This window comes from Natrinema gelatinilyticum (assembly GCF_024266705.1).
GTDB classification, from domain to species: Archaea; Halobacteriota; Halobacteria; order Halobacteriales; family Natrialbaceae; genus Natrinema; species Natrinema gelatinilyticum.
In genome coordinates, this window is the sequence record NZ_CP100756.1 from 1306143 (window position 1) to 1420063 (window position 113921).

107 protein-coding genes, 1 rRNA gene and 4 pseudogenes (2 of these 112 cut by a window edge) are annotated in these 113921 nt (G+C 63.5%); 61 read left to right on the plus strand and 51 right to left on the minus strand.

Annotated features, from left to right (window positions below):
* Positions 1-774: ribosomal RNA gene (locus NJU76_RS06420) — 16S ribosomal RNA — on the minus strand (it extends 701 nt beyond the left edge of the window).
* A gap of 911 nt (positions 775-1685) precedes the next feature.
* Here NJU76_RS06420 and NJU76_RS06425 point away from each other — a divergent pair.
* Positions 1686-2063 carry a transcriptional regulator gene (locus NJU76_RS06425; protein ID WP_254531956.1) on the plus strand — a complete coding sequence of 126 codons (378 nt, stop codon included), beginning with the start codon at positions 1686-1688 and terminating at the stop codon, positions 2061-2063.
* The gene (locus NJU76_RS06430; protein ID WP_254531957.1) at positions 2060-2356 is read left to right on the plus strand and encodes a DUF7521 family protein; all 297 of its coding nucleotides are present in this window, start codon (positions 2060-2062) and stop codon (positions 2354-2356) included. Before NJU76_RS06425 ends, NJU76_RS06430 begins: the two co-directional genes overlap by 4 nt.
* 253 nt (positions 2357-2609) lie before the next feature.
* On the opposite strand, the gene lpdA is transcribed toward NJU76_RS06430, so the two are convergent.
* The 5 genes from lpdA to lipA all read right to left on the minus strand — a co-directional run bounded on the left by lpdA (position 2610) and on the right by lipA (position 9191).
* Complete coding sequence (gene lpdA, locus NJU76_RS06435) at positions 2610-4079, minus strand: dihydrolipoyl dehydrogenase (RefSeq protein WP_254531958.1); 1470 nt, start codon at positions 4077-4079, stop codon at positions 2610-2612.
* Between the two features lie 114 nt (positions 4080-4193).
* The gene (locus tag NJU76_RS06440) at positions 4194-5834 is read right to left on the minus strand and encodes a 2-oxo acid dehydrogenase subunit E2 (RefSeq protein ID WP_254531959.1); all 1641 of its coding nucleotides are present in this window, start codon (positions 5832-5834) and stop codon (positions 4194-4196) included.
* Between the two features lies 1 nt (position 5835).
* On the minus strand, positions 5836-6828 hold the full coding sequence (locus NJU76_RS06445) for an alpha-ketoacid dehydrogenase subunit beta (protein WP_254531960.1): 993 nt from the start codon (positions 6826-6828) through the stop codon (positions 5836-5838).
* 1 nt (position 6829) lies between these two features.
* Complete coding sequence (gene pdhA, locus NJU76_RS06450) at positions 6830-7939, minus strand: pyruvate dehydrogenase (acetyl-transferring) E1 component subunit alpha (RefSeq protein ID WP_254531961.1); 1110 nt, start codon at positions 7937-7939, stop codon at positions 6830-6832.
* Between the two features lie 277 nt (positions 7940-8216).
* Complete coding sequence (lipA, locus tag NJU76_RS06455; RefSeq protein WP_254531962.1) at positions 8217-9191, minus strand: lipoyl synthase; 975 nt, start codon at positions 9189-9191, stop codon at positions 8217-8219.
* A 248-nt stretch (positions 9192-9439) separates the two neighbouring features.
* Here lipA and NJU76_RS06460 point away from each other — a divergent pair, with 248 nt between their 5' ends.
* From NJU76_RS06460 to NJU76_RS06470, 3 genes are all read left to right on the plus strand, one after another.
* The gene (locus NJU76_RS06460; RefSeq protein WP_254531963.1) at positions 9440-9955 is read left to right on the plus strand and encodes a PH domain-containing protein; all 516 of its coding nucleotides are present in this window, start codon (positions 9440-9442) and stop codon (positions 9953-9955) included.
* A gap of 58 nt (positions 9956-10013) precedes the next feature.
* Positions 10014-10613 (plus strand): DUF7978 family protein, encoded by a 600-nt coding sequence (locus tag NJU76_RS06465; RefSeq protein ID WP_254531964.1) that lies wholly within the window; start codon positions 10014-10016, stop codon positions 10611-10613.
* Positions 10614-10738: 125 nt separating this feature from the next.
* Complete coding sequence (locus tag NJU76_RS06470; protein WP_254532416.1) at positions 10739-13090, plus strand: DEAD/DEAH box helicase; 2352 nt, start codon at positions 10739-10741, stop codon at positions 13088-13090.
* Between the two features lie 119 nt (positions 13091-13209).
* Here NJU76_RS06470 and NJU76_RS06475 read toward each other — a convergent pair whose 3' ends face one another.
* The gene (locus NJU76_RS06475) at positions 13210-13860 is read right to left on the minus strand and encodes an HAD family hydrolase (protein WP_254531965.1); all 651 of its coding nucleotides are present in this window, start codon (positions 13858-13860) and stop codon (positions 13210-13212) included.
* 84 nt (positions 13861-13944) lie between these two features.
* Entirely contained in the window at positions 13945-14580 is a 636-nt protein-coding gene (locus tag NJU76_RS06480; protein ID WP_254531966.1) for a DJ-1/PfpI family protein, read from the minus strand.
* A gap of 321 nt (positions 14581-14901) precedes the next feature.
* On the opposite strand from NJU76_RS06480, the gene NJU76_RS06485 reads away from it, so the two are divergent.
* The 7 genes and pseudogenes from NJU76_RS06485 (at position 14902) to NJU76_RS06515 (ending at position 19661) form a co-directional block, all read left to right on the plus strand.
* Positions 14902-15069, plus strand: coding sequence for a hypothetical protein (locus NJU76_RS06485; RefSeq protein ID WP_254531967.1), 168 nt, complete (start codon positions 14902-14904; stop codon positions 15067-15069).
* A gap of 111 nt (positions 15070-15180) precedes the next feature.
* The gene (locus tag NJU76_RS06490; protein ID WP_254531968.1) at positions 15181-15729 is read left to right on the plus strand and encodes a hypothetical protein; all 549 of its coding nucleotides are present in this window, start codon (positions 15181-15183) and stop codon (positions 15727-15729) included.
* A gap of 68 nt (positions 15730-15797) precedes the next feature.
* Positions 15798-16100 (plus strand): annotated as a pseudogene (locus NJU76_RS06495) (hypothetical protein); the annotation flags it as partial.
* Positions 16101-16424: 324 nt separating this feature from the next.
* Positions 16425-17540, plus strand: a complete 1116-nt coding sequence (locus tag NJU76_RS06500) for a DUF7343 domain-containing protein (RefSeq protein WP_254531969.1) — start codon at positions 16425-16427, stop codon at positions 17538-17540.
* Between the two features lie 163 nt (positions 17541-17703).
* Positions 17704-18456 carry a hypothetical protein gene (locus NJU76_RS06505; protein ID WP_254531970.1) on the plus strand — a complete coding sequence of 251 codons (753 nt, stop codon included), beginning with the start codon at positions 17704-17706 and terminating at the stop codon, positions 18454-18456.
* Between the two features lie 156 nt (positions 18457-18612).
* Positions 18613-18843: an Lrp/AsnC family transcriptional regulator gene (locus tag NJU76_RS06510; protein ID WP_254531971.1), complete on the plus strand. Its 231-nt coding sequence runs from the start codon at positions 18613-18615 to the stop codon at positions 18841-18843.
* Positions 18844-19034: 191 nt separating this feature from the next.
* Positions 19035-19661: an OsmC family protein gene (locus tag NJU76_RS06515; RefSeq protein ID WP_254531972.1), complete on the plus strand. Its 627-nt coding sequence runs from the start codon at positions 19035-19037 to the stop codon at positions 19659-19661.
* Positions 19662-19787: 126 nt separating this feature from the next.
* On the opposite strand, the gene NJU76_RS06520 is transcribed toward NJU76_RS06515, so the two are convergent.
* Entirely contained in the window at positions 19788-20672 is an 885-nt protein-coding gene (locus tag NJU76_RS06520; protein WP_254531974.1) for an IS1595 family transposase, read from the minus strand.
* 88 nt (positions 20673-20760) lie between these two features.
* On the opposite strand from NJU76_RS06520, the gene NJU76_RS06525 reads away from it, so the two are divergent.
* From NJU76_RS06525 to endA, 3 genes are all read left to right on the plus strand, one after another.
* The gene (locus NJU76_RS06525; protein ID WP_254532418.1) at positions 20761-21072 is read left to right on the plus strand and encodes a MazG-like family protein; all 312 of its coding nucleotides are present in this window, start codon (positions 20761-20763) and stop codon (positions 21070-21072) included.
* Positions 21073-21097: 25 nt separating this feature from the next.
* Complete coding sequence (locus tag NJU76_RS06530; protein WP_254531975.1) at positions 21098-21874, plus strand: DUF91 domain-containing protein; 777 nt, start codon at positions 21098-21100, stop codon at positions 21872-21874.
* A gap of 252 nt (positions 21875-22126) precedes the next feature.
* A complete protein-coding gene (endA, locus tag NJU76_RS06535; protein ID WP_254531976.1) occupies positions 22127-23221 on the plus strand; it encodes a tRNA-intron lyase in 1095 nt (364 codons plus the stop codon).
* Positions 23222-23359: 138 nt separating this feature from the next.
* Here the strand turns inward: endA and NJU76_RS06540 are convergent, their stop codons facing one another.
* Complete coding sequence (locus tag NJU76_RS06540; RefSeq protein ID WP_254531977.1) at positions 23360-23755, minus strand: methylated-DNA--[protein]-cysteine S-methyltransferase; 396 nt, start codon at positions 23753-23755, stop codon at positions 23360-23362.
* On the opposite strand from NJU76_RS06540, the gene NJU76_RS26525 reads away from it, so the two are divergent.
* From NJU76_RS26525 to NJU76_RS06550, 3 genes are all read left to right on the plus strand, one after another.
* Positions 23748-23882 (plus strand): hypothetical protein, encoded by a 135-nt coding sequence (locus NJU76_RS26525; protein ID WP_256566407.1) that lies wholly within the window; start codon positions 23748-23750, stop codon positions 23880-23882. The genes NJU76_RS06540 and NJU76_RS26525 overlap by 8 nt on opposite strands.
* On the plus strand, positions 23882-25516 hold the full coding sequence (locus tag NJU76_RS06545; RefSeq protein ID WP_254531978.1) for a tryptophan--tRNA ligase: 1635 nt from the start codon (positions 23882-23884) through the stop codon (positions 25514-25516). The genes NJU76_RS26525 and NJU76_RS06545 overlap by 1 nt, the downstream gene beginning before the upstream one ends.
* A gap of 191 nt (positions 25517-25707) precedes the next feature.
* Entirely contained in the window at positions 25708-26910 is a 1203-nt protein-coding gene (locus NJU76_RS06550) for a hypothetical protein (protein WP_254531979.1), read from the plus strand.
* A 67-nt stretch (positions 26911-26977) separates the two neighbouring features.
* On the opposite strand, the gene NJU76_RS06555 is transcribed toward NJU76_RS06550, so the two are convergent.
* The gene (locus NJU76_RS06555) at positions 26978-27145 is read right to left on the minus strand and encodes a hypothetical protein (protein ID WP_254531980.1); all 168 of its coding nucleotides are present in this window, start codon (positions 27143-27145) and stop codon (positions 26978-26980) included.
* Between the two features lie 161 nt (positions 27146-27306).
* Between NJU76_RS06555 and NJU76_RS06560 the strand changes: the two genes are divergently transcribed.
* From NJU76_RS06560 to pheT, 3 genes are all read left to right on the plus strand, one after another.
* Positions 27307-27447 (plus strand): hypothetical protein, encoded by a 141-nt coding sequence (locus NJU76_RS06560; RefSeq protein WP_254531981.1) that lies wholly within the window; start codon positions 27307-27309, stop codon positions 27445-27447.
* Between the two features lie 137 nt (positions 27448-27584).
* Positions 27585-29111 (plus strand): phenylalanine--tRNA ligase subunit alpha, encoded by a 1527-nt coding sequence (pheS, locus tag NJU76_RS06565; RefSeq protein ID WP_254531982.1) that lies wholly within the window; start codon positions 27585-27587, stop codon positions 29109-29111.
* On the plus strand, positions 29111-30874 hold the full coding sequence (pheT, locus tag NJU76_RS06570; RefSeq protein ID WP_254531983.1) for a phenylalanine--tRNA ligase subunit beta: 1764 nt from the start codon (positions 29111-29113) through the stop codon (positions 30872-30874). Before pheS ends, pheT begins: the two co-directional genes overlap by 1 nt.
* Before the next feature lie 466 nt (positions 30875-31340).
* Here pheT and NJU76_RS06575 read toward each other — a convergent pair whose 3' ends face one another.
* Positions 31341-31538 carry a hypothetical protein gene (locus NJU76_RS06575; protein WP_254521527.1) on the minus strand — a complete coding sequence of 66 codons (198 nt, stop codon included), beginning with the start codon at positions 31536-31538 and terminating at the stop codon, positions 31341-31343.
* 243 nt (positions 31539-31781) lie between these two features.
* Here NJU76_RS06575 and NJU76_RS06580 point away from each other — a divergent pair, with 243 nt between their 5' ends.
* From NJU76_RS06580 to NJU76_RS06600, 5 genes are all read left to right on the plus strand, one after another.
* Positions 31782-32090 (plus strand): non-histone chromosomal MC1 family protein, encoded by a 309-nt coding sequence (locus tag NJU76_RS06580; protein ID WP_254531984.1) that lies wholly within the window; start codon positions 31782-31784, stop codon positions 32088-32090.
* A gap of 259 nt (positions 32091-32349) precedes the next feature.
* On the plus strand, positions 32350-33162 hold the full coding sequence (gene pheA / locus NJU76_RS06585; RefSeq protein WP_254531985.1) for a prephenate dehydratase: 813 nt from the start codon (positions 32350-32352) through the stop codon (positions 33160-33162).
* A gap of 478 nt (positions 33163-33640) precedes the next feature.
* Complete coding sequence (locus NJU76_RS06590; RefSeq protein ID WP_254531986.1) at positions 33641-34096, plus strand: peroxiredoxin; 456 nt, start codon at positions 33641-33643, stop codon at positions 34094-34096.
* A 64-nt stretch (positions 34097-34160) separates the two neighbouring features.
* The gene (locus NJU76_RS06595; RefSeq protein WP_254531987.1) at positions 34161-34580 is read left to right on the plus strand and encodes an Hsp20/alpha crystallin family protein; all 420 of its coding nucleotides are present in this window, start codon (positions 34161-34163) and stop codon (positions 34578-34580) included.
* Positions 34581-34819: 239 nt separating this feature from the next.
* The gene (locus NJU76_RS06600) at positions 34820-35635 is read left to right on the plus strand and encodes a hypothetical protein (RefSeq protein WP_254531988.1); all 816 of its coding nucleotides are present in this window, start codon (positions 34820-34822) and stop codon (positions 35633-35635) included.
* A gap of 186 nt (positions 35636-35821) precedes the next feature.
* Here the strand turns inward: NJU76_RS06600 and NJU76_RS06605 are convergent, their stop codons facing one another.
* Positions 35822-36592, minus strand: a complete 771-nt coding sequence (locus NJU76_RS06605) for an SDR family NAD(P)-dependent oxidoreductase (RefSeq protein ID WP_254531989.1) — start codon at positions 36590-36592, stop codon at positions 35822-35824.
* 171 nt (positions 36593-36763) lie between these two features.
* Between NJU76_RS06605 and leuS the strand changes: the two genes are divergently transcribed.
* The 4 genes from leuS to NJU76_RS06625 all read left to right on the plus strand — a co-directional run bounded on the left by leuS (position 36764) and on the right by NJU76_RS06625 (position 43704).
* The gene (gene leuS, locus NJU76_RS06610) at positions 36764-39412 is read left to right on the plus strand and encodes a leucine--tRNA ligase (protein ID WP_254531990.1); all 2649 of its coding nucleotides are present in this window, start codon (positions 36764-36766) and stop codon (positions 39410-39412) included.
* 536 nt (positions 39413-39948) lie between these two features.
* Complete coding sequence (locus NJU76_RS06615) at positions 39949-42060, plus strand: methyl-accepting chemotaxis protein (protein ID WP_254531991.1); 2112 nt, start codon at positions 39949-39951, stop codon at positions 42058-42060.
* Complete coding sequence (locus tag NJU76_RS06620; protein ID WP_254531992.1) at positions 42057-42821, plus strand: bacteriorhodopsin; 765 nt, start codon at positions 42057-42059, stop codon at positions 42819-42821. Before NJU76_RS06615 ends, NJU76_RS06620 begins: the two co-directional genes overlap by 4 nt.
* A gap of 124 nt (positions 42822-42945) precedes the next feature.
* The gene (locus NJU76_RS06625) at positions 42946-43704 is read left to right on the plus strand and encodes a YqjF family protein (protein WP_254531993.1); all 759 of its coding nucleotides are present in this window, start codon (positions 42946-42948) and stop codon (positions 43702-43704) included.
* A 75-nt stretch (positions 43705-43779) separates the two neighbouring features.
* Here NJU76_RS06625 and NJU76_RS06630 read toward each other — a convergent pair whose 3' ends face one another.
* From NJU76_RS06630 to NJU76_RS06645, 5 genes are all read right to left on the minus strand, one after another.
* Entirely contained in the window at positions 43780-44772 is a 993-nt protein-coding gene (locus NJU76_RS06630) for an ornithine cyclodeaminase family protein (RefSeq protein ID WP_254531994.1), read from the minus strand.
* Between the two features lie 347 nt (positions 44773-45119).
* Positions 45120-45248 carry a hypothetical protein gene (locus tag NJU76_RS26530; protein ID WP_256566418.1) on the minus strand — a complete coding sequence of 43 codons (129 nt, stop codon included), beginning with the start codon at positions 45246-45248 and terminating at the stop codon, positions 45120-45122.
* 444 nt (positions 45249-45692) lie between these two features.
* On the minus strand, positions 45693-47357 hold the full coding sequence (gene thsA, locus NJU76_RS06635) for a thermosome subunit alpha (RefSeq protein WP_254532419.1): 1665 nt from the start codon (positions 47355-47357) through the stop codon (positions 45693-45695).
* A 792-nt stretch (positions 47358-48149) separates the two neighbouring features.
* The gene (locus tag NJU76_RS06640) at positions 48150-49262 is read right to left on the minus strand and encodes a transposase (protein WP_254528107.1); all 1113 of its coding nucleotides are present in this window, start codon (positions 49260-49262) and stop codon (positions 48150-48152) included.
* A gap of 150 nt (positions 49263-49412) precedes the next feature.
* On the minus strand, positions 49413-49970 hold the full coding sequence (locus tag NJU76_RS06645; RefSeq protein ID WP_254531995.1) for a KH domain-containing protein: 558 nt from the start codon (positions 49968-49970) through the stop codon (positions 49413-49415).
* A gap of 190 nt (positions 49971-50160) precedes the next feature.
* On the opposite strand from NJU76_RS06645, the gene NJU76_RS06650 reads away from it, so the two are divergent.
* Positions 50161-50919, plus strand: a complete 759-nt coding sequence (locus tag NJU76_RS06650; protein ID WP_254531996.1) for a proteasome assembly chaperone family protein — start codon at positions 50161-50163, stop codon at positions 50917-50919.
* Between the two features lie 268 nt (positions 50920-51187).
* Here NJU76_RS06650 and NJU76_RS06655 read toward each other — a convergent pair whose 3' ends face one another.
* From NJU76_RS06655 to rio1, 3 genes are all read right to left on the minus strand, one after another.
* Positions 51188-51691 (minus strand): metallophosphoesterase, encoded by a 504-nt coding sequence (locus tag NJU76_RS06655; RefSeq protein ID WP_254531997.1) that lies wholly within the window; start codon positions 51689-51691, stop codon positions 51188-51190.
* 71 nt (positions 51692-51762) lie between these two features.
* On the minus strand, positions 51763-53019 hold the full coding sequence (locus tag NJU76_RS06660) for a tryptophan--tRNA ligase (RefSeq protein WP_254531998.1): 1257 nt from the start codon (positions 53017-53019) through the stop codon (positions 51763-51765).
* 221 nt (positions 53020-53240) lie between these two features.
* Positions 53241-54110 carry a serine/threonine-protein kinase Rio1 gene (gene rio1 / locus NJU76_RS06665; RefSeq protein WP_254531999.1) on the minus strand — a complete coding sequence of 290 codons (870 nt, stop codon included), beginning with the start codon at positions 54108-54110 and terminating at the stop codon, positions 53241-53243.
* A 194-nt stretch (positions 54111-54304) separates the two neighbouring features.
* Between rio1 and NJU76_RS06670 the strand changes: the two genes are divergently transcribed.
* The 4 genes and pseudogenes from NJU76_RS06670 to ligA all read left to right on the plus strand — a co-directional run bounded on the left by NJU76_RS06670 (position 54305) and on the right by ligA (position 57756).
* Positions 54305-54727 carry a 2Fe-2S iron-sulfur cluster-binding protein gene (locus NJU76_RS06670; protein WP_254532000.1) on the plus strand — a complete coding sequence of 141 codons (423 nt, stop codon included), beginning with the start codon at positions 54305-54307 and terminating at the stop codon, positions 54725-54727.
* 104 nt (positions 54728-54831) lie between these two features.
* Positions 54832-55197, plus strand: a pseudogene (locus NJU76_RS06675) (selenium-binding protein SBP56-related protein); the annotation flags it as partial.
* A gap of 11 nt (positions 55198-55208) precedes the next feature.
* Positions 55209-55586, plus strand: coding sequence for a 2Fe-2S iron-sulfur cluster-binding protein (locus tag NJU76_RS06680; RefSeq protein ID WP_254532001.1), 378 nt, complete (start codon positions 55209-55211; stop codon positions 55584-55586).
* An 88-nt stretch (positions 55587-55674) separates the two neighbouring features.
* A complete protein-coding gene (gene ligA / locus NJU76_RS06685) occupies positions 55675-57756 on the plus strand; it encodes an NAD-dependent DNA ligase LigA (protein ID WP_254532002.1) in 2082 nt (693 codons plus the stop codon).
* Between the two features lie 137 nt (positions 57757-57893).
* Here ligA and NJU76_RS06690 read toward each other — a convergent pair whose 3' ends face one another.
* The 5 genes and pseudogenes from NJU76_RS06690 to NJU76_RS06710 form a co-directional block, all read right to left on the minus strand.
* Positions 57894-58082, minus strand: a complete 189-nt coding sequence (locus NJU76_RS06690) for a multidrug transporter (RefSeq protein WP_254532003.1) — start codon at positions 58080-58082, stop codon at positions 57894-57896.
* 58 nt (positions 58083-58140) lie between these two features.
* Positions 58141-59115 carry an ArsA family ATPase gene (locus NJU76_RS06695; protein ID WP_254532004.1) on the minus strand — a complete coding sequence of 325 codons (975 nt, stop codon included), beginning with the start codon at positions 59113-59115 and terminating at the stop codon, positions 58141-58143.
* A 97-nt stretch (positions 59116-59212) separates the two neighbouring features.
* Positions 59213-60184: an ABC transporter permease gene (locus NJU76_RS06700; RefSeq protein ID WP_254532005.1), complete on the minus strand. Its 972-nt coding sequence runs from the start codon at positions 60182-60184 to the stop codon at positions 59213-59215.
* On the minus strand, positions 60181-61113 hold the full coding sequence (locus NJU76_RS06705; protein ID WP_254532006.1) for an ABC transporter ATP-binding protein: 933 nt from the start codon (positions 61111-61113) through the stop codon (positions 60181-60183). Before NJU76_RS06705 ends, NJU76_RS06700 begins: the two co-directional genes overlap by 4 nt.
* Before the next feature lie 76 nt (positions 61114-61189).
* A pseudogene (locus tag NJU76_RS06710) lies at positions 61190-61507 on the minus strand (DUF7967 family protein).
* A 176-nt stretch (positions 61508-61683) separates the two neighbouring features.
* Between NJU76_RS06710 and NJU76_RS06715 the strand changes: the two are divergent.
* From NJU76_RS06715 to NJU76_RS06750, 8 genes are all read left to right on the plus strand, one after another.
* Complete coding sequence (locus NJU76_RS06715; protein WP_254532007.1) at positions 61684-62439, plus strand: hypothetical protein; 756 nt, start codon at positions 61684-61686, stop codon at positions 62437-62439.
* Positions 62440-62465: 26 nt separating this feature from the next.
* Positions 62466-64283 carry an excinuclease ABC subunit C gene (locus tag NJU76_RS06720; protein ID WP_254532008.1) on the plus strand — a complete coding sequence of 606 codons (1818 nt, stop codon included), beginning with the start codon at positions 62466-62468 and terminating at the stop codon, positions 64281-64283.
* A 309-nt stretch (positions 64284-64592) separates the two neighbouring features.
* The gene (locus tag NJU76_RS06725; protein ID WP_254532009.1) at positions 64593-65093 is read left to right on the plus strand and encodes a hypothetical protein; all 501 of its coding nucleotides are present in this window, start codon (positions 64593-64595) and stop codon (positions 65091-65093) included.
* A 218-nt stretch (positions 65094-65311) separates the two neighbouring features.
* Positions 65312-65608: an SUI1 family translation initiation factor gene (locus NJU76_RS06730; protein WP_254532010.1), complete on the plus strand. Its 297-nt coding sequence runs from the start codon at positions 65312-65314 to the stop codon at positions 65606-65608.
* A 130-nt stretch (positions 65609-65738) separates the two neighbouring features.
* Complete coding sequence (locus NJU76_RS06735; RefSeq protein ID WP_254532011.1) at positions 65739-66215, plus strand: GNAT family N-acetyltransferase; 477 nt, start codon at positions 65739-65741, stop codon at positions 66213-66215.
* A 189-nt stretch (positions 66216-66404) separates the two neighbouring features.
* Entirely contained in the window at positions 66405-66887 is a 483-nt protein-coding gene (locus NJU76_RS06740) for a GNAT family N-acetyltransferase (RefSeq protein WP_254532012.1), read from the plus strand.
* A gap of 210 nt (positions 66888-67097) precedes the next feature.
* Positions 67098-68420, plus strand: a complete 1323-nt coding sequence (gene nrfD / locus NJU76_RS06745) for an NrfD/PsrC family molybdoenzyme membrane anchor subunit (protein WP_254532420.1) — start codon at positions 67098-67100, stop codon at positions 68418-68420.
* Positions 68421-68728: 308 nt separating this feature from the next.
* Positions 68729-69952, plus strand: coding sequence for a putative manganese transporter (locus NJU76_RS06750; protein WP_254532013.1), 1224 nt, complete (start codon positions 68729-68731; stop codon positions 69950-69952).
* 108 nt (positions 69953-70060) lie between these two features.
* Here the strand turns inward: NJU76_RS06750 and uvrB are convergent, their stop codons facing one another.
* Positions 70061-72118, minus strand: coding sequence for an excinuclease ABC subunit UvrB (gene uvrB / locus NJU76_RS06755; RefSeq protein WP_254532014.1), 2058 nt, complete (start codon positions 72116-72118; stop codon positions 70061-70063).
* A 203-nt stretch (positions 72119-72321) separates the two neighbouring features.
* Positions 72322-73083, minus strand: a complete 762-nt coding sequence (locus NJU76_RS06760; protein ID WP_254532015.1) for a DUF4397 domain-containing protein — start codon at positions 73081-73083, stop codon at positions 72322-72324.
* Between the two features lie 266 nt (positions 73084-73349).
* Between NJU76_RS06760 and NJU76_RS06765 the strand changes: the two genes are divergently transcribed.
* Positions 73350-73616, plus strand: coding sequence for a DUF7553 family protein (locus NJU76_RS06765; protein ID WP_254532016.1), 267 nt, complete (start codon positions 73350-73352; stop codon positions 73614-73616).
* 360 nt (positions 73617-73976) lie between these two features.
* Complete coding sequence (locus tag NJU76_RS06770) at positions 73977-75998, plus strand: SLC13 family permease (protein WP_254532017.1); 2022 nt, start codon at positions 73977-73979, stop codon at positions 75996-75998.
* Between the two features lie 58 nt (positions 75999-76056).
* Here the strand turns inward: NJU76_RS06770 and NJU76_RS06775 are convergent, their stop codons facing one another.
* From NJU76_RS06775 to NJU76_RS06785, 3 genes are all read right to left on the minus strand, one after another.
* Positions 76057-77187, minus strand: coding sequence for an ORC1-type DNA replication protein (locus tag NJU76_RS06775; RefSeq protein ID WP_254532018.1), 1131 nt, complete (start codon positions 77185-77187; stop codon positions 76057-76059).
* Positions 77188-77246: 59 nt separating this feature from the next.
* Entirely contained in the window at positions 77247-77414 is a 168-nt protein-coding gene (locus NJU76_RS06780; protein ID WP_254532019.1) for a DUF1059 domain-containing protein, read from the minus strand.
* 201 nt (positions 77415-77615) lie between these two features.
* The gene (locus tag NJU76_RS06785; protein WP_254532020.1) at positions 77616-78308 is read right to left on the minus strand and encodes a hypothetical protein; all 693 of its coding nucleotides are present in this window, start codon (positions 78306-78308) and stop codon (positions 77616-77618) included.
* Positions 78309-78454: 146 nt separating this feature from the next.
* Between NJU76_RS06785 and NJU76_RS06790 the strand changes: the two genes are divergently transcribed.
* From NJU76_RS06790 to NJU76_RS06815, 6 genes are all read left to right on the plus strand, one after another.
* Entirely contained in the window at positions 78455-78622 is a 168-nt protein-coding gene (locus NJU76_RS06790; RefSeq protein WP_254532021.1) for a GTP cyclohydrolase IIa, read from the plus strand.
* A gap of 4 nt (positions 78623-78626) precedes the next feature.
* A complete protein-coding gene (locus NJU76_RS06795) occupies positions 78627-79688 on the plus strand; it encodes a zinc-dependent alcohol dehydrogenase (protein WP_254532022.1) in 1062 nt (353 codons plus the stop codon).
* A gap of 111 nt (positions 79689-79799) precedes the next feature.
* Positions 79800-80177, plus strand: a complete 378-nt coding sequence (locus NJU76_RS06800) for a 6-pyruvoyl trahydropterin synthase family protein (RefSeq protein ID WP_254532023.1) — start codon at positions 79800-79802, stop codon at positions 80175-80177.
* Positions 80178-80181: 4 nt separating this feature from the next.
* Positions 80182-81291: a glycosyltransferase family 4 protein gene (locus tag NJU76_RS06805; RefSeq protein WP_254532024.1), complete on the plus strand. Its 1110-nt coding sequence runs from the start codon at positions 80182-80184 to the stop codon at positions 81289-81291.
* Positions 81292-81321: 30 nt separating this feature from the next.
* On the plus strand, positions 81322-82248 hold the full coding sequence (locus tag NJU76_RS06810; protein ID WP_254532025.1) for a class I SAM-dependent methyltransferase: 927 nt from the start codon (positions 81322-81324) through the stop codon (positions 82246-82248).
* Positions 82249-82346: 98 nt separating this feature from the next.
* On the plus strand, positions 82347-82607 hold the full coding sequence (locus NJU76_RS06815) for a hypothetical protein (RefSeq protein ID WP_254532026.1): 261 nt from the start codon (positions 82347-82349) through the stop codon (positions 82605-82607).
* Between the two features lie 126 nt (positions 82608-82733).
* Here the strand turns inward: NJU76_RS06815 and NJU76_RS06820 are convergent, their stop codons facing one another.
* Positions 82734-84866: a MutS-related protein gene (locus NJU76_RS06820; protein ID WP_254532027.1), complete on the minus strand. Its 2133-nt coding sequence runs from the start codon at positions 84864-84866 to the stop codon at positions 82734-82736.
* A 78-nt stretch (positions 84867-84944) separates the two neighbouring features.
* Between NJU76_RS06820 and NJU76_RS06825 the strand changes: the two genes are divergently transcribed.
* Both NJU76_RS06825 and NJU76_RS06830 read left to right on the plus strand, forming a co-directional pair.
* Entirely contained in the window at positions 84945-86534 is a 1590-nt protein-coding gene (locus NJU76_RS06825; RefSeq protein ID WP_254532028.1) for a SagB/ThcOx family dehydrogenase, read from the plus strand.
* A 153-nt stretch (positions 86535-86687) separates the two neighbouring features.
* Positions 86688-87647 (plus strand): DUF368 domain-containing protein, encoded by a 960-nt coding sequence (locus tag NJU76_RS06830; protein ID WP_254532029.1) that lies wholly within the window; start codon positions 86688-86690, stop codon positions 87645-87647.
* On the opposite strand, the gene NJU76_RS06835 is transcribed toward NJU76_RS06830, so the two are convergent.
* The 3 genes from NJU76_RS06835 to NJU76_RS06845 form a co-directional block, all read right to left on the minus strand.
* Positions 87634-87822 carry a hypothetical protein gene (locus NJU76_RS06835; protein ID WP_254532030.1) on the minus strand — a complete coding sequence of 63 codons (189 nt, stop codon included), beginning with the start codon at positions 87820-87822 and terminating at the stop codon, positions 87634-87636. The genes NJU76_RS06830 and NJU76_RS06835 overlap by 14 nt on opposite strands.
* 24 nt (positions 87823-87846) lie before the next feature.
* The gene (locus NJU76_RS06840; RefSeq protein WP_254532031.1) at positions 87847-88188 is read right to left on the minus strand and encodes a hypothetical protein; all 342 of its coding nucleotides are present in this window, start codon (positions 88186-88188) and stop codon (positions 87847-87849) included.
* A 337-nt stretch (positions 88189-88525) separates the two neighbouring features.
* A complete protein-coding gene (locus NJU76_RS06845; RefSeq protein ID WP_254532032.1) occupies positions 88526-89875 on the minus strand; it encodes an MmgE/PrpD family protein in 1350 nt (449 codons plus the stop codon).
* A 90-nt stretch (positions 89876-89965) separates the two neighbouring features.
* Between NJU76_RS06845 and NJU76_RS06850 the strand changes: the two genes are divergently transcribed.
* On the plus strand, positions 89966-90154 hold the full coding sequence (locus tag NJU76_RS06850; RefSeq protein WP_254532033.1) for a hypothetical protein: 189 nt from the start codon (positions 89966-89968) through the stop codon (positions 90152-90154).
* Between the two features lie 81 nt (positions 90155-90235).
* Here NJU76_RS06850 and NJU76_RS06855 read toward each other — a convergent pair whose 3' ends face one another.
* Positions 90236-90805 (minus strand): hypothetical protein, encoded by a 570-nt coding sequence (locus NJU76_RS06855; RefSeq protein WP_254532034.1) that lies wholly within the window; start codon positions 90803-90805, stop codon positions 90236-90238.
* 189 nt (positions 90806-90994) lie between these two features.
* On the opposite strand from NJU76_RS06855, the gene NJU76_RS06860 reads away from it, so the two are divergent.
* The 3 genes from NJU76_RS06860 (at position 90995) to NJU76_RS06870 (ending at position 92887) form a co-directional block, all read left to right on the plus strand.
* Positions 90995-91171 carry a hypothetical protein gene (locus NJU76_RS06860; protein WP_254532035.1) on the plus strand — a complete coding sequence of 59 codons (177 nt, stop codon included), beginning with the start codon at positions 90995-90997 and terminating at the stop codon, positions 91169-91171.
* A 240-nt stretch (positions 91172-91411) separates the two neighbouring features.
* Positions 91412-92227 carry an ATP-dependent sacrificial sulfur transferase LarE gene (gene larE / locus NJU76_RS06865; RefSeq protein WP_254532036.1) on the plus strand — a complete coding sequence of 272 codons (816 nt, stop codon included), beginning with the start codon at positions 91412-91414 and terminating at the stop codon, positions 92225-92227.
* A 303-nt stretch (positions 92228-92530) separates the two neighbouring features.
* Positions 92531-92887, plus strand: coding sequence for a hypothetical protein (locus NJU76_RS06870; protein WP_254532037.1), 357 nt, complete (start codon positions 92531-92533; stop codon positions 92885-92887).
* A 73-nt stretch (positions 92888-92960) separates the two neighbouring features.
* Here NJU76_RS06870 and NJU76_RS06875 read toward each other — a convergent pair whose 3' ends face one another.
* Both NJU76_RS06875 and tatC read right to left on the minus strand, forming a co-directional pair.
* Complete coding sequence (locus NJU76_RS06875) at positions 92961-93248, minus strand: amphi-Trp domain-containing protein (protein ID WP_254532038.1); 288 nt, start codon at positions 93246-93248, stop codon at positions 92961-92963.
* Positions 93249-93820: 572 nt separating this feature from the next.
* The gene (tatC, locus tag NJU76_RS06885; protein WP_425604301.1) at positions 93821-94897 is read right to left on the minus strand and encodes a twin-arginine translocase subunit TatC; all 1077 of its coding nucleotides are present in this window, start codon (positions 94895-94897) and stop codon (positions 93821-93823) included.
* Positions 94898-95237: 340 nt separating this feature from the next.
* On the opposite strand from tatC, the gene NJU76_RS06890 reads away from it, so the two are divergent.
* The gene (locus tag NJU76_RS06890; RefSeq protein ID WP_254532040.1) at positions 95238-97565 is read left to right on the plus strand and encodes a twin-arginine translocase subunit TatC; all 2328 of its coding nucleotides are present in this window, start codon (positions 95238-95240) and stop codon (positions 97563-97565) included.
* 228 nt (positions 97566-97793) lie between these two features.
* Here NJU76_RS06890 and NJU76_RS06895 read toward each other — a convergent pair whose 3' ends face one another.
* The 5 genes and pseudogenes from NJU76_RS06895 to NJU76_RS06920 all read right to left on the minus strand — a co-directional run bounded on the left by NJU76_RS06895 (position 97794) and on the right by NJU76_RS06920 (position 103427).
* The gene (locus tag NJU76_RS06895; protein ID WP_254532041.1) at positions 97794-98294 is read right to left on the minus strand and encodes a hypothetical protein; all 501 of its coding nucleotides are present in this window, start codon (positions 98292-98294) and stop codon (positions 97794-97796) included.
* Positions 98295-98457: 163 nt separating this feature from the next.
* A pseudogene (locus NJU76_RS06900) lies at positions 98458-98697 on the minus strand (IS1595 family transposase); the annotation flags it as partial.
* Positions 98698-100457: 1760 nt separating this feature from the next.
* Complete coding sequence (locus tag NJU76_RS06905; protein WP_340681229.1) at positions 100458-101723, minus strand: methyltransferase; 1266 nt, start codon at positions 101721-101723, stop codon at positions 100458-100460.
* A 331-nt stretch (positions 101724-102054) separates the two neighbouring features.
* On the minus strand, positions 102055-102591 hold the full coding sequence (locus NJU76_RS06915; protein WP_254532422.1) for a VTT domain-containing protein: 537 nt from the start codon (positions 102589-102591) through the stop codon (positions 102055-102057).
* 191 nt (positions 102592-102782) lie between these two features.
* Complete coding sequence (locus NJU76_RS06920; RefSeq protein ID WP_254532042.1) at positions 102783-103427, minus strand: hypothetical protein; 645 nt, start codon at positions 103425-103427, stop codon at positions 102783-102785.
* 364 nt (positions 103428-103791) lie between these two features.
* Here NJU76_RS06920 and NJU76_RS06925 point away from each other — a divergent pair, with 364 nt between their 5' ends.
* Positions 103792-105198 (plus strand): ATP-binding protein, encoded by a 1407-nt coding sequence (locus tag NJU76_RS06925; protein ID WP_254532043.1) that lies wholly within the window; start codon positions 103792-103794, stop codon positions 105196-105198.
* Between the two features lie 205 nt (positions 105199-105403).
* On the opposite strand, the gene fer is transcribed toward NJU76_RS06925, so the two are convergent.
* The 3 genes from fer to NJU76_RS06940 all read right to left on the minus strand — a co-directional run bounded on the left by fer (position 105404) and on the right by NJU76_RS06940 (position 107641).
* The gene (fer, locus tag NJU76_RS06930) at positions 105404-105793 is read right to left on the minus strand and encodes a ferredoxin Fer (RefSeq protein ID WP_254532044.1); all 390 of its coding nucleotides are present in this window, start codon (positions 105791-105793) and stop codon (positions 105404-105406) included.
* Positions 105794-106198: 405 nt separating this feature from the next.
* Positions 106199-106387 (minus strand): phosphate transporter, encoded by a 189-nt coding sequence (locus tag NJU76_RS06935; protein WP_254532045.1) that lies wholly within the window; start codon positions 106385-106387, stop codon positions 106199-106201.
* Positions 106388-106459: 72 nt separating this feature from the next.
* Entirely contained in the window at positions 106460-107641 is a 1182-nt protein-coding gene (locus NJU76_RS06940) for an inorganic phosphate transporter (RefSeq protein ID WP_254532423.1), read from the minus strand.
* A gap of 356 nt (positions 107642-107997) precedes the next feature.
* Here NJU76_RS06940 and NJU76_RS06945 point away from each other — a divergent pair, with 356 nt between their 5' ends.
* Complete coding sequence (locus tag NJU76_RS06945; RefSeq protein ID WP_254532046.1) at positions 107998-108420, plus strand: hypothetical protein; 423 nt, start codon at positions 107998-108000, stop codon at positions 108418-108420.
* Positions 108421-108431: 11 nt separating this feature from the next.
* Here NJU76_RS06945 and NJU76_RS06950 read toward each other — a convergent pair whose 3' ends face one another.
* From NJU76_RS06950 to NJU76_RS06965, 4 genes are all read right to left on the minus strand, one after another.
* Positions 108432-108860 carry a universal stress protein gene (locus tag NJU76_RS06950; RefSeq protein ID WP_254532047.1) on the minus strand — a complete coding sequence of 143 codons (429 nt, stop codon included), beginning with the start codon at positions 108858-108860 and terminating at the stop codon, positions 108432-108434.
* A 37-nt stretch (positions 108861-108897) separates the two neighbouring features.
* On the minus strand, positions 108898-110076 hold the full coding sequence (locus tag NJU76_RS06955; RefSeq protein ID WP_254532048.1) for an inorganic phosphate transporter: 1179 nt from the start codon (positions 110074-110076) through the stop codon (positions 108898-108900).
* A 261-nt stretch (positions 110077-110337) separates the two neighbouring features.
* Positions 110338-110607 carry a hypothetical protein gene (locus tag NJU76_RS06960; protein ID WP_254532049.1) on the minus strand — a complete coding sequence of 90 codons (270 nt, stop codon included), beginning with the start codon at positions 110605-110607 and terminating at the stop codon, positions 110338-110340.
* Between the two features lie 25 nt (positions 110608-110632).
* On the minus strand, positions 110633-112495 hold the full coding sequence (locus NJU76_RS06965) for an SLC13 family permease (RefSeq protein ID WP_254532050.1): 1863 nt from the start codon (positions 112493-112495) through the stop codon (positions 110633-110635).
* A gap of 118 nt (positions 112496-112613) precedes the next feature.
* On the opposite strand from NJU76_RS06965, the gene hisA reads away from it, so the two are divergent.
* Positions 112614-113375, plus strand: a complete 762-nt coding sequence (gene hisA, locus NJU76_RS06970; RefSeq protein WP_254532051.1) for a 1-(5-phosphoribosyl)-5-[(5-phosphoribosylamino)methylideneamino]imidazole-4-carboxamide isomerase — start codon at positions 112614-112616, stop codon at positions 113373-113375.
* 111 nt (positions 113376-113486) lie between these two features.
* Here hisA and NJU76_RS06975 read toward each other — a convergent pair whose 3' ends face one another.
* Positions 113487-113921, minus strand: the 3' end of a protein-coding gene (locus NJU76_RS06975) for a TrkH family potassium uptake protein (RefSeq protein ID WP_254532052.1). 1062 nt of this gene lie beyond the right edge of the window; 435 of the gene's 1497 nt are visible here — the last part of the coding sequence; the start codon falls outside the window, past its right edge — the gene reads right to left on this strand; its stop codon occupies positions 113487-113489.

The window sequence follows — 113921 nt, forward strand, 5'->3', positions numbered from 1 at the left end:
CACACCTAGCAGACATCGTTTACAGCTTGGACTACCCGGGTATCTAATCCGGTTCGTGACCCAAGCTTTCGTCCCTCACCGTCGGATCCGTCCTTCCAGAGCGCTTTCGCCACCGGTGGTCCGTCCAGGATTACGGGATTTCACTCCTACCCCAGACGTACCCTCTGGATCTTCCGGTCCCAAGCCACGCAGTTTCTACCGGACGCCCGCACGTTAAGCGCGCGGATTTCCCGATGGACTTGCGTGGCCAGCTACGGACGCTTTAGGCCCAATAATAGCGGTCATCACTCGTGCTGCCGGTATTACCGCGGCGGCTGGCACCGGTCTTGCCCAGCACTTATTCTACCACCTCCTTACGGTGGTGAAAAGCGAGGACTATATGCCCTCGCACTTGGAGTCCCCTTATCGCACTCTCGTGCAGTGTAAAGGTTTCGCGCCTGCTGCGCCCCGTAGGGCCCGGAATCTTGTCTCAGATTCCGTCTCCGGGCTCTTGCTCTCACAACCCGTACCGATTATCGGCACGGTGGGCCGTTACCCCACCGTCTACCTAATCGGCCGCAGCCACATCCTATGGCGCCGGGACGTTTCGGGTTCGCGCCACTTCCAGGCTGCGAACCGTATCCCGGATTAGCCTCAGTTTCCCGAGGTTATCCGGGTCCATAGGGTAGTTTGGCCACGTGTTACTGAGCTATCTGCTACGAGTCTGAACTCGTGCAACTAGCATGGCTAAATCGGACTCCAATAGCAATGACCTCCGGCAGGATCAACCGGAATGAATGCTATCTCCCCGAGCTGTGCTCGGGGTCTGGCGGTGAATGTTGGTACACACTCACACATGATATAATGGTCCACGTTCGATGACGACAGCCGATCACGACGACCGATTGGGCGTCACCGAACTACCAGGGCTAACATCAGATCCCATCTGTACGGCGGACCGCAGGGGTAGGATCCTCATTTCCTTCGGACGTATTCGTAAGCCGTCAGGGGTACATAACCCCTTCGAACTCACGTCGCCCGAGATGACGGCCCGAGTTGAACGGACCGTCGATCACGCGTTCGTTGCGTTCTATCCAACTGCCCTCGTACATATAAGGGCGTCGGATCGCGTCCACGCCGAAAACCGCATCCGGAGTGGTCGTGTGCGATCTTGACTGAGTGCCCAGGGACGTATAAAGGCGTCGGATCGTTGTGATCGTGAATATCGGCCACGATGACATTCGATTCTGGAACGCCCAGATACGGATTGGGTCGCCAGTTCGATCCGGCGACATGTCCGAGGTGGATAGAACGCCTGCCTCCGCGCCGGAACACGGCCGGAGGGAACGTGGCGTCGTGCGCCACGTTGTTCGCATTACTTTCGAGGACCGGGTTACTATAAAAGACCGTCGGACTGCGGCCGTATCGAAATCCAGTACCATGACACGGTTTTCCACGAGATCGGGTTGCTGTGATGAGACGAGTAGCCGAGTCGCGTCACTCGAGCGAACCCTATTTGCTCTCGAGAAAATGTCACGCGGGCGGAGGTCGGCCGGTCATCCCACCCTCGAAGGTACGGTCGGGCCGGATGATACCCGCGTGCCCTATTTCGAGGGTACACGCGCAAGAAGGTGTCGAGTGGGTTCGGTGAGCGACGGGAAACGCATCGATGCCGATAAACCACGTGCGTTGTAAGGGAAATACGAATGGTCCGGGACCCGTTCGCTTCGGAGTCGACCCCGTCCGCAGAGGAGATCTGCTCTGCGCTGGACGATCCCGACTGCCGTGAAATTATTCGGAAGCTCGAGGAACCCATGACGGCATCAGAGCTAACGAAACAGTGTGACATCCCCCAATCGACGTTGTACCGGAAACTCGAGTTGTTGACCGACGCGACGTTGCTCGAGGAGTCGACGGAGATTCGACAGGACGGTCACCACGCGAGCAAGTACTCGGTCGCGTTCGACGAGATTACGCTCGGACTGGACGAGGATCGGTCACTATCGGTTCAGATCGAGCGGCCGGCCCGGACGGCGGACGAGCGACTCGCGGAACTGTGGTCGGAGGTGCGAAAAGAGACATGAATCCGTTTCCCGCAGGGGCACCCGAGACGATGCTCGCACTGGCCATCGTCAAAACCCTCGTTCTCATCGTCGGCGGTGTCATCACGTACTTCGCGTTCAAAGCGTACCGCCGGACCCGGCAGCGAGCGCTGGGGTATCTCGCAGCCGGATTCGGGCTCGTCACGCTCGGCCTGGTGCTCGCGGGGATGCTGTACGAGGTGCTCGGCGTCGAACTTGTGACGGGAATTCTGCTCGAGAGCTGTCTGGTACTCGTCGGTTTTCTGGTGATCGCTTATTCGCTGTACGTGCAGTGAGTGGCGGAGATCATAAGAGATTGGAACGGACGTCGTCGCTGCAGATGGGCGTCAGCGCTGCCGATTGGGGGTCGCTGCGGTGTGAAGGGTGGAACGCGGCTATCCGGTGGTCGACGTGAAAAGCGAACGTGTGCGAGCTGGCGGGCGGATCGGCGCGTCTCAGTTCGGGAATCGATTGCCGAATCGGGAACGGCCGCGTCGACGAACGCGAAACAGCCGCGTCAACGGATACCGAACGCCAGCGAGCACGGCGTTACCGGTTCAGGGTATGAATCGCGTGACCGAGTGCGTTCTCGGCGGCTTCCATCACCGACTCAGAGAGGGTCGGATGTGCATGGACCGTCGCGGCGACGTCCTCGAGCGTGGCGCCCAACTCGATCGCGAATCCAAGTTCAGCGATCAGCTCTGAGGCCTCCGGGCCGACGATCGACGCACCGAGGAGGTAGCCGGCGGCGTCGTCGGCGACGATCTTGACGAAGCCGTCGCTGTGGCCGGTCGTTAGCGCTCGGCCACTGGCCCGGAACGGGAACTGGCCGACAGTGGTTTCGAAGCCGGCTTCGATCGCTTCGGACTCGGTCATGCCGACGGTGGCGATTTCAGGGTCGGTAAAGACGACGGCCGGAATCGCCTGCTGGTCGAGCATCGCGGGTTCGCCGGCGATCACTTCGGCAGCGATCTTTCCCTCTGTACTCCCCTTGTGAGCTAGCATGGGTTCGCCGGCGACGTCACCGACGGCGAAGATGTGGTCGATATTCGTTCGTGCGCGCGAATCCGTGACGATAAAGCCCCGATCGTCGGTCTCGACTCCCGCGGCGGACAGTTCGAGCGTGTCTGAAACCGGCTCGCGGCCGACGGCGACCAGCACGGAATCGGCGTCAAACTCGAGGCGGTCGTCGACGAGTTGCTCGGCCTCCTCTCCGCCATCAGCGGCGGCCTGTTCTGCCGGCTCGGCGACGACGCGGATCCCGCCCTCGTCGCGGTCGTGCCAGTTGGACACGGTGTAGCCGAACTCGAAGTCGATCCCGAGGTCGGTCGCCCGTTGCTTCACGGGGCGTTTGAGGTCGTCGTCGTAACCAGGAAGGATCGAGTCGAGCATCTCGATGACGGTCACGTCGGTCTTGAGTTTGGCGAAGACGTTCGCGAGTTCCATCCCGATGTAGCCGGCGCCGACGATGACCAGCGAGTCGGGGACGGACGTGAGCCCCAGCGCCTGTCTCGAGTCCAGAATAGGCTCGTCGTCGAACTGGAAGTTCGGAATCTCGACAGGGCGAGAGCCGGTCGCGACGATCGCATGCTCGAATTCGACGCTCTCCGACCCCTGCCCCTCGCCGCTATGAGAGACGCGGACGGTGTTCTCGTCCGCGAAGCGAGCGGTGCCTTCGAGCAGGGTCACGCCGTTCGCCTTGCAGAGTTTCTCGACGCCGCCGGTGAGTTGGTCGACAACACCGTCTTTCCAGTCGATCATCCCGGCGAGATCGATCGCGGGGTCGGCGTGGATCCCCATCTCTTCGGCGGTCGCGGCCTCGTGGGCGACGTCTGTGGCGGTTATCAGCGCCTTCGAGGGGATACAGCCGTAGTTCAGACAGGTCCCGCCGTAGGCGTCTCTCTCGACGAGCGTTACGTCCAGATCGAGCTGGCCAGCGCGGATCGCGGCGACGTAGCCGGCTGGTCCCGCACCGACGACTAGGACCTCCGTCCCGGTGGTGACATCTCCGACGACCATCAGCTATCAGTCTCCATCGTGCGTGTGATTGTTGTCCTCATGTTCGGTATCGTTGATCTCAATCGCCCTGCAGTACTTTCGTCTCCCATTCGTATTCAAAACTCCCGTCTCCGGTCACTCGAGCAAGAGGAGGTTCGGGTTCTCGAGGTACTCCATGACCGTATTCGTGAATCGCGCACCGACGGCCCCGTCTAACAGCCGGTGATCGAACGACAGCGAGAGCGTCATCACCGAACGAGGTTCGATCGATTCTGCGCCGTCGTCGTCGGTGACGACCCGCGGTTTGCGCTTGATCTCGCCGATCGCGAGGATCCCGGCTTCGGGATAGTTGATGATCGGGGTGGCGTACTCGCCGCCGATGCCGCCGACGTTGGTGACCGTGAACGTCGAACCGCGCAGTTCGCCGGGGCTGATCGTACGATCGCGGGCCTTCTGGACGAGTTCGTTCATCTCCGAAGAGAGTTGCAGGAGGCTCTTCCGGTCGGCGTCTTCGACCACCGGGACCATCAGTCCGACGTCAGTCGCGGTCGCGACCCCGATGTTGTAGTAGTCGCGGTAGACGATTTCCTCGTTCGCTTCGTCGATGACCGCGTTCATCTCGGGATGTTCTTTCAGCGCCGCCACGACGGCCTTCATGATGAACGGCATGTATGTCAGCCGGATTCCACGGTCCTCGGCGCGCCGTTTGAGTTCGTCGCGCGCGGCCACGAGTGCGGTGACGTCGACCTCGTCGTGGTGGGTGACGTGTGGCGCGGTGTACTTCGACTCGACCATCGCCTCGGCGATGCGTTTACGGACACCTGTGTACGGTTCGCGGCGTTCGCGCTCGCCCTCGGCGAAGACCTGACCCGCCGTTTCGACTCGCTCACCCGCTTCGACCGCCTCGCGGTCAGCTTCCTGTGCTCGTTTCTGCGCCTCGGCGTACTCCTGGACAGCCTCGGGTGTGACGAACGTCTCGCCGTCGCGTTCTTCGACGGCGGGCACGGCGTCGATGTCGATACCTTCCTCCTCGGCGAGTCGCCGAGTCGCCGGCGCGGCCAGCGTCCTGTCACGATCGGCGTCACCCTGCGTCGGGGGCTCGGACCAGCGAGAACGCGAAGACCCCGTTGCGGTCTCGGGAGACGGTTCCGCGGCGGGTTCTCCGCCGCCACCGGTCTCGCTCGACTCACTCGGCCCCGGTTCTTCCTCGCCGGCAGTCGGCCCAGGCGTCTGTGACTGGGGCTGGCCCTGTTTCGCGGCGGATTCAGCGCCGTTCGCCGCCTGCACGTCGGCCGCAGTGATCCGACCGCCGGGACCGCTTCCGTCTATTCTCGAGAGATCGATCCCGCGCTCGCGCGCCGTGCGACGGACGCGCGGCGGTGCGAAGACGCGGTCGTCGGGTGTGGAACCTGCCTCGGTTTCGGTCTGCACCTCACTAGGGCGTTCCGGGGCTTCGCCAGCGGCGGCCGTCGATTCCGTGTCATCGGCCGCAGCGGATTCCTCCCTCGTCGCCGCAGAGGGTTCGGTCGCGGGTTCACCGGCTTCGTCGAACGAGATGATCACCGTCCCGACCGGGACGACTTCGCCCTCCTCGACGTGCAACTCGCGGACGGTGCCGTCGACCGGTGCGGGAACCTCCACGAGCGCCTTGTCCGTCTCGACCTCGGCGACCGACTGGTCCTCCGAGACCTTGTCGCCTTCCTCGACGAGCCACGTGACGAGTTCACCTTCTGCGACGCCCTCGCCGACGTCCGGCAGTTCGAACTCCCTGACCATCTTAGAACCCCACCGCGTTCCGAATCCCGTCCTCGATACGAGCTGGCTCGGGCAGGTAGTAATCCTCGAGCGCGTACAGCGGGAACGGCGTGTCGAAGCCCGTGATTCGCTCGACCGGCGCTTCCTGGTACAGGAGGGCCTCCTCCTGTAGGGTTGCGGTTATCTCGGCGCCGAGACCACCCGTCTTCGGGGCCTCGTGGACGACCGCAGCACGGCCGGTCTTCTTGAAGGAGTCGACGATAGTCTCCTCGTCCAGCGGCGAGACCGTCCGCAGGTCGACCACCTCGACGTCTATCTCGCCAGCGAGATTCTCCGCGGCCTCGAGGGTCGGCCGAGTCATCGCGCCCCAGGTGTAGACCGAGATGTCCGAGCCCTCGCGGCGGACGGCTGCCTCGCCAATTGGCACGGTGTACGAGTCCGCCGGCACTTCCTCGCGGAACGCTCGGTAGATGAGCTTCGGCTCGAGGAAGATCACCGGGTCGGGACTCCGAACGGCGCTCGCCAACAGCCCCTTAGCGTCGTGGGGGGTCGAGGGGATGACGACCTGAAGTCCCGGCTGGTGGACGAACATCGCCTCCGTCGACTCGGAGTGATGTTCCGGCGCGCGGATGCCGCCGCCGTAGGGGGCGCGGACGACCAGTGGACAAGTGAATCGTCCGCGCGAGCGCGTTCGTAGACGCGCCGCGTGCGAGACGATCTGATCGAACGCGGGGTAGATGAAGCCCAGGAATTGGATCTCGGGTATCGGCCGCATTCCGTAGGCGGCCATCCCGATTGCCGTCCCGACGATCCCCGACTCAGCGAGCGGAGTATCGATCACGCGGTTCTCGCCGAATTCGTCGTATAGGCCCTCAGTCGCGCGGAAGACGCCGCCGTTCTGGCCGACGTCTTCGCCCATGACCACGACGTCGTCGTCGCGTTCCATTTCGGTGTGCAATCCGTCCTGTACCGCCTGTACCAGCGTGAGATCTTCCGCTCGTGATTCTGCTGCCATGTTACCCCTCCAAGAACGCGTCGTCGCCGTAGTCCTCGCGGATCGATTCGAAATACTCGAGTTGGTCCCGCAGTCGTCGCGGCATCCCTTCGTAGACGTGTGCGAAAATTTCCTCGGGATCGGGCCGTTCGGCCGACTCGGCCGTGTCGATGGCGTCGGCGACGTCGTCTTCGATCCGGGATTCGATCGCATCGACTCGCTCGTCGTCGAGCACGCCGTTCGACCGCAGGTACGTTTCGAGTCGCGGGATGGGATCCTTTTGCTTCCAGCGTTCGACCTCCTCGTCGGGTCGATAGACGGAGGGATCGTCGGCGGTCGTGTGGGCCCCGAAGCGGTACTGGACCGCTTCGATCAGCGTCGGCCGTAGTTCGTCTGCATCGGGATTTTTGGCCTTCTCGACGGCGTCGCGGGTGACCTTGTAGACGGCGAGTGGATCCATCCCGTCGACCTGTACGCCTTCGAATCCGTAGGCGGTCGCCTTCTGGGCGAGGGTATCGCTCGCCGTCTGGCGCTCGCGCGGGACGGAGATGGCCCACTGGTTATTGTTACAGAAGAAGACGGTGGGCGTATCGAAAACGCCGGCGAAGTTGAGCCCCTCGTGGAAGTCACCTTCCGAGGTCGCGCCGTCGCCGAAGTAACAGACGAACGCCCGGTCCTCGTCGCGGAGTTTCGAGGCCCAGGCTGCACCAGTTGCGTGGGGGATTTGGGTCGCGATCGGAACGGCGACGGAGAAGATGTTGACGTCCGTGGGCACGTAGTTACCCTGCTCGTGGCCCATCCAGTAGAGCAACGTCCGTTCGAGGGAGAGCCCACGAACCAGCCCGACGCCGTGTTCGCGGTAGCTGGGGAAGACCCAATCGTCGGCGTCGAGCGCGTGTGCGCTGCCGACCTGTGCGCCCTCCTGACCGGACAGGGGCGGATAGGTTCCCATCCGTCCCTGACGTTGGAGGCTGACGGCTCGCTCGTCGAACCGGCGGACGAGCCGCATCTGCTCGTACATCTCGATGAGCTGGTCCTCAGAGAGGTCCGGGACGTCGGCACCCTCTCTGACTCTGCCTGCTTCGTCGAGTACCTGTACTCGTTCATGGGGATCGCGCTGTATCGTGCTCACGGGAAGAGGCACCTGCACATATCGCAGTAATATATCGCTCACGGTAAAGGAGTTTCCCAAATAGTTTACTATCGATGAGATTCCTGCCATCCGTTCGTGGAACCACCGTGCGTCCCCCGACAGTAGTGGACGAGAATGAGCAGAAATAGTCATTTTTTTCCATTTGTCGAATTTCGATGGGAGAGGCGAGAGAAGACTGGACGAAAGCGGAGTTCGATCGAGCCGCCACCTCAGCGGTCGAGAACGGGCGGGAACGGCGGCTCGGTGGGTCGATCGTTCAGGATTCGGTCTGTTGTGATCGCGTCCGGCGCGCGTCGGCTCTCGCCGCTGCGACGCTCTTGCCTTCCCGCAAGACGGCGTCGACGAACAGTTCGCCGGCTTTGTACGACGACCGCACCATCGGTCCGCTGGCGCAGTACAGGAAGCCCAACTCCTCCTCGGCGACGCGACGCCACGTCTCGTACTTGTCCGGATGATCGTAGCGACGAACCTCGAGGTGGTCACGCGACGGCCTGAGGTACTGCCCGAGCGTGACGATGTCGACGCCGCGCTCGCGCAGATCCGCGAGCGTCTGGTAGACCTCGTGATCGTACTCGCCGTGACCGAGCATGATCGAAGTTTTCGTGTAGATGTCCGATTTACGCTCGACGTACTCGAGGACCGAGAGGCTCTGTGCGTAGCCCGCGCGGCGGTCGCGGACGGGGAACTGTAGTCGTTCGACGGTTTCGACGTTGTGGGCGATCACGTCGGGTTCGGCGTCGATTATTTTCTGAACGAGGCGCCGTTCGCCCCGAAAGTCTGGAATGAGTACTTCGACGAGGATGCCGGGATGGCGAGCCTTGATCGCGCGGATCGTCTCGGCGAAGTGACCGGCACCCTGATCGGGAAGGTCGTCGCGGTCGACGCTCGTGAGGACGACGTAGTCGAGGCCGATTTCGGCGATGGCGCTTGCGACGTTTTCGGGCTCGTCGGGATCGAGCGGCTCCATTCCACCAGTTTTCACGTCACAGAAATTGCAGGCTCGAGAGCAGCGATCGCCCAGCAGCATGAAGGTGGCCGTCCCGCCGGCATCCGTTTGCCCACTCCCATCAGATCCGTCGCGGCCCGACCAGCACTCGCCTAGATTGGGGCAGTTCGCTTCCTCGCAGACGGTGTGCAGGTCGTGTTCGCGCAGCGTCTCCCGGATGCCGGCGAACTCCCGTCCCGACGGTGGTCGACTCTTCAGCCAGTCGGGCTTGCGCGCACGACTCATACACTGGCCATCGGACCGCGCAGTGAAAACCGTGATGATTATGCGACCGGACCCCTGCGATCGCGGCCTCATCGCGGTGAAACCTCGATCACCGAGCAGGACCCCACGACCGGCCCACAGCGACCCCACGATCGGTCCGAAGACGAGGGCAGTATGGGCCGACAAACCGCCTGAGACTCCGAAACACTGGCGTTAACCGGCCCGTTACCCCGATAGCTTTACGGACGGGTACGGAATAGCCGGAGTCGATGGCCTTCGGCACAACGCCCGACTGGTTCCACGTGAGCGACGACGAGGACGTCGTTTGGAAGAGCCGTCCACATCCGATCACGATGGGACTTTGGTTGCCGGTCGGCGTCGCGCTCGCACTGATCGGGTTTCTCATCGCCGGCTGGAGCGGGACCGGCGGCATCGGATTACTGACGTTCCTCGGCGTGTTCGTCACGGTCGTCGGCGCGGCCATCGCACTCACCCGCTACCTCGTTTGGACGAGTACCCACTACGTCATCACCTCCTCGGAACTCTACAAGAAACAGGGGATCGTCTCGAGGGACGTCACCCAGTTTCGCCTGGATCGCGTACAGAACATCAGTCTGCGGCAGACGGGGATCGGTCGCCTGCTAGGATACGGCGACCTGACGGTCTACACCGCGGGTTCCGGCGACCCAGAGCTGACCCTCCAACGCGTTCCGGAGCCGGAGCGGGTTAGCAACCAGATAGGCGACCTGCTAGAGGAGCTCGCGACGGACCGGTCGGCGATCTGACTGGCGTCGGAATAAATCGAAACGACCATTATATCAACGTTCGACTGCATTCGATGAAATGGCGTCTCAGCCGGCAGCAGTCGATAGGGCCGCCGAATCGCGCGGTTCGAACGTCGCGGCGAGTGCGGGGTTTGGCGTACTTGCCGCCGGGATCGGCTATCTACTGACGTACGCGATTGCCCGAGGCGAGGTACGCGACGTCGTCGGATCGGACATCGCCGAGTGGAAGGGGGTCGCCTGGTACTTCTACAACGCGCACATGGTCGACGTCGAGACCAGCAGGTCGGTCGGTTCGTTCGGCGGCACGGACACCCTGAACTTCATCGCCGAGTCGAGCAGTTCGAGCGCCGACGCGCTGTACGTCCTCCCACCGCTGGTTTTGTTCGCAGCCGGTGCAGCGCTGGCGGTGTACTGGAGCGTTCCCAATCTCGGCAACGCCGTCGCCGTCGGCGCCCCGGTAATGATCGGTTACGCCGTCGTCATGGGCCTCGGTGCGGTCGTCACCGAAGCCAGCGCCGAATGGTCGTTCTTCGGCATTCAAGCGACCGGTTCCATCGCAGTGCCGCTCCTGCCAGCGCTCGTCCTCGGCGGCATCCTCTATCCCCTGGTGTTCGCGACCGCCGGCGCAGTGGTCGCTACCGTCGTCGACTCGCAGTAGCGATCGACCGTCGGTATCGCGCTCACCGAACACCGAAGAAAGAGTATGACGTGATTCGTTTCGGCTCGGACGGGACTGCGCCTCGAAGGAAACGCCTTTGACGCGGCACTCCCCGTTTCCGTATGATGGAGGTCGCCGAGGTTCTGCCCGAATTTGCCGACGCCTTCGCCTTCGACGAATTCAACCGGATGCAACGGGAGGCATTGCCCGCACTGCTCGAGCGAGACGAGAACGTCGTCGCGAGCGCGCCGACGGCCTCGGGGAAGACAGCGCTCGCGGAACTGGCCATCTGCAAGGCGCTTTCCGACGGTGGAACGGCACTGTTTATCGCGCCGCTGCGAGCCCTCACGAACGAGAAAGAAGACGACTGGAACCGCTTCGAGTCGCTCGACTACTCGGTCTACGTCGTCACCGGCGAGCGGGACCTGAACCCGCGGCGCGCGCGACGGGCGGACATCCTCGTGATGACCCCCGAGAAACTCGACTCGGCAACCCGCAAACACGACTCGCGGCGGTACGACTTCGTCACCGACATCGACGTCTGCGTCATCGACGAAGTCCACCTGCTCGACGCCGACCGCCGAGGATCGGTGCTCGAGGTGACGATTTCCCGGCTGCGGCGGCTTTGTGAGCCTCGTATCGTCGCGCTGTCGGCCACGATGCCCAACGTCGACGATGTGGCAGCGTGGCTCGATGCCCCGGCGGCGAACACCTTCGAGTTCGGTGAGGAGTACCGACCCGTCGAACTCAACGCGGGCGTCAAGACGTATACGCACGGGGAGAACTCCTTCGCGGACAAGTACCGCCGCTTGTACCGGGCGCTCGACCTCGCGGAACCCCACCTCCGCGATGACGGCCAGTCGCTGGTGTTCGTCTCCTCACGGCAGGACACCGTCCAGGCCGCGAAGAAAGCCCGCGACGAGATCGCCGAACGCGACATCCCGATGGGAGCCCGCGGCGACTACGACTTTCACACCGAATCGAAGGAACTCGAGAACGACACGCTCCGGAAATCGGTTCTCGACGGCGTTGCCTTCCACCACGCCGGCCTCTCGAAGAACGACCGTGACCTCATCGAGGAGTGGTTCAAGCAGGGCTACGTCGAACTGCTCTTTTCGACGTCGACGCTGGCCTGGGGCGTCAACCTGCCCGCTCGCTGTGTCGTCATCCGCGACACGAAACTGCACGATCCGCTCGAGGGCGAAGTCGACATGAGTCCGTTGGACGTCCTCCAGATGCTGGGCCGCGCCGGCCGACCGGGATACGACGACGTCGGGTACGGCTGGGTCGTCTGCGACACCGCCGAAGCGGACAAGTACCGCCGACTGCTCCGCAACGGCAAAGAGATCGAATCCCGCCTCGCGGAGAGCCTGGAAACCCATCTCAACGCCGAAATCGCGATGGGGACGATCACCGACCTCGAGGACGTGATGGACTGGCTCGAGACGACGTTCTACTACGTCCGTGGGCAATCGCGGCCCGACGACTACGACTTTCCGAACCTGCGTAGACGCGTCCGCGACTGCCTCGAGGGACTGGTTGCACGGGGCTTCGTCGAGACTGGCGAAGACCTCTCGATCGAGGCCACGCCGCTGGGCGTGCTCACCTCGAAGTACTACCTCCGACTCGACACGGCCGCGCACTTCGCCGCGCTCTGCGACAGGGCGGCATCGGACGGGCTCGAGGGTGAGGACGTCCTCGAGACGATCGCGACCGCCGAAGAGTTCGATTCGGTCTCGGCTCGCCAGGACGAACGCGACGCGGTCGACGCGGTTCTCGTGGGGGCGGACACCCACGACCTCGACGCAGGCGAACGGAAGGTGCTCGCGATCCTCCGTGGTGCGGCCAGTGGGAGCACGCCAGCGGAACTTCGCAGCGACGCCTGGGTCATCCGGCGCAACGCCACGCGACTCGTGTCCGCGCTCGGGGCCTTCCTCGATCGGTTCGTCGGTCCCCACGCCGCGAACCTCGCACGTCGCGTCGAGGCGCGCATCGAGAACGGCGTCGCCGAGGACGCGGTCGGGTTGACAGCCATCGACGGCGTCGGGCCAGGTCGAGCCAGCAAACTCGCGAAGGAGGGGCTGTCGACCCCCGGCGACGTCGTCGACGCGGACGTCGACGGGCTCGTCGACGCCGGACTCTCCGACGGCGTCGCAGAGCGCGTCTACGAGGGGGCGCAGTCGCTCCCCTCGATCGAACTCGAGTGGGGACGGTTCCCCGACGCGATCGAGACGGGCGAAAACGAGGTCTGCGAGGTCACGGTTCGAAACGTCGGCGAACCAGCGCGTGCGGGGATCCGGGTGACCGTCAACGGGGTGGAGATGACGAGTACGAACACCTATCTTCGCAACGAGGAAACCGTCCCCGTCGGCGTCTTCGGTGCCGACACCGACGCACTCGAGTTTACCGTCAGCGTCGCCTTCGCCGAGACGCCGCTACTGCCGATTGAGTCGAGTCGGACTGTCGACGTTCGGTAGCTTCCTCGATCACCGGTTCGGATGCGGATCAGGGACTATCGGTTGTGTCCATAGTATTGACCGCTATTTGTTCTTGAACAGATCTATCATCACAAACAATCCGAGATTTCCGCTATCCATTACCTCGCCAACTCGAGGACACAGTCCCGAAGCGCCGCGGGCGAGTCCACGATCTCGTCCGCGGGCGAGCGGTCGATGTCGCCGTGGGCGTCGATCCGATAGGCGACGACGACCGTCCCGGCTCGAGCGGCCGCTTCGATACCGTTCGCGGAGTCTTCGACGACGATGCATTCGTCGGCCGGAACGCCGATCTCGTCGGCCGCGTAGGCAAAGACGTCGGGGGCCGGCTTACTCGCGCCGTCGATGTCGTCGGCACTTACGACGCGATCGAACGACCCCTCGAGGTCGAAACGCTCCGTGACCATATCGATCCAGTCGTGGGGTGACGAGGAGACGAGCGCCGTGGGGACGCCGCGGTCGTCCAGTTCGGCGAGGAGGTCGTGGAGACCGTCTAACAACTCGGCGCGTTCGGTGTAGATCTCCTCGGCCGCCTCGTCGAACCGCTGGACGAACTCCTCGCGGGAGATAGCCGCGCCATACTCCGCATCGAGATAGTCGTAAATCTCGCGGAAGTTCATCCCGCTCGTCTCCGCGAGATCGACGTCTGCATCGGGGACGGTCGCGGGGAATATCTCCGCACGCTCGACGTCGACCCAGTAGTCTTCGCTGTTGACCAACACGCCATCCATATCGAACAAGACAGCAGCCATGTACGACAGGGTAGTCGATCGTCTCGTATAGCCGTTTGGCCCGCAGCCGTGTGCCGGCAATGCGGTTTGCAGCCGGAATCGCTGTTAGCAGAGGACCTCGCCACGCCGTTCGTGGACCATCTGCTCGGCGACCTCGGTTGCCACGTCCGCGCCGAACTCGCGCTCGAGCAGCCAGAGCGCCAGATCGATCCCGGAGGTGACGCCGCCGGCTGTGAGGACGTCGCCGTCGTCAACGATGCGTTCCTCGCTCACGTCCGCATCGGCGGCGTCGAGGTCCGTGATGGCGACGGGGTGCGTGGTCGCAGGTCGGCCCTCGAGCAGTCCCGCTTTGGCCAGCACCATCGCGCCGGTACAGATCGACGCGATCGTCGCGCCCCGCGAGTGCAAATCAGCGACGGCGGCCGGCAGGGCCCCGTCCTCGACGGCGGCCCGGACGCCGCTCTCTTCGTTGGTCCACCCGCCACCGGGAACGAGCAAGAGATCCGGTTCTCCGAGCACCCCCTCGGGTTCGACCCGGAGACCGTGACTCGCCCTCACGAGACCCTGTCCATCGGATGTTCCCTCGGTCACGTTCACGTCGGTGTCCCCCTCGAGCGTAACGAGTCGGGTCTCGAGCGACGCGCCGGCCCGGAAACCGTTTTCGAGAACCTCGTAGGGACCGATCGCGTCGAGTTCGTCGAACCCGTCGAATAGCACGATTTCCGCGGTTGTGTCGACCATACGTCGGTGATCGTCACCGGATCGGATACTCGTTGCGGGTGATCACTCCGGCCAGGTATCGGGAACCAACACGGCCGAAACCGCACGAGGGAACGCCGAATTGTGAACAGAAGTGGCCGTACCGTTCCACGGATTCGCCACCGTCCTGAACGGAGTTGCGTCGGAGTTCGAAAAATGCCCTCGAGGGCGTCTCGAGACGGTTCGGACGTAACGGTTCGAACGACGACACGCATCGGCGTACTGTGTACGATCTTCTCGCTCACGGCCTTTCGGACGCCTTCGATGGCGAATCGAACCGGGTGAAGGGGACGAAACCGTTCGATGGACGAACCACAGACGTCCGATAGCAATCCCCGCCCATCGAACGGGATCTCGCTCGGCGTGCTAGCACGAGCGGTCCGCGCGCATCGGACCTGGTCGGTCGCGCCGTTCGCAGGGTCCTCGTCTCATCGGCGAGCCGTCGGCGCAACCTCGTTCGATCAGCGTTGAATGGCGACAAACAGACGAAAGCGTCCGTCAAATAGTCTCAAATGCTCGAAAAGCGGATTTACGGCGACCCCCCTTCAAGTCGATCCGGGCACCGAGAGTCGGATGCGAGCTATGAAACGAAAAACGCTCATTGCAGCTGTGTTCGCAGTACTGACACTGACAACCGGATTCGCCGCCGTAGCGTCGGGAAACACACCCGTATCCGTGGATACCGGCGCGGACGATGCAGACGAACAACGTGCCACTGGCGAGGAGCAACGGCACGCAGACGAGCACAGCAACCAGAGTGAGAACGGGACCTCCGCCGACGATGCTGCTAATAAACGCGACAGTCAGGGGCTAAGCGTCGACCTCCCCGAGCAGGTCCCCAATCACGTCTCCTCGATCCACGACCGAATCTCGTCGTACCTGAGCGGCGACCTCGAGGGATCGCTCGGCGACGCGATAAGTGAGATTATGCCGAATGACGGCGACGAAGCGGGAGACGACGAAACCGAACGGCCCGGCGAGGGCAACGGACGTGACGACACCACCGAAGACGAGTCCAAACGAGACCGAACGACCGACGCTGACACCGACGAGTCGCAGTCGAACGGAGCCGAACAGTCCGACACCAACCGGAACGAATCCGTCGATAACGGGAACGAATCCGACGAGTAGATCAGCACGTAACTAACTCGTCATGCCCCCCATTCGCTCAGCCAGCGCCGATCGGCCTCGAGGATCGGCTGCTCCCGTTCGCCGTGAGCCTGCTGGTCGGCGGTGCCGCCCTTCACGTCGGCATCCACGTCGTCTTGGACGCTCGGGACTACGTCCACGCGGTGCTGACCGCGCTGTTCGGCGCGCTGGCCTGGGCCGTCCTCGAGCCGATACCGCTGCTCGGTGGGCTGCTGGCGCTCGTCGCGTGGGTCACGGTCCGCAGGTGGCGCTACCGACTCGGCTGGCTGCCGTCGGCCGACGTGGGCGTCGTGGCCTGGGCCGCAGCAGTCGTGGTCCTCGTGACCCTCGAACTGGTATGGTCGGTTTCGGTTCACTTGGGCGCTCGGCGTTCCGGACGCCTGATACGGTCTGCTGTACCGATGTACCGGTGCACCCGCAGGACGGTCGCGGTTGCACCGGCAACGACGTACAGTAGTCCGTATGAATCGAGCCCCCGCTTACGGATGTCCTCCACCGTCGCCCCCCTGACGCGGCCTTCCACTCGCCTTCACGTGATGTCGCCCTACCCGCATCTTTTCGGATACGCCACGAGTCCCGAGTCGACCACCGCGACCCGACGACGAATGGTGCGTCGAATACTGACACCGAAGGTCGACTTTCGTGTGGTTTAAGCGATGGTACGCGCATCCAGCGGTATGAACGGTCGCGTCGGCACCACAGTCGTGATCATCGCGGCACTGTTGACCGGCTTCGGGCCGGCCGTCGCCGCCACCGAGGTCACGGACCTGGGAGGGCCGCAGTCGAGTCCGTTTACCCTCCAGCAGGATCAGATCGACGCTGACGAGGTCCGAATCGACGCGACTATTCGCCCCAATGGCACCGCCGAGTGGACCCTCGAGTTCTGGGTGCGACTTGACGACAACGAGAGCGCGACGGCATTCGAGGCGCTCCAGAACGACATCCGGGACGACCCTGAGAACTACACGCAGACGTTCGCCGACCGGATGACTGAGACGGTCGCGACGGCGAGCGATGCGACGGGGCGCGAAATGACTGCCGACGGATTCGACGTGAGCACCGATCGACAGTCGTTCGCACGCACGTACGGCGTCGTCAGGTACACGTTTCGCTGGCACGGGTTCGCCGCCGTCGACGGCGGAGAACTGCAGGCCGGCGACGCGATCGAGGGGATCTACCTCGACGACGGGACGCGACTCTTGATCGAGTGGCCGGACGGCTACGAGCTGACGTCGGTTACGCCGGACCCGGACGAGGAACGCGACGGTGCCGTGATCTGGCGCGGCGGCGAAACGGATTTCATCGGCGAGGAACCACGAGTCGTCGTCACCACCGCTGGAAGCGGGCCCACCATCGCGATCGTCGCCGGACTCGCGATCGCGATTATCGGGATCGTCGTTCTCGGCGGATGGTGGTACCGTAATCACGCGTCGACAACGTATCAACCGGCCGGCGGAATCGAGAATTCTGACCGCAATTCCGACCCCAGTCCCGCGACCGATTCGGACACTGCCACGGCGGCGATAACGGGCGACGCGGCGAGTGCGAGCGGTTCACCGGAGATGGAACTCCTCAGCAACGAAGAGCAGGTCCTCAGACTCCTCGAGGACCGCGACGGCCGGGTGAAACAACAGGAAGTCGTCGAGGAACTCGGCTGGACCGACGCGAAGACCAGCAAAGTGATAAGCGGGATGCGGAAGGAGGGAACGGTCGAGTCGTTCCGCCTCGGTCGCGAGAACGTGCTCTCGCTCCCCGAGGGGGACGGCGAGCGAACAGGCGACGAGGAAAAATGACACGAATGCGGACGTACTGCGGATCGAGTCGGTCGATCAGGGTATTCCGGTCGAAATCGACGGACTGCACCGAGTCGAAAATGGTGTTGAATGGCGTTAATCGTCGTTGGACCCACGTCATCGTCTCGAGCGTATATCACCGAGCGAATACGAGACCACACCAATGAATCGAATTACGACGATCACGCTGACGGCGGTGCTCATCGTCGCGGCGGTCGCGGTCCCACTCGCTGCGGCGAGTATTGTCTCGAGTAGCGGAGCACAGGAGGAGGCCGACTCCGACACAGGGAACGAGTCGATCAAGCCGGGCGAGCATTTCGCAGCCGCGGTCGGCGTTCAGAACGTAGAGATCGAGGGCGACGTCTCAAATCGAGCCTACGGTGTCAGGATCGCGAACGCCGAAACGAACGGTGCGAAAGCAGCAATCACCGCGAACCAGTTCGAGGAGACCAAAACGCGTCTCGCCGAACTCGAGGCTAGACTCGAGACGTTGAACGAGTCTCGAGCAGCCGGCGAACTCAAAGCGGGACGCTATCGCGTGGAAGTCGCGAAAACCGTCGCCGAGTTGCGGACGGTCGAGCGGCAGGCTGCAGCGGTCGAGCGGACCGCGGATGGATTACCCGAGGCGGTGCTCGCCGACCACGGTATCGACGTCGAGTCGATACGGACGCTTCGAGACCGTGCCGGCGACCTCGGCGGACCGGAAACTGCGGCAATCGCTCGGTCGGTCGCCGGCGACGGAATCGGCTGGTCGATCGGAACGGATCCTGAGTTCGGTACCCCGGTCGGAAGCGACGGACGAGATCACAACGGTGCAAACGAAACGGCTGCGGAACCGTCCGGTGAAACGGCGGAACCGACCGACGATGGCGGAGAGTCAAATTCGGGGTCGGAAGACGATCCCGAGTCCGCATAGACGAGATGCTGCCCGGGTGCGACCGCGGACTGACGGGACGTGAGCCGCTCGGGGGAACCAACGTCGTGTAACTGATTCGAAGAACTCGACGACGGGATCGACGACATCGCCGGTCACACGTCCGTTTTTTGCCGCTCGGGAACGAAGTGTCGCAAAATGGTGTACGCGTATACGACGGTCGACGTCGCGACCGGAATGTCCGACGAGGTCTGCGAGGCGCTGGCAGACGTCGAGGGCGTCGTCGATGCGCACGTCATCGCGGGTGACTTCGATGTGATGATCGAACTGGAAGGCGAGACATCCCACGACGTACTCGCGTCCGTCACATCGTCGATCCGTCCGCTCGATGGCGTCGGGACGACGCGGACGTACATTTGCATCGACTGACAGAAACGTCACCTCGGAGAAATCGTCCGGGTTCGACCCGTCGGAGAAAGACGATCCTGTTCGATTCGACACAGAACTGTGAAACAGAGGCCAGACAGGTCCGGATCACTGGACGTTCTTCCAGACGATCCGATAGAATCGTAATATGTGATTAAGACGACCGCGAACCTACTACCAATCGAGGGAGGACGATGACACCAGACGAGCAACGGCAACCTGCAGCGGAACGGAAAGGGGAAATGGAACACGGCGTAGACGCGGGAGAACACCTCGAGTTCATCGACTGGGTCGAAGCCAATCCGGACGAGGCCATGCTCGAATTCCGCGCCTCGGGGGTCACCGAAGAGGTGGCGAACCGGACCACTGCGACGATCGGCGAGTGGGCCCTCGGAGGCGAAGAGATGGGTGCGGATCGAGAACACACCCTCGAGTTCGGCCTGCCGCCGGAGCTCGAAGATGCGATGGGATATCTCGACCCGACCGACCGCTACGAAGCGGTCGAGGGCGCGCTGGCCGGCCTCACGGCGTGTATCAATGGAACAGTCGTCTTCAACGCGATCCGGGAAGACATCGAGATCGACGACGTGACGACGACGGTTCGCGCTCCGATCGACCTTCGGATGCTCTTTGGCATCCACGACGTCGACAGCGCCCACGAGGTGTACGGTGAACTCGAGATCGACGTCGAGGTGACGGGCGATCTCACCGACGCCGAAAAGGCGGCCGTTCGCGAGTACTACAAGCGCTCGCCCGTCTACAACCTCGTGACGCTCGAACACCCCAACAGGCCGAAGGTCGATTTCAGCGCGACCGCCTGACGGAGGACCGAGAGGCGACCAGATACGTTCGATTTTTTGTTCACGCTGAACGGGCACCGTACATGGACGAGCAACGGGAAGTCGCGGAATTCATCGAACGCTCTTGTGAAGCACATTGTTGGTGACTCAAAGAACTGCTCGAACGATGTGGTTGAGAGCTTCTCGACCTGGTTTGCGGAGGATTTGTCGTCGGAGCTGGAACGATCTGAGATACGTGGTCAGTTTGTCCTTTGAGACGCCTCGATGTGGCGAGAGCCACCGTCGCGCCAGCGACGAGTGGCTCTCGCAGGTGTTCACGTGTGCGTCACCATCAACGTACTCGCCATCTCCGTGAATCACTGCTTCTCGCTGGAAGTTCTCATCAGTTTCTAGTGGCTCATAGGCACGAAATCCATCCGTATAGACGGTGAGCGACTCCTCCTCGTGGTCAGCGAGGAGGAGTCGCACAGTCGATTCATCAGCGGATTTCGCCGGGACAACATATCGCTGATCGCTCCCACGATCAACGAGCGTGAATACTGGCGATTTGTCCTCGGTGTACGTTCCTCGTCCACGCTTCGAGAGACCACGCGAGCGCGACGGTTGCTCGCGCTCGCGGCCTTTCAGCCCAGCAGAGACGTAGAACTCGTCAATCTCAACTGGGCCAGTGAGAGTGAGAGATGGCGCGTCGAGCGTTCTGGCGAACTGCTCGACGCGCCGGTGAAGCGTTCGGTAGGAAACGTCGAGTTCAGCCTCTAACTGGCGGATACTCGTGTTGAACCGAAGGAACGAGTAGAACGCGAACAAGAGGTTGTCGAGGCCGATCTTCGCGTGCGCGAAGATCGTGCCAGTCTTGTCGTTGAACGTGCGGTCGCAATCCTTACAGAGATACCGCTGATACTCTCTGTAGCTGCCGTGTTTGATCACTGATTCAGACCGGCAGCGCGGGCAGTAGAGGCCCTCGCGCCAGCGAACCTGCTGGAGCAGGTTCGCGGCGTTCGCCTCCGAGTTCAGCACTTCAAATGGGAACATATCGGGTGACGTGAACGCGTCACCCTTGCCCGCTACGATTTCTCAGCGACAGCGTTACCGACCAACAATCTGCTTCTGAAGAGCGTTCATCGAATCGTACGACCTCGAGACGCCGCCGGCGTTCAGGCTCCTCGATCTCGTATCGGAGGTCGGAGAACTCGCGAAGGAGGCGAACACGTCGACAGAGTACGGGTCCTCGCCGGCCGACCTCGAACTAACGTCCGACGAACTCGGGGACGCTCTGTTCGCGCTGCTTGCAGTCTGCGAGGCGCTCGAAATCGACGCTCCCGATGCGCTCGCAGAAGCTCTCGAGAAGTACGAAAACCGCATAGAGGACAGTTCGACCCCCGGGTCTGGGAGGGAAGCGGACGGGGTTTCACAGTTACATCCTCGAGTTTAAGTACGAAACCGGGGCCAACGGTCCTATGATCGACGACGCGATCCGCGTCCTCGCGGGTGACTGCACCGTCATCGCCGAAGATGCAGACCGGGAAGAGTACCGCGGTCGAGTAACCACGATCGTCAAACCGGACAACACCGTGCTGGTCCACGACATCGACGGCTACCAGCCGGTCGCCTGGATCACCCGCGCCGACAGCGTCTCGAGCGATCGACGGGGCGACTTCACGTTCGTGGCGAAGAAAGACACCCAGACGTTGCGGATCGCCGCTCACGAACAGGACGGCTTCGCACACTATCCGACCTCGGTCGCCGGGACGCCCGTGGGGGTGTGTCCCGACTGTGACGGCACGCTCGTGCGCTCGAGCGGCGTCAACTGCGTCCGCTGCGGCGACCGCTACGGCGTGCCGGCGGACGCGACCATTCGAGACGAGCAGTGCGATTGTGACTGCGGCCTCCCTCGAATGCGCGTCGAACGGGGGCTCGCGTTCGACGTCTGTCTCGACCGGGCCTGCGAGTCGCTCGACGCGGCGGTCAACCGGGCCTTCGACCGCCAGTGGGGCTGCCCCGAATCGGAGTGTGACGGCGACCTCAGGATCCTCAGGCGGGGCGGCCTCATCGCTGGCTGCGAACACTATCCCGACTGTGACACTGGCTTCGCCGTTCCCGCCGGCGTCGTCGACGGTGAGTGTGGCTGTGGCCTACCGACGTTCGAAACCGCACACGGCAGCCGGTGTCTTGACACGACCTGCGATCGAGCGCTGGATGAGGTACTCGAGGCCGATTCAGCGGCGGACGACTGATATGGACTGCTGTACGTCAGTTCCGGAGCAACTGCGACCGTCCTGTAGGTGCGCCGGTACGTCGGTACAGCAGACCGTATGAATGGCCCGCTGCAGCCGCCGTGCGATAGCCTCCGATCAGCCGCCGTTCCAGGGTGGGAATGAAAGGGGCTTTCAGCGTGGCTGCTGTCGCGGTCGTTCCGCCGTTACTCGAGATATTCGGTACCGAGAATCGATCCGCAGTCACTTAGTCCCGGCCGGCAAACACCAGATATGGCACTCGAGGGGCGATTAGATGACGGCGTCGTCCGCGTCGGCGGCGACGCGCGCCAGCGGTATCACGACTCGCGAGGCTATGGCTACCCGCTCGACGGGAACGAAATCGCGCTCGCTCCCGTCGAGGCGGCCCATCTGTTGTATCGGGGGGATCTCGAGGCCATCGTCGACGCCGACTGTGGCGAGCGCCTCGGATTCCGAGAGTTCATGGCCCGCGAACCAGGTCGAGACTTCGGGGTTCGGTTCCTCGTCTACGCGGATCTGCGGTCGCGGGGGTTTTATCTCTCACCGGCCGCAGAGCCGTGGATCCCGACCCCGCCGGGGGGCGGGGCTGATTTCGCCGTGTTCCCACGCGGGAAAGGGCCGGGAGACGGCGAAATCGCCTACGCGTTGCGGATCATCGGCGAACGAACCGATATCCCTGCGAGCGAACTCCGGGAGGGCGTGCTGACCGTCGTCGACGAAGAGAGCGAGATTACGTACTTCGAGGTCGGCCGCCGCGATCCGTCGGGTACGTCGGTGCCCGACGCCGCGCTGCCGTCGAACTGCGAGGCCGACCTGCTGGCCGATCGGGTCGTGGTCTGGGATCCACCGCTCGAACTCTACGAGAAACGGTTCTATGGCCAGCCGCTCGAGGGGAGAGAGTACGAGCGACCGACGCTGCAGTGTTCGCTGGTCGAAGCGACCTATCTCGCCGAACGAGGCGCGCTTTCCCTCGATCCCGAAACGGTCCGCGAACGGGGCCGCGAGGTCGAGGGCGAACGGTTCGATCGGCGGCTGGCCGTGTACACGGTCCTGCGAGAGCGCGGACTCGTCCCGAAGACGGGGTACAAGTTCGGCGCTGATTTCCGCACGTACGCCGACGTGACGTCCGTCGACGACCTGGGCCACTCCGAATTGCTGATTCAGGTCCATCCCGCGGCGTACGTATTCGAGCCGCGCGATCTGGCGCTCGACGTCCGACTCGCTCACGGCGTCCGGAAGACGATGGTATTCGCGCTCGTCGACGACAGATCCAGCGACCACGGCGAGAGCGAGCCGGACGAAACCGACGGTATCGAGTGGTGGTCGCTCGAGCGGCTCACGCCGTAGGGACCGGTGCCGTCCGCACGGAGGAGGATTCGACGAGCGTGAACAGTCGACGGGCCAGCGGTCGTTCGGTATCGGGCGACGTGTCCGCGATGGTGTAGTCTGTTTACCGCGCCGTGGCCTGGACTGCGGAGCGTGACCCTACCGCTCGCCCGGGATCGCTGCCCCTTCGTGTTCGAGCAATCGCTGTTTGAGATCCAGTCCGCCCGCGTATCCGACGAGCGAGTCCACGCCGACGACCCGATGACAGGGAACGATCACCGGAATCGGATTGCGGCCGCAGGCCTGTCCGACCGCGATCGGCGAGGTCTCGAGTTCCGACGCGATCTCCCCGTAGGTTCGAGTGTCGCCGGCCGGAATCTCCGCCATCGCCCGCATTACGCGGCCCGTGAAATCGTCGGGATAGGCGACGTCCACGTCGAACTCCTGGCGCTCGTCGGCTTCGTATTCGCGTACCTGCTCACGGATCGTTGCCCGATCAGCGTCGATCGGCGAGTCGTCGATTTCCCGCTCGTGCCCGAATACCTGAATGCGCATCGATGATCGACCGTCGGCGCGAACCCACTTCAGTATTGACGACCGGAGAGACGTCTCGATCGACGACGATTTCGTCGACGGCGAAGCCGAAGGCTTTTGCGCGCTGCAGCGCCAATCCGCACACTAATGACTGGAGACGACCCACTCGAGGAGTCCGAGTCGGGGGAACCGACGACAGGGGAACCGCTCACGGATGGCGGAGCGGCCGGAGCTGACGACGTGGCGCTGGACCCCTGGGGCTCCTCGAGCGTCTCCGACTACCGGAAGCTGTTCGAGGAATTCGGCATCGAGGAGTTCGACGAGGTCGTAGCGGAGGTCCCGAATCCACATTATCTGATGCGCCGTGGCGTCATCTTCGGGCATCGAGACTATCGGCCGGTCGCGCGGGCGCTGCGCGACGGCGAACCCGCGGCCGTCCTCTCGGGGTTCATGCCGACCGGCGACCCTCACATCGGCCACAAGCTGGTCTTCGACGAAATTATCTGGCACCAGCAGCAGGGAGCCGACGCCTACGCGCTGATCGCCGACCTCGAGGCTAACTCGGCTCGCGGAATGAGCTGGGAGGACATCGACGAACACGCACGGGACTACCTGCTCTCGTTGCTCGCGCTCGGCTTCGATGTCGAGGAGGGGACGCTCTACCGCCAGTCGACCAATCGCGAGTTGCAGGACCTGGCGTTCGAACTCGGCGCGGAGGCGAACTTCTCGGAGCTGCAGGCCATCTACGGCTTCGACGGCGAGACCGACGTCTCGCACATGCAATCGGTCGTCACCCAGGTAGCCGACATCCTGTACCCGCAACTCGAGGAACCAAAGCCGACCGTGATCCCCGTTGGGCCGGATCAGGACCCCCACGTCCGGTTGGCCCGCGACCTCGCCGAACGGATGCGCTTTTTCGGGGTGACGGAAGCGTACGCGAGTTTCGAACTCGAGGACGACGAGCGAGTCGTAGTCGCAGACGCGTACCGGAAACTCGAGGAAATGGCCGGGGAGAACGACGAGATCCGGTGTCTCGACGCCGTGGAGCTCATCGAAGATGGGCCGGAGGCGGTTTCGTTCGACGACCGCGATCGGCCCGAAGAAACGGTCGCCGCCGCGGCCGACGCGCCTGCGGAGACCCGAGCGGTGGCGAAACTGAAGAACGCGGGGATGGAGCCGCTGCGCCCGCGAACCCGATTTTTCGATCGCCGCGCGACGGACGAGGCGTTCGAGGCGCTGATCGGCGCCATCGAGGGCGAAAAGCGGGTCTACGAGAATCACATCGATGCCTTCGAGACCGACCGCACGGACGCCGAGGACCTCGCTCGCGCAGTCGAAGTCGACACCGGCGGCTACGGCTTCCAGCCGCCGTCCTCGATCTACCACCGATTCATGACCGGCCTCACCGGCGGCAAGATGTCCTCCTCGGTCCCGGCCAGTCACATTTCGTTGCTGGACGATCCCGAAGCGGGTTACGACAAGGTAAAAGCGGCTACGACCGGCGGCCGCGAGACCGCCGAAGAGCAACGCGAGAAGGGAGGTCGGGCCGACGAGTGCCCCGTTTACGAACTCTACGCCTATCTGCTGGCCGGCGACGACGACGAGTTCGCAAAGCGCGTCTACGACGAGTGCGTCGGCGGCGAGCGCCTCTGTGGCGACTGCAAGGAGCAGGCCGCCCAACTCATGCGGGAATTCCTGAAAGAACACCAGGAGAAACGCGAACAGGTCGTGGACCTGCTTGAGGCGGCCGACATCGAACTCGAGTCGCCGCGGCGTCGGTGACCACCGCGAACGGGATGGGCCCATTACACGGCCACCACCGGGACGAACCGCGTGCGAGAACGTGGATGCGGCGCTCGCGGCGGTCGACAGGTAGTCGAGCGACCCGAGCGGACATTTTGGATGCGGGTAGAGTTGCCGTTTTGGCGTCTGACGAAGATATATAGGCCCGGTTGTGGAAGCCGGGGATATCGATGGCCCTGAATTCACGTGATTCGGACGACCTGCTGGTCTGTGTCGACGTCCTCGATGCGTTCGGCGTCACGGTGACGGACATCGAACGGGAATCGACCGGCGAGGAGACCCTCGAGGCGGTACTGGCCGACACTCTCGTCGATGGAATCGAGCGAAGGACCGTACTCCGGCGGCTGATAGCCCAAAGCGACCGGGGTATCTCGTGTGCGGCTCGGTACTCGCAGGCCGAACTCGAGCGCGAACTCGAGGCCGTGTTCGAGTCGATCGGATGGTCGCTTACGATCACGGCGACCCGGACGAATTGCGACGTCCTCGCGACCGATCCTCGCGGTCGTCGCCGCGAGGTGTCGGTGACGTACCCCGAGACGCCGCTCGGGGCCAACAACCTGCCCGCAGTGCTCCAGAAAATATCCGAGACGGTTCTCGCAGGGACCGACGCGCTATTCGTCCTCCTCTCGTCGGGCAGCGACCGCTGGCGGGCCGCGCTGATCGAAATCAGCGAACTCGAGCGCCTCCGCCGTCGGTACGGCCGGCGGATCGACGCGGTCGATCGGCCGCTGTTACCCGAAGACGAAGTCGAGGCGTACGTCCCGGCGGAGCGAACGGAGCCGGATTTCGCTCACTCCGAGATGGCGGCGGGGGCTGACGCCGATACCCGGAATCCACCGTGGCCGTCGTGGGCACTCGAGGCAGGCGGCTGGAGGACGATCGACGGGACCGAGAGCGTCGAATCGCTGGTCGAGGAAGCCGAGTGCGAGCAACGCGGTGGGCCGACGAAGGGGCCGAGAGGGGCCGTGTCGGGCGCCACAGACGGGGCGCGGAACGCGTCGGCCACCGAACCGACGACGGCGGACCGAACGCCCACCGCTGGCGACTTCGGCCCGCTCTCGGGACCCAGCCAGACCGTACGCGTCGCGAACGACGCGTTTGGAACCGACGTCGGGTGCCAGTCAGACGGAGACTCTTATCGCGCGCTCGGGGTGGCACTCGACGCTGGCGGAACCGTCACCTCGCGAGGACTGCTCGCGGACGACACGTTTTTCCCGACGCTACCGGCCGCCGAACTCGAGGAGACCCGCATCGAGTTCGCCGACGAGTCCGATCCCGCGGCGGTCCGCGACGCGAAATCGACAGTGGATCGATCCGGTTTCGAGTGGGTCGATGCCAGTTCGCTCGAGCCGACGTGGGGCTCGAACAGCTAGACGGCTTGTGCTGCCGGGGCGAACCAAGATGACGGCCCGCTCCTCTCGGTCGTCGTGAACGCGAGCGTCAACCGGTGGTCCCGGACGTCGAGAGGAGGGCGCCGACGGTCGAGAACACGACGAAGTACGCAACCGTAGCTGCGACGGCGACCACGCTGATCACGACGAGGGCGAGGATAAACGAACCGATGAACCGACGAGCAACTGATCGAACGAGAGCCCATGATCGGTTCATCGGCGACTATATATGTCAGCATAGAGTAACGATGGCGCGCGTCAACGCATCGGTCGCTCGAGAGAGGCGAGGGCGCCAGTTCCGGGCCGGAGTCGATCGACGACCGACTGCCGTGGGACTGACCCACAAGATTTTTGCATCGTCCCCGATTTCTGCCCCGTATGGCACTCGAATCCCACTGCGTCCACGTCTTTTCGAGTTCCTCGAAACGAGAGTCGGGACGCAAACGGCGTGAGCGTGCCGGTGTCGGCGATCAGCAACGGCGACCGCAGACGGGATTCGGCTTCTTTTTTGCCCGGTGAATTCCGGGCCGGTGGAACCGCACGCGCTCACACCGGGCGTTCGCGGCGAAACCGACCGTTCGACGTCCCTGTCGGGGGTGGCCCCGGGCAGTATCGGAACCGCTAACTGACCGACACGCAGCCATACGAACAAGCGAATGCAACTTCCAGCACAACAGGTCGCGGTCCTGGAGACCGCGAGTGCGGACGAGGCAACGTCCGTCGACGCCCTCGCCGCGGCGACAGAACTCCCCCCTGAAACCGTCACCGGGGCAGTCTTCGAACTCGAGGACGAGGGGCTGGTCGCCGTCAGCGAACGCGTCGACGAAACGGTCGCACTGACCGACGAGGGGCGAGACTACGTCGAGGATGGTCTCCCAGAGATTCGACTCTACGAGGCCGCCCTCGAGGCCGATGCCGACGCCGACCCCGTCTCGATGGGACGGGTCATCGGCGCGTCGGCCCTCGAGGGCGGTGCGGTCGACATCGCGCTCTCGAACTACGCACGCAAAGGATACGGTAGCATCGACAGCGGCGAGATCACCGCAGACCCCGACGTGAATCCCGAAACGGACACCGAGGCGACCGCGCTCGAGGAACTTGCCGACGCGGACGACGCGCCGATCGACAGCGTCGACATCGGTACCGAGACCATCGAGCAACTCGAACGCCGCGGCCTGCTCGAGCGCCGCGAATCGACGGTCCGCGAGGTGACTCTGACCGAACTCGCCGTCACCGAACTGATGGCGGGGGTCGAAGCGGCCGAGACGGTCGGACAGGTCACCCCGGAACTGCTGACGAGCGGCGAGTGGGAAGACGTCGAATTCGCCGAGTACAACGTCGAGGCCGACGCCGAGCGGTTCGAGGGCGGCAGGGTCCACATCCTGCGCCAGACGGCCGAACGCGTCAAGGACGTCCTCGTCGGCATGGGGTTTCAGGAGATGGAAGGCCCCCACGTCGACGCCGACTTCTGGATTAACGACTGCCTGTTCATGCCCCAGGACCACCCTGCGCGGACCCACTGGGACCGGTTCGCGCTGGAGCAGCCCACCCATATTGAGGAACTCCCCAAGGACCTCGTCGAGCGGGTCGAGCGTGCCCACCGGGAAGGCGTCGGCGAGGACGGCGAGGGATATCATTCACCGTGGGACGAGGACTTCGCGCGCGCACTCGCGCTCCGCGGTCACACCACATCATTGTCGACGCGCTACCTATCGGGCGAGGAAATCGGACGACTGGAACCGCCACAGCGGTACTTCAGCGTCGAGAAGGTGTACCGAAACGACACGCTCGACCCGACCCACTTACTCGAGTTCTTCCAGATCGAGGGGTGGGTGATGGCCGACGATCTTTCGGTTCGGGACCTGATGGGCACCTTCGAGGAGTTCTACTCCCAGTTCGGTATCACGGACATCGAGTTCAAACCGCACTACAACCCCTATACCGAGCCGAGCTTCGAGCTGTTCGGGACCCATCCGACGACCGGCGAGCTCGTCGAGATCGGAAATTCGGGGATCTTCCGCGAGGAGATGCTCGAACCCCTCGGCGTCGAGTGCGACGTGATGGCCTGGGGACTCGCCCTCGAGCGGTTGCTCATGCTGATGTACGGCTTCGAGGACATCCGTGACATCCACGGGACGCTGTGTGACCTGCAACTGCTACGCGAGACGGAGGTGACCTACTGATGCCCACGGTCGACATCGACCCCGACGAACTACGCGAACTGACCGGCCACGACGAGAAGGGCGACGAAGAACTGAAGGAGGATCTGTTCGGTCTCGGCCTCGAGTTCGAGGGCCGCACCGAAGCGGGCGCGTTCGAACTCGAGTTCGCGCCAGACAGGCTCGATCGGCTCTCCGTCGAGGGGGTGGCCAGGTCGATGCGGTACCAGTACGGCGACTCGCGGGGAATTCACGTACCCTCCCCGAACAAACCGGAGTGGACGATCGAAGTCGACGAGTCGGTGCCCGACGAACGGCCGTACGTCACGGGCGCGGTGATCCGCGACGTCGACCTCGACGAGGACGGACTGGATTCGCTCATCCAACTCCAGGAGAAGCTTCACGCGACGATGGGGCGAAAGCGGGCGAAGGGCGCGATCGGGATTCACGATCTGACGATGCTGAAGGGCCGCGATGCGCTACGCGCATCGGAGGAGACGAGCGGCAGTGAGCCGCGAAACAGTCCGGCGACGGAGGGGAATCCGACTATCGAATACGTTGGCGTCGAACCCGACGGAGACCGGTTCGTCCCACTCGACGCGGACGAGGAGATGACCCCGGCAGCAGTACTCGAACGTCACCAGACTGGACAGACGTACGCGGATCTCGTCAGCGACTACGAGCGGTATCCGGCGATCTACGATGATCTCGGCCTGTTCTCGTTCCCGCCGGTGATCAACGGTCGACGAACCGAGGTGTCGACGGATTCGCGCGATCTCTTCGTCGAGATGACCGGCACCGATCAATGGACGATCGACAAAATGCTCACGATCGTCTGCTACGCGCTCGCGGCACGCGGAGCCACGATCGAGGGGGTCACGATCGAGTATCCCGATCACGAGATCGTTCGGCCCGATCTCTCGACGAAGACGAAACGGGTCGCCCACGACCGCATCGAAACTATCCTCGGAATCGGACTCGATCCCGACGAGGTGATCGATCTCGCCGAGCGTTCGGGCCTCGAAGCGGAGAAGGCGGAAAACGAGGACGGAGAACTCGTCTACATCGTGACGATCCCGCCCTATCGCGTCGACGTTCTCCACCCGCTGGACGTCATCGACGACCTCGGTCGGGCATACGGCTTCAACGACCTCGAGCCGCGCTATCCCGACGTCGGGACTGTCGGCGGCCGCCACGAGCGCTCCCGCCTCGAGAACGCCGCCCGCACCCAACTGGTCGGGTTGGGCTTCGAAGACCTGCTGAACTTCCACATGATCAGCGAGGCGGAAAATTACGACCGTCTCGAGATTCAGCCGGGAGAGGACGTCTACGGGGCCGGCGAGCCCGCGACGATCAAAGAGCCCTACAGCGAGGACTTCACGATGCTTCGGACGTGGGTTCTGCCCTCGCTTCTGATGGTCCTCGAGCGGAACACGCACCGGGCCTATCCGCAAAACCTGGCCGAAATCGGCTTCACCGCCGAGAGAGACGAGGCCGAGAACACCGGCGTCTCGGAGGGGCGCCGCGTCGGTGCCGTCCTCGCGAGCCACGACGCAGGCTACGAGGACGCCAAGGCTCGACTGCAAGCGCTGGCCCGCAGCTTCGGCGTCGAACTCGAGACGCCGCCGACGGACCATCCGACCTTCATTTCGGGTCGAACAGCCGCCGTCGTCCTCGACGGCGAGGAAGTCGGCGTTATCGGCGAAGTCCACCCGACGGTACTCGTCGAACACGACCTCGAGGTGCCGGTATCGGCGTTCGAGTTCGACCTTGAGGCGCTGCACTAGGCGACTCCGGGCGAACGCCACCCTCCGACGAGTCGGAGCTGGCGCTGATGGAGCGCGTGGATCCCGACAGCGTTCGGCGTTCGGGTTTCGCCTCCCTCGAGCCCCTCGAGAGATAGCCGGCTCGTCGCCGGGATCACCGCTGTGCTCGTTCGTCCCGTCAGACGCCTTCCGACATCTGGAGTCGACGGCTGGATTGTCGCCGGCCAGACGGCCGGTGACTGCCGACGATCGGTGCGTCGGCGACGTCGTTCGATCGACGGCCGAAGCAGGGGGCTTTACGCGAGAGGCGTGACGGGACGCGCTGCGTCACGGACGGAAGAGTGGTCCCGGTCGAGGTTGTGCCGGGGAGCGCCGTACCGCACGCAACGGCCGCCAGCGCGGCAGACCGGGCTTCGAGGCCGAGAAGCCGTCTCGTCGTCGCGATCGACGCTTCGCGTCTTTCGGACGATTGCTCAGGAGTTCGTCGTTAGAATTCGTGTTCGACGTCTTCTTCGTCGGCTTTTTGGATGATGATTTTGCCGTCCCGAACTCGGACGAAGACCTCGTCGCCGATGTCCATGCCCGCGACTGCGAGTTCATCCTCGTGGAGGTTGAGGTGCACGTTGTGGTAGTTGCCGTTTTCGTCTTTCGCACCGCTTGGACTCAGCTTCTTTTTCCGTACCATCGCGGGATTCTATACCGAACTTCGCCGTAGGATATACTTAAGTGTTTTCGACGCCCAAGCGCTAGTGCTAGTCCTTGTTACACAGGCGGGTTGATACCAATCAGGGGACTACGTCCGTCCTCGAACAAGATAGTGTGAAATGGTAGCGTTCGCTACCAACTTAAAGATACCGGCGCAGTCCATCGGTTTTCGGGGATATCTTTATAACGGACCGTGAGTTGAATTGACACGGAGGCGAAAATCATGGTACGCGAAGACGGCAAACGAAACTTTGCACTACGCGAATCGGGCGGCGATGAATCGAGCGTCTTCTCGGGCAACACACCCCGACAGGCGGCGCTCAAGGCGGCCCGACGGCTCGAGCCCGGCTCGAGCGAGGAGTCCGCGGAACGCGTCGAACTCAAATTGCGAGAGAAGGGGACGGACAAGGTACACATCTACGACGGCTGGGCCTGGGAGGAGACCGCGCCGAGTGACAAGCCGAGCTGGATGCCCGACGAAATTACGGAAGCGAACGTCTCGAAGAAAGGAATCGAACATTTGGACGAATAATTCGATTGATCAGTCGCTTTCTCCGGGACGGATTCGACGACGAGCGGCGTCGTTGGATTGCCCGAGGTCGAAAGTGCGTGCCGATAAGTAGTCGACGAGGCCGATTCGTCGGCCTCGAAGTCGCGGTCGCCGATTCGACGGGAAATTATACAGGCGGAGCAGGCCAAACGCCTCGGAGCGTGACCCCGAACCAACGAGGGTCGAGTACGGTCCGCGAAACCCGACGGTCTTTTGACCCGTAACCCACTATCAACGGGCAATGGCTGCAGTCACGCTCGGCCCCAAAGGCACCTATTCTCACAGAGCGACGAGTGCGATCGTCGAGGACGACGAGATCGACTTCCGGCAGTCGGTCACGGCGATCGTCGACGCCGTCGCCAGCGGCGAGTACGATCGCGGTGTCATCCCGATCGAAAACAGCATCGAAGGCAGCGTCACGGAGAGTCTCGACGCGCTCGCCGACTACGATGTCGCCGTCGTCCGCGAAATCGTCACACCGATCAGACACGCGCTGTTCGCCCAGGGGCCGGAGTTCGACACGGTCGCCAGCCATTCTCAGGCGCTGGCGCAGTGTCGAACGTACCTCGAGCGCGAGTACCCCGAGGCGACCCTCGAAGCCGTCGCGAGCACGGCCAAAGGTGTCGAATTTGCCCGCGAAGACCCCTCTGTCGCAGGGATCGGCCATCCGGCCCTCGGCGGCGACGGCCTCGAACTCCTGGCCGAAGACATCCAGGATCAGGACTCGAACGCGACGCGCTTCTTCGCGATCGCACCGGCCGAAGAGCGCTCCAAGGGAGGCGGGAAGACCTCGCTGGTCGTGTATCCGAACGCGAACTATCCCGGACTCCTCCTCGAGTTACTCGAGCCCTTCGCGGATCGCGACATCAACCTGACCCGCGTCGAATCGCGGCCGAGCGGCAGGCGGCTGGGTGATTACGTGTTCCACGTCGATTTCGAGGCCGGTCTCTACGAATCGCGAACGAACGAGGCGGTCGAAGATCTCGAGAACATCGCGGAAAACGGCTGGGTTCGGCGGCTGGGATCGTACGATACCGAACACGTCGTCGAGTAGCGAACGCGACGACTCGAGGCGAAAACGGAGGCGAAGCCGGCGCCGGAGACGATCAGTCGGAAGTCGGAGCGGTGGCGATATCGAACCACGCCCGGATTCGATCGGCGTACGCGGCCAGGCCGAGTCCCGTGACGAACATGAGGAACGCCGGGACAAGTATACACAGGAGAGTGGGGTGAGACGCGCCTGTATGAAGGATTGGATCTCCCATCCGAAAGAGAAGGAGAGGGGAACGGCTTAAGACGACTGACGGGGCTAGAATTGACCGCGATCGGATCGGTTCGCCTCCGCCGCGATCGAGTTGGTCTGGAGGGGGCGGGCGAGGGAATGGACCACGCGTGAGACGTGCCCCGATCGAAGACGTTCCGCTGTCCGTTCCGTCCCGCTATTGCCCGAGCTGTTTCTGGGCCACGACGGGTCGGACGTCCTATCGATGGCGTACCACAAACGATTTTTCGTGTCCCACGGTATCATGGGTATGCCACTCGCTGTAGGTGACGATGCCCCGACCGTGACCGCGCGCAATCAGGACGGCGACGCGGTCACCCTCACGTTCGAGGAGCCGACGGTCCTCTACTTCTATCCGAGAGACGAGACCCCGGGCTGTACGGTCGAGGCGAACCAGTTTCAACGCGAACGCGAGACCTATCGAGAGGCGGGCGTCGACGTCTACGGCGTCTCGACGGACGACGTCGAGTCTCATCGATCGTTCTGTGACGCCGAAGGCCTCGAGTTCGACCTGCTCGCGGATTCCGATGCCCAGCTCGCAGAGGCCTTCGGCGTCGAACTCCGAGACGGCAAGACCGCACGGACGACGTTTCTGCTCGCTGGCGGTGACGTCGAGGCCGTCTACGAGGGTGTAAACCCGGACGGCCACGCCCGCGACGTCCTGCTCGATGCGCTCGAGGACGGACTCGTAACCCTCCCCGAATAGCGCCCGGTCTTCTGTCGCATTACGTCGGGCAGAATTTATCCCGGTCGAGGCCCTACGTGTCGACATGCGACGAAACCCGTTCGACGATATCGAGGAGCTGCTCGACCGCCTCAGTCGCCAAGTCGAGGAGGGAATGACAGCCGGCGGCCTGCAGGTCCCGGGATCGGTCCCGGTCGACGTCGCCGACACGAACGAGGAGTACGTCGTCACGGCCGACCTGCCCGGCTACGAAACTGACGATATCGATCTGACGCTCTCGGAGGGGACGCTGCGCCTCGAGGCGAACCGGACGGACGAAGAAACGCACGCCGAACGGCGATACCTTCGTCGCGAACGGACGAAGACGTCGGCGAGTCGGCGGATCCGCCTGCCCGAATCAGTCAACGAAGAGGCGGTGGCCGCCGGATTCGAGAACGGCGTGTTGACGGTTCGGCTGCCGAAGGTTTCGAGCGAAGAAGACTCCCGACAGATCGACATCGAATAGCCGTCGACCGCCGGCCGCTCGAATCTGGACCCTGTGTGACCGCACAGCGACGGTCGTCCGAATCCGACCCAAATATTGCCACACAGTGTCTGCCGTCGGTCCGACCGGGCGAAACTCGAGTCACCGACCAGACGAGCTTGATCGACAGCCACTGACGTCCGTGCAGTCGCGTTTCCGGCTCTCCGTCCCGATCGATTTCTTTCGTGTATTTATTATACTTCGATGATAGCTTCTCGCCCATGGTCCAGTTGATCGCACTCGTTGTGGCGGGGATCTTCGTTCTTTTCGGTGGGGCCGTTCTATCACGAGCGAGCGAGGTCCACGAGCGATATACGACGATCGAGGGACTCGAGGCAGCGGATACTGACCGAATCGAGCCCGGACGCGAAACGACAGTTAGCGGCCCGGTGCACGTCCACGAACCGGCGGCGCCGGACCGGAATCCCCTCGATATGAACGAGAGCGCCTCACCCGCCCTCTGGGCGTGGCGGGTACGCCAAAAGGAGGGAACGGGCGGGCAGGGTGGAAGCCGATGGCGAACCGTCGACGGAGTGCTGGCGGTCGGCGAATTCGCCATCGACCACAGCTGGGACCGCGTCCGCGTAGACACCGAGACGCTGGAAGCCGAGCTGGAAGACGGCGCGAGCGACCCCTTCGACTCCTCGCAGTGCTATCTCGGTGAGCCGGCGGAAGACGTCTATCTCGGCGAACTCGGTCCGATCAATCGGTTCCTCGAGCGGACGGGGTTGGCCAGCGAGGACGGCGTCCTGAGCGACGTGGAGGTCACGATCGGCGTCGGCGCCAAGACCACCATGCCCGACAAGTATCAGGCCACCGTCGTCCGGGACGGCGACGAACTGCTGGTTCGCGGCGAACTGATCGAGACGGCAGACGGATACGTCCTCCGCGGAACCGACGAAGCGCCGCTGGTGATCGCGGCCGGTGATCTCGAACAGCAACGGAATCGGGTGCGCTCGGAGGTCCGCATGCGACGGATGGTCGGCGGTGTACTTGTCGCTCTCGGTGCGTTCGTCGCGATTGTCGGCTTCCTCTGAACGCATCTCGGGTTGGGTGTCGGCGTCCGTCAACCGGTTCTTCCACCGAGTGCGTGCTCGCATCTCCCGACTAGCGTTCGGGCATCGAGTCGGATCGTCCCGTTCCGACACAGTGTGGGATCGGACCGCCGGACCGGTTTCGAACGGAAGCGCGTGCCGTCTCCGATTGGGAGGCGGCTGTTCGCGCTAGTACCATGCACCGCCCGAGGAGACGTTTATGTCCTGGCCCGTGACGTGGCGCGAGTCGGCACCGGCGAGGTGGACGCACAGTTCGGCGACTTCCGCAGGCGGGACCAGTTCGTCGAGCGTGAGGGACTCGCGGACCTCGGCTTCGACGTCCGCGGCGGCGACGTCGTTTTGTTCCGCCTGACGTTCGAAGACGTTCCGAATGCGATCACCCTCGACGGGACCGGGACAGATTGCGTTGACTGTCACGCCGTCGTCGCCGAACTCGGCGGCCAACGCGCGGGTTAGTCCGATGACGCCCATCTTCGAGGCGGCATAGGGCGTCCGGTTGGCGTACGGCCGTTTGCCCCCGATCGAGGAGATATTGACGATACTCCCCTGATCCGACTCGCGGAGGTGCGGGGCGGCTCGTCTCGTCACGCGAGCGACGCCGACGACGTTGACGTCGAGCGTCTCGAGCCACTCGTCGTCGATCGTTCCCTCGACCGGCGCGGTTGGACCTGCGATCCCCGCGTTGTTCACGAGACAATCGAGTCCACCGAAGGCCTCGACCGTCTCGTCTATCGCATCGGCGACCGACTCGGAATCGGTCACGTCAGTCTCGAGCGCGAGTGTTCGGTCGGGCGCGTCGGCGAGTGCTTCCGTTTCGTAGATGCCGTCGCTTCGGGCCGCGAGAACGACGTTCGCACCCCGATCCGCGAACGCGACGGCGATTTCGCGGCCGAGTCCCTGGCTGGCACCCGTAACGAAGACGGTGGAATCTGCTACCATACACCAAAATCAGAGGAGGGGCCGATAAAACTTCCCGCAGTCGGACGGAAACGGCGATCGGTATTGACCGAGCGATCCGTCGGAATCGGCACACGGGAACCGTCGAACTCTCTCTCGACCGACAGAAGTATGGAAAGGTATAGGGCGACGTCATCCCCATATATAAGCAAAATGAGCGACGCAGGATACGACCATGCGACGGTCGAGCGACGCTGGCAAGAGGCGTGGGACGACGCGAACGTCTACCGGACGCCCGACGACGTCGACGATCCGACGTACGTCCTGGGGATGTACCCGTACCCGTCCGGCAAGCTCCACATGGGCCACGTCCGAAATTACACGATTACGGACGCGTACGCTCGCTATCGCCGGATGCGTGGCGACGAGGTCCTCCACCCGATGGGGTGGGACGCGTTCGGCCTCCCGGCCGAGAACGCGGCAAAAGAGCGCGACACCAATCCCCGCGACTGGACGTTCGACTGCATCGAGACGATGCGTGACCAGATGACCGCGATGGGGTTTGGCTACGACTGGGACCGAGAAATCGCGACCTGCACGCCGGAGTACTACCAGTGGAACCAGTGGCTGTTCGAACGGTTCTACGAGGAGGATCTGGTCGAACGCCGCGACGCCGAAGTCAACTGGTGTCCCAACTGCGAGACCGTCCTCGCCGACGAACAAGTCGAGGGCGAGGACGAACTCTGCTGGCGCTGTGACACCCCCGTCGAGCAACGCGTCTTAGAGCAGTGGTTCCTGAAGATTACCGAGTACGCCGACGAACTGCTGGAAGCGATCGACGACCTCGAAGGATGGCCGAATTCGGTTCGGCAGATGCAGCGCAACTGGATCGGCCGCCAGCACGGGACGGAACTCGAATTCGATATCGAGAACCACGGCTCGGTGGAGGCCTTCACGACCCGCGTCGACACGATATTCGGGGCGACGTTCTTCGCGCTCGCGCCGGATCACCCGATCAGCGAGGAGTTGGCCGACCGAGACGACGCGGTCCACGAGTTCGTCGAACACGAGGCGGACCCGGAAGGCGACGAACCGAACGGCGTCGAGACGGGCCTGACTGCGACGAATCCGGTCACCGGAGAGGAGATTCCCGTCTACGTCGCCGACTTCGTCCTCTCGGACGTCGGGACGGGCGCGCTGATGGCAGTGCCGGCCCACGACGAGCGCGATCACGCCTTCGCCGAGAAGAAGGGAATCGACATCAAACCCGTCATCGCTCCCGAACCCGACGGCGACGAAGAGCCGACCGCCCCCGACGTGAGCGAGGGCGCGTTCACCGACGACGGCGTCCTGATCAACTCCGACGAGTACAACGGGCTCGACAGCGAGACGGCCCGCGAACGACTGACCGAGGACATCGAGAGCGCCGAGAAGGCCACCCAGTACCAACTGCGCGACTGGGGCATCTCCCGTCAGCGCTACTGGGGGACGCCGATTCCAGTCGTCCACTGCGACGACTGCGGCCCCGTCATGGTTCCCACGTCCGAGTTGCCGGTTGAACTTCCCGAGTTCATCAACACGACCGGGAATCCGCTGGACGCCGCCGAGGAGTGGAAGCGGACGACCTGTCCCAACTGCGGCGGCGACGCCGTTCGCGAGACGGACACGATGGACACGTTCGTCGACTCGTCGTGGTACTTCCTGCGGTACGTCTCGCCGGACGCGGATGACGCTCCTTTCGACCGCGAGCGGGCAAACGACTGGATGCCAGTCGACCAGTACGTCGGCGGCATCGAACACGCCGTGATGCACCTGCTCTACTCGCGATTCTTCACGAAAGTACTGGCCGACCACGAGGGCTTAGCCCACCGCGAACCGTTCACGAACCTGCTCGCGCAGGGAATGGTTCAACTGGAGGGCGAAACGATGTCTAAATCGAAGGGAAACGTCGTCTCTCCCCAGCGGATCGTCGACGAGTATGGGGCGGATACCGCCCGCCTGTTCATGATGCAGGCCGCCCAGCCGGAGCGTGACTTCGACTGGAGCGAGGAAGGCGTCAGGTCGACCAACGCCTTCCTGACTCGGCTCCAGGAGATGGTCGAAGCGTACTGTGAGACCAAACCGGACGGCGACGACGACGCGATCGCGAGTTACGTCGACGGCGAAATCGATGCGGCGATCGCCATCGCGACCGGCGAGTACGACGAATTGACGTTCGACAGGGCACTTCGCGAAACCCAGGATCTGACCCGGACGCTGCAGCAGTACGCCGACTACACCGACCCCTACGCCGACACGTACGAGCGCGGGTTGTCGGCGGTCGTCCGCCTGCTCGCGCCGGTCGTACCGCATCTGGCCGAAGAACTGTACGACGAACTCGGACGGGACGGGTTCGTCGCCGAGGCCGACTGGCCGACGGCCGAGGTCGACCGCGATCGGGTCGCTAAGCGGCGCCGACTGGTCCAGAGCACTCGCGAGGACATCCGCGACATCGTCGAGGTCGCAGGGATCGAGGACCCGAACGCCATCGACGTCGCCGTTGCCCCGGACTGGAAGTACGACGCCCTCGAAATCGCCATCGAGAGCGACGCCGACAATCTGATCGGCGAACTCATGGGCGAATCCCACATCCGCGAGCACGGCGACGCCGCGGCCAGCTACGGGCAGGACCTCCAGACCGAGCGCGAGGCCCTGACGATGACGCTCGAGTCGGACGACGAATACGAAACCCTTGAGTCGGCCGCGTGGTTGATCGAACGCGAGTTCGACGCGCCGGTTCACGTCGTCAGCGCCGACGAGGCAGACGACGACCTTCTCACGAACGCCGAACCCGGTCGCCCGGCAATCGAAATCGACGACTGACGGCTCACTGCCGAGCCTCGAGACTGGCGACGAGACGGTCCGTGCAGCGAGTGACCGTGACTGATACGGTCTGCTGTACCGCTTTACCGGTGTAACCACGACCCTCCTGCGGTTGCACCGGTAATGACGTACCGTAGTCCGTATGAGTGGATCGTGTGAGCGATCGGGTTCTGACTACACAGTACGGGTGATTAGAGGGGTCACTCGTCGGTGTCTGGACCTCGACCTGCACGCGATCAGCAATACTCACGACAATCAGTTATGGGTACTGAACACTGATACTGACAATTTTCAGGATACTCAATTCAACCAAAACATTCAATTATGCTGAAAAAACAGTAAAAGGGAAGCACTGGGCAGTCCCAACCTGTTCGAACCACCCGTGTGATAATATGCCATTGGATTATACTATCCCAGACCGACTCAGAGAAACGTATAGTATAAAGATAGGGGTCATCTTCGTAGTTGGTATCGCAACGACAATTCTCGTCGCCGCGCTATTTTTCAGCTATGTCTCCAGCGCGGTGGGCCCGGCTGTGGAGGGTCAGTTCATCGATCAAACTGACGACCATAGCGACGTCGCGGCGGCCTGGCTCGAGATGAACGCGGAGACGGCGTCGGGGCTCGCGACTGATGCAACGATCACGGGGGGAACGAGCGCAGAAATCAACGAACGGCTCGTGACGGCACAGTCAGCTCGGGAGGATCGGATCGTCGAAATACACTATCTCGGCAGTGACGGAACCGTCTTTGCGAGCACCGGGAACGGAACGAACGGCCAAAATTTCTTCGAGATTACCGGTATCGACGGCAGAATCGACGGTCCGAGCAGTTCCCATCAGGGACTGACGACCAACGAAACGGTCATCACGTTCGTTACCCGCGTCGAACGTACCGATGGGAGTCTGCGGTACGTGGCCGTCTCAGCCCCCGTCGACAGATTCGCCTCGGTCCTTCAGACGGACGAATCCAGCCGAACGATCGTCACCAACGCCGACGGCGAATCGATCGCGACGGTCGGCGAGAAAGCAGCGGTCGGCGACGAGGCAGTCCTCGCTGCGGTCTCGCCGAGTTCGGACGACGTCGACACCGGCATCCCCGACGGGATCGACACGGAGTACGCGGCGACGTCGGCGACGATCGACGTCGGCGACAGGTCGTTCACGGTCACGACGTACGATACCGCGGCGTCAGTCTACGGGCCACAAAAGGCCGCCTCATCGGCGTTGCTCGCCCTACTATTTATTTTCGTCCTCCATCTCGGGCTCGTCGGAATCGTCCTCGGCGGCAACATCTCCCTCAATCTTCGCCGGCTTGCGAACAAAGCCGAACGAATGGGGGAGGGCGATCTCACGGTCGACCTCGAGACCGACCGGATCGACGAGGTCGGAATCCTGTACGGATCGTTCGCAACTATGCGGGACTCGCTCAAAGCCACACTTGACGATCTAGAAGAACAACGCGAACGCGCACGCGATGCCCAGCGACAGACCGAACAGCACAATCGCGAACTCGTGGCCGAAGCAGAACGGTACAGCGAGGTCATGTCGGCGTGTGCCGGCGGTGACCTCGAGCGCCGTCTCGAGCCCGAAACGGATCACGATGCAATGGTGTCGATCGCTCAGGCGTTCAACGAGATGATCGAGGACCTCGAGACGGCGGTCGCACAGGTCAAAACGATCTCTACAGACGTCGCCAGAACGAGCACCGAGGTCCAGACGAGTTCCGACGAGATTCGGCGGGCGAGCGCGGAAGTCACCACGTCGGTCCAAGAGATTTCGAACGGGTCCGCCAAACAGGCGGAGGACCTGTCCGTTGCGACGTCAGAAGTCAAAGAGATGTCCGCGACTGTCGAGGAGGTCGCCGCCGCGACGAGCAACATCGCTAAACAATCCAATCAGGTCGACGAACTGGCGACGGACGGCCAGCAGGCGGCCGAGAAAACGACGATCGAAATGCACACGGCGAGCGAACAGACGGAAGCCGTCGCAGAGACGATCCGCGCACTGGACGAAGAAGCGGACCAGATCCAGGAGATCGTCGAACTGATCGACGAGATCGCCGGCCAGACCAATATGCTCGCGTTGAACGCGGCCATCGAGTCATCGCGATCGCAAAGTGCCGCGAGCGAAGGCGGCGGCTTCCAGGCCGTCGCCGACGAGGTCAAGGAACTCGCGACACAGACGCAAGCGGCGGTCGAAGACGTCGAAACCATGATCGAATCGATACAACGACGGGCGACGAAAAGCGCGACGCAGATCGAGGAAACCGAAGCGGTGATCGGATCGGCGACCGAGGGGGTCGACGATCTCACGCGAAAGCTCGACCGGATCGCAACGGAAATTGAGCAAGTGGCTGCGGGGGTCGAGGAGATCGATCAGGCGACCGACGAGCAGGCCGGGTCAGCCGAGGAACTGGCGACGATCGTTCAGAACGTCGCGAGCGTCGCCGACGAGACGACCTCGCAGGCCCAGCAGGTCGCCGCTGCCGCTGAGGAGACGACCGCGACGATCAGCGACGTCTCGTCCGAAGCGACGCGACTCGACGAGCGGGCGACGGATCTCGCGACTGCCGTCGACGAGTTTACCGTCACGGTGTCGCCGGACGATCCGACGACCGCGGCGGTCTGGGACGGTGATTCGCAATGATTCCCGCGGAAACGCTCTACCGGATCACGTTCTACGCGATGGCGGTGGTAACCGGGTTCTTCCTGCTCTGGGTCTCGCGGTTTCCCGAGGGGAAGCGACGGTACTACCTCCCGATTCCGCTCATGTGCGGGATACTGTCGCTCGCGTACTTCGGCATGTCCACACAACAGTTTTTCGTGACGACCCCGACCGGGCAACCGGTTCAGGTGAGTCGATACATCGAATATTACACCGTGGGACCGATGATGGTTACCATCACGTGCATGGTCGCCGGTGCAACGCGCCGACAGTTGATCGCCACCAACGCCGTCATGGTGTCGTGGACGAGCGCCTCGGTCGCCGGTTACTTGCTCACGGAACCGGCGGTATACGTGGCAAATATCGCTAATTTCGCACTCCTGGGCTTGCTCGCGTATATCCTGATCTGGCCGATCACGCGCCAATCGGGCAAACAGGGTGGCGAGCGCGTCCTGCTCTACGGCAAACTGCGAAACCTGCTGTTGTTGCTCTTCGGAGGCTACCTCGTCATCGGCCTCCTGTCGCGGCAGGGCTTCGGACTGCTCGACGCCTTCAGCGGAATCTTCCTCGGGAGCTACATCGACGCTCTCACTCGAATCGGGTTCGGCGTGCTGGTGCTCCGAGCGACTGACGCGACCGACCAACTCATCGCCGAAATCGAATCGGACGACGCGGGCGACGGTGGATCCGGCGGCGTCACCTTAGAGAAGGTCGACGAATCGCCGGTCGACCCAGCCGACTGAGGACTGCCGTCGGACGCGACGACGCCCCGCGAACGACGGAACCACCACCGGATTTGACAGCTGTCTATCCATTATATACGTCAGTACGTCGTACGGTTTTCCACAGTATTTGTTGATTTAGAGGATGAACGAACAACGTACGGATTCGCTTCGGTGGACGGTGGCAGGTGAGTCGTCGTCGAACGCCACGCACATCCTATCCATGACATGGCGCGACGGATTATTCGCACACTGGCCGGTCGACCCAGACGATCTCCGGCCGCATATCCCAGGGCAATTGACCCTCGAGACGCGGGACGGACAGGCCTGGGTGAGCGCTCTCCCGTTCGTCCTGACGAACGTCGGATTGCGGGGGACGCCGTCGATAACGCGGCTGGCATTCGCGGGACTCGGCGTTCGAACCTACGTCCGATATCGGGGCGAGAGAGGCGTCTATTTTTTCAGTATCGATATCGGGAACTCGCGGATTGCGTCGGCCGTCGGTCGGGCGACGAGACTCCCCGTCTCCCATGCCCAGATGCGAGTCGGCGCGACCGAAGACAATCACGTCGTGTTCTCGTGCGAACGGCGGAGACGAGATGCCGACGTCCCCACCAGGTTCGTCGCGGCCTACCGTCCCGACGGCGAGACGTTCACTGCCAGACCGAACACGCTCGAGTACTGGCTCACTGCGCGCCGACGGTTCTACGGGTGGACCGGGAGCGGCATCGTGCGCGGCGTGATCGCACACGATCCGTGGCCGCTCCAACCGGCCGCTGCGACGATCCACAAGAACACGATGTTCGAGACCAACGGCCTCCCGGCGCCGACCGGGGGCCCGGTCGTTCACTACGCCGACGAACTATCGATGACCGGCTCGGTGCCGCGTCGAATCAGAACGTAACTGTGATCGGTACTCGAGCTGTGTCTCCGCGTCGACGGTCGACGGCCGGAGTCGGGACCGAACCACAGACGGGAATTACTGGCCGGTATCGATAATCGCGAACTCGTAGCCAGCGTCTTCCTCTCGGGCGGTTTCGTACACGACACGAGCGGCCGCGACGTCCTGGATCGCGAGTCCGGTCGAGTCGAAGACGGTGATGCCGGTGTCGTCCGTTCGACCCGCTTTCGAACCCACGACCAGTTCGCCGATTTCGCCGTAGATGTCCGCATCGGTCAGCGTTCCCGCACGGTAGGGGACGTTGATCTCGCCCGAATGGGTACACTGCTCGTGGTCGTCGATGACGATCGTCGCCGCCTCGAGCACCTCGTCGGCCAGTTCGTGTTTCCCCTCGGCATCCGCCCCGATGGCGTTGACGTGCGTGTGATCGCCGACGGCCTCGCGGCCCACGATCGGCTCCCTGACGGGCGTCACCGTCGACAGAACGTCGCAATGTCCGGCCTCGGAAATCGAACCGTCGCGGACGTCGAACCGGTCCTCGAAGGCTTCGACGAACCGCGTCACCCGCTCGTCGTCAGGATCCGAGACGACGACCGTCTCGATCGGGCGCACCTCGCTGATCGCCTCGAGTTGTGTGTAGGACTGGACGCCGGCCCCGACGAGTCCAAGGCTCGAGGCGGCCTCGACGGCCAGGTGGTTGGTCGCGACGGCGGCCGCCGCGCCGGTTCGTTTCATCGTGAGGGCCGTGCCGTCCATGATCGAAAGCGGGAACGCGGTCTCGGGGTCGGAGTAGATCATCGTTCCCAGGACCGTTGGCAGGTCGTGATCGGCGGGATTGTCCGGATGGACGTTGACCCACTTTACCCCGGCGGCATCCCACTCGCCAGTATCGAGGTACGCGGGCATCGAGCGGAAGTCGCCGTTGTACTGCGGCAGGTCGATGTACGATTTTGCGGGCATCTGCGTCGTGCCGTTCTCGAAGGCCGCGAATGCCCGTTCGACCGCTTCGATGACGCGAGTGAGTCGTGCGTGCTCGTCGACGTCGTCGCTATCCAGAAGGAGCGTGTTCATAGTGGCGAATATTGCGGGAACCTACTTAATTTGTCGTGAATCAGTGCAACGGTCGCGATACCAACGGCTACGCGTGCGGTGATGAAACGAGTACGGAGTACGATCGGAAGTCTCGTCCGGAAGTGACAGTGACTGATACGGTCTGCTGTACCGATGTACCGGTGCATCCGCAGGACGGTCGCGGTTGCACCGGCAATGACGTACAGTATTCCGTATGAGACCGACAGTTCCAACGATCGCGGTACTGTCGAGGCGACCAGGAGCGCACCGCCCCACCCGAAGCGGCGGACGGTCCGCTACGTGGAACTGGAGGAGCGACACCGTGTAGCGGCAGGTGGTCGGCTACACTACCCGACGAGACACTCGAGATCCGCGCCCCGCTTGAGTACATCACCGTCCAGATAGTCCTCGGTGGCCGCTCCGACGGTGTCGCCCACGTCGCGTTTTCTATCGGCGTCGTTTGTATCGACACTCACTGGTAGTGACACAAAACGAGTGTTGCGCGTCCGGATCCCAGGAGATATGGGCGTTCCAGTTGGGAGGGGCACAATCACGGCCGTTCTCGAGTATGGCGGAACGAACGGTGAGAGCAACCAGTGAGAATCGCGTTCACAGGTACCGTCGAAAAAGGAATATAACGTGAGCAGACTTCGTGGTCAACCGCTTGCCGACCTCATCCAGTGTCGAGCAACGGTGAGCGAGCGGTTCGAAGAAACCGAGCGATGCCGTTTACTGGGCGCGGCGTGTGACACCGCGCTCGGGTCAACGAGCGACCGGCGGGAGCGAGGAGGCATTTATACTGAATTATGCCGCGGGCCAGCTTCACTAGCTCGCAGAGCAAACTGTAGTTTCGCATCGCGAGTCTCTTCGTTCCCCGCTCGTGTTCGGAGGTTCCGCTTGCTATGCTCTCCGAACCTCGCCTACATCATGCCGCCCATGCCACCGCCCATACCGCCCATGCCGCCGCCCATGCCGCCGCCGGGGCCGCCGGGCATCTCCTCTTCGTCTTCGTCGTCGGAGACCGCGAGGTCGCCGGCAGCGATGACGTCGTCGATGCGCAGCAGCATGACGGCCGCCTCGGTGGCGGACTCGATGGCCTGGGTCTTCACGCGAAGCGGCTCGTACACGCCCTCGGCGTCCATGTCGATGGTGTCGCCGGTGTAGGCGTCGAGACCGGCACCGGTGTCGCCGCCGTCGTGGGCGCTTCGGAGTTCGACGAGCGAGTCGATGGGGTCCAGCCCGGCGTTCTCGGCCAGGGTGCGCGGAATGACCTCGAGCGCGTCGGCGAAGGCCTCGACGGCGAGCTGTTCGCGGCCGCCGACGGAATCGGCGTAGTCACGGAGCGCGAGCGAGACGTCGATCTCGGGTGCGCCGCCGCCAGCGAGAACCTTGCCGTCCTCGATGGTCGTCCGGACGACGCCGAGGGCGTCTTCGACTGCGCGGTCGACCTCGTCGATGACGTGTTCGGTCCCCCCGCGGAGGATCAGGGTGACGGCCTGGGCGTCGTCGACGTCCTCGACGAAGATGCGCTGGTCGCCGGCGATCTCCTTCTGGGCGACGCTGCCAGCGAAGCCGAGGTCCGCCTCGGACAGGTCATCGACGGTCGAGACGGGGGTGGCTCCGGTCGCGCGTGCAAGCTGTGACTGGTCGCTGGACTTGACACGGCGGACCGCGATGATGCCTTCTTTCGCGAGATAGTGCTGTGCCATGTCGTCGATACCGCCGTCGACGAAGACGACGTCCGCACCGACGTCGGCGATCGTCTCAGCCATCTCGCGCAGTTGGGCCTCTTCCTGTTCGAGGAACTGCTCGAGCTGGTCGGGATCGGTGACGTTGACCTCGGCGTCGATCTCGGTCTCTTTGATCTCTAAGGCACCGTCGATAATGGCGATCGAGGCGTCCTCGGCGAAGTAGGGCATGTTCTCGGAGACGCGCTCCTTGTCGACGATGACGCCTTCGACGAGTTCGGAGTTCTCGACAGACCCGCCGACGACCTTCTCGACTTTGATGTTGTCCGTGTCGACGCCCTCGTCGTCAGCGACCGCCCGGACGGCCTCGACGACCAGTTCCGAGAGCAGGTCCTTGGCACTTTCTGCACCCTTGCCCGTCATCGCCGTCGCGGCGATCTGCTCGAGGACGTCCGTGTCGTCCTCGTCGACGTCGATGGCGATCTCTTCGAGCGCATCGGTCGCTTCTTCGGCAGCCTCGCGGTACCCCTGGGCGAGGGTTGTCGCGTGGATGTCCTGGTCGAGCAGGTCTTCGGCCTGACTGAGGAGTTCACCGGCGACGACGACGGCGCTGGTGGTGCCGTCTCCGACCTCGTCTTCCTGCGTTTCCGCGACTTCGACGATCATGTCGGCCGCGGGGTGGTCGATTTCCATCTCCGAAAGGAGTGTGACACCGTCGTTCGTGACGATGACATTGCCCGAGGAATCCACGAGCATCTTGTCCATCCCCTTCGGGCCGAGTGTCGTCCGTACCGACTCGGCGACGGCCTTCCCGGCCTGAACGTTCATCGACTGCGCATCTTTGCCGGAGGTCCGCTGGCTGTCCTCCGACAGTACGATGAGGGGCTGGTTGCCCATCTGCTGTTGAGCCATAGTCACCTGGAGGATTGATTGCTATTCTATATAACTCTTATGCTACTCGTCGGATAGGAATAAGCGAGCAGACCCCTGTCAGGCGGTTCCAACCCGACAGGGGTCGGAGTATTTATAGTGCTGGACAGGCCAAAACCCACGACTGCAGTCGTGGGATACGCGCCGTACACATCCTGCAGGCAACGCTTTTGAATGGTGCCCACGTCGCTTGTCGTGTCGGTCCGAAGGGTACGACCCCTTCGGCAACCGATGGCCCGAAACTGGCGGTTCAAGTGTCCGCCCATTCCGGAAACGGGACGTGCCCTTCGTGGGAACAAAAACCAAGCGTCGGGCTTCAGTACGCGAGACACGTAACTCCGAGTCCGCTGACGCCCCGTTTTGGTTCCGCCGGAACCCAAAACGTCGGATCCGAACGGGGCGAGGATAGGAGTACCGGCGGCGTGGCACCGCCAGCGGCCCATCCCTCGCTACATGGGTCGCGGACGAGGATTACCAACCCCGCCCGCGACGGTGGCCCACAAACCTGCAAACACCCAATCCAGCGCGGTGCGGTACGGCGTGGGAAGCCCATAACTGAACAGTAGGTGCCGAACCTCCAAACAGATGCGTCCAGTTCTCGACCGCAGGGTCAAGATTAACCAGTCAACTAGTGTTCACTCCTTGAGCAAACACATTCATCAGACAATCAATTGACCGCAGAAGGGAATGAATGTAGCCTTGCCAGTCGGCAGCGGCGTGCTGACCCGGGTCGGCCCGGGTCAGCCGCCGCACTCTCTGCTAACTGTCTGGAAGAGACAATACAAATAGCCGAAACAGGGCTGTCGAGACTGCCGGCCGGTCGGTCAATACTCGCTGCTCAACGAGAACCAGACACACCAGAATCCAAAGATTGTACAACGCCACAGCGAACAGAAACTCGAACAGTCGCACCGCGAACGTCGGCGACGACGTTCGCGGGAGAAACTCTCCGATCTTCCGATAGGACGTCTCTATCCCCCAGCGACGGCGGTACGCTTCCGCAAACGGTTCGGCGAACTCCACCGAGACGTCACAGTTCGTTACCAGACAGAACGAGTCGTCGTCCCGCGTTCGGTGCGGGACGACGACGAGTGTTACCGATATTCGTCCCGTCGGTGGTTGTTTCCGGACCATCTCGTAGTTGGTGACGAATGTCTCCTCGTCATGGGCGTCAAGCACGCGCTTGACGCCCGGTGTCTTCGGCGCGCGTACGACGAACCTGACGTCCAGATCAGCCAATGTTTGAACAAGTGAAACCCGGTAGAAACTCCTGTCGCAGTAGACGCGGTTGATCTGGACGAACTGGCGAGCGATCTCGATGAGTCGGCGGATGGACTCCCGCAGCGTGCGGGAGTCATCCGCCTCGATCGATTCCCACGCCAGTGTCAGCCGAACCGCTGGATCGACGACACAGAGCGTCACAAATGCGTAGGCAAGGTTCGTTCCACGGTCTGGATTGATCGCACAGACGTGCGGTGTCTCGGCCGAGCCGTAGTAGAGCCACTCGTGAATATCGAGCGCGACGTCGACAGGACGAGCGAACGCCCGCTGCTGGCGGGCGTGAGCGAACGTGGCTGCCCGGACGCCATCGAACTGGGCGCCGATGGCGTCCGGGCTTAGTCCACGAAGATGGTAGAGAAGCGATTTCGCGAGCGGACTCCGTTGCTGAAGGTCAATGTCTTCTCCTCGAGCGAGCTGCAGTTCTTTCGCGGTCGTATGGACAAACTCGCCGTCGAAGGCACTTCGAGCGAGGACTTTCTCAAAGTCCTCGCTCGAATACTGCCCGTTCGATTTCGTCGCAAAATCGAGCCGCGTGAACAACAGAGAGGTAGCTGCACGAGATAGGTGTTTTGCCTCGGTCGCATGGATCATACTGTTGATTCGTCACCGACGACGAAAACGACGACTTAGCTACTTCGGCACCTACTGTGAAGTCATGGGAGGATGTCACAGCTAAACGGTACTCGACCGAGCGAGCGATCGAACAAATCAGATGGAGTCTCGAACAGTGTAGGATTTCGGTCAGGACTGGCTGCCGGGGAATCGATGGTACTCCATTCCCTGATGTTTCATCTCGTTGTGCTTCTCCTCGAGGAAGGAGTATACTGCGCCATGAGGGGCGCCATCCAGGAGCATCTCGGCGGCGCTGCGGACGGCATCGACTTCCTGTGGTGCACCGATAATGCCGAGCGTCGAACCGTAGATGACGACATCCGCGCCAGTCAGTTCCTCCATCAGCTCTCGGGTTCGGCCGCCCTCGCCGATGAGTCGGCCCTTCTTTCGCTTCATGTCGTTTTTGTTACGCGATGCGGCGTCGATGTCGACGATGTCGAACAACATCATGTCGTCCTCGAGCAATCGCAGGGCGTCTTCGGGTGCGAACCCGCGCCCGATGGCGCGGACGATTTCGGGCCCCTTGAGCCCGAGAACGGGATCGCCGACGGTCTCGACGGCGACGGAGCCGTTCTCCGAGTCGATGTCGAGTCGCACTTCCGCTTCCGCCTCGATCTCGCGCATCGTCTCGCCCCCCTCGCCGATGAGAACACCGATGCGGTCCTGCGGAATCTTCACGTGCTGCATACAGACCGCTACTGGCTGGGTGAGGTTAAGACCTTGGTCCGCGAGCACCGGGCGTGAGCTACACCCACGGCAGTAATCGTCTCACGAGGCAACGTGCGACCGGGACGTGTCGACCGGCACGTCGGTTCCGAGCATCGATCCTCACCACCGACGGGGGACGGCATAAGTTTCGGTCCCGCGTAGGATCCGTATGGTATCGGAACCAACGTACGACGTGTCCATCTCGGACGACCGGCGGATCGAGGGTCCCCTGCTCGTCGGACTCTCGAACCTCGGGCTGGCCGGTCTCACGGCCGTCGACCACCTCATTACGCATCACGAGTTCGACCGGATCGGCCACGTTCGATATCGCGGGCTGCCGGGTATCACCCCGGTCGAAAACGGGGAACCGCGACATCCGATCCGTCTGTACGCATCGGCGGAGTCCGACTTCGCCGTCTTGCTCAACGAGCTGTTCGTCCCGGTGTGGGCGGCTGAGGGCTTGAGCGACGGCATTTTCGAGTGGGTCGCAACGACCGATATCGATGAAATCGCCGTTTTTCACGGCGTCCCGTATCCGCACGGGCCAGACGAGCACGACGTTTTCTACGTCGCGACATCGGAGTACGAGGAGCAGCGCCTCGCCGGGGCGGACGTGTCGCCGGTTGGCGGCGGTGTCCTCGACGGCGTCACCGGTGAACTGATGGGACGCAGTCTCGAGAAAGAGGCCCCTCCGATCGGCGCATATGTGACTCCGATCCACCCGCCTGGGCCGGATCTGGAGGCTGCGCTCCGGTTTCTGGGCCTCCTCCGAACGGTTTACGACCTCGATATCGACGACCGGCAGCTCCGCGAGCGCTCCGCAGAACTCCAACAGTACTACGCCGAACTCGCGAACCGCATGGAATCGCTCGACACGCAAGACGGGATGGGGGCTCAGCACTTCCCGGAGGACCGAATGTTCATGTGATCGGCGGTCGCGACGAATCGAGGAATCCTCGAGCAGCGCCAATCGAACGACAGCCGATACGCAACGAGCGTTACAGACGAGTAACGAGCGACGGCTGACGAGCGATTATCACCGAACTGTCGAAACGAGAATCCGGTCATGCAGTCTCGCAATCTTGCTGTCTTGCAGTCTCGCGATCTCGCGCCCGAGCGAAAATGGAACGACTCGAGCGGTCGGCCCGAGAGAGCGCCTACCGCACATCGTTTTGCTCGAGGGGGTGGCGCAGCGTCTACTCGAGAACCGACCGGAAGCGCACCGATTCCGACAACGTATCGAGGATTGCGACGCTCCGGTCCTCGTCGGTCTTCGTCAAGAAGTGTGCGCCGGGATTGAGCACCGTCGTCCGGCCGTCCTCGGAGAGTTCGCGCTGATGGTGGTGACCGTAACAGACGAAATCGTACGTCTCGCCGGCGGCGATTGCCTCGACCTCAGCGAGAGATTCGCCGTGGAGGGCGGCGATGGAGAGGCCGTCGAACTCGAGGTCGGCGAAGCGGCCGTGTAGCTGGCTCTCGCTACCCAGCGAGTCGAACGCAGCCTGGAGATTTGCCGCATCGCCGTCGTTGTTTCCGAGGACGCCGTGGAGTTCGAACTCGTCGAAGTAGGGGACCACTAGCGGAGCGACGAAGTCGCCGCAGTGGATGACGACCTCGACGCCCGCTTCGTGAAAGATCTCGATCGCGCGTTCGGTCGCCTCCGCGTTGTCGTGTGTGTCCGAGATGATACCGATGTTCATACTCGGTTTCGCGAGGGCGAGACACTAAGGCGTTCGGGAGCACCCGAAAGCCGGTACTGTACAGGTTCGTACTATCGCGCCAACGACGGAACGCCAGCTCGCTCGAGTGCCACCCGTCGCTCGCCATCGGTGAGCCGATACGGTTCGAGCGCCTCGTCGAGGGATTCGAGCTCCGAGCGTCGGCGCTGGTGTTCCTCGAGGAATTCGGTAATCCGGTCGATCGTGATCGCTTTCAGTTCGCCGCTGAGCAGGTCGCCGGATCGGTAGTCGGCCGCGATGCGCTCGAGTTCGGCGTCGTCGGATTCGAAGAAGAATCGGAGATACTGAAACGGGACGTCGACCGTCGGATCACCGCCTGTCTCGCGATGTTCCTCGAGGGTAGCCTGACCGCCAGTATAGGCGTGCGTTCGGATCACTTCGGCGACGAGTTCGGGATCCGTGGTGAGTTCGATCGAGGGTGCATCATCGGAGCTACTCATCTTTCCCGGGCCCTCGAGACTCGGGAGAAATCGTCCGAGCAAGGCACCCGGTTTGTCGACGGGGAGGGAGTTCGTCGCGGCGATATCGCGACAGACCCGGACGTGTGGGTCCTGATCGACGGCGATGGGAACGAGCGTTGGCTGTCGCCCGTCGACGAGTTGCGGAAGCAAGAGATGAGTCGCCTGGACCGCGGGATAGAACTGCAGGCCGACGGTACGTTGCTCGCCGTACGCGGCGTCGACTGTCGCCGGCGTGAGCTGCGCCGCCAGTCGAACGGCGATCGGGTAGATCACGTCTGCATCGGCCGTGTCCACCAGAATTCTCGTTTTGTCGGGCTCGAATCCGACGGCGAGCACGTCACAGAGGTTGTCACGCGTGTGCCGTCCGATTGCGTCGAAGGACTGCTCTTTCGCGAGGAACTTTTCGTCGTCCGACAGTGGGATGTAGACCGTCGCCCCGGTCTCCTGCTGAAAGCGTTTCGCGAGATAGAACGGGAGGACGTGGCCGAGATGCATCGGCCCAGACGGTCCCCTCCCGGTGACGATCGCGTGTGGCGAGCCGGATCTGGTAGCTTCGAGGTACGCGTCGACGTCCCGTCCCGCGTAGAAGGTTCGTCGGCGAAGCATGGGACTGTCGGGAAAGCGAGCGATCTGCTCGTCGGTAAGCGGATCGGCCCCGAACTGCTCGAGGAGTTTCTCGTAGTCGATCTCGCCCTCGACGGCGTAGGGGGAGACGGTGACGCTCCCGTCGTTCGCAGTGCTGCGTGTCGCGTCGGTAGCGGTTCGTGTCGAATCAGTAGCGGTGCGTGGTACGTCGGTGTTGGTATCTGTGTGATCGGTTGGTGACATCGGCATCAACGGTCGACTGCGGCGGCTGGAAGACGATTCGAGCGAAAACGAGCGGAGGGAGCATCCGCCACAACAGTCGCCGGGTTAGGCCGCGTCGCCCGCCGCGACGACACTGTCCGCTCTCGAGAGGGGGTGCCAGTGCCAGCCGAGATCGGACGTCATCGCCGTGTTCTTTTCAGCCAGCGGTAAAAAAGATTTCGACGCGACGGTGGTCGACGGAATCACTCTCGAGACGGATCCGGCTCCGGACTCGTAACGAACTCGAGCAGGTCGGCTTCGGTCACGTCCAGTCCCTGGCGGGAGAAAAACGAGGCGACGTTCCGGCAGTCCCGCTCGAGAAAGTCACGACTGTTGGGGTGGTGGACGGTGACGGCCTGCCCGAGGTCGATGAACACCAGTTGGCCCTCGTCGAAGACGACGTTGTACTCGCTCAGGTCGCCGTGGATCAGTCCGGCCGAATAGAGTCGACGCATGTACTCGCGCATGACCTCGTAGGCCGTCCGGGGATTCTCGATGTGGACCTCACCGAGCCGTTTCGCGCGGCCCTCCTCGTTACCGATGTACTCCATGACCAGCACGTTTCGTTCGGCGGCGATCGGTTCGGGCACCCGCACGCCGGCCGCCTTCGCGCGCTCCAGATTCGCCAGTTCCTTTCTGGTCCAGGCGAGGACGACGTCTTTCTTCTTTCCACCCAGGCCCTCGAAGCGCGGGTCGCCCTCGAGATAGTCGCGCATCTGCCGGAAGTTCGAGGCGTTGATCCGATAGATCTTGACCGCGACCTCGCGGTCGTCGCCCAGCGCGTGATAGACGTTGGCCTCCTTGCCCGTCGACAGCGGGCCACCGAACGCCTCGACGTAGCCGTCCTGGACGAGTTTGTACAGCGCCGCGAAGGTCGCGTCGTCGAACACCGACTGCTCGACTTTGAACTGGTCGGCGTCTTTGATGCGCTCCTGAAACTGGTCGAACTCGCGGTCGCGCTCCCGGGCGATCCGATCGGCTTCCGTGTCCGAGACGTCGATCTCCTCCCACTCGTCGCCCGGGGTGTCGGCTTCCTCGAGATCGACCAGTCCGAACTCCGTTCCCTGTCCCATCTATCCGCGCCTACGGGTCGGGAGCGGGTAAAGACTGGGTATCCGCCGACCGCGTTCGGAGTCGCGCCGCCGCTCCCGTCTGCGGCGGTCGAAGGAGAGTTGACGAGAGCCGGGTTCACCCTTTTGCTCCTCTCGGTCGTACCACCGGCTATGAGAAACGCTGGCGAGCGCCGACGGACGGTGGTGACCGGCCGATGACGAGTCACGACGTCACCCTCGAGTGGACCGGTGGGCCGAGCCGGACGATCGAGGTCGCAGCGGACGAAACGGTCCTCGAGGCAGCCCAGCGAGCGGGCGTCCGGCTGCCGTACGACTGTCGGAAGGGGACCTGCATCACCTGCGTCGGTCGGCTGCTCGCCCTCGATGGCGGCGGCGCCGACGCTGATACCGATGCTGAGGCAGACAGTGACGCGGATACCGACGAAGACGAAGACGAAACGGATCGACCGCTCGACGCCGCTGACTGGTTCACCTATCGACGGCCACCGCAGGCGTTGACCGAAAGCGAAGGGGCGGAGGGGTACGTCCTGCTCTGTATCGCGTCACCGCGGACCGACTGCCGTATCGAGGTCGGCCCGCGGGTGCGCGCTGCGGTCGGAGACAGCCCCTGGGCATGACCACTGTCGGTCGCGGTATCGACTGGACCGGCAGTCGGGTCACTCTTTTCTTCGTGCTCGTGGTGGGGAGATTCATGCGCGATAGGTACACACCAGACGACGCCGAGGGCTGGACGTACGACGTCTCGGATCCGTCGATCCCGCGGCGGGCCGACTCGCTCTCGGTCGGCGACAGCCGGGAGGTGCAGGGACGCAAACTGGCGACCGAACCGCAGATGCTACAGCGCTCGCTCGACGGAGAGCGCCTCAACCGGGCGGCCCCGCTGTTCTCCTCGTTTCACGAGGAGTGCTACCCGGCGGATGGAGAGCGGAAGTCGATGATATTCAAAGCCGACGTCGATCCCAGAGCTGGCACCTTCGAACGTGACGAAGACTTCCTCGTCGACTGGGGCGAATGCCCGGCGAGATCGGCCCGCGCCCACGAAATCCGGTGGTCCGACGGCGACTGTACGAGCGACGTCTGGCAGTGATGTCCCGTACGATGAATTCATCGAGCCACGACGTCCGCCTCGAGTGGCCCGACGGTCGGACGCGGACGATCGACGTCCGCGAAGACGAGACGGTCCTCGAAGCCGCCACGTGTGAGGATATCGCGCTTCCGTTCGGTTGTCGCATCGGCGCCTGTGCGACGTGTACCGGACGACTGCTCGAGGCCGCAGCGCCGGACGCAGCAGACGGTGACCGCTCCTCGGTCGCCGTCGAGGATGCGTTCGCGTACCGTCGCCAACCGCGGGCCCTGAAGGATCGACACCGGGACGACGGCTACGTGCTCCTGTGCATCGCATCGCCGCGGGTCGACTGTCGGATCGCCGTCGGCTCGAGCGTTCACACCGAACTGGTCGACAATCCCTGGAAGTGACGACTCTCGACCCCGTTCAGCCCGCTCGAAGCAGACCAGCCGCTCGCGGTCGGTAACGTTAACGGGCCTACGCGGCTACCCTCGAGCAATGTCAGCCGCCGACGAGAACGCGGACGAAGATAACCCCTATCTCCGGAATCCGCCGACCGATTTCGCGCCGGTCGCGGACCTTTCCGAGGACGAGGCCGAGCGGCAAGTGGAACTGCTCCGCGAGGCCATCCGCGAGCACGACCGCCGGTACTACGTCGAGAGCGAGCCGCTGATCGCCGATCGAACCTACGACGCCCTGTTCTCCCGACTGCGAGACCTCGAAGCGGCCTTCGAACTCACCCATCCCGACAGCCCCACGCGGAGCGTCGGCGGGGAACCGCTCGAGGAGTTCGAGACGGTCGAACACGTCGCACCGATGCTCTCGATCGATCAGAGCGGCGAGGCCGAGGACGTCCGGGAGTTCGGCGACCGCGTCCAGAGAGCGGTCGGAAGCGTCCGATACGTCTGTGAACCCAAGTTTGACGGCGTCTCCATGGAGTTCGTATACGAGGACGGCCGCCTCGAGCGCGCGGTCACCCGAGGGGACGGCCGGGAGGGAGACGACGTGACCCGTAACGCACTCACTATCGGCTCCGTCACGCAACGACTCCACGGGGACTATCCGGACTTCCTCGCTGTGCGCGGCGAGGTCTATATGCCCAGAGACGCGTTTCAGGAGCACAACCGCGAGCGCATCGAACGCGGCGAGGAGGCGTTCGCGAATCCGCGTAACGCCACCGCCGGGACGATCCGACAGCTCGACCCCTCGGTCGTCGCGGAGCGTCCCCTCGAGGTCTTCTTCTTCGACGTCCTCGAGGCCAGCGAGCTCGAGGAATCTCACTGGGAGGAACTCGAACGCTTCCCAGAGTACGGCTTGCGGACGAACGACCGCGTCGAAACGGTAGACGACGTCGGAGGCGCGATCGACTACCGCGATCGGATGCTCGAGGTCCGCGACGACCTCGACTACGAAATCGACGGCGTCGTCCTCAAGGTCGATTCGCGAGACGCGCGGGAGGAACTCGGCCGGACGGCCCGCCACGACCGGTGGGCGTTCGCCTACAAGTTCCCTGCCCGCGCAGAGGTGACGCGGATCGCCGACGTGGCAGTCCAGGTCGGTCGAACCGGGCGGCTGACCCCCGTCGCCCTGCTCGAGCCGGTCGACGTCGGCGGCGTCACCGTGTCGCGGGCCAGCCTCCACAACCCCGAGGAGATAGCCGAGAAGAACGTCAACGTCGGTGACACCGTTCGCGTCCAGCGCGCTGGCGACGTCATCCCGTACGTCGAGGAAGTCGTCGAGAAAGAAAGCGAGGGCCACTACGAGATGCCCGATACGTGTCCCGTCTGTGACAGTCCCGTCGAGCGTGACGGCCCAATCGCGTTCTGTACCGGCGGGCTCGGCTGTGACGCTCAGCTACGTCGGTCGATCGAGTACTACGCGGGCGACGACGGACTCGACCTCGAGGGACTCGGCGAAGAGAGCGTCCGCCAGCTCGTCGACGCCGGCTTGCTCACGACGGTCGCGGATCTCTACGAACTCGACGAGGAGGATCTCACCGACCTCGAGGGATGGGGCGAAACCAGCGCCGAAAACCTGCTCGCGGAAATCGATGCCAGCCGCGGGCCGCCGCTTTCGGACTTCGTGTCGGCGCTCGGCATCCCCCACGTCGGCCCGACGACGGCCCGCGAACTTGCCCGCGAGTTCACGAGCTTCGACGCGTTCCGCGAGGCCGCCGAGGAGCAGCCCAAGCGACTCGAGGGGGTCAGCGACGTCGGCGAAACGGTCGCGGAGACTATCCACGATTTCTTCACGAGCGAGGCCAACGCCACCGTGGTCGACGACGTCCTCGAACACGTCTCTCCGCAGGAAGCTGAAGCCCACGGCGGCGACGAACTCGAGGGACTCACGTTCGTCTTTACCGGCTCGCTCGAGGCCATGACCAGAAGCGACGCCAGGGAACTCGTCGAAGCCCACGGCGCGAACGCGACGACCAGCGTCTCGGGCAACACGGACTACCTGGTCGTCGGCGACGATCCGGGCGCGACGAAACGCGAGGACGCCGACGCCAACGACGTTCCCATCATCGACGAGGACGAGTTCCGGGCATTGCTCGAAGACGAGGGCATCGACCTCGAGTGACACTCGTCCCGGAGCCGATGGACGTCGTTATAGCTGTCGTCGAATCGAGCGAGTGGCCGAGCGAAGACCGTGACATTCGAGAATTAAACCCGTCCCTGAATCTGAATCCGAGCTGCGGAACTCCTTGACGGACCGCCCTACCCTCGGCGGGTACGGATCACGAAGACAGCGAGTATGGCAGCGACGACTCCGAGTATCGTTGGAACGAGCTGTCCCGATCCCCACTCCCATCCGAGAAATCGAGTTCCGACGATCGCGACGAAGGCAAACGCCACGCCGATCGCGGTAACGAGCGGGGACGAACTTCGGCCGAGTGATGCCGACATGAATTAATGTAAGATATGCATAATATAAGTGCAGGGGTACCGGCCTCGGTACTGCGGCTCAGTTCGGCAACCGCTTTGCGATCACCGCGAGCGGTTCGCGCCCTTGTGCTTCTCCCTCGAGGTCGGGGAGCGTCACCACGTCGAGATCCGGGAACGTCGTGCGGATTTCGGCCAGCCGTTCCTCGTGGCGCTGTTGACGTGATCGGCAACGCGGACACCCGTCGTGGGGGTCCTCGAGGATCCGATTCACGACCAGTCGCTCGACCGGCACGGCTGCCTCGCGGAGCCGCTCGACCAGCCGTTCCGTCTCGGCGATGGCCATCGACTCCGGGATGAGCACGACGCGGAACTCGGTCCGTTCGGAATCGACGAGAAGGTCGCGAGCCCGCTCGAGTCGAGCCTGAAACGCCGCGAGGTCGTCCGCCTCGTCACGATCACCGGTCATCACCGAAATCGGCCCGAGGAACGCCGTCCGGGCGGCCGATCCGATCCGCCGAACCTGCCCGCGTAACGATTGGGCCGTCTCGAGCGCCAGGCCCATCACTTCTGGCATGTCGAACAGCCGTAACGTGTGGCCCGTCGGTGCGGTGTCGAAGACGATGCTCTCCCACTCGCCCGAGTCAACGTACTCGACCAGCAAATCTAGCGTCGCGATTTCGTCGCTGCCGGCCGGCACGCCGCCCGCGAAGAACCGTTCGATCTCGTCGTCCGAGAGACTGATCCCAGCGCCGCGGAGGTCTTTGGCCAGCGCCCGCGCGAGTTTCTCGTAGCGCTCCTTCTGCGTCTCGGGGTCGATCTCGACGGCCCACAGGCCGCCCGGGTGGTCGGTATCGGACTCGAGCGATCGCAATGGCTCGAGTTCGGTCGGATCCGGCCCGAGATCCGTCTCGAACGAATCGGCCAGTGAGTGGGCCGGATCGGTCGAGACGACGAGGGTCTTCCGGCCGGCGGCTGCCAGTGACAGTCCGGTTGCCGCCGCGCAGGTCGTCTTGCCAACGCCGCCCTTACCGCCGTAGAAGATGCAGTCGGTCACAACGGCTGGTACGACGGGCGATGCCGTAAACGGATTCCCCAACGGAACGATAATCGACGTTTCCGCGAACGGTATTTGGTGCGACCGACGGTCCAGTTTAAATGTCGACGCGATCGAACCGATAGAGTGCGATCACGAGCGGCACGACGATCCAAAACAGCAGAATCAGGAAGGAGAACCAGTCCTGCAGGTAGAACGGTAACTCGCCGCCGAACATCTGTGCGCTGATGTTCGATCCCTGTTCGAGCAAATCAACGTCCGTAAGAAGGGTCAAACCTCTGTTGTATGCCTGGCCAGGATCGAGGTTCGTGATGAAGTACGTCCAGTCCTGCCGTCGCTCTAGGGTCACTTCTTGCCCCTGAAACTCCCGGGTATACGTCACGGTATCGAAGAAGAGGAACTCTCGCTGACCGAGCATCCTAAATACAGTCCCGAGACCGTTCCAGAGACCGTAAAAGAGCAGGAAAACGCAGAAGATCGCGGCTCCGGCGATGGTCGTCGAGCGCGTCAGTGACGAGAGCGAGACGGCGATGCTCGTGTAGGCGACACCATAGATTATCGACATGACGAGCAATCCGCCGTAGTCTGCGATATCGAATCCGCCGAGAAATGCGGCGACGATAGCTGCGGCGAGGACGAATCCGACGGTCAGCGACATCGACAACACGGCCGAGCGGCCGAGTAGTTTTCCGATAACGACGTCCTTTCGCGAATGGGGTAGCGAAAGAAGGATTTTGATGCTTCCGGACTCGCGCTCACCAGCGATTGACTTCCAGCCCAGGATCAGCGCAATCAGCGGCACAATCCACTTGGTCACCTGGCTGACGAGGACGACGAGCATATCGGTCGTCGCTCCCTGTGCCGCGATATCCTCGCCGAAGTACGACAGCGCTCCCGCGATGCCGACCAGTAACAGGAAGAAGAGTGCGCTCAGCCCCCAGAAGAGCCACGAGCGTACCGAATCCTGAAAGTCCTTCTTCGCGACCGCGACGATGCTCCCGGGATGAATCGAACTCGAGGCTGATCCGCCGCCCGAGGACTCTCCCACGGTTCCGGTGTCGGTGCTCATCGTGCGCGCACCTCCGTCTTCGCGCCGGTCGTGTAGGATTGGAAGACGTCCTCGAGCGAGGCCTCGGTCGTCTGGAAGTCCTGTACCTCGATGCCGTGATCCTCGAGCGTCGAGAGGACGGTCGTCTTCGAGCCGCCGACAGCGGCGACGATCGTCGGCGGATCCTCGCCCTCGACGGTGGCGTGGGTGACGTCGTGGAGCGAGCGAACTGCCTGGAGGGCGTCCTGGTCGATCCGGTCGACGGTAACGCGCAGCGACGTGCCGCCGTCGAGGGAGTCGCGCAGTCCCTCGACGGAGTCGACGGCGACCATCTCGCCGTCGCGGAGGATGCCGACGCGGTCACAGACCGCCTCGACCTGCTCCATGATGTGACTCGAGAAGAAGACGGTCGCGCCCCGGTCGTTCTCTTCGCGGACGAGGTCACGCATCTCGCGGGCGCCGTTCGGATCGAGGCCGGTCGAGGGCTCGTCTAAGATGAGTAGGTCCGGCTCGCCGACCAGCGCCATCGCAAGCATGAGCCGCTGAGACATTCCCTTCGAGAAGCCGCCGGCCTTCCTGTCGACTGCGTCCTCGAGGCCCACGCGTTCCAACAGCGCTTCGGGATCGTCGTGGGCGTTCTTGGAGTCGATCGCGAACTCGAGGTGTTGGCGGGCGGTCAGGCGGCCGTAGGTTTCGACACCTTCGGGGAGGACGCCGGTTCGCTGCCGGATGTCCCGGCTGTTTCGTTGTGCATCCATGCCGAGGACGCTGACCGACCCGTCGGTCGGGCGGGCGAAATCCAGAACGATGTTGATCATCGTCGACTTGCCGGCACCGTTGGGACCAAGGAAGCCGAACACTTCACCCTCATCGACCCGGAAGGAGAGGTCGTTCAGTGCGAGGGTCTGACCGAACGATTTGGTCAGGTTGTCGACTGTGATAGCTGGCATGCCCGTACGATCGTAGCGTTACCCGATAAGGTTTTTGACATCACTATTAGGTCTGAAACCATCGTTTTTCACCCGTTTACCCGCTCGCGCCGTCACCTCGGTGAACTAATAAGTGTTGCAGATGCCAAATCGAGTCGTCCGGCCCGTATCGGTCTGCGGTCCGCTCGACTTCTGCGGCGTACCGGTCTCGAGCCTCATCGTCGGCCACCCGCTCGAGTTCGGTTTCGGGGATTTCGATGGCTGCAGTGACGTCGGGGGCGGTTCGCAGCGCCGTCGACGATCGCTGGCGTTACTGGTAGCGAGCGCCGTCCGTAGTCGCGTAGACGAGCGTGACGAAATCGGGGTCGCTCGGTTCCCGTTCGACGAGTCGACACTGCACTGACGTCTCACTCAGACGGGGCCGATTTGGGGACGGTTACCAAAATGTACCGCGTCAGTACGATCAGGATCTGGAACGCGCTCCCTGTTACTACGCTGCGACGTACTCCACACCGCTATGCTCCCCCTACTCGTGCGAACGAGCCCCGAGGTACTTGGGGATCGACGTCGGACCAGTGACGACGAGCACCGATGGCCGAGACGAGAGGGGAGCGCGTCGACTGCTGGACCGATCACGTCGACCAACTCTGCGACGACGGGGAGACCGTCGAGCGACGCGTCGATCTTGAGGATGCGACGGTCGTCGTCACGAATCGTCGCGTCATGACGTTTACACCCGAGTCGGACGGACCACACTTTCGCCACATCGATCGACCGAACGTGGGGGCCGTGAGCGTCGAAACGACCGAGCGACTGAGCCAGCTCGTCTGGGGGATCGCTGCGGCCGTCGTCGGAGTCGGATTGGTGGAGACGGCGAGGGCCATCAGATTCACCGAGTACGTCCCGGGGTTCGAGTTGCAGGCTGTCGGCTCGCTCCCGGGAGCGAACGCCATCGAGAATCTCGTGAACGGCGCGCTCTCGGCGATCGAAACGGCACTTCTGATACTCGACTGGGCGATTCTCCTGAGCGGCGGTGTGGCGTTCGCCGTCGCGACCGCGTTCGTCGTCCGCTACGTCCGCTCGCGATCGTACCGGCTCGTCCTCCGAATACGCGGCCACGACGATCTCGTGTTGCCCGTCGGTGACGCGGATCTCGAGGCCGACCTCGTCACCGACCTCGAGGCCGCGATTCGGCCGGGGTCGACGCTCGGAGGAAGTTCACCGGCTGATGGTCACGCTGGCGTCGACGACGGCGATACGCGGCTCGGGAGCGACCGACGTGGCGATGACCGGGATCAGAACGATCGGCCCGGCGCGGAGTGGTTGGGAGACGAGGAGTCAGGCTGAAACCCGCCGACGTTCTAGACCCGTCGATGAACGACGATGGGGTTCGCGAGCGTGCGGGATCGTTGCCTCGTGAGCCGGGCGTCTATCAGTTCCGCGAGGGCGAAACGACGCTCTACGTCGGAAAGGCAGTCGATCTCCGGGATCGGGTCCGCTCCTACGCCGATCCGCGAAGCGCGCGGATCCGCCGGATGGTCGACCGCGCCGACGGGATCGAGGTCGCCGTCACCGACACGGAGACCCAGGCACTGTTGCTCGAGGCGAACCTGATCAAGCGCCACCAACCCCGGTACAACGTCCGACTCAAGGACGACAAGTCCTATCCGATGGTCCAGGTGACGGTCCACGATGCGCCTCGGATCGAGATTACGCGGGACCCGGACGGCAAGGCCCACGGCGCTCCGAGTGCGAGTAGCGCGGACCGGAGTTCCGCGAACCGTTCGAGTGGACCGACTGTCTTCGGTCCCTACACGAACAAGGGTCAGGTCGAAATCGTCGTGAAAGCGTTGCGAGAGACCTACGGCGTCCGCGGCTGTTCCGATCACAAGTACGCGGGCCGTGACCGTCCCTGTCTCGACTACGAGATGGGGCTCTGCACGGCACCCTGTACCGGCGAGATTGACCTCGAGAGCTACGGCGAGGACGTCGCCGCAGTCGAGCGCTTTCTGGAGGGCGAGACGGGGATTCTCGCAGATCCGCTGCACCGGGAGATGGAAGCCGCCGCACAGGAGCAGAACTTCGAGCGCGCGGCGAATCTGCGGGATCGCCTCGAGACGGTCGAAGCCTTCCACGGTGAAGGTGGCGAGGCGGTCCAATCGGTCGGCGACGAGCGGGCCGTCGACGTCCTCGGGGTCGCTATCGAGGGGGAGGACGCGACCGTCGCCCGACTCCGCGCAGAAGACGGCAAACTGATCGAACGCGACCGGCATATGCTCGAGGCGCCCGGCTCAGCAGGAGTCGACGCCGACGGCGATTCGGACGGGGTCCCGGGGGTTCTGGCGGCCTTCCTCGTCCAGTACTACGCCGAACGCGACCTCCCGGACGCGCTCCTGCTGCCGGAACGCCACGGCGACGGAGAAGTTGCGGCCTGGCTCGAGGCCGAAGGCGTCGCCGTCCGCGTCCCGGGGGCGGGACGGGAGGCCAAACTGGTCGAACTCGCGCTGAAGAACGCCCGGCGGAACGTGGGTCGGCACGACGAGTGCGGAATGCTCGCGGACGCCCTCGAACTCGAGGCGGCCGGGCAGATCGAGGGCTTCGACGTGAGCCACGCCCAGGGGAAGTCGGCGGTCGGAAGCGACGTCACCTTCGTCGATGGAAGCGCCGAAACGGCCGACTACCGGCGGAAGAAGCTCACCGATCAGAACGACGACTACGACAATATGCGCGCCCTCGTCGAGTGGCGCGCACGCCGCGCGGTCGAGGGGCGCGACGACCGGCCCGACCCCGATCTGATACTGATCGACGGCGGCGAGGGGCAACTCGAGGCCGCCCGCGACGCGCTGTCCGAAGTCGGCTGGGACGTTCCGGCGGTCGCACTGGCCAAAGCAGAGGAACGGGTGATCACCCCGGACCGGGAATTTTCCTGGCCGAGCGACGCGCCGCATCTGCACCTCCTCCAGCGCGTTCGAGACGAGGCTCACCGATTCGCAGTGCAGTACCACCAGACCGTCCGAGACGAGGTCAAGACGGTGTTAGACGACGTCCACGGCGTGGGTCCCGAAACCCGAAAGCGACTCCTCGGTCGCTTCGGTAGCGTCGAAAACGTCCGCGAGGCGAGCCTCGAGGACCTCCAGAGCGTCGAGGGAATCGGCGCGAAGACGGCAGAAACGATCAAGTCGCGCCTCTGATACGGTCTGCTGTAACGATGCACCGGTGAAACCGCGACCGTCCTGCGGTTTCACCGGTAATGACGTACAGTAGTCCGTATGAGAGAGTGTCGAGACAGCATCGTCGGCGCGTAGACGCGTCGCGACCAACGAGAGTGGTCGCAGCCGAGGGGCAGTGGGGTACGTGGAATATGGGCGCAGAGTGAGCACGGCCATGCCTGACGGAAGCTGTTCGGCGGCCTCGATGATCGCCAGCCCGGGATACAGGTGGCCGAAAGTGCCGGGTCCTGCCGGCTCAGCCCTTTTTTGCTCTGGAACCGGAGTCGAAGCATGCCGACTCACTTGAGTGTCGAACAGGTTCACTGGTGGCTCGACCAGAACGCCGTGCAGGACGTAACGTCCCACCCGCAAGAGGAGACGGAGTTCAACCTCCAAGTAACTCTCTCGCGTCTACCGATACATCTCATCAAAGAAGAGAAGCGGGGTCCGGTCAGGGTCGTCGGGCGCAGCGCGTTCGATACAGAACGGGCCAGGCGGCTCGTTCGCGAAGACGAATCGCGGTCGGAGCTGTTGCGCCAGGTCGGGCCAGTGCTCGCGTCGACGCCCGGCTTCTACACGTTCCTCGACGAGGAGGGGCAGGCCTGTGACCTCCGGGACGCCGAGACGATCCAATTGGAACATCGAATCTATCCGGGCGAAGCGACCCAGCAGTCGATGATGGATAGTATAATGGGCATCGCCACCGGGATGCGCTTCGTCCAGAACGTGCTCGCAGCGACCCACCTCGGTCCGCCGTCAGAACCTGACGAACGCGCCGACGAAGACACCTGAGGAGGGGGCCCCACCGTCGGTGAAACGCAATATAGGACTCGTTCGGGTGTCCCGACACCCGTCGAGACGATTCGAACGCATCGACATCGGACAGAGGGTATATTCTCGAACCGGAAGCTGTGGATACCGGAACTGCGAGCTATCAGTCGTCGCACAGACACCGCTACCGTTGCGAAAGCAAGGACAGGGCTATTTCACGTGGCGACCCATGCCAACCTATGGCAGACGAAGACGACCTCGACGAATTTCTCGAGGAACTGGACAGTCAGGGGGACCTCGAGACGTCTCAGCAGGTGCTATCGCTGCGGACCGAGAGTCGCCGATACGACAAACCGGTAACCATCATCGAGGGGTTCGACTTGCCAAAATCGGAAATCGAATCGACCGCCTCGGATTTGAAACAGTCGCTGGGCACGGGCGGCACGGTCGACGAGGGCCGCATCGAACTGCAGGGGGACCATCGAGACCGCGTTCCGGAGTTACTCCGCGATCAGGGGTTCGACGTTCGCGAGTGAACGCACCGCCGGACCGACGGGACCGGATCACGAACGTCGCTGGCGCTGGACTACCCGAGCCGCGTTGCGTCGGCGGATCCGTCCCCCGGACGGCAGCGAGTTATTTAAGCCTCTCATCGCAAGTACAGGTATGAAGGTACGATCCGCAACAGCCGCCGATTTCGGGCCCATTACGGCTGTCGCCCGCGCCACCTGGCACGACACCTACGACGAACTCGAGGCCGACGTAATCGATCGAACCGTCGACGACTGGTACACGGACGACTCGATGCCCCTCGAAGCTCCCGGAACGGTGGTTCTGGTCGCGGAGACGGACGACGACCTCGTCGGCTTCACCCATGCGGTCGCCCAGGGCGAAAAAGCGGACGTCCTCCGGATGTACGTCCACCCGGACCACCAGGGAGAGGGAATCGGCTCGAAACTCCACGAGCGGCTGATCGCTGAACTCGACGCCTACGACGTCGACCGGGTCCGGTCGATCGACTTCGCGTTCAACGACACCAGCCGCGCCTTCTACGAGGGACTCGGCTTCGAACAGACCGACGAAGGTGAAGTCGAAATCGACGGGGAGTACTACCCTGAGGCGGTCTACACGCTCGAGTTGTAACAAACGGAAAAGACCGGAAGAACGGTCGAGACCGGAAAGAGTGGACAACTGGGAGCGAACGAACGTCGGGAAGGCCCCGTCCGTTCCGGGGTCTCGTCCGTTCTGGGGTCGATGCTGTTCGCGGTGGCGAACAAACTCCCTAACCAAGACGGTGGAACCACTTTGTCACTCGATGCCGTAGTTAGTCGTATGGAGATCAGACCTGCGACCCACGACGACCGCGAGCGGATCAGGACCGTCGCTCGTGACACCTGGCACGACACCTACGACGAACTGGACGCCGAGACTATCGACGAAACGATCGACGAGTGGTACGGGGACGAGGCCCTCGAGACGGCTCTGTCGAAGGCGGGCACCGCGTTTCTCGTCGCCGAGGTCGACGGCGAGGTAGTCGGGTTCGCCCACGGCGTCGTCACTGCAGAGGAGGGCGACGTCCTGCGATTGTCGGTTCATCCGAGTCACCAGAAAGCGGGGATCGGGACCGCACTGTACGAACGGCTCCGCGAAGACCTCCGGGACTTCAACATGAAACGGATGCGTGCGATCGACCTCGCATCGAACGAGGGCGGTCGGGAGTTCTACGAAACGCACGGCTTCGAACCGACCGACGAGGACGACGTCGAGATCGGCGGCCAGCAACGCCGAGAAGTGGTCTACACGCTCGAGTTGTGATCTGGGCCGGTCGGGGTCGTTCTCGGGTCGGTCGAACGCACCTCTCTATCAACCCTCGTCCGATCGGGTGACGGTTCGGAACAGGTGAAACGCGACTGTCGAAACCCGGCTGCCGGTGGGATGCACTCGCGTCTCGAGTAGTCAAAAACAGACCTTGCAAATGCATAGCTGGGACGCAAGTGGACTGATGGTGTGGACCTCCGTATCACAATGGCGACGAAAACGCCGAGCGAGGCCGACATTCTGCGGCCGATCGGGACGACCTCGAGAACGTACTTTCTGATGGTCGGGATAGCGGGGCTCGCGCTTCTCGCCTTCCTCGTCGGCTGGGCCTATCAACTCGAAGAGGGACTGGTCGTCACCGCTCTCGGTGACTGGGGCAGCGGTGGTGGCGTCACGTGGGGGATCTACATCGGCGCGTTCATCTGGTGGGTCGGAATCGCCCACGGGGGGATCATCCTCTCGGCTGCGGTCAGGCTGCTCGGAATGGACCGATACATGCCCGTCGCGCGTCTCGCCGAACTGTTGACCATCAGTGGCCTCTCCGCCGCGGGCTTCTACATTATCGTCCACCTCGGCCGACCCGACCGGATGGTCACGAGCGTCATCGGCCACTACCACATCACTGTCCACGCCTCCCCGCTGGTGTGGGACGTGACCGTCATCACGGCCTACTTCGTGCTGACGGCGACCTACCTTGGACTGACTCTGCGTTACGACGTGAGCCGACTGCGCGATCAGCTGCCGGATCGACTCGATCCGATTTACCGGGTCATGACGATCGGCTACACCGAGAAAGAAGACCAGGTCGTCGAGCGGATGGTCTGGTGGCTCGCGCTCGCGATCATCATCATGGCCCCGCTCTTGCTTCACGGCGGCGTCATCCCGTGGCTGTTCGCCGTCCTGCCGTCGATGCCGACCTGGTTCGGCGGCGTTCAGGGACCGCAGTTCCTCACGATCGCCCTCACGTCGGCCATCAGCGGCGTGATCATCCTCTCGTACGCATTCCGGCGTGCCTACGACTGGGACCACATCTTCACGGACGACATCTTCCGCGGACTGCTCCTCTGGCTCGGCTTCTTCTGCCTGCTGTTCCTGTGGCTGCAACTCCAGCAGAACATCACCGGCCTGTTCACGGCACCGGTCGATCTGACCATCGCGGCACTGGCCAGAGCCACCAATCCGATCTACCTCACGTCGATGACGCTCGTCTTCGTGACCCTCTCGTACATCTTCGCCCAGGCCATCCGGCCGACGCTGTTCACCAAGCGACGGGCCATCGTCTCCGGCCTCGCCGTCCTCACCGCGACGATCCTCGAGAAAGTCCTGTTCGTCGTCGAGGGGTTCCTCCACCCGACGTTCGACATCTACGCCGCCGTGCCGGGTGTCTACATCCCGAGTTTGATCGAACTTGCCTCCATCACCGGGACGATCGGGATGGTCTGTCTGATCTTCCTCACCGTCGCCAAGATCTTCCCGGTCGTCGAACTCCACGCAATCGAACACCTGCGGGACGAATACGAACACGAGTAGCGAGTACGGAACAGCGAGCGTCGGGTGAATTGACGACCGTCCGATCGGCTCTGGACAGCGCAGACCCCTGCGAGTGGAACGATCGGACTGCGTACGATCTACCACAGCCGGCGGGATAGCCCTCGAGCCGTGCTGACGGGCTGGCGTTTCGAACGCAGTCCCCCGGCCTCGAGCCGACTCGCGGAGGTCCGCTCGAGGCCAGTTGGCGGATAACTGCCACCAGCAACTATTTACCGTAGTGTGCTAAATATGTTTTTAGAGATGTCTAATCTTTGGACCTACGATCTCCAATCTACGGGTGATATTCCGTGAACGAGGTTCTGGAGGTCTTGCTCGCGTCGCTCAGAGACGGCTACGTGCAGGTCAGCGCGTTCGTCGCGATGACGGTACTGGCGTTTGGACTGCTCCAGTACAAGACCGGCGGCGCCGTGATCGGCGCGATCGAAGACAACGAGCGACTCCAGGTGTTGTTCGGCGGCTTCCTCGGGTTGACCCCCGGGTGCGGCGGTGCGATCGTCGTTATGCCACTGTACGTCCGCGGAACGGTCAGTTTCGGGACGGTCGTCGCGACGCTCGGTGCGACCGCTGGCGACTCGGCGTTCGTCATCCTCGCGCTCGCACCGGAGGCCGCGCTCTACGCGTACGCCATCGCCTTCGCCGCGTCTGTCACAACGGGCTACCTCGTCGACTCCATCGGACTGGGCGTCGGCCGCGTCGACGCCGCCGTCGCGAAACTGTCACCCGCGATGACCGACGGTGGCACCGTCGTCGACGGCGGTATCCGACCGAATCCCGCCCACGATTACAGTGGACCGACGCCCACGCACGCCCACGCGTCGGGACCGGACCGCCGCTCTCGAGTGCTCACTCCTCTCTCGCACCTCGTCCACGTCGCATGGTGGGGAACTGCCATCGCCGGCTTGCTGTTCGGGACGATCTACTTGCTCCGCGGCGGTCCCGAGGTCGCACTTACGCTCGGCGTCGGCTTCGATGGTCTCTTCACGGTCGTCGGCATCGTCGGCGCAGTGCTCTCGCTGTACCTCTACGCCGTCGGCCGCCACTACGTCGGTGAAGGGTCGATCGCCCGCGCTCGAGACTCCTTCAGGTCGGCCTACGACACGCTCACGCACGCGGCAATGGAGACCAGTTTCGTCACTGTCTGGGTCCTCGCAGCCTTCCTCGTTTACGAGTACGCCGTCCTCTTCACCGGAGTGAACGTCGCTACCATCGCCGCGGCGGCGGGCGTGCTGGCGCCTATCGGCGGCGCGGCCGTCGGGTTGATCCCCGGCTGTGGCCCCCAGATCCTGCTGGCCAGCGTCTACGCCGAGGGGAGCCTGCCCTTCTCCGCGCTGACCGCCAACTCGATCGCTCAGGACGGCGACGCGCTATTCCCCCTGCTGGCGGTCGATGCCAGGGCTGCCGTCGTCGCGACAGTCTACAACTTTCTGCCCGCGGTCGTCGTCGGCGTCGCGCTCAACCTGCTATGGGGTCCCGTCTTCGGGATGACCGAGTTCGGGTTCGGCGTCCTCTGATACGGACTACTGTACGTCATTGCCGGTGCAACCGCGACCGTCCTGCGGGTGCACCGGTACATCGTTACAGCAGACCGTATGAGCGGTGATCGAACCGTCCCCCTCCGCTCAGAACTCCTCGGTCGGCGGCGCGATCCCCTCGTCTTCGCCGCCCCCCAGTTCGAACTCGTCTCTCACTTCCCGAATCCGGTCTCGGATGTCCGCGGCCAGTTCGAACTCGAGGTTGCTCGCGGCCTCCTGCATCCGGTCCTCGAGATCGGCGATGTACCGCGCCGCCTCGTCCGTATCCTCGAGCGTGCGGCCTGAGACATCGCTGGTGTCGGTCTTGCTGCCCGGCAGATTGGTTTCGCCGACTTCCTTCTCGATCGTCGTGGGTTCGTAGCTGTGTTCCTCGTTGAACTCCTGTTGGATCTGACGGCGGCGCTTTGTTTCCTCGATAGCGGATTCCATCGCATTCGAGGGATCGTCGGCGTAGAGAACGACCTCGCCGTTGACGTTCCGCGCGGCCCGGCCCATCGTCTGAACGAGGGTCGTCTCCGATCGAAGGAATCCCTCCTGGTCGGCGTCGAGGATCGCTACGAGCGAGACCTCCGGGATGTCCAACCCCTCCCGCAAGAGGTTGATTCCAACGAGGACGTCGATCTCACCCAACCGAAGTGAACGGATGATCTCGTGGCGCTCCAAGGTGTCCGTCTCGTCGTGCATGTACGCCACGTCGACCCCGGCCTCCTCCAGGTACTCGGTCAGGTCCTCCGCCATGCGCTTCGTGAGGGTGGTGACGAGGGTGCGCTCGTCGCGGTCGATCCGTCCATCGATGCGGTCCATGAGGTCGTCGACCTGCCCCGTCGCGGGCGAGACCTCGACCTTCGGGTCGACGAGGTGGGTCGGGCGAACGATCTGTTCGACGATGCGGTCGCTCTCTTCGCGCTCGTAGTCCCCCGGAGTTGCGCTGACGTACAGGGTCTGATCGGTCTTCTCCTCGAACTCCTCGAAGGTAAGCGGACGGTTGTCGTACGCCGTGGGAAGCCGGAATCCGTTCTCGACCAGCGAATCCTTGCGGGACTTATCGCCGGCGTACTGTCCGCGAACCTGCGGCAGCGTGACGTGCGATTCGTCGACCACGGTGAGAAAGTCGTCGGGGAAGTAATCGAGCAGCGTGTACGGCGCGTCGCCGGACTCCCGATCGGAGAGGTAGACCGAGTAGTTCTCGATCCCCGAACAGTAGCCCGTCTCCTGCATCATCTCGAGGTCGAACGTGGTTCGCTCCTCGATGCGCTGGGCGGCGATCAGGTCGCCCTGGCGCTCGAAGTAGGAAATGCGGGAGTCCAGGTCGTCGCGGATCTCGTCCATCGCCTGCTCGAGTGTCGTCTCCGGGATAGAGTAGTGCTCCGCGGGATGAATCAGGACCGCCCGCTGCTCGCCCTGGGTCGTGCCCTCCAGGGGATCGACCTTGACCATTCGGTCGATTTCGTCTCCCCAGAGTTCGACGCGGACGGCGTACCGGCCGTACATGGGAAATATTTCGATCGTATCGCCGCGGACGCGGAACGTGCCCTGCGTGAAGTCGACGTCGTTGCGCTCGTAGTTCAGGTCGACGAGCTGTGCGAGGAGGTCGTCGCGACCGACCTCCTCGCCGACCTCGAGTCGTAGCGACATGTCGACGTAGTTTCGCGGGTCGCCGAGGCCGTAGATGGCCGACACCGAGGCGACGACGATCACGTCTTCGCGCGTGAGCAGCGAGCGGGTCGCGGAGTGGCGAAGCCGGTCGATCTCGTCGTTGATCGAGGCGTCCTTGTCGATGTAGGTGTCGGTCTGCTCGACGTAGGCCTCGGGCTGGTAGTAGTCGTAGTAGGAGACGAAGTACTCGACAGCGTTGTCCGGGAAGAGGTTCCGGAACTCCTCGTAGAGCTGGGCCGCCAGCGTCTTGTTGTGGGCGATCACGAGCGTCGGCTTCTCGATCTCCTCGAGTACCCACGAGACGGTGTTCGTCTTTCCCGATCCGGTCACGCCGAGCAGGGTCTGTCTGTTCATCCCCGACCGGAACCCGTCGGCCAGTTGCTCGATCGCCTCCGGCTGGTCTCCCGCCGGTTCGAACGGGGCGTCGACCTCGAAAGATAGGTCGACGTCAGGACGGTCCGGTTGCAGCGGGCCTCGACTCTCACTCATTGTCTGATACAGGGAGTCGAGGCACTTTATCCACACGCATGCCGGGTCGAAGACACCACTCACGAATCCCGTGTGCTTCTCAGAGACCCGTCTACCGACCAGAACGCACGCCACGCGTCGGGAACGTGAGGTCAGGCCAGAAAGTCGGCGGCCGAGTTCCCGACGGCTGTCCGCGGTATTCGTCGAAGTGGGCGAATCGAATCCTACTTTTTCATTTTCTCGTCCATCGGACCGTCTTCCACCCGTTTCACGGTGAATTCTCGGCCCTCCGTCCCCGCCGGTGGGTTGGCGTAGCCGATTGCATACGCGGAGTACGCGACGCCGATTTCGCGCGCGGCCTCGAACGACAGGAGCGTCGTCTCGGGATCTCCAGCCGGTCGGATCGAAACGGTGAAGGTGCCCGCGGGAAGGGCGGCGTAGTCGGTCGATTCGCCGAACGACAGGCCCTCGAAGAGGAGTTCGTCTTCCACGTAAATGTCGACGGTAGGCGCGTCGGGCACCGTGTGAATCACTCGAGCGAGCGCCGAGCCGGCGTCGAGCAGGACGAGCGGCTCGAACGAACTCGCGCCAAGTTCTCCGATGGCCGCGATGGTGTAGAACGCGGGCTGGAGCGTGACATCGCCCTCGAACGCGACGGTGCCCGGGTCACCGGCCGCCGTAATCTTCACCGTGTAGGTGCCCGGTTCGATCTCGAGGTACGGGGACACGTCGCCGTAGGCGACGTTCGAGAGAACCTGATTGCCGTCGACGTAGACGTCGACGTTCGGCGCATCCGGAGAGAAGTGTGCGACGCGAACGGCCGCACCCGGGGACTCGGCTGGTTTCTCGTCGTTCATCGATTTCTCGTCAGGTTTCGGCCGCTTGTCGTCCGGGTGTTCGCCGATGGCCATCGCAACGCCGCTCGCTGCAGTCAGTCCACCGGCAGCACCCATGGCTTTCATCGCAGTGCGTCGTGACACTTGCATGGTACGGTCGGGAAGGCGGCCCATGACATGAAAAAGGAGCCAGTCAGTATCACGTGTCGGTCAGATATTTCTGGCCGAAGTCGCGGGGTACAGATCGTCTCTGTTTCGAATACGGTTCCTACACGAGTCGGCACGCGACGATAGGTGCCGACACACTGCGGTAGGTCGACCGTAGTCCCGTGTACGAGTCGCTTTCCGAGCGGACGATGATCGAACGTTGCCGTTGCCCGGCCAACAGTTATGCGACCCGTGGTCGTTGGCCCGATATGACGCAGGGCCTCCAGCAAGCCAGCAGCGACCTCGAGGACGCCGCGGAAACGGCCGACGGCGATCTACGCGACACCCTCCGGGAGACCGCACGCGAGTTCGACGAACTCGCACGAGGTGACGCGGTCGCAGATCACGCCGTCCTCGACGCACATCTCAACGCGCTCCGGCAGGCACGCGAGCGGGTGGGCGGCGACACGGAAGCGAAACTCGAATCGGCCATCGAGGCGGCGGAGGACTATCGGGAGAGCCTCAGTCAGGCCTGAGAGCCGAACCGACGGCGGAGACACCGCGACTGCTTTTCTCAGCCCGACCGCCGATCCCACCCCCCGACGCGGGCTCGCAGGATCGGCAGTCGGAAGGTGACGGGACGAGGTCTCCTCTCGGAAATGGACCGATCGTCGCGCGTTCGCCCCGACCTCCGTTCTCACCCGGGTCGAGGTACTCGCATCCGGACCGAGAGCCGAGGCGCTTCGCGCCGAGATACCGGGTATCGGTCCCGCGACCGGTGACTGCTCGATTCGCGCCCAGCCCGATCGACCGACGAGCCGAGTGTGCTCGAAACATAAATCTAGCTATAGCACACATACACGACTCATGATCGAACGGGAGATGGACTGCGCGCGATGATCGGGGCCGAGTTATCGGGCGGTGTGCCGGTGGTATTCGGACTCATCGCCGTCGCCCTCGCCCTATTCGTGTCGGAGGCAATTCCCAGCGACGTGACGGCAATCGGGATCATGGTCTCGCTCGCGGCGCTGGAACCGCTGACGGGCGTCGGCCATCGGGCGGCGATCTCGGGATTCGCCAACACGGCGACGGTAACGATCGTCGCGATGTATATGCTCAGCGCGGGCGTCCAGCAAACTGGCGTCGTCCAGCGACTGGGGCTCTCGCTCGCGGCGTTCGCGAAGGGTGACGAGACGCGGGCGCTCGCGGCGACGGTCGCCACGGCGGGGCCGATCGCGGGGTTCATCAACAACACGCCCGTCGTCGCGATCTTCGTTCCGATGATCTCCGACCTCGCCGAGAAGGCCGGCGTCTCCCCGTCGAAACTGCTCTTGCCCCTCTCGTACGCGGCGATTCTGGGCGGTACCCTGACGCTCGTCGGGACGTCGACGAACCTGCTCGCGAGCGAATTCGCCGCCGAGCTGCTCGATCGTGGGCCGATCGGAATGTTCGAGTTCGCTCCCCTCGGGATCGTCGTCTTCGCCGTCGGCGTCGGCTACCTCATGACCGTCGGCCGTTGGCTGACGCCCGCGCGGATTCCGGTCGAGGCGGACCTCGTCGAAGAGTTCGATCTCGAGGATCACCTCACTCAAGTCCGCGTCAGGGCGGATTCAGTGCCGGTCGGACAGACGATCGACGAACTCGAGGCCGGGACCGAAGCGAAGGTCCGCATCCTCCAACGTCGGCGAGAAGTGGACAGCGACGCACGGGTCGGAGAGGACGACAGCGTGTTCGAGTTCGGCGAGGGCGGCGAACGAGGCCGCGGCGCGAGTTCGGATCGGACAGGGCCCGACCAACGACTCCGCCGCGGCGAGAACAGAGAATTGGCCCCGGACGCCGCCGGTCTCGACGAACCGTCGCCCGACGCGAGCGAAACGTTCGCGACGGTCGAGACGGACCGGCAGATTCGAGAGGGCGACGTCCTCACGGTCCACGGCAATCTGCAGGCGGTCAACCGCTTCGTCGAGAATCAGGGGCTGCGCCAGCTCCTCCGGGACCAGGTGACCGAGGAAACGTTCGACGAGGGCACCAGCGAAGATCTGTTGGCCAAAGCCGTCGTCCCAGAAGCCTCGCCGTACGTCGGCGAGACGGTCTCCGAAACGCGCCTCCGGGAGATTTACCGGCTGACCGTGCTGGCGATCCGCCGCGACGGCCAGTTGCTCCGGACCGGTCTCGACGAAATCGGGCTCGAGGCCGGGGACCTCCTCCTGATCCAGACGGTCCCGAGTACGCTCGAGTACTTCACCGAAACCGGAGATCTCGTCATCGTCGACGACGGCGCCGTCGACCGGGTGCTCGGAGACGGGATCGACGAGACCGCCCCGCTTTCCCCGAAGACGCCGGTCGCGATCGCCGTTATGGCGGGCGTGGTCAGTACCGCCGCACTCGGGCTCGTTTCCATCGTCATTTCGGCGCTGGCCGGCGTCTTTCTGATGATCGTTACCGGCTGTCTGTCGACCGCCGATGCCTACGACGCCGTCTCGTGGAACGTCGTGTTCCTGCTCGCCGGGGTGATTCCGCTGGGCGTCGCATTGGAAGCGACCGGTGGGTCGCAGTTCATAGCCCGTGGACTGGTCGCGTCGGCCGAGTTCCTCCCCCTCGTCGGGGTGCTCTTCCTGGTCGCGATCGCGACGGGGCTGCTGGCGAACGTCATCACGCCGGTCGCGACGGTCGTGCTGATGATTCCCGTCGCCGTCGACACCGCGGGGAGCCTTGGCGCCGTGCGGTTTTCTTTTCTCCTGTCGGTGCTGTTCGCATCGGCGACCTCGTTCATGACGCCGGTGGGGTACCAGACGAACCTGATGGTTTACGGGCCGGGCGGGTACGAATTCTATGACTTCGTGAGAGTCGGCGCTCCCCTACAGGTGCTGCTCGCGGGCGTCACGACGGTCGGAATCGCCCTCATCTGGGGGATATAACACGGATCAGCAGTCTCGAGCCTGCCTCTGCCGTCCGCGCGGGCGTTCGATCGATCGGTCACTCGAGCCGTTCCAACACCGCGTCCTTCTCGTAGGACAGTGTGAGTGACCGCGAGCGGCCCCGGCCGTCGACGTCGGCGTAGTCTGCGTCGATGAGCCCGAGCTGGTCGAGTTTGTTGACGATCTCGGAGTAGCGCGTGTAGCCGAGGTCGGTTCGGTCGTGGAAGGCGTCGTAGACCGCACCGGCCTGATCCCCGTCGTGTTCCGCGATCACTTCGAGGAGCATTCGCTCCGTGTCGGTCAGTCCCGACAGCGAGCGCGAGAGGTTGATGTACTTCGACTTCTCGTAGGCTTCCTCGACATCCTGGCGCTCGACGGTGCGACTGGCCCGCATCTCGGCGTTCAGCCCGGCCCGACGCAACAGATCGATGCCGACCCGGAGGTCGCCGCTGTCGGCAGTGAGTTCCGCGACGTACTCGAGCGTGTCCCGGTCGATGACGCCATCGTGGAACCCTCGCGTGACGCGTTCGGCGAGGATGTCGACGATCTCCGGTTGGTCGTATACCGGGAAGTAGACGTCTTCGGGACGGAAGACGCTCTGGACGCGGGAGTCGAGTTCGTCGATCACGTCCAGCGCGGGATCGGAGGAGACGACGATGACGCCGATCTTTGCGCCGGGATACTCCTCGTGGGCGCGCAACAGCGAATAGAGCGTGTCGCTGGCCTCGTTCTCGTAGAAGAGGTAGTTGATGTCGTCGAGCGCCACGACGAGAACCCGATCCTCCTCGACGAGTTTCTCGGCGATCTGGCCGAACAGTTTTTTGAACGAAATACCAGAAGAGGGCGGTTCGTAATCGAACGTCCCCTCGAACAGCCGTGAGAACACCGAGTAACGGGTCGCGTTGACCTGACAGTTGACCCGGATCGTCCGAACCTCGCTCGTCTGGGCGCCCACCTCGTCGAACAGCTTCTGCATCGCCGTCGTTTTCCCGGTGCCCGGCGGCCCACGGACCATGACGTTCAGCGGCCGCGACCCACGAACCGACGGGCGCAACGCGTACGTCAGGCTCTGGGTCTGGCCCTCGCGGTGCTTGAACGTCTCGGGGACGTAGTCGATTTCGAAGACGTGCTCGTTCTTGAACACGGATTCGTCCCACGACAACATTCCCCCGTCGGGGTCGTCTGCCATCACTTTCACCACGCTTTCGAACTCACTTAGTTGTTTGCCGAATTCCAGGCACGTCCGGGTCAGGCGGCCTCGATCCGCTCGAGCCACCGATCGAGGTCGGCCGGAGCGATTCGATCGTGGTGTGCGACGCGAGTGTGCGCTCGTGCGAGCCTCGCTGCCTCCCGGTCGGCGTCACAGCGGAGTTCGAAGGAACAGCCGTCCCGCGGACACTCGAATTGGTATGGCATATCATAGCGTTACAGCGGAGCGTGCAAAAGATTCGCACTTGCATGCCCCGCCGTTCGCCGGCCGTGACGGCGATCGGTTTGCGTATCGAGGCCTGGACCTCGATCTAGTAGATCCGATCGGTGCCTGCCGTCGCTCCGAACGGCTGGTGTCGCCACCGGACACATCTCGACTCGGGACGCGACCGCCGCCGACGGCAGCGGTTACGGCTTCTGATCGGTTCGATGGCCGATCGTTCGTCCAGTGAGTCGCTGTGCCAGGCCTCGAACCCGGTCGAGCATCGGTCCGAGGACCGGGTTCGCAGTCACAGCGACGTAGACCGGTACGGGCTCGTATCGGCCGGTTTCGAGAGTTCGCAATGCGGCCGCCGTCGCCCGATGGTTCCCGTCAGCGACGAACCAGGGAGTCGCGCCGCGTCTGGTCCGCACCACCAGCGGGTCGAACCGCGCTCCGGCGGCGAGGTCGTCGCGGTACGCTCGGATCACTTCGGCGTCGATTCCCGCCGACTCGAGCGGACCGAACCCCTCGTCGCGAACCCGCTCTGCCACGCCGAACAGCGTGCCGTCCGTGGAGACGGCACGCCACAGGAGGTCGTCCGGCCCGTCCACTGGGCGGAGATTACCGAACCGTTCCCGGTCGAGGTCGAGCCGATACCATCGAATCGGTCGCTCTCGCCAGACGAACGCCGCCGCTCCGGGCTTCGCAGAGAGGAGCGCGTCGAGCACCGCCGTGTTCGCCGGGCCGGACTCGAAATCGACGGTCAGCGTTCTGCCGTCGGTCTCGTGCTCGAGCCACTCCCGAAGCACGCGCTCTTCGAGGACTCGTTCGGGCGTCCGTTGCGCCGACGGCTCACGCGGCGTGCGAGACGGGTCTGCTCGGGGTGGGCGTCGAGACACGACCGACTCCTCCGGACGGAAACTATGGTATCCAATGGCATATACCCGCGGGAGGCGGCTGTTTCCCGCCTGTAATGAGTCCATTCTCGTCGATAACCGTCCGCTATCGGCGACAAATTTTACTGGAGGGGGTGGTACGGGGACGAGTGACTGTATCCGAAACGCAGGTCACGTCGATTCGGACCGACGAGTACGGACCGTGGCCGGACGCCCCGTCACCCGAACGGGAGTTGGCCCTGCAAACGCTGCAGCCCTGCCGGAAGAACGGAACGGGCGTCGAGATCGGTCCCGATGAGACCGCGTGGAGAGCGTAACCCGATGACGGCACAATCGGTGTACTTCACGGGACCCCGCCAGATCGAGGTCCGAGAGACGACGGTGTCCGATCCTGGCCCGGACGAACTCGCGGTGACGGCGACGGTGTCCGCCATCAGTTCCGGGACGGAGCTGTTACTCTATCGGGGCGACATGAACCCCGAAATCGCCGCGGACGAGACGCTCGAATCGCTCGCCGGGTCCTTCTCCTACCCGTTCCTGTACGGCTACGCGGTCGTCGGCACGGTGACCGCTGTCGGCGCGGACGTAGACCCCGCGTGGCGCGACGAGACGGTACTCGCGTTCCACCCTCACGCCAGCGAATTCGTCATCGGTGTCGACGAAGTGTGCGTCGTCCCGGACGACGTGTCGCCCGCGGCGGCAGCGTTTCTCCCGAACGTCGAAACGGCGGTCAATCTCGTTCTGGACGGGAAGCCCCGCATCGGCGAACGAGTGGCCGTGTTCGGCCAGGGCGTCGTCGGGTTGTTGACGACGGCACTGCTGGCCGAGGCCCCGCTTTCGTCGCTCGTGACCGTGGATCGGTACGAGAAGCGACGACAGCTCTCGGAGGCGTTCGGGGCCGATCAATGTCTCGATCCCGACGAAGCCGACCCGGTTGCAGCGATCGGCGAGTCGACGCTCCCCGATCGACCGGGGTCGCCATCCGGACGGACCGATCGGGAGCAATCCCCGCGTCGGGCGGATCTCGCGTACGAACTCTCCGGCGACCCTGCTGCGCTCGACGCCGCCATCGACGCGACCGGGTTCGGGGGCCGTGTCGTCGTCGGATCGTGGTACGGGACCAAAACGGCCGAACTGTCGCTCGACGGGCGGTTTCACCGGAGCCGAATCCGCCTGATCAGCAGCCAGGTGAGCACGATCGCACCGTCGCTCCGCGGCCGCTGGACCGTGGCGCGCCGGCTGGCAACTGCGTGGCAGCGCCTCGAAGACCTCGAGACGGACCGTCTGGTGACCCACCGCATCCCCGTCGAGAACGCCCCGGAAGCGTACTCTCTGCTGGACGAGCGCCCGGATGAAGCAGTTCAGGTACTTCTGACGTACTGATCGGTCCCGCCGTCCCTAGCGGTTGGCACCCGTCGAAACGGTGGATCACACCTTCCACGGCGGTTCGCATCCCACCCCAGGCTTTTGGTTGCATACGTGGTCCGACGATGTATGTACACAGTCACAGTCACCCGAGACTTCGTCGCTCAGCACTGGCTCACGGTTCCCGACCCCGGACCCGAAGGGGACCTCCACTCCCACCACCTGACGGTAGAGGTCCAGCTAGAGGGGAGGCAACTCGGGGAGTACGGCTACCTCGTCGACATCGACGACCTCAAAACGGTCGTCGACGGCCTGGTGGATCGGTATCGCGACGCGACGTTCAACGACCTCCCCGAATTCGAGGGGCATAACCCGAGCGTGGAGCGCTTCTCGCGGTTGTTCGCCGAGCGAGTCGCGGGCGAAATCGAGACGAACCGTCTCGACGCAGTCGAGGTGACCACGTGGGAAGAGGACGCGGCGGCCGCGTCCTACGCCACGACTGTCTGATCCGATGCAGCTGGGGGTACTCGTCTACGACAGCCTCGAGCGCACGTCCGGCGGCTACCGCTACGACCGGCGGATCGTCGCGGGACTCCGCGATCAGGGTCACGAGGTGACGGTCGTCGCGATTCCGCGCGACGGATACGTGACGAACTTGCTCGATAACGTCTCCCGGAGCGTCGCCGCGAACCTGGCCGGCCTCGACGTCGACGTGCTGTTGCAGGACGAACTCTGTCACCCGTCGCTCATCCGATACAACCGCCGGTGCGACGACGGCACGCCGGTGGTCTCCGTCGTTCACCACCTCCGCTGTCTAGAACAGCGGTCGACCTGGACCAACGCCCTCGTTCGAGCGATCGAACGACACTACCTCGAGACCGTCGACGCGTTCGTGTACAACAGCGAGCCCACTCGCGAGACCGTCGAGGCGCTCGTCGGTCCGACCCTGGGCGTCGTCGCGCCACCCGGCGGCGACCACGTCGACCCGGAAATCACGCGGCCACAGATTCGCAGGCGTGCCCGTGAGTCGGGGCCGTTGCGGATCGTCTTCGTGGGAACGCTCATCGAACGGAAGGGGCTCCACACCCTGCTCCGGGGGCTTTCCGCCTGCCCAGCCGACGAGTGGACGCTGACGGTAGTCGGCGACCCGACGGTGGATCGGGCGTACGTCCGTCGGATCGATGGGCTGATCGACACGCTAGGTATCGGCCCGTCGGTGACGGTCGCGGGCCGACTGTCCGATGCTGCGCTGACCGCGACCCTCCGGGACGGACACCTCCTCGCCGTTCCGTCCGACCACGAAGGGTTTGGGATGGTCTACCTCGAAGGAATGGGATTCGGAATGCCGGCGATCGCCTCTGCCGCCGGCGGCGCGAGCGAAATCGTCGCCGACGGGGAAACCGGGGTATTGGTTCCACCGGGCGATCCGGGAGCCGTTGCCGAGGCCGTGGGCCCGCTCGCGGCCGATCGCGAGCGCCTTGCCGAGATGGGAGTCGCCGCTCGGGACGCCTACGACGCCCATCCCGACTGGAGGGACGCCGTGGACCGCATCGAGGCGTTCGTAACCGAGATCAGCGAGGCCACGAAATCGCGGAGTCGTCCCCGTGACACTTGGACTTAACCCGCCGCGAATAGAGGAGACGATAGAGGCGTGACCGAACCCGACCGATACTCGTTTCGCCGATACCTCGACGCCAAGCGAAGCGTCGACCGGCGTGCCCGGAACCAGCGCGTCGTCGACGCGTTTCGCCGCGCGCTCGAGAGAGTCGACGAACCGGCCGAACTCTTCGAAATCGGTGCCGGAACGGGCGCAATGGTCGACACGGTCCTCGAGTGGACGGGCGACACCGAGATCCGATACACGGCCATCGACGTCGACTCGGCCCTCGTCGAGGCCGCGACGGACAACATCGCCGACCGCGTGACGGGCCGAGGCCACGGGCCGACCGGATCGGACGAGCCAGTACGCGTCGACCGCGACAGAGCCACGTTCGAGGTCGAGTTCCGCACTGGAGACGCGCTCGCCCACCTGTCTGGCGCCGAGGGGACGTACGACGCCGTCGTCGCTCAGGCCTTCCTCGACCTCACGGACGTGCGGTCGGCGCTCGAGGCGGTCGCGACCAGCCTTCGACCGGGCGGCATCGCTTACTTCCCGATCACGTTCGACGGAGTGACGGCGTTTCTCCCGCCGATCGACTCCGATCTCGACGATCGCGTCGAACGCCGGTTTCACCGTCGGATGGACACGACCGAGAAGGTCGGCGGCGAGACCGGCGACAGTGAGGCCGGCCGCCACCTCCTCACCGCGATTCCGGCGACCGGCGGCCGGGTCGTCGCGGCAGGAGGGTCGGACTGGGTAGTGCGGCCGAGCGACGGCGAGTACGAGGCCGACGAGGCGTACTTTCTCCACCATATCGTCGACACTATCGAGTCCGCGCTCGAGGCCGACGGAGCGATCGACGACGAGCAGAGACGCGCGTGGGCGACGACTCGCCACGAACAGATCGAAGCCGCAGATCTCGTCTACCTCGCCCACCAGTTGGACGTCCTCGGCCGGTGGCCAGCGTCGGCAGAGTGAGCGAGAATCGAACGAGCGGCGACCGTGGGGTCCGTCGGCGCGGTCGAGAGGTTGCTACCCCGGACGGTTATAGGTCGCCGGGAGGAGTAGCTCGAGTCATGCACTGGGAACGGCGACGCGATCTCGAGGGCGGGAAAGAACTTGGCGTCTGGCTCCTCGTCGACGACGGAACGGTCGAGGAGGAACTGTACGTCGAGTCTCACGAGTACCGTGGCGGGGGATTCGACGTCTATACCGCCACGCCCGACGGCGAGTGGACGCACGAGGGCGAGTTCGCGGACGTCTCGGCCGCCTTCGATCGGGCGCTCGACGTGCTCGAGTCCAGTTCGCACCCCCTGGCTGGGCCAGACCCGGAGTGACATCCGCTCCGCCCTGATAGGCGAGGCGCTCTCCTCATACGTCCGTAACGGTGGTCCCGGGAGTGCGGTCGCGTCGACGGGCACGGACGCCTCTTCGATCGGACGCCGTTCCCGTCAACGAAATCGCTACTCGAACTTCTCGAGCAGCCGATCGTAAAAGAGCGGTTCGGCTGCGCCGTCGGTCGTCGTCGCGGCCTCGCCATTCGGCTCGGCCGTCTCTCGCGATTCAGTTGCCAGCTTCTCGACGATCAGTTCCGGCGTCGACCGCGCCAGGTGATCTTTGACCGGCGACCGATTGACCTCGAGGTCGCCGTCGACGAGTCCGACGGCCTCGATCCCGTCGACCGTGACGTCGAAATCGGTCATCTCCCGGATTTCGTCGGCCAGATGAGAAACGAACACCGCCGTCGCGCCGTTCTCGGATAGTGCCTCCAGGATGCCGGCGATGATCTTCGCCGACGCTCCGGGCTCGGTGATGCTCTCGAGTTCGTCGACGAGCACCAGCGACCCCTCGCCTCCTTCTGCGAGATCGGCGAATTCGCGGACAGTCGACTCGAACGCGCCGGCTTCGAGCGTTCCCTGGGTCTTTGCGTGATAGTGCAGATCGTCGAACCGCCGCAAGCGCACGCGATCGGCGGGAACGGGCAACCCCATGTGGGCCAGGACGACGGTGCTCGCGACCAGGTCCAGCGTGGAGGTCTTCCCGCCGCTGTTGACTCCAGAGAGCAGGGCGACCCCCGAGACGGCGTAGTCGACGGGATCGATCGACTCGAAGGGCTCCTCGAGCAGGGGAGAGTGACCGGCCTCGATCGCGAATCCGGCGTCGCTTTGGCTCGCGGTTTCACCGTCGTCTCGCGGCTCTGCCGTTCGAATGTCCGCGGAACGACGTTCCGCGCTACTCGCTTCCGAGACGCCACGCACCTCGCCGTCGACGAACTCCGGCATCGTACACTCAAAGTCGCGGCCGAACCGAGCGATAGCGAGTTCGACGTCCAGCTCGAGCGCGTCGCGGACGAGGTCGCGAGCGCTCTCACGCTGGTCGGCGAGATCGGCCGCGAGGTCGCGCTTCAGCCGTCCGGCGCGACGCTCCCTGGCCGCCGTCAACTCCTCGCGGAGTCGGCCCACGGCATCCTCGTCGCGCTCGACTGGAAACGTCGGCTCGTCGCCGAACGCCCGGCGAGCGATCTTCGCCTCGCCCTGATCGAGACCGAGCGCATCGACCAGGTGATCGCGGGCCGCTTCGACGGCCGCTGCGTAGTCGTCTGCGAGCTCTCGGGAGAGCAGCGAATCGACGCCGGCGCCGCGCTCGACCAGCGAGAGCAGGTCCGATCCTTCGATCGTGACGTCTTGCTCGCGGATCGCCTCCCGCAGGCGATCGTTCGCCACGCTCTCGGCCGCGCTCGCCGCCGCGTCGAGGTCGTCGACCGCCATCGTCAGGCGATCGAGCTCCTCGTCACCCGCGACCGTGCCGTCCTCCTCGAGCCGCGACAGACCGTCTTCGAGCGCCTCGATATCGCACGGTGGCTCGAGCCCGGCCGTCCGATGGACGTCGACGGCCGCCTGCAACCGATCCCGGTTGCGCGCGAAAAAGGAGAGGGGCCGCTCTGGAACGATTTCGGCGGGATTCTCGAGCGCAGCGGGACGGATCTGCACGTCGCCCTCGAGCGCGACGCCCGCGAAGGACTCGTCGAGAGCGATCACGGTCGCATAGCCCCGGGCGAGTTCGGCGAGCCCCTGTGCGTCCTCGACGACCTCGACGGAGAGTTCCGGGATCGCCTCGCGCGCGTCGCTGTAGCGCTCCGCGTCGGTCGTCGCCAGACAGCGTTCTCGAACCCGCACGTCGCCGGCTTCTCGGAGGGGTTCGACCCCCTCGAGCGCCTCGAGGACCGCGGGATCGGGCTCGCGCTCGAGCGCCTCGGTCGCGAACTCCTGTACCTCAGCGATGCGCGAGCGCCGCGAACTCGGATAGATCGTCTCGAGTCGCTGGGCGGCGTACTCGGTGACGGTACGCTCTTTGAGCAAGTCGAGCAGTTTGCGGTAGACCTCGCGGGCACGGTCGGTCGCGAGAAAGGTACCCGGATCGTCGTGCTCGAATCGGATCGCCCCGCGAGCGATGCGGGCGGCCCGCCCCTGGGTGATCCCCGGCGCGGTCGCGATCGCCGCCACGTCACCGGTCCGGAGCGCACGCTCGGCGTCGTCGAGTTCCGCCAGCGCGCGGGCGGTCTTCTCGCCGACGCCCGGGATCGACTCGAGGTCCATGTTCTCGAGCGGCGTAACAAACCGAAGCGAGAAAAAGTTCCCGCCCGGTTTTTCCGGTCCGGCCTGGTAGCACCCAACATGCCAATCGGGGCGCTCGAGTACCACGACCGAACGAAACACTCGCCCAGAAGCGTCCGCGAGGGGAGCCACGGGCTGAACTTCGACAACAAGCCGACGCCGTACAAGGAGTACACGAATCTACCCGCGAGGCCGCTCGCGGAACGGATTCGACCTCCACAACTACCCGCACTCGCGGCCATCGCCGAGCCGACGCCGGACGGCAGTCCGGCTCGAGACGACCGGCCGGACCTCGGAACCGTCACGACGCTCTGCTACGACGCCGCAGGGATCACCAAGAAGATCACCCGCCGCGGTCGCTCCCTGCTATTCCGCGCGGCGGCGACGACCGGCGCGCTCTACCACGTCGACCTGTACGTCGTCTGTGAGGACCTCGAGAGCAGTGGCGAGGCAGATGGTGAGGCACTCGACCTCGAGGCCGGCGTCTACCACTTCGATCCACGGACGCTGTCGCTCGACGTCCTCCGGAACGGGGATTACCGGGGAGTGCTCGCGACCGCCAGCGGACACGGGGGAATCGCCGATGCGCCACTGTCGATCGTCGCGACCTCGACATGGTGGCGCAACGCCTGGAAGTACGGAAATCGGACCTTCCGCCACGCCTTTTGGGACTCCGGGACGACGCTCGCAAATCTGCTGGCGGTTGCCCACGCGCTCGACTATCGTGCCGAGGTCGTCACCGGGTTCGCGGACCGTCCGGTCGCCGACCTGCTCGGCGTCGATCCCGCGCACGAAGCGCCGCTCGAAATCGTCCCGATCGGCGCAGGCGACGCCGCACATAGAGCGGAGCCCGCCAGCGTCGACCCGATCGATCCCGACACCGCGCCGCTCTCGCCCGACGAGAAGGAATTTCCCGTGATCGGCGAGGCGTGGTCGGCGGGCGAACTCGAGAGCGGGTCCGCGGCCGAGACCTGGCGCACCGAGACTCCGACGAGACCGATCGGCACCCGCGAATCGGGCGACGGCGAGCGGATCGCGCTCGATCCAGTCGGGCGCGAGACGGCTTCGCGCCGACCGTTACACGAGACGATCCGACGACGCGGCTCCTGTCGCGAGTACGAGCGCGACCCGATCAGCTTTCGGAAACTCTCGACCGTCCTCGATCGGGCCGTCCGCGGCGTTCCGATGGACGTTCGCCATCGCGGCGAACGCGTCGGGTCCGCGGACGGGCCGCCATTGTCGTTCGTCGATCCGTACCTGATCGTCCACGGTGTCGAAGGGCTCGCGTCCGGGAGTTACCACTACCACCCGGACGCGGGCGACCTCGAGCGTTTACGGACCGGCGACTTCCGCGCCGAGGCGGGCCACCTCGCGCTGGATCAGCGGTTGGGCGCCGACGCAGCGGTCTGCGTCTACTTCATGACCGACGTCGGGGAACTCGTCGACGCGCTGGGCGATCGCGGGTATCGAGTCGCACAGCTCGAAGCGGCGCTTTCGGCCGGCCGGCTGTACCTGGGGACCTACGCCCACCGCGACCTGGGCGGGACCGGACTGACGTTCTACGACGACGAGGTCTCGTCGTTCTTCGCGCCGCGAGCCGCGGACCAGACGCCGATGTTCCTGTATACGATGGGGCGACCTAACGTGTAGCACGCACTGACGTCGTTGTTGCACTTTTATACGGCCGCGCGTCGCGCAAACGATCAATGCAGCCGAAACGGAGGCCCACCCCGTTGGGCTCGAGGCGATGGTATCGAACGCTGTCGATCAGGTATTCGAGCCGACGGAATCGGGGATGGATACATGGAATATGAACGCCCAGACGTCGTCATGGATCGGCTCGAACTGCTCCGGGCCTACGTGTACGGACTCTGCATGGGCACTGCAGACGCCCTCCCTGGGGTCTCGGGCGGCACCGTCGCGCTCCTGCTCGGCTTCTACGGCCGATTGATCGTCGCCGTCACCGCACTCACTCCCCGCCGAGCCGTTACCGTCTTTCGGGGCTACGACCCGGACCGCCGGGCTCGAGCGCGGGAAGCCCTGCTCGAGATGGACCTGCAGTTTTTAGTCCCGCTCGGAGTCGGAATGGCCACCGCGGTCGTCCTCATCGCCGGGGCCGTCTCGTCACTCGCAGAATCCCATCCAGTCGCGCTCTTCGGCTTCTTCACCGGCCTGATCGCATCCTCGGCGATCACCCTCGGTCGGAGCCTCAGGATCGCATCGCCGACGCACGTCGCCGCTGCGGTTACGGGGGCCGGACTCGCGCTCTTGGTCTCGGCGAACCTCGTCGGCTTGCCCGGGAGCGGACCGGTCGTTATCGCTATCGCCGGGGCAATCGCCGTCAGCGCGATGATCCTGCCCGGCATCTCCGGTTCGTTGATCCTGATCCTGCTCGGTCAGTACGTCTTCCTCTCGAACGAATTGAGCTCGTTCGTCGGCGCGCTGGGCGACCTACTAGTCGGCGGGTCGCTCGCGGCCGTCACCGACCCCGGGACGACCGTCGTTCTGTTCCTCGCCGGCGGTGTCGTCGGACTCTTCAGCATCGCTCGCGTCGTTCGTACTGCGTTGACCCGCCACCGCGAGGTCACGCTCGTCTTCCTGGTGAGCCTGATCGCCGGTTCCGTTCCCGCGCCCTTGCACAACATCTCCGAAACGCACGCGTGGACGACCGAGACGATCGCGCTGACGGCCGCGTGGGCAGTATTCGGTGCGATTGCGCTGTTCGGACTCGAGTACCTCGTGGGCGGGTTCAATCCAGAGTGACCAGGACCGCCGACTCGCTCACACGTGCGCTCCTGAACAGTGGGTGCGCCGTCGGCACGCTCAGAGCGGCGTTGCCAGTCACCGCCCTCCTCGAGACGGGACCGACGTAGTCGACGGCGGTCCGCTCGAGACGCTCGGCGGCGAAACGGGTATTCGTCCGCGAGCGCGCGCTCATGTTTCTCAGCCGCCTCGTCCGTACCTACTCGCCGAAATCCGCGTCCTCGAAGTTCTCGTTCGCGAGGTCGTCGATCATTCCCTCGATCCGGTCTCGTTTGTCGTCGTCGAGATCGTCGATCGCGCCGACGCCGTGGCCGCCGCTCTTTGCGGTCTGCAAGGCGTTCTTGTTGAGGTTCTCGTCCGGGTCGACCACAGGGAGTTTCAGATCCGTGAAGTTCTCCGGCGGAAACCCCGACGACGAGCAAATGAAGTGCTCTCCGACCTCGTCCAGATCGTCGGTATCGAAGTCCTCGAGTTCCGGTTCGTCCCACTCGGCGGTCGTCGTGTCCGAGAACTTGGGTTCGTGAACGGCGTAATCGGTCATACCCAATGGAAGACCTGGTCCGAGCGTCGATGTGTCCCTTGCTATTTCACCGTCGACGAGTCGAATAACGCTCGACTTCGTTCGGCTCGCCAGGGGAGGGATCGCGACCGTCCGAGAACCACGATCGGCCGAGAATCCGCATCCACGTGTAGCCCACCCGCGAGACGGCCGTCCGAACGTCGCATAGAGGGTGGGAAACCAGCACCACCATCAGTCGCCGTCGTAGCTCGCGATCCGTCTCCACGCTCACTTCTTTCCCCAGGGTCACCACCACGAGCAGAACCAAAACGCTGTCACGTGTCGGCCGATCGACGCCGTCACGCTCGACTGTGGACGCTCAGGCGAGCAGTGCCGTCAGATCGGACGCGTCGCGCTCGTCGAGCGATCGGATCGTCTCGAGAAGGGTGTCGCGCTCGTCGGCGGAGAGGTCGTCGCCGGCGACCGTGTCGAACTTGTCCTCGAGGGCGTCCCAGCCGATCGGGTCGGTCGGGTGGCCCCGGAAGGCGTCCTTCTCGACGCGGTAGGTCGTGCCGTCGTCCACCGTGACGTCGATGACGGCCGGCATCTCGCCCGCCTCGAAGCGCTCGGTGAGGTCGGGCGTTTCGGTCACGTCGACGATCCGAAGCAGTTCCTGGACGTCGTCGCGACGGATCCGGTCGGGTTCGTACTGCGCGAGCGACAGGTCGCGGTCGATCAGCGCCGCGGCGAGCATGTAGGGCAGCGAGTGGTCCGCCTGGGCTCGAGTACGAACCTCGTATCGATTGCCCTCCCCGCCGCCGATGATGAGCTTCGCCCCGCCGAACGTCTGGAGTTTGATCCCGGCGATCTCGCCTGGTTCGAGGTCCTCGCGCTCCGCGACCTCGATAATTCCCTCGACGGCAGACTGGGCGTACGTCTCGGCGACGTACCGTTTGGTCATCACGTCGTGGACGCGCTCGCCGGGAGAGAGGTCGACCTCGAAGGGGCCGGAGATAACGTCCTGCCACCCCTTCTGTCCCTCGAAGAGGTTCCGCGGTCCCGCCATTCCGTTCTTAGCCAACATCGCCGAGTAGACCGCATTGCGGGCCGCGTTCGCCGATGCGATTCCCTTCCACTCGTTGATCTCGCCGGTACGGGTGACTCGAAGGGCGTTGTGAGCGGTTCCGGCGATGGCGATGGCGTTGCGCGTCTCTTCGAACCCGAGACCCAGCGCTTTCGACGCACCCGCGGCGGCCGAGATTACGGTGTGGGTGACGTGGTCGAACCCACGGTCTCGAACGGGGGCGTTCCAGGCCAGTTCGGCCTGAATCTCGTAGGCGACGGCGAGTGCGGCCAGCAGATCCTCACCTGGCCGATCGGCGTACTCCGCGGCGGCGACGACGGCACCGACGTTGTCGCTCGGATGGGGCGTCTCTCCCGGAGCGAGAAACGAGTCCATGTAATCGAGATACCGAACGAGCGCCGTGTTGTGCATCGCCGCCTGAACGGGCGATGCGTCTCGATCGCGTCGCCAGAGCGTGCACGGGCCACCGGCCTCTACGTCCGCTACCGTGGCGGCGACGATTTCGGTCGGACCGGCGTCCGCCGCAGCAATGCCGATGCCGACTGCGTCGAGCACCCGGCGTTTGAGCGCGTCACGAACGTCCGGAGAGAGGTCGCCGTAGCCGGTCTCCTGAACGAACCTCGCGAACTCGCGGGTCGTAGTCATGGGCGAGCTTCCACGGGCATCACAAAACGTCTTTGCGTGACCACCCGTATCGCCGAACGCTCCGAGAAGAGCCTCGTGGGCGCTCCAGCAATGGGGGACGACGAATCACCGCACGCCGACGACTGGCGGCCGACGACCGGCAACGGTCGACGCCCCGTCACTGGAGGCGAAACGAAGAGGTCAGAAACCGCGCAGGCGGCGATAGTGCTCGAGCGAATGGGATTCTCGACCGACAGCTACCACCCATCGCCGCTCAGATCGGCGGACGACAGTACGTGACCCGGACCGACGCCAGGAAATTCCAGCTCGAATACGTGAACCGACTCGAGGAGGACGTCGCCGAACGTGCGCCACCGTAAGTCAGTTTCCGTCCTGGTACTCGTAGTCTCGTTCAGGGTCCTCGACGCCCTCCGTTCGCGAGCCAACCCAGGCGCCTACGGAGAGTCCATAGACGAGATGGCCGGCGTGAAAGAGCGCGAGTTCGTCCGCCTCGAGGCGGATGTCGAGCAAGTCCTGTAACACGAACTGGACGCCAACGGCAGACAGGACCATGCCGTAGACCGAGCCCCAGACGAGCCCACGCTGTTCGGGTTCGATCGACCGCCCGGCGTCGTACAGCGAGAACAGGACGCCGAATACGACGCCGGAACAGGTCCCGTAAACGAGATGCAACGCGAGCGCGGCGATCGGGTGGTCGCCCGGATCCCCGCCGGCGACGTACTGCGACCAGAAGTTGGCCGATGGCGGCAACGAACGCAGGATCGGAAGTCGAAAGGCGGTCATGATCAGCGTCGCGACGAAGCCGGCCTGACCGCCGCGGATCGCGGCGCCGAAGACGTGCTGCGCGCGCGAGTACGTGTCGGCGTCTTCGGTGTGTCCCTCCGTCCCGGTGACCTCTCGGAATCGGCGCAATTGATCTGAGACTGGCATAGTGGTCTCGATCGGTATCCTCCCACGGCAGTCGTCTTAACGACACGGCGCGCCGATCAATGCCGCAGTCGCGGGACAGACCGAACGCACCTCCTGACCGATCGTTGTCGGTGATTGCCGACAACGTATACAGTTCAGCGAATCCATCTTTATGGAGACCCACTGTCCAACCCGATCCGGGCTCTGTACGTGGGAGACGAGCCAGAACGCGTGGACCTGGTGCTTACGGAACCAGAGAGGACAGCCGGGAGAATCGAGGTTCACACAGCACCCACCGCTTGCGACGCGCTCGACCGACTCGAGCGCCAGAACGAGCGGCTCAACGAGTTCACCGGTGTCGTTTCCCACGACTCCGGAATCCGCTGAACGTCGCACAGGGCCATCTCGAGGACGGAAGACGGTCGTATGACAGTGACCACCACACCGCCATGACTAAGTCACACGTCTGAATGGAGTCGCTGATCGAGAACCTGTTGTGGAACAGTATCGAACACGGCGGACCGAACGTGACGGAGATGGTCGTCCGTGACGGCGGTCGGCGGGGAGCTGCCTTGCGGATGGACCGACGACAACGTCCTTTTGGCTATCCGGCTCGAACCCCGGTCTATGACAACGGTCGAGGCGAAACTCGAGGCCGCCCGCGGCGACCTCGAGACGCGAGACGGTGTCGTGATCGCCTTCTCCGGTGGGGTCGACTCGAGTGTGGTGGCCGCACTCGCCTACGACGCACTCGGCGAGGACGCTGTCGCCTGCACCGCAAAGAGCGAAACGCTCCCCGAGGCCGAACTCGACGGTGCCCGGCGTGTCGCCGACGAAATCGGGATCCGCCACGAGATCGTCTCGTTCTCGGAACTCGAGAGCGACGCGTTCGTCGAAAACGACGACGATCGCTGCTATCACTGTCGGACGATGCGACTCGGCGAAATGTTCGAGGCCGCACAGACCCTGGGTATCCGGACGGTCTGTGACGGGACGAACGCCGACGATCCGGGTGCCGGCCACCGACCCGGCCTCCGGGCCGTCGAAGAACTCGACGTCTATTCGCCGCTTCTGGCCCACGACATTACGAAGGCCGAGGTCCGTCAAATCGCCGCGTACTACGACCTGTCGGTCGCCGACAAACCCTCGATGGCCTGTCTCTCGTCGCGCATTCCAACCGGCCTCGAGGTCACCGAAGACCGACTCGGACGGATCGAACGCGCCGAAGCGCGACTCCGACAGTGGGGATTCGACCAGTTCCGCGTTCGCGACCACGACGGACTGGCCCGGATCGAGATCTCACCGGACGAACTCGAGCGCGCACTGGATCTCGAGTTCGCGGAGACGGTCCGAGTGGAACTCGCGTCGCTCGGCTTCGATCACGTTACGCTCGATCTCCACGGGTACCGAACCGGCAGCGTCAGCCCCGAGAACGACGATTGATCCGTGCCGACGGCTGCTCTCCACTGGCGACTGTTCACAACTCTCCGCTGCTCCCCACTAACGACTGTTTGATCCCGAAATTTGCTCCCCACTGACGACCGTTCGACGTCGAGGGCCGAACCGAACGGGAATTTCGGGTTCGTTCGCAGTTCGTCCGCATTCTGGCGACCGACGCAAACGTTCGGTCACAATACAACCGTATTTGGCGGGTGAAATCCGCCACCGGCAGTATTTTTGAACTGTCGAACGATAATATTGCACATTCCGATACGAACGTAGCCTCTGGACCGGTATCACCGATCAATGGATGCAGATGTGCCGCTCGAGTGGCAGGCTGATGAGAGTCGGACGTACACCCAGGCTGAGACGGACCGGGAACTGCAGTATCGGACGTACCGCCACGAATCCGGGGATCTCAGGCTGAAGGTCGCTCCGGCCTCGATCGACGGCGAAGACCATCCGGGATACTCGCTGACGGCGACGAGCTATCCCGGACTCGACCTCTCCGAGACGGTGCGGGTCAGAACCGTCCTGACGTTCGAACGGTGTACCCGGATCGCCCATCAATTCATGGACCTGTTCTCTGCCAGTTACGACGGACCGGGCTCGCTCGGGGACGCGCTCGAGTACGCCTACGAACGGACGCGGAACCATCGCTGACACGAACGGTCGATGACCACCCCAGACACTCGGCCGCTACCGCCGACGCTCCGACCCGAATCGAGCGGACCGCTCACTCGATCTCGAGTCGTCCGCCACCCTCGCCGTCTCCCCCATCGGCTTCGTCCCACTCGAGTTCGAACTCGATACTGAGTTCGCCGGGTCCGTCCGTCGGCCCTTCGCGCTCAGCTTTGACCTCGAACGTCGGTCGGGCCGGTGGCTCGAGCGTCACCGATTCGGAGCCGGCTTTGAGCGTGATCGCCTCGTCGTCGTCTAAGTTGTCCGCGACTCGGCGGAGCAACGACGCGATTTCGCCTCTGCTGTGGACGTTTTCGGACTTGAAGAGTACCTCTTCGGGCATGCGATACTGTACGGTCCTCTAACTGATAAAGACACGCTCGAGGGGAGCGCTTTCGTTCCAGTCTCGAATACGGCCCAGAATGCGCGTTCGTGGCTCTCATCGTCCGAATGTGCGCCATATTCGTCGCCGGCTGCGGCCGCGACCGACTCGCTCTCCGTGAACAGGTACCACGACTGTTTGGCATCGGCCTTGGAGGGCGCATCGAAATCCACTCTTCTGGCTCGCAAAACACGACGAACTGTTCGGTGGCCGTCGAGTCGACCCACCCACGGAAGGTCTGTCCGTCCTCGCGGTGAGCCGCGTAGGCCTCGAGCACGCTCCGGATCGGCGGTTTTGCTCACACCACGTCGACAGGCAGCCCCTGATTCACCGGGTGGCTCGCGTCGCCGCGAACGAATCGAGACCATACCCTCGGTCGGGAGCCTGCTGAACGTGACCGCAGCCGACTGCACACCGTATACACGTAGTCAGGACGAGATCAGCCACGGCAGCCACTCCTCGAGGTCGGGGCGAGCAGGATGCTATGGTCCGAAACCGAACCCGATCGGGCGAAGAATTCGCAACACGTGCAGTTACTCTCGTCCGACCCACTTGAGGATCAGCAACGTCCCCTCGAACAGCAGGATCATCGTGATGGCGACGAGGATGGGTGCCATTCCCGTCGGATCGAAGGCGAACATGAACGCGATCCCGGCGAACGCCGCCCAGAAGTAGAGACGCTTCTGTGCGAGCCAGCGACGGGTAGTCACACCCATCATGATCGCCAGCATGATGAACAGCGGGATCTGGAAGACGACCGCGAGGAAGCCGGTCAGCGTGATGATCAGGTTGAACGTGTCGCCGAGCGCGTATGCGATTTCGGCGCTCTCTACGGCGTAATAGGTAAAGTATCTAAACAGGATCGGCAAGACGAGCACGTACGAGAACAGCATCCCAATCGCGGCGAGGACGACGCTCGTCGGCACCGCCGCGAGGTAGTACTTCCGCTCGTTGGGGTAGAGCCCCGGGCGCATGAACAGGTAACACTCGTAGACGAACGCCGGGAGGGCGATCATAATCCCGAGCAGCGACGAGATCTTGATCCGGGTGAGCCACAGTTCGAGCGGGTGATAGACGTGCGGCGGCGGGACTTCGCCACTGGCGTAGGGGAAGACGTTGAACCACACGTATTCGATAGCCTGTGAAGCCCCGAGTAGACCGATCGCCGTCCCGCCGGCACCGAACAGCAGGACGACCGCCAGCCGCAGGACCATCTCTTCGATATGATCGGCCAGCGGCATCTCCTCATCGTCCGGCGGTGCCGAGATGCCGCCGACGTCCTCGTCGGGGTCGGGGTAGGTCTGTTCGGGCTCGGGCGTCTGATGATCACCGACGACGCCCTCACCGTCGGTCTCGAGGTTCGGCGCAGCGCCATCGTCAGCGTCGGCCGGCGTGTCGGGTTCGGTCGGCGTCTCCGGTCCGTTCGGCGTTTCGACCTTCGGACTGCGCCCATCGTCGACGGCCGTCGAAGAGTCGGTGTCGGAATCGGGTGTATCGTCGGACGCCGACGGCTCGGTAAACGGTCCAGTATCCTCGCTTGGAGGGAGAAAGTCGTCGTCGGAAAGCGGTCGCTCGCCGGAGTCGCTCCATCTCTCTCCGAGGTCCGAGATACCCTCACCGCTCGTCGCCTCGTCGGAGCGTGCCCATCGGTCTCTGAGGTTCGCCGTGTCTTCGCCGTCCGACGGTTCGTCCGGGACGCTCCATCTCTCTCCGAGGTCCGAGGTGTCCGCGGTATCCGTCGGCTCGTCGGGGACGCCCCATCGGTCTCTGAGGTCACGGGTGTCCTCGCCGTCCGGCGGCTCGTCCGACATCTACGAGATAGTGATAGGCCACCGGTTATAGGCCTTTTTCTTACGAACACCAGACGAGAGCGAGAATGCAGTATAACTGTTCGTTGAGCGCCGGATCTACACGAAAGGTTGATAACTGGATGTCAGCTACCCCAACGCAATGAGTTCTGCAGTCGACGAGGACACCGCCCGCGCAATCAATAGCGGTCGGGAAACGATCGGCGCGCTCCTTTCGGGCGCCCAACAGCACCTCCAGAAGGTGTTTATCGTCTTCCTCATCGGCTTCGTCAGCTCTTTCTATGCGCTTCGCGTCGTCGTCTGGGATTTCCTCGAGGCGACCGCGAAAGAGCAAATGAGCGAGGGGCTCGCCGGGGCGACGGACATCATCACCCGAACCCCATTCGAGGTGATCTTGCTGCAGGCGAAAATCGGCATGGCTGCGGGCGTCATCTTCGCGATTCCCGCACTACTTTTTTTCTCTCGGAAGCCGCTTCGCCGTCGCGGATACACCAGCGAGGTGCCGATCTCCAAGGGCGCCATCGCCGGCTTCGTGATCATGTCGCTGTCGCTGTTCACGTTGGGCGTCGTCTACGCCTACAGCGTCTTCTTCCCGTTCTCGTTCAATTTCCTCGCGGGGAACGCCGTCAGCGCCGGCATCAAACCCAGCTACGGCATCACCGAGTTCACCGAGTTCATCGCGCTGTTGACGCTGTCGTTCGGCCTCGCCGCCCAGCTCCCGCTGATAATGAGCGCGCTGTCCTACACCGAGATAATCCCCTACGAGACGTTCCGCGACAAGTGGCGCCACGCCGTCGTCGCAATCGCCATCTTCGGGGCCCTGTTCTCGCCGCCGGACCCGTTCACGCAGGTCATGTGGGCGATGCCGATGGTCGTCCTCTACGTCTTCAGCCTCGGTCTGTCGAAGGTCGTCACCAACGTCCGGCGGCGCGGCGCGGCGAAATCCGAAGGGACGGGAACGGGACACATTAAAAAACGCTTCCTCCAGTTCGGTGTCGTGCTCGCGCTCATCGCGGCCGGGGCAACCGCCGCGGTCGAACGAGACGCGTTCGAGTACATTCGTGAGAACGTCTATCCGGCCGTTCCCGAAGTCGTGCGACCGAGCGGGAAGACCGGACTCGAGGTCATGGCGAACGAATACGGCCTCGCCGGCGCAGTCGCAGTCGGTCTCGTCGTCGCCGCCGTCATCGGCGTCGTCTCGTTGCTCGCCTACACGATTCGCGTCCTCCAGTTGCCGGTCTATCCGAAAGCCGACGACATTCGGCGGGCCGATTCCCACGAGGACGTCGACTTCGAGGCGCTCGACGCCGAGGACATCGAGGACGTGTCTGCGCAGGTCTTTCTCACCATGAGCGAAGAGCAGGCGCTCGAGTACTCCCGGAACGCAATGTACGACGACAATCGAGAGAAGGCCCAGGCCATTCTCGACCGGTTCGATTCGCTCGAGGCGGCGAGCGAAGGCGCCGACGGCACGGCCGCGGGGGGCGCCGCGGGTGCCCCGGCAGAGCGCGATGCCGAGGAAGACGAGGGCCTCTTCGCGAGTACCGCCGCCGGCATGCTCGACCCCTTTACCGAGGACGAGACCACCGAGGACGACATCGGCGGCTACGCCTACGATCTCGCGTTCATTTTCAGCAGCCTCACCTCCAAGATGTTCCGCATCGTGGGGCTATTCATCGTCGTCATGGGCGGCACCTTCTTCTGGCTCTATTCGGGCGGTATCGGGAGCGTACTCAGGCTCTTCCTCGATCGGGTCCCCCGGCACGTACTCGAGGAAGTCGTCGGCGAAGGCGTCGATCCGAGCACGCTCTCCCTCGTGGAGCTCATCCAGCAGATGGACATCGTCGTCGCCCTCCATCCGGTCGAAGTCCTGATCTTCGAGGCGAAGGTGAGCGCGCTCGCCGGGATCGTCGCCGTGTTGCCCATGATACTGTTCTACGCCTGGCCCGCCGCCAAGGAGCGCGGGTTAGTCTACGGCGACCGCCGCACGTTCATCCTCTGGGGCGGCGGCCTCCTGGTCGGCTTCGCCGTCGGGACCTACCTCGGGTTCTTCTGGATCGCGCCGTCGATCATCTCGTATCTGGTCTCGGATGCGCTGCGCAACGGGATGGTCATCTCCTACCGGATCAAGAGCTTCTTCTGGCTCGTGATCCTCACGACCGTCGGCATCGGGTTCCTCATGAACATCATTGTCACGATGGCGCTGTTTCACGTCGGCGGCATCGTCAACTACCGCTCGATGCTCGAGCGCTGGCGGCCGTTCGTCGTCGCCACGTTCGCCCTCTCCGCCTTCTTCAGCCCGAAGGGCGTGCTCATGATGCTGGTGTTCGCCATCCCGATTTCGATCACCTACCTGATCGGCCTCATTATCCTGTACGTCCTCACGGCGGGCGGCCGGTTGTTCGGCGGTGGCGGTGGGTCGACAACCGAACCCGAGCCGGATGAGGCCGGTGCGTCGGCCACCGAGTGACGACGACGAGAAGTCTCGAGGGGCCTCGTACACCTCGATCGGCCCGCACGGGCCACGCGGATATGGATCCGGATACGCACGCACACCACGCCTCTCACGAGGCCCGACGGCATGCGTGCAACCTGGAGTACCCGCACGGGAAGGGGAATCGTGCCTCCGGTGGTGTCGGAGCGGCCGCCGCCACGCGAGAGGAAACCCCGACGTTCACGCCGTGGAGGATGTCATCCGTTACGCTTCCCTCGAGTAGTCGATCGGACAGACTTCTCTTCCGCTCTCCTCGATCACAGAGAACTCGTACGCATAGCGATCGCAAGCGTCCAGAACGCGGATCCAGAGGTATTCGGACTCGTACTGCACGTTTGCCGTCGCACACTCGACGGTATCGCGCCATCCGTCGACGACTTCGTCGAGCGATTTGTGCACCCAGTCGCCGTCGTCGACGCGAGCGAACAGGTCGTACTCGCCGGGCGTCGTTCCCCAGTCACAGCCCACGACCTTACCGTGCACGCGGTCGTCTTTCCCGGGGATTTCGTGGGACGATCGATGGACCGTCTCTCCATCCCGGTCCACGCGAAGGTCGAACTGGTGGAGAGCCGAATCCCAGTTGTCTACGGTGAATCGAGCGAGTTGCATCGGCTGGGCACGCAACTCGGAGACGGCGTTGAGACAGCCAGCGGTCGAAACCGTCCCAACTCCCGCGAGCGTCTCAAGGAGGGCGCGGCGTCGCATACAATCTGTAACTCAGCTTGAAGTAATAGTGGTTCTGAATATAGATCACGAGAGGTATCTGTACTGGGCGATCATCACGTTCGCAGACGGGGGTAGATCTCGTGGTGCATGTGCAATACGTTCCTCGTCCACGCTTCGAGAGGCCACGCGAGCACGACGGTTAGTCGCGCTCGCGGCCGTTCAGCCCAGCAAAGACGGAGAACTCGTCACTCTCAACTGGGCCATCGAGAGTGAGAGGTGGCGCGTCGAGCGTTCTGCAAACTGCTCGACGCGCCGGTGAAGCGTTCGGTAGACACGTCAAGTTCAGCCTCTAGCTGGCGGATACTCGTGTTGAACCGAAGGAACGAGTAGAACGCGACAAGCGATCGTTGAGGCCGATCTCCGCGCACGCGAAGATTGTCCCGTACTATCAATAGTTTGATAATGTTCTGCGTCCAGACAATATTATCGTCCGAAATCAAAATCCGGACCCTGAAATCCTGGACCGAATGGAAGACGATGGAGTCTATCGTTGTAAGTGTGGAGCAAATTTTGGACAAGATGACGATGCCGCGATCGATTACGTAGAACAACACCAGAAGTAATACTCGATAAATATGTATCCGAGATTATTCACGTGAGTTGATCTGCGTGATATACCCTCTGTTTTCTGCACAACTGCTAAAACCTATCACCGATTGAGAAGTTCAAGAAGGCCACTAGGAACCAACGCACTACTGAGAGCTACGAACGCACTTATCGAACCCGAGGAACCGACCGAACAGCAAATCGACGATCGCATGGCCGATCTCGAGGCCCGAGGCGTCCCGGTCGTACTCTCGGTCGGACTGTGGTGAGACGGTCCTCGACGGAGTGCTATCAGAAGAAAACATCGACAAGAGGACAATCTGTCGGAGCCGTGGCGGTGCATACCTTGTGAACTACCCTGCCCTACCGCGCTCGGGCTTCCCCAGCCCTCGCTTGTTACGGACAGGGCTTCCTGCTTCGGTGTCGGAACGTGCAGGGAACGTCCCCACAGCGTCCACAAGACGCGGAGCGTCTCGTGCGGCCCGGCAGAACGCTGTTGGCGTTCTGCGGACGGTTCCAGACTCCACAGGCGGCTTCCCTTGACAGGTGGTTCGGAGTGTCCCACTCCTACCGAATCGACACTCGGCCACAACCGACGATGCACGCTTGTTGTCGCGTTTGAACACCGCCGGAAGCGTGGTGAGCATCTTATTACCACCTTCAACCGAAGGGATAATAAGGGTGCCGATTCACACGAAACCAAGACGTGCGGGCGTTGTCTCCCCTCCCTGCTCGCTTCGCTCGCTGAGGATAGCGCGGGACCGTTGGTCCCGCTGACCATGCGAACGGCGTCGCCGTGAGCAGAAGGGGGCTTAGCGCCCTCAATTACAGCTAAAGGTTGACTTCCTGTAACCCCTTCGCGCTCGCCGCCATCCCCCACATTCAGAGACCCGAAATCTCGGGGCGAAAGCCCCAAGCGTTGCCTTGAGTACGTCCCCGCATTGAGACAATTCAAGGCAATAGAACAGTCAATCGCCCACATAATAAACCTGTGTCAAGCTAAAGCGATGTTTTTACCGTTGCACCACGCCTCGAAATCGTGGCGTCAACACGCTCGTCGAGAGTGACGTCATAGTGATTCGCAGAGCAATCCGCAGTTTTGGTCCGCTACTATGCAGAATCTGATAGAATGGGCGTGCGAGATACAAAGCGCGCACCGTCGAAAGTGAAGTACTACGGGGCTTCGCTGTGTTGGCGGCAGGCCCAGAAACGGGCCAGATGGCCGCAAGCGAATGCAATTCCCCTCGGATTTCCCGGGGTGGTCGTCTGACAGTCACACCCGAACACGCAGCGTGTCCGTGAGGGTTGGCCGCTTCACCCGGCCTGATAGCGTCCGTCGCACCACGCCGAAGACGTGGCTGGTGAGAGCCACATTCTTCCGCGACTGTGCACAGGTGCGACGAAGTACGGTCGGTAATCCGTCCCACTGTACGATTCAAGACGCCCGAATGGACGAGAACACGGACACGATTCACCCTCGGGGTCAGGCGGGGTACTCTCACTGTAATACTGTAGATAAAGAGCAGACGCACGACATGCAGGTGTCTTGTGAGCATCCAAACAATACTGGTCGAAGACCACCGATTTTGCGCGATGTTACGGCTTCGCTTCGAAGACCAGACTGGTTGGCGTCTCGGCCGCACGGCGGAAGCGGGTAAAACCACCCTCGGTAACGACGTCACGAGTCTGTTCCTCTCCCGCCTGGGCACCGAGGCCGTAGCCGACCTCCTGACTGAGCGAATTCGGCGTACAGGCTACCGTCGAGATAGAGTACGCGAGGCGGCCAAACGGGGTGAGGTTGTCCTCGACCCGGTCCTCGGCGTAGGGTTCGACGATCATCCACGTTCCGTCGTCGGCAAGCGTTTCCCGGACATGGGCCGCCACACCGACGGGATCACCCATATCGTGGAAGCAATTGAACATCGTGACGAGGTCGTAGTCGGTTCCCTCGTACTCTCTCGCGGTCGCTACCTCGAAGTCGACGCGGTCGGCGATGCCTGCAGTTTCTGCCCGTTCACGCGCCACCGCGATCGATGACTCGTGGTAGTCGATGCCGACGACCGTCGAATTGGGGTGCGCTTCGGCCATGCGGATCGTCGGTGCGCCGTGGCCACAGCCCACGTCGGCGATCAGCCCGCCCGCTTTTAGCGTCTCGTCCACCCCGTCGAGTGCCTCGATCCAATCGACCAGATTGGCCCCATAGGACGGCCCGAAAAAGCGTTCCGTCCCGTGAAACACGTCCTCGTCGTGTTCGTGCCAGCCGATGCCCTCGCCCGTTTGAAATGCCTCGTAGAGTTCGGGTTCGATCTTGGCCACTGACGCCACCAGCTGGAACGCGCCCGGCATGAACACTGGACTCTCCTTGTTGGCTAATACGTACGCTTGCTCAGGGGAGAGATCATAGTGATGGGTCTCGGGATCGTAGGTCACGTACCTACCGGCGGCCTGCGCGCGTAGCCATTCGCGGACGTAGCGTTCTGCGGTATCCGTTTCCTCGGCCAATTCAGCGGAGGTAAGCGGCCCGGCCTCGTCTAATGCCGTATAGAGACCGAGTTCGTCACCGATGATGGCCAGGGCGGCATGGACTGTCGCACCGAGGTCGACAAGCGACGTTTCCACGAGTTCGGTCAGTTTCTGTTCGTCGATCGTGTCTGCGTCCGCTCGAGGTTCTGTTGCCATGGGCTGTCGCCATACGATTTGTAGGTGTTCACTTCGAATTTCTTCGTCCGTGAAGTCCTTCCCGTGGATGTCGCGCATATGGTTTTTCGCTAATTCGACCGCTTCGTCTTCGTGTTCGGATTGGATGATGAATCGGCAATCGGCTACTGCCGCTTCACAATCCAGCCTGTGGGCTTGTGACATAGTGATTCAATTGCCTTCCGGCGGTATCGATACGAGCTCGAGCGTTAGGTAGCTACCTTGTGACACACCGGCGGTTGCTGACGGCGTGTCCACGTTGTGGCGATCCGGCAGCGGTTGACGCCCGTGCAGACGATGCCCAGTCGTCATCGGTTAGAGACGGGGACTTCACACGTCGGCCGGTTCGATTCCTCGGTATCTGTATTTTCCTCGAGTACGCGGGCAGTGATTCGCCGACAGCGCATATCTGTGACGTGTTCGACCTCTCATCGCGGACCACCGGTGCAACCCGGCGGTGCTCACAGGTCGCCCGCGACCGTAGGCGGGGGTCTCGTCAAACGAAGGTGGCAGCGCCCTCGAGGAGTCCGAGCGTCACGACGAGCCGCCCGAGGCTCCCGAAGAACGTTGCGGCGGCGAACTTCAGGTGATCCTCTTCGAGGACGGCGAACGCGTAGATCGAAAGCGTATCGGGGAAAAACGGGACGCACAGTGCGAGCGCCAGACCGCCATACCCGTAGCGGCGCGCCAGCGTGAGCGTGCGGCGTTCCGTCCACGCGAGAACGTCGATGCGCGAACGGCGCAACCGACGCACGAGTGGCCCGACCTGTTTGGCCTCTTGACCCAGCTGAAACGCGACGAGGCTCCCGACGGTTTTCCCCGTCGCGCTGACACTCATGATGAGACCGAAGTGCGCCCACGTCGGAATGCCGAGATCCAAGGGGGCCGCGAGGACGGCCTCGCTCGGGCCAGGGAGCGCGAACGCGATCAGTACCGAGTAGACGAAGATAAAGCTCAACCCCGGCCACCCCGTTGCGCCAGCAGTGAGTGCGTGGACGCTGTCAGAGAGCCACGGCAAGAACTCGGTCCAAATACCAAGCCACGGAGTGCCCGTCGTACTCACAATCGAAGATGGATGAGAGTCATCGTATAGGCTTTCTGATTCGGCTCACCTGTAGTGAGGCGCGAGTGAGACGTGACGGCGTCTTACCGGGGACGGCGAACCCGTCCCAGGCTGCACTCGCAAACCAACGCGGCTCGTCCCGGTCCGGCGGCCACCGCCGGTCAGTCCAACAGCGAGGTGACCTCGGGATGCGGTCGCAAAGACGCGTCGTTCTGTCGCCAGTAGAACCCGGTCGTGACGGCCGCGGCGATGAGCGCGCCCCCGATCACCTGCGGCCAGGTGTGGGCCTCGGGGAAGACGCGGTTTGGGACCATGACGGCGGGGACGGAAAGCAGTGGCCAGTACGTTCGATCGACGAGCGTCAGATACAACGCCGGCAGTAGTGCACTGATGACGTGACCCGAGACGTTCCAAAACGGCGAGAGCGCGACGTACGGGACCGTCACGGCGAGTAGAACGACCATCGCCCCGGGAACGAGTTCGCCCCACGCGAAGCGACGCCACAGGTACCACGTCGTGCCACCGGCGATGGCGAAACCGACTCCGACCAGCGCGTCCATTACCCAGCTATTGCCCATCGTCGACTCGACGACGCTGGCCCCAGTAACGGCGAAGTACCCGACCGTCGGCACGAGTGCGAGCAGGCCTGCCCTGAAAATCACCCCTACGCGTCGCCAGAGCGCCGACCGAGCCGCGTCCTGTCGGGCCCACTCTTGGCGGATGAGTAAAAGGGTCCCGCCCCCGATCATCGTGATTGGGTGGAAAACGTACGGATAGTACGTCATCACTCGGGTGAGCAGACGCATCGGCGGTAATTACGGACAGACGGAAAAAAGAACTGGGCCGGACGTAGACGGGAGTGTCCGCCGAGTCGACTACCGTTCGCTCCGATAGTTCGAGACCCTCACAGTTTCTCGGCCGACCGTCAGCGGGCCGCCCGTCACGAGACGGGGCCACCGATCGCGGTGGACGAGCGCGCAAAACGGATTGGCGCTGCGAAAAACGTGCCTGTGGCCGCCGGCTACAACAGTGGTTAAATGACGCGGTTCTCTTTCCCGCCGTGTTCGCATACGCTGAAGAAACGTTGGCTCAACTACCGTATCTTGAACTACGATAGTTTGGACTACGCTATATGCACGTTTTATGTGCCGGTGAGCCGAAGGTGAGAGCATGGCTGCCTTCGTCAACCGAGAACAAGAACTTGACAGACTCCACGAGTTATACGAGAGTGACTCTGCGGAGTTGAGCGTCGTCTACGGACGTCGGCGGATGGGGAAGACGGCACTCGTCGTCAAATCCATCGAAGACCGTGACGACGCAGTGTACCATCAGGCTGCACACGGAACAACGGAGCAGCAACTCGACTCCTTCATCGCTGATGCTGCGACGGTGTTCCCGGGGGTCAACCGGATTCGGAAGGACTGGGAGAACGTTCTCACGTATCTCGCTGAACAGGACGCAACCGTGATCCTCGACGAATTCCCGTATTTCGTAGACGAAAACGAAGCGCTCCCCTATCTCATTCAGCGGCTCTGGGACCACAACGTCGAAGAGACGGCTGCAACCTTCGTGCTGACTGGCTCGGCAATCGGGATGATACACAAGATAGCGCTCAACGGGAGTTCACCGCTGTACGGCCGTCTCTCCAAACGGCCGAACGGGAAACTCGAAATCGGCCCGCTCCCGTTCGCTGCTGCGATGAAGTTCTTTCCGAACTACGCGCCGGCCGAACAGGTAATCGCGTACGGCGTGTTCGGGGGAACCCCGGAGTACCTCAGGGCTGTGGACGACACGCAGTCACTGCAGGGGAACATTACGGAAACCTTGCTACTCCGTGATGGCGGCCTCCACGAGGAACCCGAGGACGTCCTGTACCGGGAACTGGACCAGGTGGATCGGTATTTCGCCGTTCTGAAAGCGATGGCCGAAGGGAACCACAAGCGAAACGAGATCATCCAGGCTGCCGGGATCAATGCCAACAGCGCGAGTTACTACCTCTCGCGCCTGCGAGAACTCCAGATAATCGAGCAGGAGTATCCGATTACCGTTGACCCGTCCCGGAGTCGGAACAGCCGGTATCGAATCCGAGACCAACTGTTCGCGTTCTGGTTCCGGTTCGTACACGGCCGTTCGTCCCGGTACGAAGTGTTCGGGGCGGATGCGTACGACGAACTCGTCAAACCACATCTCCCGGACTTCGTCAGTACGACGTTCGAACGACTCTGTCAACAAGCAGTTCTCTACGAGTACGGAGACGTGTACACGTTCACGGAAGTCCCGGATCGGTGGTGGGACACCGACGGACGCGAGATCGATATCGTGGCCCCGGCGAACGGCGACACGCTACTGGTCGGGGAAGCGAAATTCCAGCAACAACCGATGGGATACGACGTCCTGGCCCAACTCGAACAGGAGGCACCCGAAGTCGAGTGGTCGCCGACCGACGGCGACGTGAACTACGAATACGCACTGTTCAGCCGAAGTGGATTCGCGTCGTCACTGGAAGAAGCAGCCGAGGAGCGGGACGACCTCGGTCTCTTCACTGTTGACCATGTCGTTGAGACACTGTCCGATTGACTCCGGAGGAAGCAGTCCGTTCTACACGCGGTTACTCAGATGACATGCAGCCCACGGCTGAAAGCGACACCTGGTTCTGTTTGCAGTCTCAGCCTCAGCGTAGAATAGCCATTAGATGGTCTGGTGGCGGATAGTTCCCGAGGATCGGTGGCCACGCGATCCCGGGATACGCTTCATCTGTTTAACGCACGTTGGACGCCGTTAGTTAGATGACGCGGTTCTGCAGGTAGTCGAGGTGCTTCGCGTTGTACACGATCCTGACCTCGTCGGTCTCGGCCGATCCGATGCAGGTCAGGCGGACATTTTTGTCCTCGACTTCCTCGTCCGAGAGAATCTGCTGCATGTCCATCTCGATTTCGCCCTCCGTGATGATCGCCGCACAGTTTGCACAGGCACCTGCGCGACACGAGAACGGCCAGTCGTAACCCTGGGCTTCGGCCGCCTCGAGGATGTATTCGCCCTCGGCGACGTCGAGCGTGCCGTAGTCTTCCTCGTCGAGGCCGGCATCGGCTGCCTGGTCGAAGAGATCGTCATCGTCCATGTCCCAACCCTGATCGTCCAGTACTTCGTAATTGAGGTATTCTACCGTGGGCATCACTCGCCGGTTCGAGTCCCGCACTGGTATAGCTTGCTGTTCAGTCCTCAATTGTCTTTGAGTCAGAATTGGCAACTTCGATGGGAATAAGGGTCGCATTTGTTAGAAGATGTTCGATCAAACAGGGCAGAAAAAGAATATCACGTGACTGGAGCTGATTCTTTTCTTGATACGGACCGTTGGTTCGATGAGCGAGAATTGGCCGACCGGATCGCACCGAATCGACGGATCGCGGTCGACCAGCGGCGATCGAAACCAGCGCCACGGTGGCGGCTGATCGAACGGCAGTCAGAGACAGACGAACCGGTCAGATCTGCTCGAAATCGGTCGAAACGGCCGAGATGGTGAGAATTGTGCACCCCCAGTTGGAGCGGCGCGAAAACGACCGGAACGACGGGAAATCAGTTAAATCGGCACGACGAGAAAGAACACGTACGCCAATCCAGCGGAGGCCGACGGGCCGATGATCCAGAACGCGACGAACCGAGTGACCGCGGATGGGCTGACCAGATCGTCCGCGTCGAGGACTTTCTCGGGTTCTTCCTCACAGATGTTGGGGACCTCCTCGGGCGTTTTCTGCGTGAGGACGCTCATCGAGAGCTCGAATTCCTCCCCCGCGTGCGAGGCCGGTGATCGTCGCCCTCCCTCACGGGCCGAATATCGTCCTCAAAAGCCGAATATCGGGATGAACCGGAACGTGAGGTACGCACCGACGGTCGAGAGAGCCGGAACGACGTTTTGCATGAGGATGACGCGAGCCGTCGTCGATGGATCGAACAGGTCTGACGCCTGCGGGATGTCCTCGGGCTCCTCCTCGCCGATCTCGGGGGACTGTTCGCCCTCCTCATCGGCAGTCAACGCGCCGACAGAGACGGGGGTCTGTTCGCCCGAGCGGACGCCGGAGAGCGTCGTCGTTCGGGTCGCTCGTCCCCAGCCCAGGCCGACGATGCTCATCGTCGCGATGATGACGAAACTCGCCGGGATACCGATCCACGAGAGGGTGACGACGATTCCCGAACTGATGACCGCGACGACGATCGCCGCGGTCAACGGCAAGTTCGTGATATCGCTTCCGAGCGTGTCGAGGGTTCGACGGGCGATCGTAAAGCACCCGACTGCGACTGCCGCCGAGCCGATCAGGATCAGCGTTGTCATGTCGACGTCGCCGGTGCCGTATATCGGTGCAATCGCATTTGCGATGTTGCTCGTCCCCGACGCAAAGCCCATCAGACAGCCGATAGCGACGACGGTCAGCGCCCCGGTGATCTCCCGTCGGGTGGCATCGGCGCCGAATCTGAGTCGGGGCGCGACGCCCGACCGATCGACCGTAACCATCGGCTGTCCGTCCTGACTCCCTTCGATGGCGACCCAGGCGTTGATCCGCGGATAGAAGTATCGCCCGACGACGCCGGCGACCCAGAAGCCGGTGATTGGTGCGACGACCCACCAGACGACGATTTCACCGAGGACGTCCATGTTTAGTTCGCCGGTCGCAAAGCCCAGCGCGGCGATGGCTCCGACGGCGGTCATCGACGTCGAGGCGGGGACGCCGGCGTAGTTGCCGACGAACAACGCGCCGCCAATAAAGAACAGGACGGCGGCGTTCGTCCGAAGCGTAAAGACCGAGGTGTCCGCGACGAGGTCCGTTCCGAGCGTGTCGACGACCTGTGGGCCGATGGTGTAGGCCCCGAAGAAGAAGAATATCGACATTAACCCCGCTGCCATCACCTTGGTGATTACGTTGGCTCCGACGGCCGGCCCGAATGCTGGGCCGGTGGTCGAGCCCCCGATGTTGTACCCGACGAAAATCGCTGTGATGATTCCTACGACAAGCAGTACTTCCGGCACGTTCGAAAGTCTCGTGATCCGAGCGTAAAAACGCGACTGTTTGCGGCCGTTCCGGCGCACTGCCAGCCGGTCGTGAACCGATCGACACTCGTCGGCTGCGACCCGATCGAGGGTCGTCCCGACGGCCGACGCGCGGGGAGCGCGCAAACTCGATTACATCTCGAGACGAGCGTGCCCGGGGGTGCTCGCCGGCGTCCCAGCGATCCCAAAGGATTTCACCGAGTCAGACCGTGTGTTAGGACGAACATGTCGCTACGTGACCCCTCGGCTCGGTCGGACGACGCGCCGAGGAACGGACGCGTTTCCGTGCGGTCGAAGCACGCGCTGATCGCTGCGGACTCAGACGTTGTTCGGCGATGAGACCGGCGCACGTCGACGCAGTCATCGACCTCGCGTACGGAGCCCTGATCCTCATCTCGATCGGACTGATCGCGACGGTCGACCTCCGCGTCGGGCTGACGTTCGGCCTGGGCGTGTTCGCCTCGTATATCCTCCACGTCGCCTGGAAGATGGCCCGGTTCGATCCGGATTGGATGACGCAGGCCGTCGCGAAGACAGTCGAGACCCAGGTCGAGGACATCCAGACGCAGGTCGAGGAGACCGTCGGTGAAACGGTCGAGGAAACGGTCGAGGAGACCGTCGGTGAAACGGTCGAAAAACAGGTCGAGGACGTCCAAACGCAGGTCGAAGCCGTCAACGAGCGGGTCGACCGCCGTCCTCGAGAGGACGAAGTCGAGGAGCTCATCGAGGAGTCGGTCGAGGACGAATCGGAGACCTAGCGGCCGAGACGTCAGCGAACGATGGTCACCGGAACTGGTGCCCGCTTCGACACCGTCTCGGTGACGTTTCCGACCAGGAATCGGCGCGTCGCACGGTTCCAATCCTCGCCGTGACTGCCGATGATGACCGTGTCGTACGCTTCGGCACGGTCGATGATGCTTCGAGCCGGATGCCCGATGTCGACGATCGTTTCGATCTCGCGGTCGTGCTCGTCGGCGACCTCGCGAGCGCGCTCGAAGACCCCCGCGGCGCGCTCGGTAGCGGCGGCGTCGAGGTCGTCCTCAAGCGTGAGACCCACCGCCTCGCCCATCATCATCGACGGGACGCCGACGACGTGGAGGACGGTGATCTCGGCGTCAGGATTGTTCTCGAGTGCGTACTCGAGGGCGTGGCTGGCGGGTTCGGAGTCGTCCATCGGAACCAGGATGTCCGAGAGCATACGCCGAACTACAGCAGCCAGTGATGTAAGTCCCCCTTCAGGCGACTCTGGGGAGGATCGAGAAGAAAGCGTACGCAAGGATCGTCGACATTGACGGGCCGATGATCCACATGGAGACATACTTAATGATCGCGCGGGGGTTGAAGAGGTCCTCGCCGCGAAGCACCTCTTCGGGTTCCGGTTCGCCGATTCGGGGGGCCGTCTCGTCCGCTTTCTCCTCGGCGACGATGGCGCCCAGTTCGATCTCGGGGTTCTCCACGTCGCGGGTGACCGCCTCGCGGACCGTGATCGGACGGGTTGCCCGGCCCCAGCCGATGCCGACGATCGTCATCACCGTCGCCATCACGAGACTGATCGGGATGCCGGCCCACGAGAGCACCGTCGTGATCGTGGACGCGGTCACCATGACGAACAGCGCCGCGAGCAGCGGGATGTCACTCAGCTCGCCGCCGACGGACTCCATCGTTCGCCGAGCGATCGTGAAGCCGCCGAGGCCGATCGCGAGCGTGGCGACGACGATTGCGGTGTCGGCGTCCAGCCCGCTGGCGGTTCCGACCAGCGGTGCGGCGGCGTTCGGAACGTTGCTCGCACCGGCGCTGAACGCCATGTAACAGCCGATGACGAGGACGGCGACCGTCGTGACGAGTTCCCGCCACGTCGTGTTCGGACCGAGCGCCGGCGTCGGAACCGCGCCTCGGCGATCGAGACGAAGCAAGGGTCCCTCGGACTTCTCGATCTTCACTCGCCGATTGATCCACGAATAGACGTAGCGACCGATTAGCACGCCAATCCAGAGGCCGATGATCGGCGTCACGATCCACCAGGAGATGATCCCCGCGATGGTCTCGTAGTTGAGCGTCTCGGTCGCCAGTCCGAGGCCGGCAATCGCGCCGACGGTCGTCATCGACGTTGGGACCGGGACGCCGAAGACGTTGGCGACGAGCATCCCCAGGCCGATGAAAAAGAGGACGGAGACGCCGGCAGTCAGCGTGAGGTCCGTCGTGATGATCCCCTCGCTGAGCGTGTCCATCACGTTCCGACCGACGGTCCAGCCGCCGAAGAAGACGAAGAATGTCATGACCGCCGCCGCCGCGGTCTTCGTCACGATCCCGGCGCCGACCGACGGTCCCCACGTGATGCCCGTCGACGAACCGCCGATGTTGAAGCCGACGAAAACCGACGCGACGACACCGACCAACAGCACGGTTTCTACCATCGATCGACGGTACACCGCTGTCGGCCAAATAAGTGATGGAACCACGTGATACGTTGTCCGGCTATCACCAGTATCTCGCGCTCTCCAGCGCTGATTATCCGCACGGCCGCGAATGAGAATTGATTCGATAGCTGTCACGTGTCGGTCAGACGGTCGGCCAAATCACGAGGGAATAGCCGATCCCAGCGACCACCGCTGCGGGGAGGGGCCGAAACATCCCCTGCTCGAGCCTGATCAACATACTGAACGCGCCGATGGCGATCACCAGCGTGGCGCGGTCGATCGTCTCGAGGACGGGAAGAGCAGTGATACGCCGTCGGCATCGTCCGTCCACAGCTCCGCGAAGAGAACGTGCAGCCCGAACCAGAGACCGGCCAGCCCGCCGAAGCTGTATGCTGCGATTTGCACCCAGACGCGAAGCGCCTCGCGGAACCCGACGGTGCGGCTCGAGGGGGCGTCGCTCGCCGTCGGACTCGAGTTGGTCGGACCGTCTCCGCAGGAGGTGTCGGCTATCGTGTCGGCAGGGTTCAACCGGCGATATATCGTTCGCCCCCCCTCAGACGCCCCAGATGAGCGCGATGCCGACCACGGTGACGAGCGAAAGGATCAACTGCAGCGGTGCGCCGATCCGAACGTAGTCGCCGAAGCGGTAGCCGCCGGGACCGTAGACGAACAGGTTCGTCTGATAGCCGATTGGGCCGAGGAAGGCGGTGCTCGCCGCGAAGGTCACGGCCAGTACGAACGCGAACGGGTTCGCACCGATCCCGCTCGCCGCCGCGGCCGCGACCGGGAGCAGGAGGACGACGCTCGCGTTGTTGCTGATGACCTCCGTGAGGAGGCCGGTCAGGATGTAAAACAGCCACAGCACGACGAGCGTCGGCAGAAACCCCGCCGACTGAACGACCAGCCATGCGAGATACGCGGCCCCGCCGGACTCCTCGAGTGCGATCCCAAGCGGGATCACGCCCGCGAGCAGGAAGATGATGTCCCACTCGACGGCGTCGTACAGTTCGTTAGGTTCTAAAACGCCGGTGACGACCATCGCCACGACGCCCGCGAGTGCGGCGATCAGTATCGGGTAGAGTTCGAGTGCCGCGACGGCGACGACGACGACCATGATGGCGACGGCAATCGGGGCCTTGTTCGCACGGTAGTCCGGCCGGGGCGGTTCACGGGCGACGATCAGGTCGTCCCGACGGGCGAGTCGGTCCAACGTGTCCGGCGGCGCCTGGACGAGGAGTGTGTCGCCGACGCCGAGGCGTTTGCCGACGATGCGCTCGGCGACGAGTTCGCCGTGGCTCCGTAGTCCGAGGACGGCGGCGTTGAACTCCTCGCGGAACCGCTCGGGGTCTAAGCGCTCGCCCACCAGACGGGAATCCAGCGAGACGACCACTTCCGTGAGGACGCCCGTCTCCTCGTCCGTCGGGAGCGTGGCCATCGCGTTGGGGCCGCCGACGAGTTCGAACCCCGTCGCATCCTCGAGCGTCGTGATCGCGTCCCGGTTTGTCCTTACGACCAGGACGTCGCCTTCCCTGAGGGCGGTCGCCTGACGAGGGGCAATCGACCGCGTCCCGCCGTGGAGCACCTGAACGATGTCGACTTCCGGGCCGAGCATTGCCGTCGCATCGCGTACCGTCCCTCCGGCGATCGGCGACCCCGGAACCACGGCGAGGTCGGCCACGTAGTCGCCCACGTCGTACGCCTCGAGGTAGTCGGCACGCGGCGGAACGCGTTCGGGGAGAAGGTAGTGACCGACGAATATCAGGTAGAGGCTCCCGACGAGGACGACGACAAGTCCGAGTTTCGTGAACTCGAACATCGAGAACCGGTGGAGTTCGGGGTATTGCGAGCCGAGGCGGGCGCTGACGTCGCTCGCGAGGATGTTGGTCGAGGTACCGATGAGTGTGAGCATCCCGCCCATCTGCGAGGCGTACGACAGTGGGATGAGCAGCTTCGACGGCGACGTCTCACCTCGATTCGCGACGTCGGTTACGACCGGGACCATGAGCGCGACAACCGGCGTATTGTTCAGGAATCCCGAGACCGGGCTGGTCGCGGCGACGGTCGCGAACAGTTGCTTTCGAAGGCTGTCGCCCGCAAAGGCGGCCATTCGGCGTCCCAATTCCTGTACGAGCCCCGTCCGGCTGATCCCGCCGCTCAAGATCAACATCGCCAACACCGTGATCGTCGCCTCGTTCGCAAAGCCCGAAATACCGGTCACAGGATCGACGCCCGTCCACGGTTCGAGGACGACGAGCACCACGATCAACAGGATCGCGGTCACGTCGACTGGTAGGCGCTCCGTCAGAAACAGGACGAGCGCGAGGACGACGACGCCGAAGACGACGAGCATGTCCGTCGTCGGTTCGGGCCGGATCGCGGTCGCCTGTGCGAGAAAAGCGCACGCCGGCGAGAGCATAGGGGGTCCCACACCGACCACACATGTAACAATTCTGTTGAGAATGGAAACTGTGTGGCGGCGATGGTCGTTCGGCGGAATCGTCGCCTTTACTCGCGGTGGCCTCGGTTACACGGATATGAGCCCAGACACAGGCGAGGAGGTGGGCGGACGCGAGTCGTTCGAGGTGATTCCCGCAGTCGACATTCAAGACGGCGAGGTCGTCCAACTCGTCCGGGGCGAGCGCGGCACCGAAACGACCTACGGCGACCCTGTCGAAGCGGCCCGGCGGTGGATCGATGCCGGGGCACAAACGCTTCACCTCGTCGACCTCGATGGTGCGTTCGAGGGCGAGCGAGCGAACGCGGAGGCCATCGACGCGGTGATCGACGCCGTCGACGTTCCCACGCAACTCGGGGGCGGAATCCGAACCGTAGACGGCGCCGTCGACCTGCTCGAGCGCGGCGTCGACCGCGTCATCCTCGGCACGGCGGCGGTCGAGGACCCGTCCATCGTGGCCGAGATCGGTGCCGACTATCCGGACAGCGTTGTCGTCAGTCTCGACGCGAAAGATGGCGAGGTCGTCGTCGAAGGGTGGACCGAAGGCGCGGGGATTTCACCTGTCGAGGCCGCCGAACGATACGCGGACCTCGGTGCGGCCGCGATCCTCTTTACGAACGTCGACGTCGAAGGACGACTCGAGGGTGTCGCGACCGATCCCGTCCGCGAACTGGTCGCGGCGACCGACATCCCCGTGATCGCGAGCGGCGGCGTCGCGACGCTCGCGGACGTCCGGGCGCTCGCGGACGCGGGTGCAGCAGCGGTGGTCGTCGGCAGCGCGCTATACGAGGGGAACGTCACGCTCGAGGAGGCACAGGCCGCGGCCGAAACCGACGAGTAGGTACCTCTCGAAGTGAACGTGACCGCATTTGCGGCTCGATCGGAGGAACGCGGATCTGCGACAGTATCGGCGGCCGAAACCGACGAGCGACGGCGAGCGACCGGTCGCTCGTCAGGATTTCCAGAACTCGGGCGTCAGCAAGACGAGAACGGGGATGATTTCGATACGGCCGATCCACATCATGACGATCATCACGGTCCGTGTGAACGGCGAGAAGACGGCGTAGTTGTCGAATGGGCCGGCGACGCCGAACGCTGGCCCGATGTTGAGGAAGATCGACGCGGACGCACCGAGCGCGTCGAACTCGTTTACGGGATCACCGACTCGAGCGCTGTCGGCGACGATGACCACCGTCAGAAGGAAGAAGATCACGATGGCGAGCATGACGTACGCGAAGATGTCTCCGACAGTCTCTTCGTCGACGACCGAGTCGTCGAGTCGGAGCGGGCGGACGGCGTTCGGGTGAATTGCCACGAACAAGTTTCGCCGGAACGCTTTGAGAATGACCAGCCATCGCAACGACTTGATCGAACACGTCGTCGAACC

Bases quoted from the DNA above. Each gene is read 5' to 3' on its own strand.
- NJU76_RS06425 (WP_254531956.1), top strand. From the start codon at position 1,686: ATGGTCCGGGACCCGTTCGCTTCGGAGTCGACCCCGTCCGCAGAGGAG.
- NJU76_RS06430 (WP_254531957.1), top strand. From the start codon at position 2,060: ATGAATCCGTTTCCCGCAGGGGCACCCGAGACGATGCTCGCACTGGCC.
- lpdA (WP_254531958.1), bottom strand. From the start codon at position 4,079: ATGGTCGTCGGAGATGTCACCACCGGGACGGAGGTCCTAGTCGTCGGT.
- NJU76_RS06440 (WP_254531959.1), bottom strand. From the start codon at position 5,834: ATGGTCAGGGAGTTCGAACTGCCGGACGTCGGCGAGGGCGTCGCAGAA.
- NJU76_RS06445 (WP_254531960.1), bottom strand. From the start codon at position 6,828: ATGGCAGCAGAATCACGAGCGGAAGATCTCACGCTGGTACAGGCGGTA.
- lipA (WP_254531962.1), bottom strand. From the start codon at position 9,191: ATGAGTCGTGCGCGCAAGCCCGACTGGCTGAAGAGTCGACCACCGTCG.
- NJU76_RS06460 (WP_254531963.1), top strand. From the start codon at position 9,440: ATGGCCTTCGGCACAACGCCCGACTGGTTCCACGTGAGCGACGACGAG.
- NJU76_RS06465 (WP_254531964.1), top strand. From the start codon at position 10,014: ATGGCGTCTCAGCCGGCAGCAGTCGATAGGGCCGCCGAATCGCGCGGT.
- NJU76_RS06470 (WP_254532416.1), top strand. From the start codon at position 10,739: ATGGAGGTCGCCGAGGTTCTGCCCGAATTTGCCGACGCCTTCGCCTTC.
- NJU76_RS06475 (WP_254531965.1), bottom strand. From the start codon at position 13,860: ATGGCTGCTGTCTTGTTCGATATGGATGGCGTGTTGGTCAACAGCGAA.
- NJU76_RS06480 (WP_254531966.1), bottom strand. From the start codon at position 14,580: ATGGTCGACACAACCGCGGAAATCGTGCTATTCGACGGGTTCGACGAA.
- NJU76_RS06485 (WP_254531967.1), top strand. From the start codon at position 14,902: ATGGACGAACCACAGACGTCCGATAGCAATCCCCGCCCATCGAACGGG.
- NJU76_RS06490 (WP_254531968.1), top strand. From the start codon at position 15,181: ATGAAACGAAAAACGCTCATTGCAGCTGTGTTCGCAGTACTGACACTG.
- NJU76_RS06500 (WP_254531969.1), top strand. From the start codon at position 16,425: ATGAACGGTCGCGTCGGCACCACAGTCGTGATCATCGCGGCACTGTTG.
- NJU76_RS06505 (WP_254531970.1), top strand. From the start codon at position 17,704: ATGAATCGAATTACGACGATCACGCTGACGGCGGTGCTCATCGTCGCG.
- NJU76_RS06510 (WP_254531971.1), top strand. From the start codon at position 18,613: ATGGTGTACGCGTATACGACGGTCGACGTCGCGACCGGAATGTCCGAC.
- NJU76_RS06515 (WP_254531972.1), top strand. From the start codon at position 19,035: ATGACACCAGACGAGCAACGGCAACCTGCAGCGGAACGGAAAGGGGAA.
- NJU76_RS06520 (WP_254531974.1), bottom strand. From the start codon at position 20,672: ATGTTCCCATTTGAAGTGCTGAACTCGGAGGCGAACGCCGCGAACCTG.
- NJU76_RS06530 (WP_254531975.1), top strand. From the start codon at position 21,098: ATGATCGACGACGCGATCCGCGTCCTCGCGGGTGACTGCACCGTCATC.
- endA (WP_254531976.1), top strand. From the start codon at position 22,127: ATGGCACTCGAGGGGCGATTAGATGACGGCGTCGTCCGCGTCGGCGGC.
- NJU76_RS26525 (WP_256566407.1), top strand. From the start codon at position 23,748: ATGCGCATCGATGATCGACCGTCGGCGCGAACCCACTTCAGTATTGAC.
- NJU76_RS06540 (WP_254531977.1), bottom strand. From the start codon at position 23,755: ATGCGCATTCAGGTATTCGGGCACGAGCGGGAAATCGACGACTCGCCG.
- NJU76_RS06545 (WP_254531978.1), top strand. From the start codon at position 23,882: ATGACTGGAGACGACCCACTCGAGGAGTCCGAGTCGGGGGAACCGACG.
- NJU76_RS06550 (WP_254531979.1), top strand. From the start codon at position 25,708: ATGGCCCTGAATTCACGTGATTCGGACGACCTGCTGGTCTGTGTCGAC.
- NJU76_RS06555 (WP_254531980.1), bottom strand. From the start codon at position 27,145: ATGAACCGATCATGGGCTCTCGTTCGATCAGTTGCTCGTCGGTTCATC.
- NJU76_RS06560 (WP_254531981.1), top strand. From the start codon at position 27,307: ATGGCACTCGAATCCCACTGCGTCCACGTCTTTTCGAGTTCCTCGAAA.
- pheS (WP_254531982.1), top strand. From the start codon at position 27,585: ATGCAACTTCCAGCACAACAGGTCGCGGTCCTGGAGACCGCGAGTGCG.
- pheT (WP_254531983.1), top strand. From the start codon at position 29,111: ATGCCCACGGTCGACATCGACCCCGACGAACTACGCGAACTGACCGGC.
- NJU76_RS06575 (WP_254521527.1), bottom strand. From the start codon at position 31,538: ATGGTACGGAAAAAGAAGCTGAGTCCAAGCGGTGCGAAAGACGAAAAC.
- NJU76_RS06580 (WP_254531984.1), top strand. From the start codon at position 31,782: ATGGTACGCGAAGACGGCAAACGAAACTTTGCACTACGCGAATCGGGC.
- pheA (WP_254531985.1), top strand. From the start codon at position 32,350: ATGGCTGCAGTCACGCTCGGCCCCAAAGGCACCTATTCTCACAGAGCG.
- NJU76_RS06590 (WP_254531986.1), top strand. From the start codon at position 33,641: ATGCCACTCGCTGTAGGTGACGATGCCCCGACCGTGACCGCGCGCAAT.
- NJU76_RS06595 (WP_254531987.1), top strand. From the start codon at position 34,161: ATGCGACGAAACCCGTTCGACGATATCGAGGAGCTGCTCGACCGCCTC.
- NJU76_RS06600 (WP_254531988.1), top strand. From the start codon at position 34,820: ATGGTCCAGTTGATCGCACTCGTTGTGGCGGGGATCTTCGTTCTTTTC.
- NJU76_RS06605 (WP_254531989.1), bottom strand. From the start codon at position 36,592: ATGGTAGCAGATTCCACCGTCTTCGTTACGGGTGCCAGCCAGGGACTC.
- leuS (WP_254531990.1), top strand. From the start codon at position 36,764: ATGAGCGACGCAGGATACGACCATGCGACGGTCGAGCGACGCTGGCAA.
- NJU76_RS06620 (WP_254531992.1), top strand. From the start codon at position 42,057: ATGATTCCCGCGGAAACGCTCTACCGGATCACGTTCTACGCGATGGCG.
- NJU76_RS06625 (WP_254531993.1), top strand. From the start codon at position 42,946: ATGAACGAACAACGTACGGATTCGCTTCGGTGGACGGTGGCAGGTGAG.
- NJU76_RS06630 (WP_254531994.1), bottom strand. From the start codon at position 44,772: ATGAACACGCTCCTTCTGGATAGCGACGACGTCGACGAGCACGCACGA.
- thsA (WP_254532419.1), bottom strand. From the start codon at position 47,357: ATGGGCAACCAGCCCCTCATCGTACTGTCGGAGGACAGCCAGCGGACC.
- NJU76_RS06640 (WP_254528107.1), bottom strand. From the start codon at position 49,262: ATGATCCATGCGACCGAGGCAAAACACCTATCTCGTGCAGCTACCTCT.
- NJU76_RS06645 (WP_254531995.1), bottom strand. From the start codon at position 49,970: ATGCAGCACGTGAAGATTCCGCAGGACCGCATCGGTGTTCTCATCGGC.
- NJU76_RS06650 (WP_254531996.1), top strand. From the start codon at position 50,161: ATGGTATCGGAACCAACGTACGACGTGTCCATCTCGGACGACCGGCGG.
- NJU76_RS06655 (WP_254531997.1), bottom strand. From the start codon at position 51,691: ATGAACATCGGTATCATCTCGGACACACACGACAACGCGGAGGCGACC.
- NJU76_RS06660 (WP_254531998.1), bottom strand. From the start codon at position 53,019: ATGTCACCAACCGATCACACAGATACCAACACCGACGTACCACGCACC.
- rio1 (WP_254531999.1), bottom strand. From the start codon at position 54,110: ATGGGACAGGGAACGGAGTTCGGACTGGTCGATCTCGAGGAAGCCGAC.
- NJU76_RS06670 (WP_254532000.1), top strand. From the start codon at position 54,305: ATGACGAGTCACGACGTCACCCTCGAGTGGACCGGTGGGCCGAGCCGG.
- NJU76_RS06680 (WP_254532001.1), top strand. From the start codon at position 55,209: ATGAATTCATCGAGCCACGACGTCCGCCTCGAGTGGCCCGACGGTCGG.
- ligA (WP_254532002.1), top strand. From the start codon at position 55,675: ATGTCAGCCGCCGACGAGAACGCGGACGAAGATAACCCCTATCTCCGG.
- NJU76_RS06690 (WP_254532003.1), bottom strand. From the start codon at position 58,082: ATGTCGGCATCACTCGGCCGAAGTTCGTCCCCGCTCGTTACCGCGATC.
- NJU76_RS06700 (WP_254532005.1), bottom strand. From the start codon at position 60,184: ATGAGCACCGACACCGGAACCGTGGGAGAGTCCTCGGGCGGCGGATCA.
- NJU76_RS06705 (WP_254532006.1), bottom strand. From the start codon at position 61,113: ATGCCAGCTATCACAGTCGACAACCTGACCAAATCGTTCGGTCAGACC.
- NJU76_RS06715 (WP_254532007.1), top strand. From the start codon at position 61,684: ATGGCCGAGACGAGAGGGGAGCGCGTCGACTGCTGGACCGATCACGTC.
- NJU76_RS06720 (WP_254532008.1), top strand. From the start codon at position 62,466: ATGAACGACGATGGGGTTCGCGAGCGTGCGGGATCGTTGCCTCGTGAG.
- NJU76_RS06725 (WP_254532009.1), top strand. From the start codon at position 64,593: ATGCCGACTCACTTGAGTGTCGAACAGGTTCACTGGTGGCTCGACCAG.
- NJU76_RS06730 (WP_254532010.1), top strand. From the start codon at position 65,312: ATGGCAGACGAAGACGACCTCGACGAATTTCTCGAGGAACTGGACAGT.
- NJU76_RS06735 (WP_254532011.1), top strand. From the start codon at position 65,739: ATGAAGGTACGATCCGCAACAGCCGCCGATTTCGGGCCCATTACGGCT.
- NJU76_RS06740 (WP_254532012.1), top strand. From the start codon at position 66,405: ATGGAGATCAGACCTGCGACCCACGACGACCGCGAGCGGATCAGGACC.
- nrfD (WP_254532420.1), top strand. From the start codon at position 67,098: ATGGCGACGAAAACGCCGAGCGAGGCCGACATTCTGCGGCCGATCGGG.
- uvrB (WP_254532014.1), bottom strand. From the start codon at position 72,118: ATGAGTGAGAGTCGAGGCCCGCTGCAACCGGACCGTCCTGACGTCGAC.
- NJU76_RS06760 (WP_254532015.1), bottom strand. From the start codon at position 73,083: ATGCAAGTGTCACGACGCACTGCGATGAAAGCCATGGGTGCTGCCGGT.
- NJU76_RS06765 (WP_254532016.1), top strand. From the start codon at position 73,350: ATGACGCAGGGCCTCCAGCAAGCCAGCAGCGACCTCGAGGACGCCGCG.
- NJU76_RS06770 (WP_254532017.1), top strand. From the start codon at position 73,977: ATGATCGGGGCCGAGTTATCGGGCGGTGTGCCGGTGGTATTCGGACTC.
- NJU76_RS06775 (WP_254532018.1), bottom strand. From the start codon at position 77,187: ATGGCAGACGACCCCGACGGGGGAATGTTGTCGTGGGACGAATCCGTG.
- NJU76_RS06780 (WP_254532019.1), bottom strand. From the start codon at position 77,414: ATGCCATACCAATTCGAGTGTCCGCGGGACGGCTGTTCCTTCGAACTC.
- NJU76_RS06795 (WP_254532022.1), top strand. From the start codon at position 78,627: ATGACGGCACAATCGGTGTACTTCACGGGACCCCGCCAGATCGAGGTC.
- NJU76_RS06800 (WP_254532023.1), top strand. From the start codon at position 79,800: ATGTACACAGTCACAGTCACCCGAGACTTCGTCGCTCAGCACTGGCTC.
- NJU76_RS06805 (WP_254532024.1), top strand. From the start codon at position 80,182: ATGCAGCTGGGGGTACTCGTCTACGACAGCCTCGAGCGCACGTCCGGC.
- NJU76_RS06815 (WP_254532026.1), top strand. From the start codon at position 82,347: ATGCACTGGGAACGGCGACGCGATCTCGAGGGCGGGAAAGAACTTGGC.
- NJU76_RS06820 (WP_254532027.1), bottom strand. From the start codon at position 84,866: ATGGACCTCGAGTCGATCCCGGGCGTCGGCGAGAAGACCGCCCGCGCG.
- NJU76_RS06825 (WP_254532028.1), top strand. From the start codon at position 84,945: ATGCCAATCGGGGCGCTCGAGTACCACGACCGAACGAAACACTCGCCC.
- NJU76_RS06830 (WP_254532029.1), top strand. From the start codon at position 86,688: ATGGAATATGAACGCCCAGACGTCGTCATGGATCGGCTCGAACTGCTC.
- NJU76_RS06835 (WP_254532030.1), bottom strand. From the start codon at position 87,822: ATGAGCGCGCGCTCGCGGACGAATACCCGTTTCGCCGCCGAGCGTCTC.
- NJU76_RS06840 (WP_254532031.1), bottom strand. From the start codon at position 88,188: ATGACCGATTACGCCGTTCACGAACCCAAGTTCTCGGACACGACGACC.
- NJU76_RS06845 (WP_254532032.1), bottom strand. From the start codon at position 89,875: ATGACTACGACCCGCGAGTTCGCGAGGTTCGTTCAGGAGACCGGCTAC.
- NJU76_RS06850 (WP_254532033.1), top strand. From the start codon at position 89,966: ATGGGGGACGACGAATCACCGCACGCCGACGACTGGCGGCCGACGACC.
- NJU76_RS06855 (WP_254532034.1), bottom strand. From the start codon at position 90,805: ATGCCAGTCTCAGATCAATTGCGCCGATTCCGAGAGGTCACCGGGACG.
- larE (WP_254532036.1), top strand. From the start codon at position 91,412: ATGACAACGGTCGAGGCGAAACTCGAGGCCGCCCGCGGCGACCTCGAG.
- NJU76_RS06870 (WP_254532037.1), top strand. From the start codon at position 92,531: ATGGATGCAGATGTGCCGCTCGAGTGGCAGGCTGATGAGAGTCGGACG.
- NJU76_RS06875 (WP_254532038.1), bottom strand. From the start codon at position 93,248: ATGCCCGAAGAGGTACTCTTCAAGTCCGAAAACGTCCACAGCAGAGGC.
- NJU76_RS06890 (WP_254532040.1), top strand. From the start codon at position 95,238: ATGAGTTCTGCAGTCGACGAGGACACCGCCCGCGCAATCAATAGCGGT.
- NJU76_RS06895 (WP_254532041.1), bottom strand. From the start codon at position 98,294: ATGCGACGCCGCGCCCTCCTTGAGACGCTCGCGGGAGTTGGGACGGTT.
- NJU76_RS06905 (WP_340681229.1), bottom strand. From the start codon at position 101,723: ATGTCACAAGCCCACAGGCTGGATTGTGAAGCGGCAGTAGCCGATTGC.
- NJU76_RS06920 (WP_254532042.1), bottom strand. From the start codon at position 103,427: ATGCGTCTGCTCACCCGAGTGATGACGTACTATCCGTACGTTTTCCAC.
- NJU76_RS06925 (WP_254532043.1), top strand. From the start codon at position 103,792: ATGGCTGCCTTCGTCAACCGAGAACAAGAACTTGACAGACTCCACGAG.
- fer (WP_254532044.1), bottom strand. From the start codon at position 105,793: ATGCCCACGGTAGAATACCTCAATTACGAAGTACTGGACGATCAGGGT.
- NJU76_RS06935 (WP_254532045.1), bottom strand. From the start codon at position 106,387: ATGAGCGTCCTCACGCAGAAAACGCCCGAGGAGGTCCCCAACATCTGT.
- NJU76_RS06945 (WP_254532046.1), top strand. From the start codon at position 107,998: ATGAGACCGGCGCACGTCGACGCAGTCATCGACCTCGCGTACGGAGCC.
- NJU76_RS06950 (WP_254532047.1), bottom strand. From the start codon at position 108,860: ATGCTCTCGGACATCCTGGTTCCGATGGACGACTCCGAACCCGCCAGC.
- NJU76_RS06955 (WP_254532048.1), bottom strand. From the start codon at position 110,076: ATGGTAGAAACCGTGCTGTTGGTCGGTGTCGTCGCGTCGGTTTTCGTC.
- NJU76_RS06965 (WP_254532050.1), bottom strand. From the start codon at position 112,495: ATGCTCTCGCCGGCGTGCGCTTTTCTCGCACAGGCGACCGCGATCCGG.
- hisA (WP_254532051.1), top strand. From the start codon at position 112,614: ATGAGCCCAGACACAGGCGAGGAGGTGGGCGGACGCGAGTCGTTCGAG.